Below are 110,960 nucleotides of genomic sequence, written 5' to 3' on the forward strand. Positions count from 1 at the left end.
GCTGGTACTCAACCGCCTGTTCGAGCTGATGGTGATCCAGTTGCTGCGCCATCTGCTGAGCAACCGCGAACTGGCCTCGGGCATGCTCGCCGGGCTGGCCGAGCCGCGCCTGGCACGGGCGCTCAATCAGCTCCACGAGAAGCCACAGCATGGCTGGTCGGTGGCCGAGCTGGCGGCGCTGGCCGGTATGTCGCGGGCCAGTTTCGCCGCTCACTTTCATCAGGTGGTCGGTGCTACTCCGGGCGATTATCTGGTGGGCTGGCGCGTCAGCCTGGCGCAGAAGCGCCTGCGTGAGGGCCGGCCCATGGCGTTGATCGCCGACGAGGTCGGCTACGAAAGCCCCTCGGCTCTGGCGCGAGCCTTTCGCCGCAAGGTCGGCGCCAGCCCCAGCGAGTGGCTGCGCCAGGTCGCTGGATAGAGGGTACTTTGGCCGACCGTGGCGGTCGGCCGCAGCGAGGAATTCGTGCTGCGCCGGCGAGCTGTCGTACCATCACGCCTCGCCCCGTTGGAGAGCCCGCGCGCATGTTCGAGATCACCCCCGTCAACCCCGAAAAGTACCGCCAGCAGACCCGCCGCATCACCGCGTTGGTGGCGGCCATCTTCGTCACCCTGGCCATGGCTCTGGCGATGCTCAGCGTGCATCTGTTCGGCGAACCCGGCAGCGACGGCAACTTCCGCTGGAATCTGCTGGGCGTTCTGAGCGCGCTGGGCCTGACGGTAGCGCTGGTGCGCCTGCATCTCTGGCAGCGCCAGTGGATGGCGCCAGCGGTGTACGGCTGGCGCCTCAAGCGCAGCCTGATGCGCGTGACCAACGTCATGCATCACGTCAAGGCCGGGGTGGCCCAGGGCGATGAAACGGCGATGAAGCTGCTGCGCTTCTATCACCTGGGGGTGACCCAGATGCATCAGCTCGACGGCAACTCCAGCGAACTGAGCCAGATGGTGCGGGAGATCGACGAGCATCGCCAGGCCATGCAGCAGCAAGGGCTGGAGCTGGAGCAGACCCGGCTCCAGCCAGATTGGCTGGAGCGGGTCAGGGCGTTCAAGGCGGCATGACCCTCCGGCTCAATGGCCGGCTGAGACGCCCTGATCGATGGCCAGGTCGGCGCCGGTGATCGAACGGGCGCCGGGCTGGCAGAGGAAGAACGCCAGCTCCGCCACTTCCTGCGGTTGGATGAAACGTGCCTGCTCGCCCTGCGGATACTTGGCCAGCAGTTCTCGGTAGTAGGCCGCCGGGTCGCCATTGCCATAGCGCTCGGCCTGGAAGCTGAGCATGGGCGTTTCGATATCGCCGGGCGACACGGCATTGCAGCGCACGCCATGGGGCGCCAGATCCAGTGCCAACGCCTTGGTGAACAGGGTCAGGCCGCCCTTGCTGGCGCAATAGGCCGCCGCATTCGGATTGCCCTGGCGCCCGGCATCGCTGGAGATGTTGACGATGGCGCCACGGGTTTCACGCAGGTAAGGGATGGCCGCGGCACAGATGAAGAAGCTGGCCTTGAGGTTGACGTCCAGCACCAGGTCGAAGTCCTCCTCGCTGAAGTCCTCCACCGGCCCTTCGCGCCATACCCCCGCCGCATTGATCACCGCGTCGAGTCGCCCGGCCGCCTCGATCGCCGCACTCACCACCGCCTTGCACGCTGCTGGGGTGCGAATATCCGCTGCCAGGCTGCCGATGAGCGCATGGCGTTGGCCCAGTTCGGCCAGGCCGCTGGCATTGGCATCAGTGGCGAACACCTGCCAGCCACCGGCCAGGAAACGTGCCAGCAAAGCACTGCCCACGCCACCGGCAGCGCCGGTGATCAGCACCACGGGGTTTTTGTTCATGGCGCCTTGTCCTCGATCAGGCAGTTGCCGCCATCGACCACCAGCAGCTCGCCGGTGATATAGCTGGCCTCCGGTGAGGCGAGGAAGGCCACGGCCGCTGCCACTTCCTCGGGGCGACCGGCGCGGCCTATCGGCACGTAGGCCGCAGCGCGCTGTTCATGCGGTGTGCTCGATGCCGTGGCGATCCAGCCCGGTGCCACCGAGTTGACCGTGATGCCCTGGCGCGCCACTTCCAGCGCCAGGCCCATGTTCATCCCCACCATGCCCGCCTTGGCCGCGCTGTAGGCCGCCTCGCTGGGGTGGCCGGCCTTGGTGCCGGTGGTGGAGCTGATATGGACGATGCGCCCGTAGCTGCGCTTCTGCATGCCCGGCAGCACGGCACGGGTCAGCAGGAAGGCGCTGGTCAGGTTGCGCGCGATCGTCAGGTTCCAGGTCTCCAGGCTCATGCTGGACACCTCCTCTAGTTTCTCGGGGCTACCTTGCATGGTCATGCCGGCGTTGTTCACCAGAATGTCGACGCGCCCCCACAGCCCCTCGGCCCAGGCGACAAAGGCCTTCACGCCAGCTTCGTCGGTGAGATCCACTGGCTGGCCTTGCACCTCGTAGCCCTCGGCACGCAATTCGGCCACGCGCTCGGCAATGCGCGCGCTACTGGCGGTGACGATCAGCTTCGCGCCAGCCTGGCCCAGACGCCGGGCGATGGCCATGCCGATGCCCTCTGCGCTACCCGCGCCGCTTACCAGCGCGACCTGATCCTTCCATTCCTGTTGCATGACAGGCACTCCATCCGGTTTTCGATGGCTGCAAACTAGGTTAGTTTTGCTGATATAAAAAGACGACAGTCATCAGAAGAATTGACGATAGCCATGGCCTTCAACAGCGAAACCCTGCGTGTCTTTCTCGCCGTGCTGGATGCCGGCTCCTTTTCCGCAGCCGCCCGGCGTCTGGGGCGTGTGCCTTCGGCGGTGAGCATGGCCATCGCTCAGCTCGAGGCCGAGCTGGATCTGCAACTGTTCGATCGCCGCACGCGCAAGGCGCTGCCCACCCAAGCCGCGCTGGCCCTGGAGCCGCAGGCACGGCAGGCGGCCAGCCAGCTCAATCGGCTCGATGCCCAGGCGCTGCAATTGCATCAGGGCCTGGAGCGGCGTCTGGTCATCGCCATGGCGTCCGAGCTGCAAAGCGGCATGTGGAGCCAGCCGCTGATCGCCCTGGCCGAGGCGTTTCCCCTGCTAGAGGTGGAGGTGCGCACGGCCTCGCAGGCCGAGGCCGTGCGCCTGTTGCACGAGGGCAGCGTGCACCTGGCCCTGGTGTTCGAGCGCCCAGGCATCGACGAACGGGAAAGCTTCCTCGAAGCCGGCAGTCAATTGCTGGTGGCGGTGGCGACGCCGGGCTACCTCAGGCAGATGGCCACGCAGGGAATGGTCGAGGCGCGGCAGATCCTGGTCGCTGCCGGCTCGCCTTCGGCGACCGATCCGCAAATGATCCTGTCCCACCGCCTGTGGCTCACCGACAGCGACCTGGCCACCCTCAACCTGGTGCAGGCCGGGCTCGGTTGGGCCTACCTGCCGCAGCCGCTGGTGGCCACGCTGATCGAGGCGGGCAGCTTGCAGACGGTGATGTTCGACAACATGGCCAGCCAGTTGCGCCTGTGGGTGGACATCGTCTGGAGCAGTAATCGGCCACTCGGGCTCGGCGCCCGACGCTACCTGGAGCTGATCCGTGAGCGGCTCAAGGCCGAGCCACCCAGAGCCTAGTGCTGTGGTTCATTAGTGGGGGAGGAGCGGTTGCCGAGCAGGGCTCAATTCAAACCCAAGCGCTCATCTCGGCATTCATGAGAGCCCATCTCGAACGCTCTACAGATCCAGGGCCGGTTTTCATAGATGGTGCACATGAAGGTGTCGCGATCCAACGCCGAGCACCAGCCGTCAGCCAGGCGCAGCATGGTTTCGCCACCCCAGTCGTCGAACGCGATGTGCCGATCGGGGACACCGGTATCGCTGATGAGCATGACCTCCAAACGACAGCAACAGGCCTGGCAATTTGAGCAGGAAACGTCTGTGTAGGTGAGATTCTTGGCAGGAATGTTCATGAGGGCTTCAGGTGGCATAAGTGCGCTAGGGTACTCCAATTCGAGCCGAAGATCGGAGCTGATTGACCTTGCCCGGCAGTTGTGGGCACGGGTTTGAGCACATATCCGCGCCCTGAGGGCTTTCGGTTAAATCACGCCTGTAGGCGCTGCATCAACTTGAACGCCGTGCTGGCCTAACCTGGCACCTTGCCGGAGCAGAAGCCCATCTCTCGACAGGCTTCTGCCTGACCCATGCGTGCTATTTGGCGGCCGTTTCCTTTGCTGTATGGGGGCGATACAGCAAAGGTGGTTGGTGATGCACCTATTCATCGCCTCGATCAGGAACAGATGAGGCTTGTCTTGTCTCGATGGCACCAGACAGCGACTGGCAATGCGTTGGCCGAGCATTTCCGCGTCGATGTCGATGAGGTTTACCGATGACTGTACATCCCATCACCATTCAGATCGCCTGGCCGCCGGAAACCTCGATGCGCTGGCCGTTGACCCAGCGATTCGGCTCGCCGAGCAGGCTGGCGATCATCGGGCCGATATCGTCCGGCACGCCGACCCGGCCTAGCGCCGTCATGCCTGCGAACACCTTGTTCAGGTCCGGCATGTCACGTACGGCACCGCCCAGGAAGTCGGTCTCGATGGCACCGGGGGCCACGGTATTCACCGCGATGCCACGGCTGCCCAGCTCCTTGGCCATGTACAGGCTCAGCACTTCCACCGCGCCCTTGACCGCCGAGTAGGCGGAAAAACCGGGGTAGGAGACGCGCGTAAGCCCCGAGGAGATATTGACGATGCGACCGCCATCGGCCATTAACGGCAGCAGCGCCTGGGTGAGGAAGAACACGCCTTTGAAATGCACATTCACCAGGGCATCGAACTGCGCTTGCGTGGTTTCGGCAAAGGGTGCCATGTCCCCGTGGCCGGCGTTGTTGATCAAGTGATCGAAGCGCTCGCGTTGCCAGACATCGCCCAGCGCCTGGCGCAGGCGTTGCACGAAGTCCGGGAAGGTGGTGACGCCGCCGGCGTCGAGCTGCAGGGCGACGGCCTTGCGCCCCAGGGCCTGGATTTCGGCGACCACGGCCTGCGCGGCGTCGGCCTGGCTGTGATAGGTGACGATGACATCGCTGCCCTGGCGAGCGATGCTCAGTGCGGTGTTGCGGCCGAGGCCACGGCTGGAGCCGGTTACGATGGCGATTGTGCTCATGGTAAAAACCTCTCTTGGGTGAACGAGGTCGCATTCTGTGATTCGTGGTGCAACCTCGTCCTTACCGAAACCTCGACGTTTTTTGCCTATTTCTCCAAGGGGGAACGAGGTGCCCGTAAGCAGCAACAGGAGCCCAGGATGAGTGCAGCGTTGCTGGCGGCCGTCCGCGATTATCTGGATAGGCATGGCGAGCTCGGCGGGCTTGCTCATGCGCCCATCCCGGGGCTGACCATCATCCGTACACTCGAGCCCAGCGGGCTGGATTACGCCATCACCCGGCCTCTGGCGTGCCTGGTTCTGCAGGGCTGCAAGCGGGTCATGATGGGAACCCGGATCTACAACTTCAGCGCCGGTGATTCCCTGCTTATCACTGCCGACGTGCCGACGGTCAGCCAGATCGTCCAGGCGAGCCATGAGACGCCTTACATCTCGCTGGTGATCGATCTCGATCCTGCTCTGCTCACCGAACTGATGGAGGAGATGAAGGCGGTGCCAGCAGAGGATGGGGAGTCGATAAGGATCGAGCCGACCGACACCGAGGTCACCGAAGCCTCGCTGCGGCTGATGCGTCTGCTGGATCATCCACTGGCGGCCGCGGTGCTGCAGGCCTCGCGGATGCGCGAGCTGCATTACTGGTTGCTGGCTGGGCGACATGGCCCCACGATCGCTCGTCTGGGTTGGCCGGACGGTCATGCGCAGCGCATTGCACGGGCGGTGACGGTGCTGCGTAACGAGTTCACCCGCTCCGTGTCGGTGGAGCGACTGGCGTCCGTGGCTGGCATGAGCCCCTCGTCCTTTCATCATCACTTCCGCAAGCAGACGTCGCTGACGCCGCTGCAATTTCAGAAGCAGCTACGCCTGATCGAGGCGCGTCGCCTGATGACCGGCGAGGGCGTCAGCGCCAGCAGTGCGGCGTTCGCGGTCGGTTACGAAAGCGTGTCGCAGTTCAGCCGTGAATACCGCCGCCTGTTCGGCCTGCCTCCGGCCAAGGATGCCACTACTGCTTGCCTGGAGGGTGTACGAGCAAACACATAGGCCTTTGCCAATAGTTCGAGCATCAGCCTGGTCGCCATGCGCATGGTATTCCTGGCCTGACCGTTGCTGGAACTGGCCGAGGAGTCGGAAGGCGAGGGACGAGGACGCTGCTATGGCCTGGAGCGGCAGCGATGCCTTGCGGAGCACCTACAGAAGCCTCGGCGATTCTGCAGAAGAACGCCTGTCGCTGAGCCGGGCCTGACAGTTTCAGGCTCCAGGGCCGTGCTCATACGCGGTCATTGTCCTCGCGTCATCTGGCTAGCAGGCTGCTGACAACGCCAGTTCACCGAAGCCTGTCACCTGAGACACTGGCCTTGCTCTGTCAAAGAGGTGCTGCTCCGAATCGCTCGTTCGCATGTAGTAAAGGCTGCTTCCCACCAGCAAGGGAAAGTACGAGCTATCCAGCAGCAAGTGCTTGCTCGACAAGTTACCAATGGTAAGTTACTTTTGGTAGGTAGTGCTCGCTCTTGCCTATGGCTGTGCGAGCCGCTCACCTGACAACCGGAGTACTCGTCATGCACAGCCTGATCGTGGTCGCCCATCCCAATCCCGATTCACTCACCCACGCCATTGCTCAGAGCGTCGCTCAGGGCATCATGGCTGCAGGTTCAGAGCACAGCAGCGAATTGGCCGACCTGGCTGCCGAGGGTTTCGACCCGCGTTTCACCCTGGCGGATCAGGCGCTGTTCATGGCGCGGGCCGCGCCGCCTGCCGATGTCCTGGCCGAGCAGGCACGACTGGATCGTGCCGACGCCCTGGTCATCGTCTATCCGATCTACTGGTGGTCCTTTCCTGCCTTGCTCAAGGGCTGGATCGATCGTGTGTTCACCCAGGGCTGGGCCTATGAGGCCAGCGACAGCGGCAAGGTGGTGAAGAAGCTGCAGCGTCTGCCAATTCATCTGGTCGCCGTAGGTGGCGCCGATGAGGGCACCTTCGCCCGACATGGCTACGCCGCTGCCATGAAGACCCAGATCGATCACGGTATCTTCGACTACTGCGGCGCGCCCGTGCGCAGTTCCTCCCTGCTGTTGGCCTCGGATACCGGTTACCCGGCCGTTCAACTGGAGAGGGCGCACGAGATCGGTGCTCGCGTCTTCGCTTCCCAGCGCTGAGGCACAGTGGGACAATCCGCCCCATGACCTCGCCGACTTCCGTGCCTTCGCGCCGACGCCTGACCAGAGAAGCCCGCACCCGCCAGTTGCTGGACACCTCGTGGGCGCTGATCGCTGAAGAGGGGACGGATGCCCTTACGCTCGGGCGCCTGGCCGAGGCGGCGGGCATCACCAAGCCGGTGGTCTACGATCATTTCGGCACCCGCAATGGCCTGCTGGCCGTGCTCTACGAAGACTACGATCTGCGGCAGACGGCACTCTTCGATGCTGCTGTCGCCGCCGCCAAACCCACCCTGCAGGACAAGGCGCGCGTCATCGCCAGCGCCTATGTCGATTGCGTGCTGACGCAGGGGCGCGAGATTCAGGGCGTGCTGGCTGCACTGAGCGGTTCGCCGGAACTGGCAGCGGTCAAGCGCCAGTACCAGGAGGCCTTCATCGACAAGTGCGCCGGGATATTCGCGCCGTTCGCCGGGCCTGAAGGTGTTTCGCGCGCCAGCCTGTGGGCGATGCTCGGTGCCGCCGACGCCCTGTCGGATGCGGCAGTGGTGGGAGACATCAGCCAGGTGCAGGCAAAGGAGGAACTGCGGCAGACCATCCTGGGAATGGTGCAGCGCAGCCAGTGAGCGTCAGGTCGAGGCGGTTTTGCTTCGCTTTGCTTACCCACTCACCCATCTCTGCCGGGCCCAGCCACTCAAGCCATCCACCGCCAGCACCAGCAGGAGCATGGCCAGGATCACCGTGGCTGCCTGGGCTTCCTGGAACAGGCTGAGGCTCATGTAGAGCATCTGCCCGAGGCCGCCGGCGCCGACGAAGCCGAGCACGCTGGCCATGCGGATGTTGTTTTCCCAGCGGTACAGGCTATAGGCGATCAGTTGCGGCCAGACGCCGGGCAGGGTGCCGTAGCAGAAGGCGAGCAGGCGGCCGCCGCCGTTCTCGCGGATGGCGTCGGCAGGCTCGCGCGGGGTGTTTTCCAGCGCTTCGGCGAACAGGCGGCCGAGCACGCCAGCGGTGTGCAGGGCCAGGGCCAGAGTACCGGCGTTGGGGCCGAGGCCGGCGGCCAGCACCATCAGCGCCGCCCAGACCAGTTCCGGGATGGCGCGCAGGGCGTTGAGCAGTAGCCGCGTGACATGCAGGGCGAGGCTGCCGAAGCGCCCGGAGGCTGGCAGCGCCAAGGCCAGGCCGAGGATCGCCGCGAGCAGGGTGCCGATGGCGGACATGGCCAGGGTTTCCAGCGCGCCACGGCCGATGGCCTGCAGGTGCGCAGCGGAGAAATCCGGCTGCAGAAAACCTTTGGCGTACTGGCCCATCTGCGCCAGGCTGTCGCCGGCCAGCAGAGAACCGAGGTCGATGTCCAGATAGAGGAACGAGGCGATCACCGCGCCGAGGAGGGCGGCGAGCAGGATCAGGTTGCCGACTCTCATGTCAGCCTCGCGCGCAGCAGGCGGCTGAACTGGTCGGCCAGCAGCACCAGCAACAGGAAGGTGAGCAGCATGCTGGCCACTTCGCCACCGGCAAACATGCGCAGCGACAGATCGATCTGCTGGCCCAGGCCCCCGGCGCCGACGAAGCCCATTACCACCGAGGCACGAATGGCGCATTCCCAGCGGTACACGGTGTAGGAGAGCATTTCCCCGCCGGCATTGGGCAGCACGCCATAGGCGAAGGCGGCCAGGCGACTACTGCCGGCACCCAGTAGTGCGCGGGCGGGGCGGGCATCCACCGACTCGAAGATTTCCGCATAGACCTTGCCGAGCATGCCGGCGTAGGTGATGGCGATGGCCAGCACCCCGGCGGTGGGGCCGAGGCCGACGGCACGGACGAACAGCAGCGCCCAGACGATTTCTGGCACGCTGCGCAGGAAGATCAGCAGGCCGCGCACCGGCCAGCGCGCCAGGTTCGCCCACCAGGCCGGGCGGCCACCCCGGTGCACGGCCGAGAGCGACAGCGCACGGCTGGCCAGCAGTGCGGCGGGAACGGCGATCAGCAGCGCCAGGCTCATGCCAGCGGTGGCGATGGCCAGGGTTTCCAGGGTGGCGCGGCCGAGCAGGGCGAGGAATTCGCCATCATGCGCGGGCGGCCAGAAACCGGCGAGGAAGTTGCCCATGGCGCGGGTGTTGTCACCGTCCACCAGCACCGACAGATCCAGCTCGCTCAGGCGCAGGCCCGGCCACAACAGCAGCAGGGCCAGCACCGTGATCAGCAGGCGTGGCAGGGCGGCGGGGTCGCGTGGGGCGGCGCTCAGCATCGCGGGATATGTACCGGCTGAGGCTGTACGGGCGAGCTGGGCGCGGCCTGCAGTTGCTCGTTGGCGTACAGCGCATCCAATTGGGCGGGCTGCACGTAACTGGCTGGCAGGTCGAAGGCGATACGCCCGTCGCGAATGCCGATCACCCGGGGAAAATGCGCCAGGGCCAGGTCGACCGCATGCAGGCTGGCCAGCAGGGTCATGCCGCGCTCGGCGGCTTCGCGGTTGAGCACGGCCAGGGTGTGCCCGGCCAGCACCGGATCCATGGCCGAGACGGGTTCGTCGGCGAGGATCAATTCTGGCGCCTGGTACAGCACGCGGGCGATCCCCACGCGCTGCAATTGGCCACCGGAGAGCTGGTCGCAGCGTTGGTAGAGCTTGTCGGCGATATCCAGCCGTGCCAGGGCGGCTTGAGCGCCGGCGGCGTCCAATGGATAGAGCAGATTGAACAACCCCTTGGCCACTGACCACTGGCCAAGCTTGCCGGCCAGCACGGCGGTGACCACGCGCTGACGCGGCGGCAGCGGCGGTGCCTGGTGGATCAGGCCGATACGTGCGCGCAGACGCTGGCGCTGGCGGGCAGCCAGGCGCCAGGGGTCGTGCTGCAGCAGGTCGAGCTCGCCGTGCGTGGGTGGCAGGCTGGTGGCCAGCAGGCGCAGCAGGGTGGTCTTGCCGGCACCCGAGGGGCCGATAATGGCCACCCGTTCGCCGGGGTTGACCTGCAGATCGATGTTTTCCAGCGCGACCTTGCCATTGGCGTGGGCCAGGCCCACGCCACGCAGGGTGATGCTCACTTCAACAGGCCAGCGGCGCGAGCGGCTTCTTCGATGCCTGCGTAGTTTTCAGGCTGGGTCTCGATGAAGCGGCTGGCGGCCTGCAGGTCGAGAATCGCCTTCTGCTCCGGCTTGGCCGGATCGAGGGCAAGGAAGGCGGCCTTGATTTTCGCTTGCAGCGCTGGGTCGAGGTTGCCGCGCACCGTCCAGTTGTAGTCGTAGTAGGTGGGGGTGGTGGCGAAGACCTTGACCTTGTCGGTATCGACTTTCTTGGCATCGACCAGCTTCTGCCAAACCGAGGCGTTGAGTACACCGGCATCGGCCTTGCCGGCCTGCACCCAGGCGGCGGTGGCGTCATGAGCACCGGAGTAGGCCACGCGGCTGAAGAATTCCTCGGGCTTGATGCCGTCCTGCAGCATGAAGTAGCGCGGCATCAGGCTGCCGGAGGTGGAAGACACCGAACCGAAGGCGAAGGTCTTGCCCTTGAGATCCTGCAGGGATTTCACCGCCGGATCGGAGGTGATGAACTTGCTGGTGAACTCGGCATCCTGCTCGCGCTGCACCAGCGGCACGGCGTTGCCGGTTTTCAGGCGTGCCTGGACGAAGGTGAAGCCGCCCAGCCAGGCCATGTCGATACGGTCGGCGGCCAGCGCTTCGACCACCGCGGCGTAGTCGGCCACCGGCACGAACTCCACCTTCATGCCCAGTTCCTGTTCCAGATAGGCACCCAGCGGCTTGAACTTGCGCAGCAGCTCGGTGGGGGCTTCGTCGGGAATGGCCGAGACCTTGAGGACATCGGCGGCTTGCGCGAATACGGCGGATACGGACAGGGCGATACCGGCGGCGAGCGCCAGGGTGTTCTTGAACATGTCGGATTCTCCGGTTCAATAGCGGGGAAGGCGTGCGGAGTATAGTGGCCCAGCGCCGTCGCTGCAGCACGTAGATCGTGGGGTTAAGATGTCGCCTCGATGCCAACTGCCTGGAGCCGTTCGATGACCGCTACGCTGCCCGCCCTGGCCTTCGCCGGGATCGGCCTGATGGGCCTGCCGATGACCCGCCGCCTGCTCGCCGCCGGCTACCCGCTGACCCTCTGGAACCGCACGCCGGACAAGTGCGCGCCACTGCTGGAGCAGGGCGCGCAGCGTGTGCAAAGCCCCGCCGAACTCTGTCGCGATGCCAATGTGGTGATGCTCTGCCTGGCCAATACCGAGGTGGTGCGCGAGGTGGTGTTCGGCTCCGGCGGGATAGTCGAGGGCGCGCGGCCGGGGCAGTTGCTGGTGGATTTCTCCAGCCTGGAGCCGGCGGCCACCCGGGAGATGGCCGCCGAGCTGGAGGCACGTACTGGCATGCGCTGGGTGGATGCGCCGGTGTCCGGCGGCACGCCGGGCGCCGAGGCCGGTACCCTGGCGATCATGGCGGGTGGCCGTGAAGAGGACGTGGAGCGCGTGCGGCCGATACTGGCGCACCTGGGCCAGCGCCTGACGCGCATGGGCGAGGTGGGCGCCGGGCAGGTGACCAAGGTGTGCAACCAGATGATCGTCGCCTGCAATGCGCTGGTGATCGCCGAGGTGGTGGCACTGGCCGAGCGCTCCGGCGTCGATGCCAGCCAGATCGCCTCGGCATTGGCCGGTGGTTTCGCCGATTCCAAACCCCTGCAGATCCTGGCACCACAGATGGCTGCCAGCCAGTTCGAGCCGGTCAAATGGCATGTGCGCACGCTGCTCAAGGATCTCGACACTGCAGTGAAGCTGGCGCGCGAGCAGGGCGGCGCCACGCCCATGAGTGGCCTGGCCGCGCAACTGATGCGCCTGCACGGCAGTCAGGGTTTTCTCGAGCGCGACCCGGCCACGCTGGTGGAACTGCTGCGGGAGCAGTGCCCATGAGGATTGCTGCCAACCTGTCCATGCTGTTCACCGAGCTGCCGCTACGCGAGCGCGTGCTGGCGGCGATGCGTGCGGGCTTCGCGGGCGTGGAGATTCAATTCCCCTACGAGCTGCCGGCCATCGCCCTGAAAGAGGTGCTGGAGCTCAGTGGTCTGCCGCTGGTGCTGATCAACGTTCCGGCGGGCGACCTGATGAGTGGTGGCCCCGGCCTGGCCAGCGTGCCGGCCAGGCAGGCGAAGTTCGACGCTGCGCTGCAGGAGGCGCTGAGCTATGCGGCCATGGTGCGCCCGACCTGCGCCAACGTGTTGCCGGGGCGCCTGGCCGAGGGCGTGAGCCGCGAGCAGGCGCTGGATTGCCTGGCCGCCAACCTGCGCAAGAGCGCCGAGGCCTTCGCTGTGCTGGGCATCCGCGTGTTGGTGGAGGCGATCAATCCCCTCGACATGCCGGGCTTTCTGATCAACACGCCGGAGCATCTGGACGAGCTGCTGCGGCGAGTGGATCACCCTAATCTGGCGGCGCAGTACGACCTCTACCACATGGCGCGCCAGGGGTTGGACGTGGCAGCCGGCCTGCGCCTGCTGGCCGGGCGTATCGGCCATGTGCAGTTCGCCGACGTACCGGGGCGCGGCGCGCCGGGTACGGGTGAGTTGGCCTTCCCCGCGCTGCTGAGCGCATTGCATGAGAGCGGTTACGACGCCTGGCTGGGCGCCGAGTACAAACCAGGGGAGGCGGGCACCCAGGCCAGCCTGGGCTGGTTGGCGCAATGGCAGCAGCAAGACACCTAGAGCTGTATGCGCATCCGGGCTACGGGGAAGCGAGGGCAGAATGCTAGAACCTGGCCCCAAGCCGTTCCAGTGGTAGCACGTGTGGTGGGAACTGGGCGACGATTTCGGCCAGTGGCAGCGGTTTGCTGAACAGGTAGCCCTGTACCTGATCACAGCCGCGTTCCCTGAGGAAGGCCAGTTGCTCGGTGGTTTCCACACCTTCGGCCACCACCTTGAGGTGCAGCGCCTGGGCCATGGCGATGATGGCGTGGACGATCTCGCGATCCTGGTTCGAGGTGACGACGTCCTGAATGAAGCAGCGGTCGATCTTCAGCGTATCCAGCGGTAGCCGGCGCAGGTAGGCCAGCGAGGAGTAGCCGGTGCCGAAGTCGTCGATGGACAGGCTGACGCCCAGTCCTCGAATCCTTTCCAGCAGGTTGATGGCCCGGTTGATGTTGCTCAGCAGCGCGCTTTCGGTCACTTCCATTTCCAGTCGCTGGCCTGGGCAGTGGGTGTCGTGCAGGATTTGCTCGATGCGATCCGGGAGATGGTCGTTGGCCAGGTTCAGTGCCGAGCAGTTCACCGCCACTTTCAACTGTGGGTAGCCCATCTGGTTGAGGTAGTTCAGGTCATGACAGGCCTGCTGCATCACCCAGTCGTCGAGCTGGGCGATGAAACCGTTGGCCTCGGCGATGGAGATGAAACGATCCGGCGTCAGCAGGCCATGCTGGGGATGCTTCCAGCGCACCAGGGCTTCGAGCTTGGCCAGTTCGCCACTGTTCAGGTCGACGATCGGTTGGTAGTAGAGCAGCAGCTCGTTGCCCTGTTGCAGGCATTGTCGAAGGTCTTCCTCTAGCTGCAGCTCGAAGGAGGCCTTCTGCCGCAGGTGCGGGTTGAAGAAGTGCATCGCATTGCGCCCGCTGCCCTTGGACTGGTAGAGCGCCAGGTCGGCATGCTTGAGCAACTCGTCGGGGCTATTGCCGTCCTGGGGGAACAGGCTGATGCCGATGCTGGTGGTCATCACCAGCTTGCGCCCGCTGAGAAAGATCGGCTCTTTCATCTGCTCCAGCAGGCGCGTGGCGAGCACCCGTGGTGCGATGTCGCTGTCGAGGCTGGCGACCACGCAGAATTCATCGCCGCCAAAGCGGGCGATGATGTCGCGCTCGCGCAACGCGCCACGAATGCGCAGGGCGACCACCCGCAGGAGTTCGTCGCCGGAGTCATGGCCAAGAGTGTCGTTGATGCGCTTGAAGTGATCGATGTCGAGGAACATCACTGCCAGATTTCGGCCGGTGACTGCGTGTTCTTCCAGGGCGGCGGCGAACACCCGGTTGAAGCCGCGTCGGTTGAGCAGTTCGGTCAGCGGATCGAAGTGGGCCACCTGTTCCAGCGAGGCGCGGGCATTGTCCAGTTGGGCCAGCAGCGCATTGACGCGCTGCAGGTCGCGCTCCTTGTCGTCGAGCTTGCGCCCGATCCAGGTGGCGATCAGGCTCAGGCTGAGAATCAGCAAGGTGATCGAGGCGACGCTCAGTACCAGTTGCAGGCTGTTGTCGGCGCGGCGCATCAGCAGGGGCGTGCCGTCCGGCACCACCAGGTGCATGCTGGCCATGCCGGTGTAGTGCATGGAGGTGATGGCCGCGCCCATGACCAGCGCTGCCGAGTATTTCAACCAACGCTGATGGCGCTGCATGCTGGAGCGGAAATACTCGGCGAGCAGCAAGGCGGCGAAGCTGGCGGCAATGGCGATGACGATGGAAAGGGCAAACAGGCCGCCGTGGTAGTAAGTCTCTGCGGGTGAGCGGATGGCGGCCATGCCGCTGTAGTGCATGGCGGCGATACCGCTGCCGATGATGCAAGCCGCCAGTACTTGGCGGTGCAGGCCCGGACGGGCCTGGGCCATGCAGGTCAGCGCCAGTAATGCCGCTGCCAGGGCGACCAGCAGGGAGAACAGGGTGGTGGGCAGGTCGTAGCGGATGGCCACTGGCGCCTGGAACGCCAACATACCGATGAAATGCATGCTCCAGATGCCGCCGGCCAGGCACAGGGCGCCGACCAGCACCCAGGTCACTCGCATGCTGCGGCGCTGCATGTAGTCGAGTTGCTTGGTGATGTTCAGCGTACACAGGCTGCCGATCGTGGCGATCACGTAGGACAGCAGCACCAGCCAGGGATCATGACGGCATTCGAGCAATAGCTGGCCGGTGGCAGGTAAATCTCCAAGAAAACGAATAGACAACCCTTCCATAGTCACCCTTGCCTTGTAGAACCCCCTGCGCTGTCAGCGCTTGCTGGCGCTGGCGGGGCAATGCGGTATCCGCACCTGGGTTATGGGTCATAGCGCTATTCATTGGGTTTAGCATGCAAATCCATGCTTTGCTCAATATCTGAGCGGTTTTTGCCGCCGCAACATCGCATGACATAAATCAAGCGAATGTTCGCAGACAGTTTGAGGAAAACTGCCTAGATTGCCGGCTCCGGTGGTTGGCCGGTGCTGCCAGGGGGGCGGCACCACACAGGCCTGGCACTGACACAAGGAGATGGCAAGCCATGCAACCTGACCAGCAAGCCCCGAATGCCTGGCGCATTCTGTTCCTGCTCTTTCTCGCCAATCTGTTCAACTTCTTCGACCGCACCATCCCGGCCATCATCATTGAGCCGATACGTCTGGAGTGGAGCCTGAGCGATCTGCAGCTAGGGCTGATTGGCACTGCCTTCACCATCGTCTATGCCATTGCCGGCGTGCCGCTGGGGCGCATGGCCGACACGGGCGCACGGCGCAAGATCATGGGCTGGGGCCTGGCCGTCTGGAGCGGGCTGACGGCGCTCAATGGCATGGCCTGGAATTTCTGGAGCTTCTTGCTGATTCGCATGGGAGTGGGTATCGGCGAGGCCAGTTATGCTCCGGCGGCCAACTCGTTGATCGGTGATTTGTTCCCAGCGCACAAGCGAGCGCGCGCCATGGGCATCTTCATGCTCGGCTTGCCCCTGGGGCTGCTGTTGGCCTTTTTCAGCATCGGCGCCATGGTGCAGGCCTTCGGTAGCTGGCGGGCGCCCTTTCTCATCGCGGCGGTTCCGGGGCTGATCCTGGCGCTGTTCCTGTTCTTTATCCGCGAGCCGCAGCGCGGCGCGGCGGAGAGCACGCCGATGAGTCAGGAGCCGGTGGCCAATCCGCTGCGCAAGGTGTTGGCGATCCGCACCTTCTGGTGGCTGGTACTGGCCGGGTTGGCCTTCAATTTCGCCACCTACGCCTGCAATGCCTTCATGGTGCCGATGCTGCAGCGCTACTTCGGCCTGGGCCTGCAGCAGGCGGCGATGGCCACGGGGATGATCGTCGGCCTGACCGGGCTGGTCGGCCTGACCCTGGGCGGCTGGGTCGCGGACAAGGTGCACCAGCGCTGGGCCAACGGGCGTCTGTTGTTTGCCGCCTTGAGCATGCTTATCGGCACCCTCTGCACGGGCTGGTCGCTGAGCGCGGGGCGTATCGACATCAGCCTGTTCGTTGGCGTGTTCAGTCTGGGTTGGCTGTTCTCCTACAACTTCTATACCTGCGTCTACACCGCGATTCAGGACGTGGTCGAGCCGCGCCTGCGGGCCACGGCGATGGCGCTGTTCTTCGCAGGTTTGTATCTGCTCGGCGGTGGCCTCGGCCCGTTGGTGGTGGGCGGGCTGTCGGATCATTACGCCAGAACGGCGATGCAGGCAGCCGGTGCCAGTGAGATGAGCGAAGCCTTCAAGGCCGCTGGCCTGCATGATGCGATGCTGCTGATTCCGGTGGCCTTGTTCTGCACTCTGCTGGCCTTGCTCCAGGCGTCACGCAGCTTCCAGCGCGATGCCCAGCGCATGCGCGAGGGATTGGAGCAGGCCGTGCCGGTTTGAGAGTGGGAAGGGTGGTGATCCGTTCGCGAAGCAGTACGCCGTGGGCGTTTCAGCGGAGCGTTGTGGGGCCAGGTTTGGCATGGCCCGGCGGACTGTTCGCTTAGGCTCCTGAGTCCGCCCTCCGCCTACGCGGCCGGTGTCTGGTACGCCCGGCCGCTGTCTGCTGTCGGTTCAGGGCACCAGCAGGATCTTGCCGTCGCGCTCGCCGCTGGCGGCGGCTGCCACGGCGTCCTTGATATGCGCCAGGTCGTAAGTGGCGGCGATGCGGGTCTTGAGCTTGCCGCTGGCGATCAGTTGCACCAGTTCGCCGAACACCTTCATCTGCTGCGCCTGGCTGGCCTGCTGGAACCATTTGGCCAGCCAGAAGCCACGCAGGGTCACGTCGCGGAACACGAAGGAGGCTGGCGAGACCTGGCAGGGCTGGCCACTCATCATGCCGTAGTTGACCAGCACGCCACCGTTGCTCAGCGCGGCCGCCAGGTGGTCGGTGCTGGCGCCGCCGACCGCGTCTATCCCCAAGCGCACATCGGCCCCGCCGGTTATCGCGCGCACGCGCTTGGCCAGGTCGGGGCCGTCGACCAACACCACATCGCCGCCTTCGGCCTCGACGCCGGCAATCGCCGATTCGCGACGCACCACGTTGAGGGTCTTGAAGCCGCGCAGCTTGGCCAGTTGGATCAGGTAGCTGCCGACGCCGGAGTTAGCTGCGTTCTGGATCACCCAGTCGCCCGGCTTGAGGTCGACGAACTCGCTCAGCAGCAGCGAGGCGGTCGGCGGGTTGACGGTGAGCATGGCCAGTTGCAGCGGGTCACTGTCCGGCAGCGCGATGAGCTTGTCCGCCGGCGCGTTCATGGCGCTCACCCAGGTGCCGCAACCCACCGGCAGCAGCACGGTCTGGCCGACCTTGAACTGGCTGACGCCTTCGCCGAGGGCTTCGACGCGGCCCACGCCCTCGTTGCCACCGACCGCTGGTAGCGGCGGCAGCATGCCGTAGGCGCCGGTCAGGGTGAGTACGTCGGAGGGGTTGATCGGCGCGGCCAGCACCTTTACCCGCACCTGGCCGGCGGCCGGCTCGGGGAGTGTCAGGGCAACGGCTTCGATCACGTCTTGCGGCACCGGGCCGCGGTGTTGGTATTCGGCTTTGAGCATGATGTTCTCCAGGCAGTGCAAGTCAGTCGAGCCAGTCTAGCTGGCATGGCGCAAAGCGGAGTGAATCCTCTGGCATCCATTGTGGTGATGAGCGTGGAGCCGTCTATGCTCTGCCTTGTCGACAAGTGGAGCGTTGCATGGGTAGCGGGTGGTGGTGGGTTGGATTGCTATGGTTGGCCTCGTTGGCGCAGGCTGAAACCCTGCATGTCGGTTTCGGTACGCACAAACCGCCTTATGTGTTCGAGGGGGAACCACGTGGGCTCGAATATGATCTGGTGAACCAGGCGGCGCGTCAGGTCGGCTTCGAGGTGGATGCCTACTATGCGCCCATGGAGCGCCTGCACCTGATGCTACGCCGCGGCGAGATCGATGCCATCGCCACCACCCATGAACGCAGTGGCGTCGAGGCCTACTATTCGGATGTCTACATCCATTACCACAATGCCGTTGTGGCCCTGACCAGGCGCGGCTATCGCATAGAGCGCATCGCCGATCTCGAGGGGCATTCGATCAGCGCTTTCCAGCGCGCGCGCTGGCTGCTGGGCGAAGAGTTCCAGCGCATGGCCGAGCGCAATCCCGACTACCGTGAGGAAGCCCACCAGATCAATCGCAACCGCCTGCTCTACAGTGGTCGGGTCGATGTGGTGGTGGGCGACAGACGCATCATTCGTTATTTCGACGCCGAAGTGGCCGACCAGGTCGATGTGACCCAGCCCCTGACCTGGTACGACATCTTCGCGCCCACGCCTTATCGCCTGGGCTTTCGCCTCGATGCCCAGCGCCAGCGTTTCAACCAGGGCTTGCGCCAGCTTCGGGAGAGCGGTGAGTACGCCGTCATTACCCGGCGCTATCAGGCTGACTGAAACCTGAGGAAACCTTTGCACGGCTGCCGGGTTCTCGGTGCTGTAGCACTATGGACAGCCGTTCTCTCGCGCAGGAGGTTCCGATGCCACGCTCCAAGACCCTCGCCAGCTTCGCGCTGCTCGCTATGCTCGGCAGCCCATTCGGTCTTGCCGAAGATCGGCAATTGCCCAGTGAACTCGGCACCCTGCAGGTGCATACCGTCGCCGATGGGCTGGCCAACCCCTGGGCGGTCGCCTTCCTCCCGGATGGGCAGGGCTTTCTGGTCAGTGAACGACCGGGCAATCTGCGCCGCATCAGCCCGGAGGGGGCTATTTCCGCGCCATTGGTCGGCGTGCCCAAGGTCTATGCCTCGGGGCAGGGCGGTTTGCTGGACGTGGTGCTGTCGCCGGACTTCGCCACGGATCGCCTGGTCTACCTGTCCTACGCCGAAGCCGGTGACGGTGCGGCCGGCACCACGGTCGGGCGCGGACGTCTGTCGGCTGATACCACGGCGCTGGAGGGCTTCGAGGTGATCTTCCGTCAGCAGCCCAAGCTGTCCAACGGTGTGCACTTCGGCTCGCGCCTGGTGTTCGACCGCGACGGCCACCTGTTCATCGCCCTGGGCGACAATAACGACCGGCCCACCGCGCAGGCACTCGACAAGTTGCAGGGCAAGCTGGTGCGCCTCTACCCGGACGGAAGCATTCCGCAGGACAACCCCTTCGTCGGCCAGACTGGCGCGCGTGCAGAGATCTGGTCATACGGCCATCGCAACCAACAGGGGGCAGCGCTCAATCCCTGGACGGGACGGCTGTGGACCCACGAGCACGGCCCGCGCGGTGGCGATGAAATCAACATCCCCGAGGCCGGCAAGAACTACGGTTGGCCGCTGGCCACCCATGGCATCAACTACTCGATGCTGCCGATTCCCGAAGCGAAGGGGGAGGTGGTGGAAGGCACCGAGGCGCCGCACCATGTCTGGGAAAAATCCCCGGCGATCAGCGGCATGGCCTTCTACGATGCAGAGCGCTTTCCGGCCTGGCAACACAACTTGTTTATTGGCGCGCTGGCGGGCCAGGCGTTGATTCGCCTGCAACTGCAAGGGGATGAAGTGGTGCACGAGGAGCGTCTGTTGCAGTCGCTCGATGTCCGGATTCGCGATGTGCGGCAGGGGCCGGACGGCTACCTCTACCTGCTGACGGATGCCCCGAACGGGAAGTTGCTGCGCCTGGGGCTGTAGCAGGCCGCTGAAAGACAGCACAGGGGGCTTTCAGCGGCCAGTGGGGCTTACTTGCGGCTGATGGTGATTTGCCGCGTGCCGCCGTACTGCTGGCCGCTCACGCCCTTGGCAATCTGCTGAATCTCGCCGCCGCCATTGAGGAAGGCGGCAATCTGCGCCTCCAGCGACTCGCGAGTGGCCACGGCCGCTTCAGGTTTGCTGGATTTACTGTTGGAGGATTTGACGCGCAGGGTAGCCATGAGCTTTCTCTGTCTTTCAGTGGGCGGTCGGTGATTATGCCTCAAAGGGCGCCTCCCTGCTCGATCTATTGCCCCAGAGCTCTGCGCTACGAGCCTTGCTCAGGCCGAAAAGCGCTTGCCACTCAGCGGCTTGCACACTCGTGACCGGCTGTCGAATAAGCTCGGATGCGGCCCGGTGGCGGCCGAACTGGGGTAGAATCCTCGGCTGTTTCAGCGAGGTGAAAACGCAATGGCCTTGATCGGGCGGATGAATTCTTTACAGGTGGTCAAGCACACCGACTTCGGGCTGTACCTCGATGGTGGGGCCGACGGCGAGATCCTCCTGCCCAAGCGCTACATTCCCAAGGACACGCCCTGCGAGGTCGAGGACTGGCTCAACGTGTTCCTCTACCTCGACAGCGAAGACAAGCTGATCGCCACCACGCAGAAGCCCAAGATTCAGCTTGGCGAGTTCGCCAGCCTCAAGGTGGTCGACATCAACCGCATCGGCCTGTTTCTCGACTGGGGCCTGGCCAAGGATCTGCTGCTGCCGCACTCCGAAGAGAAGCGCCCGCTGCAGCTCGGCGACTACTGCGTGGTCTACCTCTATCTGGACAAGCGCACCCGCCGCCTGACCGCAACCGCACGTCTGGATCGTTATCTCGACCAGACGCCGGCACACTACCAGGTGGGGCAGGAGGTCGACCTGCTCATCGTCGAGCGCACCGACCTTGGCTTCAAGGCCATCATCGATGGCAAGCACTGGGGCCTGATCCACAAGAACGAACTGTTCAAGTTCGTGCGCAGCGGCATGCGTGAGAAGGGCTACATCAAGGAACTGCGTGCCGACGGCAAGATCAGCCTCAGCCTGCAACCCATCGGCCGCGAAGCCGCCACCGGCCTGGCCGAGCAGATACTCGAACGCCTGCGCGAGCAGGGCGGGGTGCTGGCGCTGAGCGACAAGAGCCCACCGGAAGCCATCACCGCAGCGTTTCGCGTAAGCAAGGGCAACTTCAAGAAAGCCATTGGCGGCCTGTACAAGGAAGGGCGAATCCGTATCTACGATGACCGCATCGAACTGCTCTAACAGGCTGCTGAAAAACTACCTCGGCTTTGGCTTCCTGCGTCGCTCTACCTCCTGCATCCATGCAGTCGTGCGTTGGCAATACTGCGTTAAAAACAGCCTCGCGTGCGAGCCCAGTCAAAATGCTCATTTACAACACGTAAACTGCGCTTTTTCGGCTGTTTTTGCCTTGTCTTGCCTGCCTCGCCTACGTTTTTCAACGGCCTGCTAAGGTTGATGCAGCCATGGCTTGAGTCCAACCGCGGCAACTCGCATAATGCGCCGGTCTTCTCGCCGGTGTAGCTCAGTTGGTAGAGCAGCGCATTCGTAATGCGAAGGTCGCAGGTTCGACTCCTGTTTCCGGCACCATAAAAATCAAAGGGTTAGCTTCGGCTAGCCCTTTGTCGTTTATGGGGGTGTCCCTGCTAGGCGATTTGGCTGGCCGGTGCGACAGATACCATCCTGATCGAAGCCGTATTTATAGATCATCAAGACTGTCGGGCGCGTAAAGCGCTCAGGGCTTCTTCGCGCGTTGGGAGTTTGCGCTTGGCATCTTCTGGTGTGGTAGCGAAGCCTTCCAGGCGCAGGCTGGCGGCATAGTTCGACTGGCGAATCTTGGCGTAGTAAGCCTTCTTGGCTTCCAGGGTCAGATTGGGCATGGCTCAAGCCTTGAGCGCGACAGGATGATCATGGGGCAGAGTACCGTCTTCTACTCACTCTGCCACTTAAGGGCACCTCTAAAAACTGCCTGCGTTGCCATCGCGGCGTTAAAAACAGGCTCGTGCGTGAGTCCGATCAGAATGCTCATTTACAACACGTAAACCCGAATGCGGGCCAGGTGCTTTCTTCGCCTGTTTTTGTGGGGCCGCCATCGGTATTGCGCTGACTGCCTCGCCTACGTTTTAGAGGCGCCCTTAATCGGCCCGGATGCCGTTGGTCAAACGCACTGCCATCAGTGATTGTTGCTGGTGGCAGACCGTGGCGACAGATATCAAAACCAAGACCAGGCTGGAAGACCTGTCCGCGCTGCTGGCGGCATACCCTGAGTACATTCATGCAAACGCCAGCTTTCCAACCTGCTGCAGATCTACATGCTGACGGGCATTCCATAAGTCGTAAGCATCTTGCATAGCTAGCCAGCTCTCAGGCGAGCGACCAAGTGCTACCGAGAGGCGCAGAGCCATTTCCGGCGTTACGCGGCTGGTGCCCTTGAGCACACGGCTCAGGGTCGAGGGTGCTACGCGCAGCTTTTCGGCCAGCTCACGACCGCTGATGCCGTTCGGCTCCAGGTAGATATCGGTGATGAATTCACCAGGATGGGGCGGGTTGTGCATGTTCATCAGTGGTAATCCTCATAGTCCAGGACATAAGCGTTTCCGTCGCGAAACTCGAACGTCAGCCGCCAGTTGCCGTTCACCATGATCGACCAGCGCCCACGCATTTCTCCCTTGAGCGGGTGCAGGCGGAAGCCAGGGATGTCCATGTCGTCTACCGTCATGGCTGTATCCAGGGCTGCTAGCTGCATTCGTAGCCGCTTGGCATGGGCGGGTTGTACGCCTGCTGTGCTGCCCGTTTCAAATAGCTTGCGCAGCCCTTTGTGCTGGAAAGATTTGATCATTGGCGAAGCGTAGCATGTTGCGCAACGCGCAACAACTTGAGGTGTCCCTGGTTGAGCCTCGGGGGCAGCTTAGTGAAGGAGTATCACATCGAAGGCGCTCTAGAAGCCTCGGTTTTACTGACTTTCAGCTTTTACCGAGTGAGGTGCCGTATTTCGTAATGCGAAGGTCGCAGGTTCGACTCCTGTCTCCGCACCATAAAAATCAAAGGGTTAGCTTCGGCTAGCCCTTTGTCGTTTCTGTGCTTGGTTTTCCCTACATCAGGTTATAGCTGACGTAAGCCAGCATGCCGAAGGCGAACAGGAAGATGGCATAGATCGGCCACAGACTGCCTGGCTCCAGAGGTGTGGATGCTTCGTGGCGGTGAGTCTGGGTGAAAGGTGCCAGGGTGTCTTTCTGTGGGGTGGCGACCTTTCTAACGGGGTTTGTGCCGCTGCGTCGGGGGGCGGTGTTGAAGTTTTCCCAGGATGCCTTGCGGCCGTTGCGGCGCAGGTTGTCTCGATGCAGCTCAGGTTCTTCCATGTTCGTTACGGCCTCCTGGCCTAGTGCTATCACTGGTGTGGCGCATGCTACACAAGGCTGCAGGAAAGGCCAGTGAAATGTGACGTGGTCGTGGTTTTGCGGGCTGGGTCGAGACTGCACCCTTCTTCACATCCATTGTCAAAAGAGCACTATGGTGCTGTTTTGTCGACTCTGCAGGCGGTCATGATCAGGGAGTGGAGGGTTCAGCGATGCTGCGTTTGATATCGATGGTGCTGGTTTGCATCTGTGCCGCTACGGCCTTTGCCGATGAGCCGCAGACGATCAGGGTCATTCCCAAGAGTTACGTCAGCCCGGGCGCCAGTGGCAGCGTGTCTGGCTCGGCGAATTATCAGCAGTACGACCTCTATGGTGGTCAGCGCCTGCCGCAAGGCAGCGTACGGCAAGAGAGCCGCTACGGCAGTCATTCCACTGAGACACGCGGCGGCATTCGGCAGAGCACCGAATACCCGGGTGGGCTGATCATCGAGCGGCAGCCGGGGGCGGGTAGTTATCAGCAGCAGCGCAGCCGTTAGTCCTTGTGGGTGCGCGCTGGCTCCCCAGGGTGGATGATGGCGCGGTTGCGTCCCGCGCTCTTGGCCTCATAGAGGCAGGTATCGGCACGCTGCATCCAGCTTTCCCAGTGCTCGCCGCTCTGCAGGACGGCGCCGCCGATGGAGACGGTGACCGGGCCCACCGGGCTGTACAGCTCGGCAGAGACGCGCGTGAGCAGGTTCTGCGCGACGCTGTGCAAGCCGCTCAGGTCGGTATTGGGCAGCAGCAACAGGAACTCCTCGCCGCCGAAGCGAAACAGGCGGTCTTCGCTGCGTGAGACGCGCTGCATGATTTCGACGAAGGCGATCAACACCTGGTCGCCTGCATGGTGGCCGCAGCGGTCATTGACCTGCTTGAAGTGATCCAGATCCATGATCAACACGCCGTAGCTGTGCTTGTGGCGACGATGGCTGGCCACGGCGATCTTCAGTTCTTCGTTCATGGCGCGCCGGTTGCGCGCGCCGGTGAGTGGATCCTGTGAGGCCATCACCTGCAACTGATCACGCTGGACACCGGTGCGGTAGGCGAAGATGAAGCTCAAGGTGCTGGCCATCATGCTGGTGACCAGGAACGACACCATCTGATAGTTGCTCTCGAATACGCTGCCGGGAAACACCAGGGCATGGGTGACGAGGCTCACGAGCACCAGCAGGGTCGCGAGCAAGGCCTTGCCAGGCGGAACCATGAAGAAGTTGAAGAGGATCAGTGGGTAGATCCAGAACAGGCCGTTGACCCCCAGGTTGATGGCGATGAGGGTGGCGCCGACGGAAAATACGGCGGCCAGATAGATGCCAGGGGTGGTCGTGTCGCGCTTTACCCAGGCGTACGTCACAGCGGCCAGGGTCGAGAGCACGATGATGGTGTCGGCGATGCCGACCAGGTAGTTGCCAGTCAGCAGGCGGTAGACGGCATAGGGGGCAATGCCGATCACGCCGAATAAGCCCATGAGGGAGACGATCGACAGTTGAAAGTCGTTACGCAGGCGCTTGAGCAAGCGAGTCTTGAGGGTCTTCATGGCGTTTTTCATTGTTGTGTAGACAAGCATGCAGAGCTTTGTCGATGCCTGGCAAGGCCTTTTCTGGGCGAAGTGCCATCAGGTTCTGTTGTTGTTTCGCTCTGAAGGGCCAACGGAACCTGGACGGGCGTTCAGTGAGCGCGTAGCGCTATTAGAGACTTGCTGCGCCGATAACGTGCCAGCCGTTGGTCGAGTTCATCCGGCAGTCGCAGGGATGGCTGAAAGCCCTGGCGTCGATAGAACCCAAGGAGATCGGGGTGGCAGAACAGCCATGCTGGTTCGGGGTGTGCCTGCAGGCTCTGTGTCAGGAGCCCGCTTGCCAGGCCCTGGCCACGCTGCGCTGGTGCCACGAACAGGCCGGTGAGCCATTGCCCATCGGCCACCGGGCGCAGACTCAAGGCGGCGACGATGTCGTTGCCCTGCTGGGCCACCCACAGTTCGTCGCCGGCCTGGCTGCGCATGGCGGAGCGATGCTGGCGGTAGAACTTGTCCACCAGCGGGCGCAGGTGGCTGGGCAGTTGGCGGTAGTCAGGCATGTAGGTATGCACAGGCACGACACGCAGGGCTGCGCGTCGTGCCTGTATGCGGCTTACAGGTGGCGGTGGAGTTCGGCGATATGCTCCGGGCCGATGCCACAGCAGCCACCGAGCATGCTCGCGCCACGCTGGCGCCAGTCCCTGGCCCAGGCCAGGTAGCCCGGCGGGTCGAGGTCGTCGCGCAACTCGTCCAGGCCATCGTTGGCCTTGGCGTCCTTGGGCTGTGGCGGGAAGGCGTTGGCATAGGCGCCGAGGGCGACATCGACACCGAGACGGGCGTAGGTGTCGCGGGCCACATCGATGGCCGCGCCGATCACTTCCGGCTGGCTGCAGTTGAACAGCAGGTGCTGCACGCCCAGGTTGGCCATGGCCTCGGCAGCTTCGCTCAGTGTTTCTCCGGAGCGCAGGCGCGGCACCTCATCGACACCATCGTCCTGCAGGGTGAAGGACACCCAGAACGGCTTGCCGTCTTGCGGCAGTCGCTCATGAATGGCGCGTACCTCGGCGATCGAACTCTGGGTTTCCGCCAGCCACAGGTCGACATGCGGCGCCAGGCCCTGCAGCAGCGGGGTGAGCACTTCGCTGACGCGCTGCGGCTGGAACAGATCCGGCCGGTAGGAGCCGAACAGCGGCGGCAGCGAACCGGCTACGCGCACCGGCTGAGCGCTGGCATCGGCTGCGCTGCGCGCCAGGCGACCAGCCGTATCGGCCAGGCTCAGACCCTCGGCGGCGAAACGCTGTTCACCGATATGAAAGGGCACGACGGCGTAGCTGTTGCTGGTGATGACCCGTGCACCGGCCTCGATGAAGGCTGCATGAACGGCAATCACGGCCTCCGGCGCTTCGGTCAGGGCCAGGGCCGACCATTCCGGCTGGCGAAAAGGGGCGCCGCGGCGCTGCAGTTCTCTTCCCATGCCGCCATCGAGAATAAGCAAAGGCTTGTCGTGCATATGACTTCCGACTATATCAATATGAATAGAATTCACTTCTTGGATGCCGCTTATAACTATTTAATACGCCATCCTTTTGCCCATCTATTGTTCAGGTATTTCCATGCGTTTGCCACCCTTGCTCGGCGCGAGCCTGCTCGCTGCCACCCTCACCACCCAGACCCTTGCCGGGGAAACCCTCGATCGCGTGCAGGCGAAGCAGGAAATGGTCAACGTGCTGATGGAGAGTTATCCGCCGTTCTCCTTCCTCAACGAGCAGAACCAGCTCGATGGCTTCGACGTCGACGTGGCCAAGGCCGTGGCCGACAAGCTGGGGGTCAAGGTGCGTTTCGAGACGCCGTCCTGGGACGTGATCGCTGCAGGCCGCTGGAACGGTCGCTACGACATCTGCATCTGCTCGATGACGCCGAGCAAGGCGCGCGCCGAGGTGTTCGATTTCCCGGTGGAATACTACGCGTCGCCCGCGGTGATCGTGGTCAATGCCAAGGATGATCGCATCCACTCGGCCAAGGATCTCGATGGCATGAAGGTCGGCCTGACCAGCGCCTCCAGCTACGAGAGCTACCTGAATAAGAACCTGGTGATCGAGGGCGACGAAGAGCGCCAGATCGACTATCCGTTCGATTTCGTGCAGATCGCCCCTTACGACACCGACAACGTCGCCTTCCAGGATCTCGCCCTGGGCGCTGGCGTACGCCTGGACGCGGTGCTCACCAACCTGGTCACCGCACAGCCGCGTCTGCAGCAGGATGCGCGCTTCAAGCTGGCCGGCGCGCCGCTGTACGAAGAGCCGAACTCGGTGGCTATCGAGAAGGGCGACGCCGAATGGAACGCCAAGGTGCGCGAAGCATTCGCCGAGTTGAAGGCCGACGGCACCCTGGCGCGCCTGTCGCAGAAGTGGATCGGCGCCGATATCAGTAAATGAGCGATCAGCAACCCTCCCGAGCGCTCGCCCCTAATGGCGCGAGCGCTGGTCTGTTCGGTTTCCGCACGCGCCTGTACCTGACCTGGCTGGCGCTGCTGATCCTGTTCGTTGGCTTCTTTCTCAGCTTCGACCTGAAGTTCTCCATCATCGTGGAGAAGTTTCCCTACCTGGCCGGCTTCAAGCTCGGCCCCAACGGCTTCCTGCAGGGCGCGGCGTTGACCCTGTTCCTGTGTCTGTGCTCGATGCTGGTGTCGTTGCTGCTGGGCTTCGCCGCCGCGCTGGCGCGGCTGTCGAACAGCGCGGTGCTGCTCGGCGTGGCCAGCTTCTACACCTCGTTCTTCCGTGGCACGCCGCTGCTGATCCAGATACTGCTGATCTACCTCGGCCTGCCGCAGATCGGCCTGGTGCCCGGGGCGATCAGTGCCGGCATCATCGCCCTGTCGTTGAACTATGGCGCCTACCTGAGCGAGATCTTTCGCGCCGGTATCATGGCCGTGCCCACCGGGCAGCGCGAGGCCGCCGTGGCCATGGGCATGCGCCCAGGGCAGATCTTCTTCTACATCGTCCTGCCGCAGGCCATGCGCACCATCATCCCGCCCACGGCCAACCAGTTCATCTCCATGCTCAAGGATTCGTCGCTGATCTCGGTGATGGGGGTGTGGGAGGTGATGTTCCTGGCTCAGTCCTATGGCCGTTCCAGCTATCGCTACCTGGAAATGCTGACCACCGCAGCGCTGATCTACTGGGTGCTGTCGATCCTCCTGGAGCTGGTGCAGGCGCGCCTGGAGCGGCGTTTTTCCCGGGGTTATCAGCGCTGATCAGGCGCAGTTGAGCGGGCGGCGCTCGGCGCGGATTTCCGGCAGGTCACTGCGCCGCAGATAAACCCGCAGCGGCTCGCCGAGGTTGACCCGATCATCGATGCGCTGCGCCTGCAGCCAGGCCAGGCGCTGGCGATCCAGGCGCATCAGGCCGACGTCATAGGCCTGCCAGACGTATTCGCTGGTGGGGGTGATGGTTTCGGCCGGCACATCGAGGCCGAAGCTGTCTTCGGAAAAACGCAGCAGGTACTGGCCGGTCTTGGCGTTGAAGCCGACGAAGCCCTGCAACTGGTCGGCGGCCTGGCAGATCTGGGCGGACGTGATACTCATGGCAAACCTCGCTTCCTATGGGTTTGCACGCAAAGAGAATGGTTTTGGTTATCGGCGCAGCCTAATGGCTGGCGCTGTCGCCTGCGTTGTCGTGGATCAAAAAATGGTTCATCGCATTTTCAGGAGGAATGCCTGGGTGACACCGGACTGGCAATACGGTGTTAGTTGTTCTTGTGTCTGTTCCGAATTGCCGCGTTTTTGCTGATGTTTTTGGTTTCGCCCTCCCGGGCGAGTCACTTTTGCCCCGGATGGCCGGCCCGACAAAAGTAACCAAAACCCTCCGCCCGGTCATCCGGCCCTCGCTACGCGAGGGTTCGCTCACTCCATCGCCGTTCCAGAGGCCCGCCGCGGTGGGCCATCCCTGGCCCATCGTGGCTTTCGCGACATCCATGTCGCTCAACCTCTTCCACGACGATTGCGTTCGCCCTCCTGGGCGGGCTCTGCACGCGCCTGAACCCGAGGTAACCCCGCGTACTGTTTCGCGAGTACGCTCGACCGCACACGGCAGCCGTAGGGCGGACTCAGGAGCGCCAGCGAACAGTCCGCCGGGCCACGCCGAGTTCGGCACCTCGGCTCACGCTCAGTACTCCCACCAACGGCTTACTGTTTGCAAGCGGCCGGCGTACCGGTACCTCTTGTAAGTCGACCCTTAGGCATCGATGGGCGAAACGAGAGCTTTCAGCTAAACGCCCATAAACAGCTTGAACCCCGGCAACACACAAACTTGCCAGTGCGGTATCAAGACTGCTTTTCCGCGATTCCGCGAACAGCCCTCAATGAAGGCGTTGCAAGGCCGGCAGCACTTGCTCGCGCAGCAGCGGCGCCAGGTCATCGCGCAGGGGGGCGGTGGTGTCGAGCCAGCGCAGTTCTTCCAGCTCGGCAGCCGCTTGCACAGCGTGGGGCAGGGCGGCGCGGTAGATATCCGCCTGCAGCCAGGTATCGGCTTCGTTGGCGGCAGGTGCCTGGAACTGGCCGAGCGGTTGCAGCGCGGTGGCGTCTAGCCGTAGTTCCAGCTCTTCGAGCAGCTCGCGCTCGAGCGCCGACAAGGCATCTTCGCCCGGTTCGCGTTTGCCACCAGGCAGCATGAAGAAGCGCGTATTGCGCTTGCGTACCAGCAGAAGGCGGCCGCGTTCGTCGAACAGGCAGGCAGCGGCGATATGCAGTGTGGTTTTCATAAGCTCAGCAATGGGCGCCCATCGGGCGCCCAACGGCATCAGCCGGCGAGGCCGACGTAAACGTTCTGCACGTCGTCATGGCCGTCGATGGCTTCGAGGAAGGCCTCGACTTCTTCCATCTGCTCCGGCGTCAGGCTGGTCACCGGGTTCTTCGGGCGGTAGCCGAGCTTGGCCGAGTTGACGGTGAAACCCTGCTCCGGCAGCGCCTTGCACACGGCGTCGAGGTCGGTCGGGTCGGTGATGAACAGGGTGGCGCCCTCGTCATCCGGTACGAAGTCCTGAGCACCGGCTTCGATGGCGGCCAGTTCCGGGTCGGCATCGCTGTCGCTGCTGGCTTCGATCAGGCCAACGTGGTCGAAATCCCAGCTCACTGAGCCGGACGCGCCGAGCTGGCCCTTGCGGAACAACACGCGGATCTCGGCCACGGTGCGGTTGACGTTGTCGGTCAGGCACTCGACGATCAACGGCACCTGATGGGGGGCGAAGCCCTCGTACAGGGTGCGTTCGTAGTTGATCACCTCACCGGACAGCCCGGCACCTTTCTTGATGGCGCGCTCCAGGGTGTCCTTGGGCATCGAGGCCTTCTTGGCCTGATGCACGGCCAGGCGCAGCTTGGGGTTCATGTCCGGGTCGGCGCCGTTGCGCGCGGCGATCATGATTTCCTTCACCAGCTTGCCGAAGATCTTGCCTCGGGCATTGGCGGCGGCTTCTTTGGGTTTGGCTTTCCACTGGGCGCCCATCTGGGGTCTCCTGGCCGATAGTGAAACGGCGTCGGCGCGCGAGAGCGGCCTGACGATCGGATAGGGTGCGGATTCTAGTGCCTTGCGCGGTTGTCGGCACCTGCAATTTCGGTGGAAGCTGCTGCAGAGCCCGGCACAGTAGGTCTGTGCCGGGCGGGGGAGGTCAGGCGTGGGACGAGTGGCTACCCAATAAGGTGGTCGAACCCTGTTTCTTCGCGCGCTTGGCTTCGCGTTTTTCGTGCGCGGTCTTCTGCGGCTTTTTCTTGCTTTCCTTGTGTGAATCCTGACTCTTGCTCATGGTGGTTACTCCGAAAAATGGATCATTGACTGGACGTATACGTTCTGGTCACTACCACCTCCTCGGCCACCGGGCCGTCTGCAAAGCGCGTGCGCTGTATGAAGCATAGTCGTCGAGAGTAACAGGTTTGCAGTCAGGCATCGGGTGATCTTCGGCCTGGTTTGCTTCACCCTCGGATCTAGTGGTTGCGAGCGCAGCCAGACAGAGGAGGGAAAACCGCCTTATCGATATGGGCTTCGCGCGATGGTGAACGTGCCGAGCGGCCGCGCACCCTGCAGAAAGCGCCAGATCAACTGCACTCCTGTCTGCAGAATAACCCGCCGAGCGAAGTGGTAGAACCACAGGTGGTTGACCCGCGATTGCAAGCACAGGCCGCTCCCCCCAGCGGCACGATGGGGGAGCATCAGGCTCTGGGGGGAACTGATCTAGCGTTGTATCGGAAAAGGGCTTAGCGCGGCTGTGTGGTCGCTTTGCTGGCCGACTGTGTCTGTCTGCGCAGGCCTGGTGACTGGTCTAATGCCTGTTCATTCATCATGAGGCTTCTGCCATGACCCCCAAGGATCTATTGCTGGCACTGTTGGTGATCCTGGTCTGGGGGCTGAATTTCGTGGTCATCAAGGTGGGCCTGCACGGCATGCCGCCGATGCTGCTGGGGGCACTGCGCTTTATGTTGGCCGCCTTCCCGGCGATTCTCTTCGTGCGCCGGCCGCAGGTGCCACTGCGTTGGATGCTGGCCTATGGCGCGACCATCTCGCTGGGGCAGTTCGCCTGCCTGTTCTATGCCATGTACGTGGGCATGCCTGCCGGCCTGGCTTCGCTGGTGCTGCAGTCGCAGGCGTTCTTCACCCTGTTCTTCGCCGCGCTGTTTCTTGGCGAGCGGCTGCGCCGTAGCAATCTGTTCGGCCTGCTGGTGGCGGCCTCGGGCCTGGCATTGATCGGCCTGGAAGGCGGGCAGGCGATGACCCTGGCCGGTTTCGCCCTGACCATCGCCGCCGCTTCGATGTGGGCGCTGGGCAACGTGGTGACGCGCAAGCTGGGCAAGGTCAATCTGGTCGGCCTGGTGGTCTGGGGCAGCCTGATTCCACCCTTGCCCTTCCTGGGATTGTCGTTGTGGCTGGAAGGGCCGCAGGTAATCGGCGATTCGCTGCGTCATTTCAGTCTGGATTCGGCCCTGGTGCTGGCCTACCTGGCGTTTGGCGCCACCATTCTCGGCTACGGCCTGTGGAGCCGCCTGCTGTCGCGTTATCCGGCCAGCCAGGTGGCGCCGTTCTCGTTGCTGGTGCCGGTGGTGGGCATCAGCTCGTCGGCCATGCTGCTGGGCGAGCGCCTTGGCGCTCTGCAGATGGCCGGCGCAGCGCTGGTGATGGTCGGCTTGCTGATCAACGTCTGGGGTGGGCGTCTGCTCGATGGCTGGCGCCAGAGGGCGGCGACGCTGCCGTAGGGTACGCTGCGCACCTGGCCTGATAATGCCTGGAGATCTGGTGCGCACGGCGGCGCACCCTACGGTGCAAATGCGATCCGTGTCGGCTCAATCTTGCAGGCGCTTTTCCGGCAGGCGTTCGAGGATCTGATCCAGACGCTGCTGGATGCGCTGATCGATCTTTTCGTGCAGGCGCATGATTTCCAGCTCGGCGCGCAGGTTCACCTCGAAGTCCAGGCTGGCGGCCAGGCGATCCTTCGCCGCTTGGCGGTTCTGGCTCATCATGATGATCGGCGCCTGCACCGCGGCCAGGGTCGAGAGCATCAGGTTGAGGAAGATGTAGGGGTAGGGATCGAAGGCCATGCCGAAGTGCGCGAGCACGTCGGTGTTGATCAGCATCCAGCCGAGCATGGTCAGCGAGAAGCAGATGATGAATGACCAGGAGCCGCCAACCGCCGCGACCTTGTCCGACAGGCGCTCGCCGAAGGTCGATTCTTCGTCCGAGACGTCGGCCACGTCGCGGCTGATGGGGCGACGCTGGCGAATCTTTTCGAGAACGTTGTTTTCTTCCGGTTCGAGTTCATGCACGGCCTTGCCGAGCAGGTTGTGGGCGAGCTGTTGCAGAGGGTGTGGGGCGTCGTTCATGGCGGTCCGTTCTTCGAGCCAGGGGCAGGCTGATGCTGCACGGCTTTGTGAGGATTGTCACCCCACCGAATCGGCCCGCTGCAGGCAGTCACGGCCGCCGCTCTTGGCCTGATAGAGCGCCTGGTCGGCGGCCTGGATCAGGCTGAGGGCCAGGTCATGGCTGTCTTCGCCCCTGTGTACCAGACTGGCGATACCGAGACTCACCGTCACCGTGCCGAAGGGGCTGGCCTGATGGGTCAGGTGGCGTTGCTGCAGTGCCGTCATGAAGGTGCGGGCAATGGCTTCGGCACCATCCGCATCGGTGTTCGGCAGGATCAGCGCCAGCTCCTCGCCACCGTAACGCGCGGCTAGATCCCCTGGGCGATGGATGCAGGACTTGAGGATCTCGGCGACCGTGCGCAGGCAGGTGTCGCCGGCTATGTGGCCGTAGCGGTCGTTGTAGCGCTTGAAATAGTCGATATCGAGCAGCACCAGCGACAGTGCCGACTGGCGGCGCAGGGCGCGGCGGATTTCCACTTCCAGGGTCTGGTCGAAACTGCGGCGGTTGGCCAGGCCGGTCAGGGCATCCTGCGAAGCCAGCACTTCCAGCCGGGCATTGGCATCGAGCAGTTCTTCCTGGGCGATGAGCAGTTTTCTCTCCGCGCGGGTGCGGCGGCGAATGTCCACGAGCAGACGCTGGCCGATGACACCCACGCTGACCAGCAGCATCAGGATCAGCGTGGCGAACAGTTGCGCGTCATGGCGCCAGGGCGCCAGGGCTTCATCGCGGCCGAGGGCGACCACGGTGATCAGGGGCAGGCGGCTGTTACGGCGGAAGGCATACAGGCGTTCGATGCCGTCGATGCGTGAGACCTGCTCGGAGGTGCCTTCGTCGCGTTCTTGCAATACCTTCAGGATCGGCGAGTTGGACCAGTTCAGGCCGACATCCTGTTCACGGAAGGGGTGGCGAAACAGCAGAGTGCCGTCGCTGCTGGACAGGCTGGCCGAGCCCTGCTCGCCCAGCTTGATGCTGCCGAACAGTTGCAGGAAGTGCTCGACGCCAAGGGTTACCACGACGACTCCGGCGAATTGGCCATCGGCATGGTCGAGCCTGCGACTGATGCTGAACACCCAGTCGCCGGTGACACGGCTCTTGACCGTGGGGCCGATGAATATCGCGGGGGAGGGATTGTCGCGGTGATGAGTGAAGTACCTCCGGTCGGTGGCTCCCGGTGCATCGTTGGGTACCCTGACAGAGGAGAGCTGGCGTTTGCCGTGAGCGTCGTAGACGGTGATGGCGCTGGCGATACCGAGTATCTCGCTCTGCTGGCGCATCAGCGCTTCGAGCTGGTGTCGCGAGGCAGGCGTGTTGCCCTCGTGCTGCAGGTGCTCGATGAGATCGAGCAGCACCAGCTCCGACTGGCGAATCACCCCTTCGCTGTAGTTGTCCAGCGCCTGCGCCAGATTCAGGCTGGACAGGTTCAGATCATGCAGCGCGCGTTCGCGTGAGAACCAGATCTGCCAGGCGGCGAGGGAGGCCAGCGACAGGCAGATGAACAGCAGCAGGGCGGACGTGAGCCGGGTGCCTTTTCTCATGGCGGAGCTCAGCCTCCTCCGAGGCGGGATTGAATGACTCTTGAGAGGATGACGAGCTGCCGTGGCAGCTCGTCACTGCTAGGGCCTGTTGACGTTTCGCTCGTGGCCGCGACGGAGCCCGTTTTTGCGTGGAGCTAGGCGCGAGACGCGAAGTTTGGTCGCCCAAATGAGCCGTCGAGCAACGACGCACCACGCAAAAACAGGCCCGTCCCTTCGGGTTGCGCGGCAAATTGCGCCATGCGTCGTTGCGGGATTTGGCAAGGGAACGACCATTACCTGCATCCCGCGCCTAGCCTGGCGCAATTTGGCGCAGCAACGCGGCTCACGTCGAAACGTCAACAGGCCCTAGTATCAGTCCTGACGGCTGGTGACTTCCAGCAGGTGATAGCCGAACTGGGTCTTGACCGGGCCTTGCACCACGCCGACCGGCGCGCTGAACACCACAGTGTCGAATTCCTTGACCATCTGGCCGGGGCCGAACGAACCCAGGTCGCCACCGTTACGGCCGGACGGGCAGGTGGAGTTGTCCTTGGCCAGTTGGGCGAAATCGGCGCCGCCTTCGATGGCGCTTTTCAGTTCGTTGCACTTGTCTTCGCTGGCAACCAGGATGTGGCGGGCAGTGGCGCGAGCCATGGGCGTATCTCCTCTGGATAAAGGCGCAGAGCCTAGCGCAATCGCCCTGACAAGCAAATGACCGTTGGCGTGTCTTGGCAGCTCCGCGCTTGCCGGCGACATGGGCAAGGCCTTGCCGCTGGCTGGCAAAGCGCTGCCGTAGGTGGTTGTCCAAGCCGCGTGCTGCAAGGCACGCAGCCCCTGGCCCGGAATCTGCTTCGTAGCCTGCGAATGCTTTTTGCGGAGGCCCCATGACATCTATCAACAACAGCATGCCGGCGATGCTCAGTTACTACGGCAGCCAGCTCAACAACCGCACGAGCACTGGCAGTAGCGAGGCGGGTGGCCAGAGCAAACAGGATCCTTTGGATGAGCTGCGCCGTTTTGCCAAACAGGTGGTGGCGCGTAACGAGGGTGGCTTGCTGCGTGCCATGCAGGGCGGCGCGGCGTCTGCCACTAGCGGCGTTGCACCTACCCCCGAAAGCAAGGCAAGCGTACCGGCCGTCATACAACTGCCGGACGTGATGGCGCTGGATCGCGACGACGCCGCCACGCTGCTGGCGCAGGTGCAGAAGATGGTGGATGCCGGCATGGACGGCAGCGTACGCATCGCCGGGTACAACGGTGACCAGCAGACCGACTCGCTGGAAACCTATCGCCAGTGGCTGCAGGACAAGGGCGGGCTCAGCGTTTACGCCTGATGTCTGACCTCTATCTCGGGCGATTCGTCCCGGGCGATCACCCGATTGCGCCCGGCGCGTTTGGCCGCATAGGTGCGCTTGTCAGCCGCTAGCATCAGCGAGCTGAGGATCAGCCCATCTTCGCCGAAGTGAGCGAGGCCCGCGCTGAGGGTCATCTGCAGCGGCTTACCATCGATTTCCAGGGATGTACTGGCCAGGCGTTCGCGCAGGCTCTCGGCTACCTCCAGGGCATCGGTCGGGGTGCTGCCGGGTAGCAGCACGGCGAACTCCTCGCCGCCGAGCCGACACAGCAGGTCACTCTGGCGCAGACGTTGTTGCAGCACCTCGGCGAAGTGCTGCAGGGCGCGATCACCGCCCTCATGGCCGAAGCGGTCATTGATCTGCTTGAAATGGTCGATGTCGAGAAACACCAGCGCCAAGGGTGTGCCATTGCGTAGCGCCTGCGCACGCTCGCGCTCGAACACCTCGGCCAGCTTCAGGCGGTTGGGCAGGCCGGTCAGCGCATCGGTGGTGGCCTTCTCCGTCAGGCGCTGCTCGTTGATCAGCCGGCTGCGCTCGTAGATATGCGCGAAGATCATCACGGTGAGGCTGGCCAGGCCGAGATTGGTGACGATCTCCAGGTTATGCAGCAGGGATTCGGAGGAGAAGCGCCAGGTGAAGACGTACAGCCCGATGCCGACGAACAGCAGCGAGCCGCACATACCCAGGCGCAGGCCAAGCAGCATGTAGCAGATGATCGGGATGGTCTGGATCCAGGCGAAGATGGCGAAGATGGTATGCGTCTGCGCCAGCCCCACCATCATGATGCTGAAGAACGGCAACAGGTAGATGGTGGTCCACAGGGGCAGGCGCGGCGTGGTGTTGATGATGGTCAGCATGAACAGCGATACGCTGGCGTAGGCGATTTCCAAGCCGGCCAGCAGCCAGTTGTCGTGCAGCAGGTTGAACACCGAGAAGAACGAACCGCCACAGACGGTGATCCATAGCAAGGCCCTGAGAACCTTGCGGCGGTGTTCGTCGGTCTGGATGAGTCGGCCGGGCATCGGATGTTCCATTTCATCGGAGTAGCATGGCCTGTGACGGAACAGGCGCGCTGAGCATCATGCACGAAGTTTGCCGCCTGCTGGGAAGGCTTGTCCTGCCTGGGCCCGGCAGATCCGTTAGAGGCCGGTTATGCTGCGAGGCCTTATTGTCTGTCAATTCCACGACAGTTGCTGGGAGTTCGAGCGCTATGACGAAATGCGTTACAAGGTGTGGCCTGCTGATCGCGCTGACATTGCTCTGCGCCTGGGGCGCGCAGGCGGCTCAGCAGGAGCCGCTGATCGCGGCAATCAACGAATACCGTGGCCAGGTGCAGCGTTGTGCCGGCAAGGTGTTCGAGCCGCTGCCCGGCTTGAGCGCTGATCAGCGCCTGGAGTTGCCGGTGAACGGCAGTGGCGATTTGCAGCAGGAGCTGACGGCGACGGCTTACCCCATGGTCACCGTGCAGGCCATCAGCCTGTCCGGGCCGCGTGATGCGCAAGCGGCCATGCAGGCGTTGCGCGAGAGTTTCTGCCAGATCCTGCTCGATCCGCAGTTCGTCGACATCGGCATCAACCAGGTGGGGCGCGACTGGCGCGTGGTGCTGGCGCGGCCGTTGCTCAGTGCCAAGCTGGCGGATGCCAAGGTGGAGGGACAGCACCTGCTCGAGCAGGTCAACGCGGCCCGTGGGCAGGCACGCCAGTGCGGCGAGCAGCGCTTCGCCGCCGCGCCGCCTCTGGCCTGGAACGAGGCGTTGGGCGAGGCGGCATTAGGGCACAGCCGAGCCATGGCCAATGGCAATTTCTTCGACCACCTCGACCCGGATGGACGTACACCGGGTGATCGTGCCGAACTGGCCGGCTACCCGGGTGGCACGGTGGGCGAGAACATCGCCGCCGGGCAGGACTCGGCGCAGCGCGTGCTGCAGGGCTGGCTGACCAGCCCGGATCATTGTGCCAACCTGATGAATCCCGCCTTCAGCGACTTTGGCGGCGCCTACGCCAGCGACCCGAAGAGCGACGCCGGCATCTACTGGACGGCGCTGTTCGGCGGCCGATGAGCGCTTGCCTCAGACCACGGCGAACACCTCTGCCAGGTGCTGCTGATAGCGTGCCACGTCGCGCTCGATGTTCGGCACCTTCATCACGTCGTTGCAGATGAAGGTGGGCAGGGCGCTCATGCCGAGGAACTGGTTGGCCTTGTGGAAGGGGAAGTACACCGCGTCCACCCCCTTGCCCTCGAAGAAGTCCGCCGGATCCTCGAAGGCCTGCAGCGGGGCGTTCCAGGTCAGTGACAGCATGTACTGCTTGCCTTGGATCAGCCCGCCGCTGCCGTACTTCTGCGAGGCATCGGCGCGGGTACGGCCATCGTTGGCGTAGAGGCTGCCGTGGCCGGCGGTGAACACCTCGTCGAGGTACTGCTTCACCGTCCAGGGCGCGCCCATCCACCAGCCGGGCATCTGGTAGATGACCACGTCGGCCCAGAGGAATTTCTGCACTTCTTCTTCGATGTCGTAGCCGCCATCGATGAAGGTGGTCTTGAGGTCGAAGCCGGCACGGTCGAGAAAGGCCACGGCGGCGTCGTGCAGGGTGGCGTTGTATTGGCCATTGGAATGAGCGAACGCTTTGCCGCCATTGAGCAGGAGGATCTTTTTCATCGGGGTTCTCCAGAAAAACAGGGCCGCAGGTTATCCAGACCTGCGCGTGTGAAATACCCCGAGGCGGTCAAATCATTGTTGACTGAAAGTCACGAAATCAAGCGTTAACCCTGCAGTAATCTGAGGGCTCCGTTCACCCATGGAGCCTCCATGTACGCCTTCATCCTTCACGCCCATACCCGGCCCGAGCGGGCCGACGCCTTCGAGTGCCTGTTCCGCGACTACATCGAGCCCAGCCGCGCCGAGCCTGGCTGCCTCGAATATCACATGCTGCGCGACGCGCAGGATCCGACCCTGTTCATCTTCTACGAGGTATGGGCCTCGCAGGCCGCGCTGGACGCGCACATGGCCCTGCCGCACATGCGCGCCTTCCATGAGCGGCGTATGGACTACCTGCGCGCTGAACTGCAGGTGCGGGCGGTCGAGGTACTGGGGCCTGCCATCTGAAACTTCTGGTACGCGCGTGTCACGCTGCACGATCAACCTTCTATGCTTGATGCAGGCTGGCCTCAACAAATGCCGAGGCCTGCCGATCATCTGGTTGGGATCGCTTGCGGAGAAAGTCATGTTCGGTAACCGTTTGAAAAAGGAATTGCAGGAAAGGGACGCTGAGCTGTCTCTCTACAAGCAGCTCTATCAGGGCATCCAGGCGCAGATGATCATGCTCTCCATCGACCCTGCATGGCATATCGTCGAGGTCAACGACAACTTCGCCCGTTTCGTCGGCTATACTCCCGAGCAACTCAAGGGTCGCCCGCTCAGCGATATCGTGCCGAGCTACGTCAAGGATCTGCCCTGCTTCAAGAACCTCAGTGCAGCCATAGGCTCCGGTCGTTCGGTGAGCGATCGCTACCGTTTCCTGCGCAATGACGGTGCGCTGGTGTGGATTCAAGCCTGCTGGCAACCCGTGGCGGACGAGCGTGGCGCGGTGCGCCACGTTCAGTGCGTGGGCAGTGACGTGACCGAGAGCATGAACAAGGCGCGCGAGAATGAGGATTTCATTAACGCTCTGATGCGTTCCACGGCGGTGATCGAGTTCGACCTCAAGGGGCATGTGCTCAAGGCCAACCAGGCGTTCCTCGACACCATGGGCTATAGCCTGCAACAGATCCAGGGCAAGCATCACCGCATATTCTGCGAGCCGCAGGAGTCCTCCTCCGCGGAGTACGCCCAGTTCTGGGAGCGACTCAACCGTGGTGAGTTCGTCGCCGGGCGCTTCAAGCGCGTGGACAGCCATGGCCGGGTGGTCTGGTTGGAGGCCACCTACAATCCGGTGCACGATACGCAGAATCGCTTGTACAAGATGGTCAAGTTCGCCACGGTGATCACCGACCAGGTCAACCGCGAGCAGGAGGTCAACGACGCCGCCGAGACCGCTTACGGCATTTCCCAGCAGACCGACAGCAATGCCCAGCGCGGTGCCCAGGTGGTGACCGAGACGGTGCAGACCATGCAGCGCATTTCCCAGGAAATGACCGCGGCCAGCGAGGGCATCGAGGCGCTGGGCAAGCAGTCGATCCTCATCAGCACCATGGTGCAGACCATCGGCGGTATCGCCCAGCAGACCAACCTGCTGGCACTCAATGCGGCCATCGAGGCGGCGCGGGCGGGCGAACAGGGCCGTGGCTTCGCCGTGGTGGCCGACGAGGTGCGCCAACTCGCCAGCCGCACCAGCAAGGCCACCGAAGAAATCGTCGGCGTGGTGCAGGACAACCAGAAGCTGGTGGACGCCGCCGTGAGCAACATGGTCAGCAGTCGCGCCCAGGCCGAAGCGGGCCTGGAACTGGCCAACCAGGCCGGTGACGTGATCGTGGAAATCCGCCAGGGCGCCAAGCAAGTGCTGGGCGCCGTGGAGCGCTTCGCCAGCCAGTTGAAATAGCCTGCCTTTCAAGGACAAGCCATGAAGTACTGTGCGTTTCTGCGCGGCGTCAATGTAAGGGGCACCACCATGAAAATGGCGGATGTCTGTCAGGTATTCGTCGACGCCGGGATGGAGGCGGTCAGTTCCGTACTGGCTTCTGGAAACATCGTCTTCACGTCGGCTGAACAGGCTGAAGCATCGAGGCGGGTTCTTGAAAACGCCATGGCGCAGCGGTTTGCCTATAAGGCCTTCCTGTTCGTCAAGTCTCGGCAGGAAATAGAAAGCCTCCGTGACGGCAATCCTTTTGTGCAGAAGGATGAGCTTCATGTCTATGCCTTTGTCGGCAATGCGGACATAGCACAAGTGCTGATGCAGGAATTCGATGCGGCCTCCAAAGCGGAGCACGAGGAGGCTGCCATCGTGAACAATGTCTTCTATTGGCAGGTGCCGAAAGGCAATACCCTGGATTCTGCTTTCGGCAAAATCCTGGGCAGAAAAAGTCTCAAGGACCGCTTCACCAGCCGCAACATCAATACCTTCGAGAAGGTCCTCAAGAAGATGGGGAAATAGAAAAAGGCTTCTGGAGCCAGAGGCTTTACCCCGGCACTCTTCTGAACGGCTCTCAGCCGTCGCCGACCGATACCCCATATTGGGTGCTTGACCTCGAGTCGACTTCAACCGGCAGTCTTGGCCTGACACTTTTGGAGGTAAGGACTGCCTCCTCGTGCTGGGGGCGCAATGCAGACACTGCTGAGGCCATCTGGCCTTTGGCCTGGGTCTGTACCTGGGTGTCATTATTTTGTCTTTTTGCCTGAGGGGAAGGCCGTACCTGGCCAGCTCCGGCAAAAAGTTGGCGAAATGGTGGCTATGCTTCATCCGTCGCGGTCAGGGTATGGGTCTGTATGACTGCATGGAAAGCGGGGAGGGGATAGATCATGGAGCCGTTTCGTATCGGTATCACGATGGCTGGGGCCATCTCGGCAGGGGCTTACAGCGCCGGTGTGCTGGATTTTCTGCTGTATGCGCTGGACGAGTGGCAGCAGGCCAAGGACAAGGGCGAAGCGGTGCCCGAGCATGAGGTCGTGGTAACGGTCATCTCCGGCGCCTCGGCCGGAGCAATGACCGGGGCACTGGCCCTGCCGGCACTGGCCGAGGGCTTCAAGCCCGGCTGGCAGAATTACCCCGAGCTGGGCCGGGTCGACTACAGCCTGCCGCGCCTCTACCAGGCCTGGGTTCGCTTGCCCAGTTTCGTCGCGCCGAAGGGCGGGCCGGATCTGCTGGGGCTTGCGGATCTCAAGCGCACTGACGAGAACAAGAAGCCCTTGCCGGTGCAATCGCTGCTCGACAGCAGCGTGCTCGATGGCATCGTCGACAAGACCTTCCTCGGGCTCGGCCAGCTCGCCGAGCCACGGCCCTATATCGCCCAGGGTCTGCATCTGTTCATGACCCATACCAACCTGCGCGGTGTGCCCTATGAAGCGCACTTCCAGGGGGGCGCACAGGGGCAGCCGGGCTATCCGATGCGGTTGCACGCGGATCGGGTGCACTACCGGCTCGAGGGCCTGGGCAGTACGCCGGTAGCGAGCCCCTGGGCCGACAATGAGTGCCTCGAGCGCTTCACCCTGTCCGTGCATCAGTTGCAGGGTATGCAAGGCAGGCTGCCGGATGAGTGGCAGAGGTATGCCGCTGCGGCACTGGGCTCTGGCGCCTTCCCTGTTGGCCTCAGTGCCCGCAGTATCAGCGGGCAGACCTATCATGAGCACGCAAAGCGCAGTTGGCCGCTGGTCAGCTTGTACAGGCCGGGGGCTTCGCCGCGCCTGGAGCCGAGCTTCCCCGAGCAATTGAAGGGGCCGGACAACCCGCCCATCTCCTATGTCACGGTCGACGGCGGAGTGCTGAACAACGAGCCCTTCGAGCTGGCCCGCTGGACCCTGATGGAGAACCCACCTCGTTCCAACCCACGCACCGAGGATGGGGGCGAGTGCGTCGATCGTGCGGTGATCATGATTGACCCCTTTCCCGAAGCCGATCCGTACCCGCTGACCGATGCGTTGGATCTGAGCCTCATGTCGGTCATCGGCAAGATCCTGCCGGCCATGAAGAGTCAGGCGCGCTGCAAGCTGGATGAGATCGTCGCGGCCATGGAGCTGTCCTACAGCCGTTTCCTCATTGCTCCGCGTCGCTATGACGAACAGGGCAACGCGCAACGCTACGGCATTGCCTGTGGCCTGCTGGGGGGCTTCGGCGGGTTTCTCAGCGAACGCTTTCGCGCCCACGATTACCAACTCGGTCGGCTCAATTGTCAGCGCTTTCTGATGGAGTATTTCGCTCTGCCCGAGTCTTATCAGGTCGTGCAGCAAGGTTACGACTGCCTGAAGGCGTCGCACCTCAAAGGCTTTAGCTGCAGCCCAGGCGGGGTGGCCTCGCGGCCGCTGATTCCGCTGGTGGGCGCGGCGGTATCGCCGATCCAGCCACTGCCCTGGCCCAGGGTGCTGCGCAGCGAGGTCGAGGAAGTGGTGGCCAAGGCTATGGTGCGCGCCAATGTGCTGGTGCCGCAGCTATTGCGCCAGCAGGTGAGCAAACCGTTGGTAAAAGGGCTGATGCGGCTGGCCTGGTCCATCTGGGGCAAGGGCGGCGTCGAGGACATGATCCGCTTCACCCTGCTCAGCGAACTGCTGACACGCGATCAACTGATGAGCCTCAGGGGCAGCGTGCCGCACAAGCTCAACGAAGAAGAGCGCACGCTGCTGGCGGCACTCTGCTCGCCGGCCCATGACCTGCGTACCGTCGATGGCCTGGTGGCGGAGACCCGGCTGGACAGGCAGCAGGTGCTGCTGTTTCTCGAGCGCCGTGCCGACATGCTCTGGCGCGGGCCCAAGACCCAGGGCGGGCGCCGAACCTACACCATCGACGAGCGGCGGCCAGGCTTGCAGCGCAGGCTGGTGATCCTGCGCAAGTTGACGGAGCTGACCAACGGCAAGCTGGAGATCGATCTGCCCAACGATGAGCTTTAAGCCCGGGCTCAGTGGCTGTAGCCCGGCTTCTGGCGGATGGTCTTGAGCAGGTCGTCCGGGCTGATATGGCCGACCACCTGAGTGGCGGCGCTGCCCGGTTGCGGCAGGTCGAGGATGTGCCCCTTCATCTTGCCGATCACGTGCATCTCGCAGGGCTTGCAGTCGAACTTCAGGGTCAGCACCTCATCGCCGTGCACCAACTGCATCGGCGCCACCTTGGTGCGCACGCCGGTCACACCCTTGGCCTGCTTCGGGCACAGGTTGAAGGAGAAGCGCAGGCAGTGCTTGGTGATCATCACCGGTACTTCGCCGGCTTCCTCGTGCGCTTCGTAGGCGGCGTCGATCAGTTGCACGCCATGGCGATGGTAGAAGTCGCGGGCCTTCTGGTTGTAGACGTTGTAGAGGAACGACAGGTGCGATTCCGGGTACACCGGCGCCGGGTCGCTCTCGGCCTTGCGGCGGCCACGCGGGTGCGCGGCGACGCGGGCCTCGGTGAGCTTGTCGATGGCCTCGCGGCGCAGCGCCTTGAGTTGCGAGTTGGGCACGAAGAACGCCTGCGGTGCATCGAGGGTCACACCCTGGGCGTGGTAGATGGTGGTGCCGAGCTGGGTGAGCAGGTCGCGCAGGCCATCGAGCGCCTGTTCCGGCTTGTTGGCCGCGCCGAACGGGCCGTGCAGGGCGACCTCGACGCTGATGCCTTCTTCGCTGGTGGCGGTGAGCTTGAGTGCATCTTCACGTAGCTCGGCCTTCCAGCTCAGGCCAATACGGCGTTCGGCGCTGGTGCGTTGCAGCGCTTGCTGCCAGTTATGGTCGAGGTTGCGGCTCAGCGGGTGATTCGGGCGCAGGCGCAGCAGCCCTTCGGGCATCTCGTTGGGCTCGACGCGGTAGCGGTAGCGCTTCTCGCCGTCTTCCTCGAACTCACCCTTGAGTTCGCAGATGTTGGCGCGAAAGCCCACCACCTCGCGCTTGACCAGCACGTTGAGGCCGTCGCCGTTGGACAGCGGCTCATGGGTGACGGCGATCAGGTCGTGCTTGTTGACCTTCTCCACATGCCCGACCGGCAGGCCGGTAAAGGTGGGTGAGTCGAAGGCGCCGATGTCCACCTTGCGCTCGGTGACGAAGTAGTCGGTGCTGCCACGGTGGAAGGTCTTGTCCGGGTCGGGCACGAAGAAGTGCGCGGTGCGGCCGCTGGAAGCGCGGGCCAGGTCCGGGCGGTCTTCGAGGATGGCGTCGAGTTCGCGGCGGTAGTGGGCGGTGATGTTCTTCACGTAAGCCACGTCCTTGTAGCGCCCCTCGATCTTGAACGAGCGCACGCCGGCCTCGACCAGGGCGCGCAGGTTGGCGCTCTGGTTGTTGTCCTTCATCGACAGCAGGTGTTTTTCGTAGGCGATCACCCCGCCTTTCTCGTCCTTGAGGGTGTAGGGCAGGCGACAGGCCTGGGAACAGTCGCCACGGTTGGCGCTGCGCCCGGTCTGCGCATGGGAAATGTTGCACTGGCCGGAGAAGGCCACGCATAGCGCGCCGTGGATGAAGAACTCGATGGCCGCGTCGGTGGCGTCACTGATGGCGCGGATTTCCTGCAGGTTCAGCTCGCGCGCCAGCACTAGCTGGGAGAAACCGGCCTGGTCGAGGAATTTCGCCCGTGCCAGGGTGCGGATATCGGTCTGGGTGCTGGCATGCAGCTCGATGGGCGGAATGTCCAGCTCCATCACCCCCATGTCCTGCACGATCAGCGCATCCACCCCCGCGTCGTAAAGCTGGTGGATCAGCGCGCGCGCCGGCTCCAGCTCGTCGTCATGCAGGATGGTGTTGAGGGTGGTGAAAATGCGCGCGTGGTAGCGGCGGGCGAATTCCACCAGCCTGGCGATATCGCTCACCTCGTTGCAGGCATTGTGCCGTGCGCCGAAGCTGGGGCCGCCGATATAGACGGCGTCGGCGCCATGCAGGATGGCCTCGCGGGCGATCTCGACATCGCGGGCAGGGCTGAGCAGTTCCAGGTGGTGCTTGGGCAAGGACATGGTGTTTTTTCTTTATCAGGCGACACGGGCAAGGGGCGCATTGTAGCGGGCGGCGGCGGTGAGGGCACTCGCCAGATGCCGGGCGGCTGGCAATACGCGCCGATGCAGTTACAGTAGCGACTTTTTTTCAGACGGAGGTGTGGCGATGGACAACAGAGGCTTGGAGAAGCTCGATCAGTGGCTGCTCAAGTACGGCAACGATCACTCGATCCTGTCCGCCAGTGAGCTGGATGGCTTCTTCGCCGCCATCGTCTCCGCCCCGCGCCAGGTCGCGCCGGCCGTCTGGTACTCGGCCATCTGGGCCGACCAGCCGCCGCAATGGCCCAGCGACAAGGAAGGCGAGCGCTTCATGAAGCTGGCCGTCGAGCTGATGAGCGAGGCGGCCTACATGCTTGCCGAGGAGCCCGACGACTACGAGGCGATCTTCCTCGCCGACGACAACGGCAAGGGCGAGAAGCTGATCGTTTCCGAGTGGTGTGCGGGCTACCTGCGCGGCGCCGCGGTGGCCGGTTGGCTGGAGGCGGCGCTGCCCGACTCGGTTGCCGTGGCCTTGAATCTGATCATCCTGCACGGCGATGAAAGCAGTAGCGAGACGCTCAAGGCCATGTCGGATGCCGAATACGACGCCTGCACGGCGATGATCGAACCCGCCGCCGTCGAGCTCTACCAGTACTGGCAGCAGAACCTGGATCCCTTGCTGCCGGTACGCCGCGAAGAGGCCAAGGTCGGCCGCAACGACCCCTGCACCTGCGGCAGTGGCAAGAAATACAAGCAGTGCTGCATGCCTTGAGTCGAGGGCGGTTGCTCAGTGATTGCCGAGTCGAACCTGCGCCGTAATCGCCTGCCTGCGTGATCGTTTGAAGCAGAGCGCGCAAAAGCTGGCCCTCTCCTTCGGGTTGCGCGGCAAGTTGCGCCATGCGTCGTTGCGGGATTTGGCAAGGGAACGACCATCCATCCCGCGCCTAGCCCGGCGCAATTTGGCGCAGCAACGCGGCTCGCGTCGGAACGGCAACAGACCCTAGCGATCCAGCGAAACCAGTTCATTGGCTGGCTGTACGTTCAGCAACTCCGGCCGGCTGCCGAATACCTGCATCACATCGTCCATCGACAACCACCAATCGTCGTGCCACTTGAGGGCGCGCAGGCGTTTCTCGGCCATGTCCAATTGGCGGTAGCTGGGCAGGTTGGCGCTACTGAACAGGTAGGGTAGCAGGCTCTGGCAGAGCCAGGCGAACAGGCGCCTGCTACGTGCGTTGTTGCCGTTGAGGCTCAGACGTAGCAGGTTTTCCAGGTCGATCATGGCCTGCGGCGTTTCCTCGTTGCCGAACAGGATGCCCTCCGGACGGCAGTGCAACAGCAGGGCGGCATCCTCGTCGCTCAGCTCCAGGGCCTGGCAGACGGGCTGCGCGGCGAACCAGAAGCGACCATCGGCCGCGCGCTGCACGGTGAAACGGATGTCTTCAAAAACCGGGTGGATTGGACTGGTCATGGCGCCCTCCCTAGCAGGCTGTTGAAAAACTACCTACGTTGCCATTGCTGCGTTAAAAACAGCCTCAAAATACTCATTTACAACACGTAAACTGCGCTTTTTCGGCTGTTTTTGCCTTGCACTGGCTGCCTCGCCTACGTTTTTCAACGGCCTGCTAGTGCGTGGTACAACAGCCTGTCGAATGGCGATGAAACCATGAATTTCATTTAAAATACAACTGACTGTTCAATCAAGCATGGAAGCGGAATTTAACGTCCGCCTCCATGACCGAGAAAATCGAATTCGCCCAACGCCTGCGCAGTGCCATGCTCGCGGCCGGCTATCCTGATCGCCCAGCCGTGCTCGAACGTGAGTTCAACTCACGCTATTGGGGGCGCTCCGTGACCTTTCAGGCTGTGTCGCGCTGGTTGCGTGGCGAGGCCATTCCCTCTCAGGAGAAGTTGCAGGTGCTGGCCGAGTGGCTGCGCATCGAGCCGCAGGTGCTGCGCTTTGGTGAGCAGGCCGCGCTTGCCGTGCGCGAGCAGCGCGGCCGCTGGGAGGATCCCAAGCACTATCAGGAGCGTGAGGTCATCGAGGCCTTTCTGGCGCTGCCGCCCGTGCAGCGCAAGGTGGCGCGCGAGGTGGTGATGGCCTTGGCCGTGGCGGCCAAGGTCGATAGCGGGAAGAAGCCTGGCGGCAAGGGCTGAGCGTTCCTCAAACCTGTGTAGGCGCGAATGTGTTCGCGATCATGGCCGGGCACCGGGCCAAAGCCTGTCGCGAATAAAGGCTAGGCGTCCCCTTCGCTCCTACAGTGGCAAAAAGCCTAGCCTCAGCCCAGCAGTTCGGCGAAGGCCTTGTCCGCTTCCAGCACGGCGGGCAGGGCGGCGAACAGGGCGGCGAGATCGACTTCCTCGAACAGCGGGCCTTCCAGGCTCTTCTGGGCTTTTTCGCCGAGGCCATCGGCTTCCAGCGCTTCGCCGACCGCCACGGCCTGGGCTACCAGGCGTGCATAGCGGCCATCGTCCGGTGCGGCGTTGGGGCGGGCCTGGTAGGCGATGGCGTTCTGGATCAGTTTGGGCAGTTGCCAGCGGCGCGCCAGTTCGGCGCCTACTTCGGGGTAGCCGAAGCCCAGTTGCAGGGTTTCCTCTGCGGCATGGGCGGCAGCTTCACGCTGCGGCTGGCGGTTGAGCTTGCGGGCGAAGTCCGGTGCGCCGGCCTGGATCAGTAATTCACCGATGTTGTACATCATGCCGCAGGTGAAGGCAGCGTCGGCATCGAGCTTGAGTTGCTTGGCCAGGGTGCGGGCGATGCTCGCCACGCGGAAGCTGTGGATCCAGAAGCTCTTGAGATCGAAGCCGGTGTCCACCTTGAAGGCGCCGGTGACCGCCGAGGCCATCACCAGGGTGCGCAGGGTGTTGAAGCCCAGGCGCATGGCGGCATCCTCGACGCTGGTAGCCTCGCGCGCACCGCGAAAGCGCGCCGAGTTGGCCAGGCGCAGCACCTTGGCGGCGATCACCGGGTCGCGCTCGATGTTGCGTGCCACGCTTTCCAGGCTGGAGGTGGGGTTGTCGAATTGCTGGATCAGCTCCTGCGCAACCTTGGGAATGCTGGGCAGGCTGTGCAGTTCGGCAAACAGGCTTTCGATGTTCATGAATGACTCCGCTCCGACGCGCTGTGGACAATGACTTGAGCATAGTCAGGCCATACACGCATGCCAGTCTCGAGGCGTCGTTCAGAGGGAGAGAAGGTTGTCGATCAGGTGGGGGAGGTGGCAGTCCGCTGCCGTCCAGCGGGGCCGGGGCGATAGCCTCGGCGCCCGCCAGGGAGTCAGGCGAAGACGAAGTACTTGCGCACCGTTTCCACCACTTCCCAGGTGCCTTTCATGCCCGGTTCGACCACGAAGATGTCGCCGGCCTTGAGGTGGATCGGCTCCATGCCGTCCGGGGTGATGATGCAGTAGCCTTCCTGGAAGTGGCAGTACTCCCACTTCACGTACTCGACGCGCCACTTGCCGGGGGTGCAGATCCAGGTGCCCATGATCTTGCTGCCGTCATCGGAGGTGTAGGCGTTGAGGTTGACGGTGTGCGGGTCACCTTCGATGCGCTCCCATTTGCAGGCATCGACGACGGGCATCGGCTGGGTGTCGCGCAGGACGGTGATCGGTTTGTTGGCCATGTCTGGCTCCCGGTGCGAATGAAAAAGGGCCTTCACCATAGGCTGCGTGGGCACGGGGAAATTGTCTGGGCTCGACCTCTGCCTAGCCGTTTGCGCTGTGCTCTCGCCTGTCAGCTTGCTCCGCTACGTGGTTTGAGCTCGGCGGGCAGGTGTTGCTGCAGATAGTCCATGAACAGGCGCACCTTGGGCGTCAGCTCGTAGCGGTCGCGCACGCACAGGTAGTAATCCAATGGGGCACTGGTTGCCCGGCCATGCGTGGGGGTGGACGAGGAGAACAGCTCCAGCAGTTCGCCGCGGGCCAGGTAGGGATCGGCGACGAAGGACGCCAGCCGGGTGATGCCGCCGCCGGCCGCGGCGCATTGGGCGAGGGCGTCGATGTCGTTGCTGCTCATGCTGACGCGCACCTGGGGCTCGAAGTGCACGCCTTCGCGGGCGAAGCCCCAGCGCAGGAAGCGCCCATCGTAGGGGATGCGAAACAGCAGGCAGTCGTGATCGCGCAGTTCCTCTGGCTCGCTGGGGCGCCCGGCGCGCTGCAGATAGGACGGGGCTGCGCAGAAGCGTGTCTGCGCGGTGGCGATGCGCCGGGCCACCAGGCCGTCCTGTAGCTGCTGCTGGATATGAATGCTGAGATCCACGCCCTCCTGAATGTGGTCGACGCTGCCATCGGTGGTCAGCAGTTCGCAGCGAATGCGCGGATGGCGCGCCATGAAACCCGGAATCAGCGGGGCCAGTACGTGGCGGCCGAAGGCGGCACTGGCTGCGATGCGCAGCAGGCCGCGCGGTTCGTCCTGCAGATCGGCGACGGCGGCGCGGGCCAGTTCCAGCTCCTGCAGCGCGCCCTGCACGCGCTCGAAGTACGACGCACCGGCATCGGTGAGCGCCAGGCGGCGCGTGGTACGAGTCAGCAGGCGCACGCCCAGACTCTGCTCCAGGCGGGCGATGTTCTGGCTCGCGGCCGCCGCGCTGATGCCCAGCAGGCGTGCACCCGCGGCGATGCTGCCGCTCTCCACGGCCTTCACGAAGCTTTCCAGACCGCGCAGGGTATCCGTGCTTTTGCTTTCCAATGGGGTGGTCATTCGTAAGTTGAACTTGATATTCAACTTACCTGGCGGCCTCTACCGCCGCAATTGCCTTCGTCGCTAGAGTGCCAACACCCTCAACTAACCGGGAGTTTCAACATGTCAGATCTCAACCTCACGCCAGCCGCCACGCGTAGCTGGAAGTTGCCCGCCCGCGCCATGCCGGTGGCCTTCGCCTTCTTCATGTCGGGCATCATGGCCATGCTCATGTCGCTGGTGATCACCGCTGCCAACCGTGGCCTGGGCCAGGGTTACCTGCAGGCGGTGCTCGGTGCCTACAGCCTGGCGATGCCGGTGGCCTTCGTTTGCGTGATGCTGGTGCGGCCCATCGTGATCAGGCTGGTGAGCCTGACCGTGCGTGCGCCCTGAGAGCGCATATCGCCTGTTGGGCTGCGGCATTCTTACGCCAAAAGAACGAGAGCATTGGCTTCACTTTGCTACTAGTCTGAGAGTAATGATCAGCCCAACGAGAGAGGCGCCCATGGGTCTCTTCCAGCGTGAAAGATTCACCCAATCCTCGCAGGGGGCTGCCGTCCCCATCGGCTGCCGAGCGGCCGAACTTGCCGCCGCGCTGGCGGCGGTGCGGATACGCCCCAGCTTCATCACCGGCTATGTTTCCCCCCATCTGGATATCGAACGCATCGCACGGCAGATCACTGAACGCTTTCCCGGCGTGCCCCTGAGCCTGACCAGCAGCGCCGGCGAGCTGTGCGGTGGTGAAGGCCGTCTGTATTGCGACACCGGCGAGCAGTGGGATCGGGTGGTGCTGGCGGTGTTCGACAGCCGGGTGGTGGCCAGTGCCGAGGTGGTCAGCGTGCCGCTGGAAAGCCAGGACATCCGCGCGGGCGGGGCGCACATGCCGCTGCGCGAGCGCATCGCCAAACTGACCCGTTCTCTGCAGGCGCTGCAGGTGAAGACGCCGATCGATGCCCGCGACACCCTGGCCTACGTGCTGTTCGACGGCCTGTCGGCCTCCGAGTCGTTCTTCATGGAGGCGCTGTACGAGTCGGGGCGCTTCCCCTGTCTGTTCGTTGGTGGCTCGGCCGGGGGCAAGGGCGACTTTCGTCAGACCTTCCTGCACGACGGCCAGCGCCGTTACGAGAACCATGCCCTGGTGGTCTTTCTCAAGAGCGCGCCCAACGTGCGCTTCGGCGTGTTCAAGAGCCAGAATTTCGAGCCCACCTCCATCAGCCTGAGCGTGCTCACCGCCTCGCTCGAGGCGCGCAGCATCCGCCAGGTGGTCGATGCGCGCGGCAATATTCTCAGCATGGTCGCGGCCCTGTGCGCCGAGTTGCACTGCCAGCCACATGAGTTGGAGAGCAAGCTGGCCAATTATTCCTTCGCCATTCGCGTCGGCGGCGAGCTGTTCGTGCGCTCCATCGCGCGCATCGACCTGCAGCAGGAGGTGGTGCACCTGTTCTGCGACGTGTCGCCGGGCGAGGAGCTGGTATTGGTCAAGCGCACGCCATTGGTGGAGAGCACGCGGCGTGACTTCGAGCAGTTCCTGCGCGGCAAGGGTGGTACACCGCTGATCGGCCTGCTCAACGACTGCATCCTGCGCCGGCTGAACAACACGGCGGAGCTGAGGAGCATGGAAGGGGTATTCGGTCGGGTGCCGGTCATCGGCTTTTCCACCTTCGGTGAAATCCTTGGCCTGAACCTCAACCAGACGCTGACGGCGATCTTTTTCTTCCAGGTACCGCCGGGCACTGCGTTCAGCGACGACTACATCGATCGTTTCCCCATCCATTACGGCGAGTTCAAGGCCTTCTTCCTGCGCCGGCAGGTGAAGAAACTGGCTGGGCTCAGCCAGGTGGTGGTCAGTCAGATCGATGCGTTCAAACGCCATGACTACGGCATTTGCATCGACAGCGAGGGGCTCGACGAGCACATTCGCCCGGTGTTCGAGGGGCTCGCCGACCTGGGCCGGGTGCTGCAGGCGGCCGAGGCCCGGCAGCGCGAGATCGGTGAGCAGTTGCATCTGCATGCCCATGAGCTGCACCAGAGCATGGATGCGCTGACCGACAACATCGCGCGCCAGGGCGAGGTCACCGGGCAGGCCGAGGGTGTGGTGCGCAGCCTGACCGAGCAGGGCGCGTCGGTGGTGCGCAGCGCGGACGAGCTGGCGAGCTCCAGCCTGCGTATCCAATCCATCGTCCAGGTCATCCAGCAGATTGCCGGGCAGACCAACCTGTTGGCGCTCAATGCCGCCATCGAGGCCGCGCGCGCCGGGGAGATGGGTCGTGGTTTCGCCGTGGTCGCCGACGAGGTGCGCAACCTGGCGCAGATCACCCACAAGAACGCCGCCGAGATCGGCTCCGACGTCGATCAGCTATCCCAGGCCATCAGCGCGGTGTCCGGGCATATTCAGCAGCAGGTGAGCGAGGTCTCGGCGCTGGGCGGGATGATCGATTCGCTGCGTGATTCCGCGCAACTGACCAAGCAGACCTCGCTGCGTACGCGCGAGCTGGCCGATACCCTGACGGGGCTGACCGGCACTGTCGGGTGAGGCTGTCGTTTCCATCCGTAGGAGTCCGTTTCCCGGTTCCTACGGGAGCGAATTCATTGGCGATCAGGGCCGGGCACTGGGCTAAACCCAATTGCGAATAAAAGGATCATCGCATTTTCAGGGGGAATGCCTGGTTGACACCGGACTGGCAAGTTTGTGTGAGTGCTTGTTGCTTGTTCGGGTTCTTGTTCCGGATTGCCGCGTTTTTGTTGATGTTTCTGGTTTCGCCCTCCCGGGCGAGTCACTTTTGTAGGGCAAAAGTAACCAAAACCCTCCGCCCGGTCATCCGGCCCTCGCTACGCGAGGGTTCGCTCACTCCATCGCCGCTCCAGAGGCCCGCCGCGGTGGGCCATCCCTGGCCCATCGCGGCTCTCGCGACATCCATGTCGCTCAACCTCTTCCACGACGACTCCGTTCGCCCTCCTGGGCGGGCTCTGCACGCGCCTGAACCCTAGGTAACCCAGAATTAGCGTGGAGTGCTTGAACATGGGTCAGCCTTAGGGCTGACCGGGATGCCGGCTGCAAGCCGGCAAGCTGAAACTACACGAATGAAAGTATTGGTTTAACTCGACGACCCAATCGCGACTTCATCGCTACTAGAACACGCCGAGCAACCTATGGATTGCCCGTTCGTTCAGGCGCGTAAATGCCCCCTTCAGGAGGCCGAACGTAGGCATTGCGCAGGGGGCGAGTGGCATGGATGCCGCGAGATACCGATGGCGGCCCATGTACGCCGACCCCGGAGCGGTGCCGGAGTGAGGGGAGTCGAGCGCAGCGAGACCCGGATGGCGGGGGTGCGTTTCTTTTGCTTACTTTTCTTTGCGCAGTTCAAAGAAAAGTGAGTCGCCCGAGGGGGCGAAACAGGGAGTTTCTGAATACACCGAAGCGGCGTCCAGAACACATACCAGCACACAAACTTGCCAGTCCGGCGTCAAGACTGACTCTCCCGAGATTCCGCGAAGAGCTGAATTTATTCGCGATCAGGGGCGGGCACTGGGCCAAACCCAATCGCGAATAAAAGCTAGGCGCCCCCTTCGTTCCTGCAGGGTTTGGGCGCATGGCCCGCAGGCGCCGTTGTTCTGCAGCATCGCCTCACAGCTTGGTGGCGAAACTCTCCACGGCGGCGACCACGCGGCGTGCGCCATCCTGGATTTCCTCGATCACCTGGCCGGCCTGCTTGGACAGTTCCAGGCCCAGTTCGGCCTGGCTCTTGCCTCGGCCGATGATCTCCACGGCACGCTCGGCCAACTGCTGGTTCTGCCCGACCACCGAGGTGATCTCCACGGTGGCCGAGCTGGTGCGCGAGGCTAGCTGGCGCACTTCGTCGGCCACCACGGCGAACCCGCGCCCCTGATCGCCAGCACGTGCCGCCTCGATGGCGGCATTGAGCGCCAGCAGGTTGGTCTGATCGGCGATGCTGCTGATGTTCTTGACGATGGAGCCGATGAGCTGCGACTGCTTGTCCAGCGCCTCGATGCCCTGTGCCGCCTCCTGCATGCGCCCGGCCAGTTCGGCCATGGCGTCGAGCATCTGCTGCACCACCGAGGCTCCGTTGCGGGCGCTGGCATCGGTGCCCTTGGAGGTATCGAAGGCGATGCCGGCGGCCTGCGCCACCGCCTCTTCGCGCTGCACCTGGTCGGTGACCACCGTGGCGAACTTGACCACCTTGTACAGGCGGTCATGGGCATCGGTGATGGGGTTGTAGGAGGCCTCCAGCCAGACGTCGCGGCCATGGCTGTCGATGCGCTTGAAGCGGTCGACGACGAACTCGCCACGGCGCAGCTTTTCCCAGAACTGTTGATAGGCCGGCGAGTTGACCTCGCTGGCATCGCAGAACATGCGGTGATGCTTGCCCTTGATCTGCTCCAGGCTGTAGCCCATGGCGTCGAGGAAGCGCTGATTGGCGGTGAGCACTTCGCCGTCGAGGTTGAACTCGATCACGGCGGTGGAGCGCTGCAGTGCCTTGATCAGGTTCTCGTGCTCACGCGATGTTTCGATGGTGCGGGTCAAATCGCTGGCATAGAGGGAGAAGAAACGGATATTGCCGGCGCTGTTGCGCACCGGCTGCAGGATCGAGCGAAGCCAGGCTTCGCGGCCATTACCCCGTAGCAGGCGGATGACGCCGGCCAGGTGCTCGCCGCGCTCCAGCGCCCGACGCACGCGGTGATGGAAGTCGAGATTGCGCACATGTTCGGGGATCAACTCCAGCAAGGAGTGGCCCTGCAAGCGTTCGGCCGTGTAGTGCATGTCCTTGAGAAAGTTGGCATTGGCATGCTCGATTCGCCCCTGTGGGGTGAGAATGAGCCCAAGCATTTCGCCATCCAGGCTGGCGCGTACCTGCTCTACCGAGGACAGATTCTCGCGTAGCGCCTGTATCTCTTGCTGCAAGCGGTTGTTGAACATGAGGGTGATCTCGCTGAAATGTCCCTAGCCATTGCTTCGGCCATCCGAGATCTGAGTTTAGTCACTCCTGTCTAAATTTCCGTGGGGGAGGCCAGGAAATTTGCACGATAGTACCTGCCCTGGGATTTGGCTTGCGGCAATGGGGCCTGAGCCAGCGCTGAATGCCACAGGCTCGCAGGACAGGATCGTCTTCAGCCGATGGCCTGGGTGACCAGGGCGAACTGCTCGACTCCGCCACTGCTCTGGGGGGCATCGCCTTGGGCCATCTGCGCGACGCTGTCGACCTGGGCCAGGCCCTGATTGCCCAGCCAGTCACCCAGGCCGCAGTCCGCCGGGATGTCGAGGCGCACGAACTGGCCCGCCAGTTGCGCCAACAGGGTACTGATCAGGTACTGGGCCTGTTCCCGGTTCTGCGCCACCACCGGGCCAATGACCCGGCCACGACCGAACGGCCGCTGCATGGCGAAGGCGCAGGGTTGTCCGTCTCGCTCGAGGAGCAAGGTGCATTCCAGTACATCGTGCAGATCGTCCAGCACGCGGGTGCGATCCAGACCGCTGGCGGCATTGGCCAGGCTCAGCAATTCTGCCCAGTCGCGGTCGTCGGCCTGGCGGCAGGTGGTGCCGGCGGGCAGAGGTGGGCAGGGCAGCGGTGCCACCGTCCCCTGATGCTGGTGTACCCGACCGAATTCGACGAAGCCCAGGCTGATATACAGCGGCGTGCCTGCCAAGGTGGCGTTGAGCATGGCAGTGGCCGAGCCACAGGCCTGCAGGGTCAGCTCCATCAGTTTGCGGCCGATGCCCCGGCCCTGATAGGCGTCGCTGACGATGACCAGGCCGATGGTGGCGTAGTCGCCTTGCACGCAGGCGAAGGCGGTACCGACCAGACGCCCATCATCTTCGACGACCAAGCCTTCGGCGACGCGCTGCAGCATGGCCCAGTCTTCCAGGCGGTGCGGCCATTTGAGTTCGAGCGACAGGGCATGGGCCGCTGGCACGTCGGCGGCGGTCATCGGACGGTAGACGAGGGCAGGGGGCTGCGCAGCAGGCATGATGGCTCTCCGAAGTGGTGCCGCACGCGGTCACGGTGCGGTCGCTGGCGCCTGTATCCCATCTGTGGCCAGGTCTGACAATAGGCATCGGACATTTCGGTGGATTGCATCGGTTTGCCAGGCAAAGGCCGCAGCTAATGCTCGCGCGGGGGGCCAAGTCCGCAGCAAATTGCGCCTGTTTTTACCTAGCATGGAGGGCCTTGCCAGGCCATTTCTGGCATACCTGCGCCCTCGATTGGAGAACTCCGATGTCACATCCCAACGCCCTGTTGCTGGCACTGGCCGATGGCCGTCCCGCCGCTGATTTTACTCATGCCGCCCTTGGCTCCAGCGATCCTTTCGACGGCATGCGCCAGGTCGCTTATCGCAGCGATGACGGTCTGAGTGTCGGTATCGTCCAGGGGGCCGGCGAGCACCGGGTCGAGCACTATCCGCATGTCGAGATGTTGGTGGTGCACGCCGGGCATCTCAGCGTGCAGGACGAGCAGCACAGCCTCGAACTGGGCGTGGGTGACAGCTTGGTAATCGGTCGTGGCACGGCGTTGCGCATCCAGGCCTCGGCCGACAGCCTGTGGGCCTTCTGCGCCTACCAGCAGGCCAGTGCCGAGACCAGGCCGGGGCTGACGCCGTTGCAGGCCTACGCCCCGCTCAACCCGTCGCAGCCACCGGAGGCGCAGATCCTGCTGAGCCAGGCGCCGCAATGCCGCTCGCACAATGCCTATGCCGACGCGGCCAGCAACCTGCTGATCGGCGTGTGGGACTCCACGCCCTACGCCCGTCGCAGCCGCCCGCACAAGGTGCATGAGCTGATGCACCTGATCGAAGGCAGCGTCACCCTGACCCTCGAAGACGGCGCGCAGTTGAGGGTCAATTCCGGCGACACCGTATTCGTGGCGCAGGGCACGCCCTGTGCCTGGACCAGCACGGGCTATGTGCGCAAGCTTTACGTGGTCAAGTGAGGCGTTAGCGCTTGAAGCCCTCTCCCTGCCAGGGAGAGGGCGCTTCGGTGCGGTTCAGAACTCCGACACCTTGCCCCAGGCGCTCTTGTTCAGGCGCGCCAGGTTGTACTGGCGGTGGTCGACGAAGGGCGTTTGCCCTTGTGCCAGTTCGGCGATCAGACGGCCGGCGCCGGGGCCGATGCCGAAGCCATGGCCGGAGAAGCCAGCGGCGAGGATGAAGCCTGGCAGGTTCTGCGCCTCGTCGATCACCGGCACGCCGTCCGGGGTGCTGTCGATGTAACCGGCCCAGCCGGCCTGCATGGGCACGCTGCCCAGCGCTGGCAGCAGACGGCGAGCGCGGGCGAGGGTATCGCGCAGGATGGCTTCCGATGGGCGTGGATCGAGGATGCGCACGCGCTCCATTGGCGTCGGTTTGTCCAGTGCCCACTTGCGCCAGGTTTCGTGGCCGGACAGCCAGCCCTGCAGGTCGCCCGGCGAGAGCATCTGCCAACGTTTGGCGAACATCGGCACGAAGTAGCTGGCGAAGCGCAGTTGTTGCGGCGTCGGGTCGACGCAGGCGCGCCCGGAAATGGCCAGGGTGTAGCCGCCATCGCCACGCCGGGTGACGGTCACCTCGCTGGTATGCAGGGCATCGGGAATGCCCTGCACGCCGGGCATCACCGAGAGGATGCTGGAGCGTATCGAGGCCTGTGGAAAGCGAATGCCCAGTTGCGCGCAGAAGGACGACGCCCAGGCGCCGCCGGCCATCACCACCTGGCGTGTCTTGATCACGCCGTGTTCGGTAATCACCGCGCTGACACGCCCGGCCTCGGTTTCCACCCCGCGTGCGGCGCAGAACTGATGCACCGTGCCGCCATGCTTGAGCACGCCCTTGGCGATCAGCGGCGCGGCACGGGACGGGTCGGCGATGCCGTCGGAGGGGGAGAACACGCCGCCAAGCCAGGGTTTGCCGGTGGCGGCACCGCGTTGCGTGGCCTCGGCGCTACTGAGCATATGGGTGGTCACCCCCTGGGTGATGGCGAAGTCGCGCCACTTGGCCCAGCCATCCAGTTCGGCCTGGTTGTCGGAAAGATAGAACAGCCCGCAACGGCGAAAGCCCAGGTCTTCGCCCAGCTCGGCGCTGATTTCTTCCCACAGCTCGAGGCTCTTGGTCGACAGCGGCAGCTCGCGGGCATCGCGATTCTGCTGGCGGCACCAGCCCCAGTTGCGGCTGGACTGTTCGGCGCCGATGCGGCCCTTTTCCAGCAGGGCGACCTTGAGGCCATCGCGGGCCAGGAAATAGGCCGTGCAGACGCCGATGATGCCGCCGCCGATGACCACGATATCGGCGCTATCGGGCAATTGTGCCGTGGACTGCATGGTGATCAAGGGAGCCGGCATGTTGTTTCTCCTGGCCTGCAAGAGCGAAAGGGTTAAGGGGGATGCTGGATTGTCGTCCCTTGAACAGGGCGTTGGACAGCGTCAGCGGCACTGCCATTGTGCCGCTTATGGTAGGCAGCTCGACCCGATGCAGGCTGTCGTATTGATCCTGTGCAATCGCAGAATCAGGTGTTTTCGCCGGTGCGCTCGGAAGTTTATGCTGCGGCGCCTGTCATGGCCCTCATGAGTTTTTCTGCCTTGCCTGTTCTGCCCGGCGTGCTGATGGCTGACCGATGCCGGCGCACCTCGCTCCAACGACATGCATTCGAGCCGCTTCACGCATGCCGTGCAGGCAATCGCTGCATGGGCAGGGCGCAGCGTCAGCTTTCGTCAACGGTGGCAAAAACAAGCGGAAGTTGCGCCTTGAGCCAATATCCGAAATTTTCTGCGGAGCGCCCGACGGCATACTGATTCGAGGCAAGCCGGCACTGCCCGTGAGCAGTGCCCTTTTTACCTGGCTGCCGGTTGATGGACGGTTGTCCAGGTCAGTCAGTAGTGAGGTCGTGCAGATGAAAACCCTGCTGCTCAACAAAGCAGAAGTCGGCAGCTTGATCACCATGCAGGAAGTCATTGGCACGGTGGAGGAGGCCTACAAGGCCTTCAGCGCCGGGCAGGTGGTGCAACCGGATTACATCGGCATCCACCTGTCGGCACCTCGCGGTGAGATCGACTTCAAGGTCGGTTACTGCACGAGCAATGAGATCATCTCGATGAAAGCCTCGTCCGGTGGTTTTCTCGATAACCCGAGCACACACGGCGTACCCAACGGCATGGGCTCCGTTCTGTTGTTCGATGCCCGCAGTTGCGCGCTGATCTGCGTGATGGACGGCAGCCTGCTCACCGGCCTCAGAACGGGGGCCTCGGGGGCTGTTTCGGTCAAGGCACTGGCGCGTGCGAACGCCACGAAGGTCACTTGCATCGGCACTGGCAATCAGGCACGCATGCAGATTCGCGCCATCAGCCTGGTCAGACCCATCGAAGTGATCCATGCCTGGAGCAGAACCCCCGAAACGCGCGAGCGCTTCAAGGCGGATATCGAAGGCGAACTCGGTATTCCGGTGATCCTGGCCGACTCGAAGAAGGAGGCGGTCGAGCAGGCCGATATCCTCATCACCACTACCCGCGGCAAGGGCCCGTTGGTGCAAGCGAGCTGGGTGAAGCCCGGCACCCATATCGTCGCCATCGGCACGGACATGAAAGGCAAGCAGGAATTCGAGCCCGAGATATTCCGCCACGCCAAGATCGTCAACGACTCGATCGCACAGTGCATCGACAAAGGGGAAACCTGGCATGCGCTGAACGAGAGGGTCATCGGCCTTGACGATATTCACGGCGAACTCGGCGAGATACTGCTGGGCACGAAACCAGGGCGGCAGAGCGATGAGGAGATCACCCTCTTCGACTCCACCGGCATGGCCATACAGGACAACACCACCGCCGAGAAAATCTATCGCAACGCGCTGGAAAAACAGATCGGAACCTTCTTCGGCTTTCTTTGAGTGCGGGATCTTTCGGTAACAGGACAGAGGACATGACATGCTCGACCATCCCACCATCGCGGACATTCTAGAGGCCCGAAAACGGCTCGCACCGCATATCCGGCATACGCCCTTGTTGCGCGCCGAGAAGATAGAAAAGGCTGTCGCTTGCCAGCTCTACCTGAAGCCCGAAACCTTGCAGATCACCGGCGCCTTCAAGATTCGCGGCGCGTTGAACAAGACGCTCTCGCTGCCGCGAGAGACGATCGCCAACGGCATCATCGCCACCTCGTCCGGTAACCATGCCCAGGGGCTTGCCTACGCCGCCCGCATGCTGGGAGTGAAAGCCATTCTGGTGCTGCCGGTAACCACCCCGAAGATCAAGATCGCCAACACCCAGGCGCTCGGTGCCGAGGTCATCCTCTTCGATGGCGACACTGCCGCGCGCTGGAAGCGGGTATACGAAATCGCCGAGGAAAACGGCTACATGCCCGTCCATGCCTTCGAGGATCCGCTGGTGATGGCCGGCCAGGGCACCATCGGTTGCGAGATTCTGGAAGACCTGCAGGACGTGGACACCGTAATCGTTCCCATGGGCGGCGGCGGCCTGATTTCCGGCATCGCCACCGCCATCAAGGAAACCCGAGCGTCGGTGCGGGTCGTCGGTGCCGAGCCGGCATTGACTCCCAAGTACTACCACAGCCGCCTGAACAAGCAGCGCACCACGCTGCCCTTGCTCAACACCATTGCCGACGGCTTGCGCATCAGTGTGCCGGGGCAAAACCCTTACCCGATCATCGAACGTTATGTCGACGAGATCGTCCTGGTCGAGGACGAGCACATCGTCCAGGGCATGCGCGCCCTGGCCAAGGACGCCAAGCTGATCGCCGAACCCGCCGCCTCCATCGGCATTGGCGCGCTGCTGGCCGGTACGCTGAAGGTTCGCCCGGATGAAAAGGTCTGTGTGGTCCTGACCGGCGGCAACTGGGATCTGTGTGACCTGGCCGAGGTCTACCAGGATCGCGGCTAGCATGATCGCCAGGACATGGGCCTTGCACCTTGCGGTCGATTACATCGGGCCAGGCCTGAAAGTCCGCAGCTAATGCTTGGGCACGGCCGCAAGTCCGCAGCATGTATCGGGCAATGTTTTCTAGGATGGAGGTCTGGCTATGCCAGGCGCCGCGCAGGTGTCCTGGCGCTCTTACCTGGAGTCCTTTATGAACAGCTTCGACCCGAACGGTGTGTCCGTGCGCAGTGCCCATTTCATTGGCGGCCGTTACCGCAACGGCCTGCCGGGGCTGGAAGTGTCGCGCCCCTCCGATGGCCAACCCTACGCGCAACTGCCCATCGCCGATGCGGCGCTGGTGGACGAGGCGGTGGAGAACGCCTGGCAGGCGTTCCGCCAGAGTGACTGGGCCAGCCGCCCACCACGTGAGCGCTGCCGTGTGCTGCGCCGCTGGGCCGACCTGATCGAGGCCGATGCCGCGACCCTGGCGCCGCTGGAGGCGGTCGGCTCGACCCGTCCGCACAAGGATGTACTGGCCTGGGACATCCCCTATGTGGCCGAGGTGCTGCGCTTTTTCGCCGAGCTGGCCGACAAGCACGGCGGCCAGGTGGCGGCCACCCAGCATGACCGCCTGGGCATGCAGATCGCCGAGCCTTACGGGGTGATCGGTGCCATCGCGCCGTGGAATTTCCCGTTGAGCATGGCCAACTGGAAGGTGGCGCCGGCCCTGGCGGCGGGCAACGCGGTGGTGCTCAAGCCCTCGGAACTCACCCCGTTCTCCATCCTGCGCTACGCCGAGCTGGGGGTGCAGGCGGGCCTGCCGCCAGGCATCTTCAACGTGGTGCAGGGCGACGGGCGCCTGACCGGCGATGCCCTGTGCCGCCACCCGCGCATCAGCAAGGTGACCTTCACCGGCTCCACGGCCACCGGCTCCAGCATCATGTCGACCTGCGCCAAGTACGGCCCCAAGCCGGTAACCCTGGAGCTGGGCGGCAAGAGCCCGCAACTGGTGTTCGCCGATATTGCCGATTTGCCCAAGACCGCGCGTAGCGTGGCCATGGCCGTCACCGGCAACGCCGGCCAGGTGTGCGTATCGGGCTCGCGGCTGATCATCGAGCGCAGCATTCTCGAACCTTTCGTCGAATGCCTGCAGCAGCATTTCCGCGAGTTGCGCCCTGGCCCGACCTGGTCGGCGCAGACCAGCCTGGCGCCGATCATTTCCCGGCAGCAGGCCGAGCGTATCGACGCCATCGTGCAGCGCTCGCGTCAGGCCGGTGCCGAGGTGCTCGCAGGTGGCGGGAGCATCGACGGCCTTGGCGGCGCCTATTATCAGCCCACCTTGCTCGGCGTGACGGCCAGCGACAACCCGGCCGTGCTGGAAGAGATCTTCGGCCCGGTGCTGACCATCCAGACCTTCGATGACGAGCAGCAGGCCCTGCAACTGGCCGAGCACCCCACCTACGGGTTGGCAGCGGGCGTGCACACCGCCGACCTCAACCGCGCCCTGCGCCTGATTCGTGGCCTGGAGGTGGGCACGGTGTGGGTCAACCGTTACGGGCGCAGCGACGACCACATTCTGCCCACCGGCGGCTACAAGCGTTCCGGCATCGGCAAGGATCTGGGCAGCGAGGCCTTCACGGCCAACCTGCGGCACAAGAGCGTGCTCATCGACATCGGTTGATTGTGCTGCGTTATCCCCCCAACGGGCGCCCTGCGAGGCGCCCGTTTTGCCTTGTTTGGCCCCCCAGGGGCGCATGCTCGCTGGCTTTGCTCGCTTTCGGGGCGCTCCGCAAAGTCTGCTGGCCCTGGCCTGAAAAACGGCCTTTTTGTGTCGATGCGTGCCTGCTTTTAACCTCATCTGCCGAGGGCCTGGTGCTGTAATGATCGGGCAGTTCAGCACGACGTCTGTGTTCCCGAGCGGAGTCGATGTCGACTGCACCATCCCCCAACAAGACTTCAGGACTGCGCCATGAGTTTTCTTCGCCCCAAGTACATCACCTTCGACTGCTACGGCACCTTGACCAACTTCCAGATGGGCCCGCTGACCCGCGAGCTGTTCGCTGACCGCGTCGCGCCTGAGCAGATGGATCAGTTCGTCAGGGATTTCGCTGCCTACCGCCTGGATCAGGTGATGGGTGACTGGCGGCCCTATGATGAAATTCTCGATACCGCGATCTCCCGCGTGTGCAAGCGCTGGGGCGTGGAATATCGTGGTGAGGGGCGGCTTTACTACAACGCCGTGCCGACCTGGGGCCCGCATGCCGACGTGACCGCCGGCCTGGCGAAGATCGCCGACAAGATTCCGCTGGTGATCATCTCCAACGCCATGGACGAGCAGATCATGTCCAACGTCGACAAGCTGGGCGTGCCCTTCCACAAGGTCTACACCGCGCAGCAGGCGCAGGCCTACAAGCCGCGCCTGCAAGCCTTCGAGTTCCTGCTCGACAACCTGGGCTGCGGGCCGCAAGACCTGCTGCACGTGTCCTCCAGCTTCCGCTACGACCTGATGCCGGCCGAAGACATGAAGATCAAGCACAAGGCCTTCGTCGCCCGCGGTCACGAGCAGCCGGGTAACGCCTGCTACAACTACCGGCAGATCACCGATATCGGCGGGTTGCCCGGCCTGGTCGGCCTTTGACTTGCAAGCCTCGCACAGCCTCGGCAAGTGGCGGTGCGAGGCGCTGCCGTATCCCTGGCAGCTTGCCACGCTGCCTCGACGAATTCTCCGAACCCAAGCCTGCAAGGTGATCTGATGAGCGATAACGAAACAAAAGAGGGTAGGCCGCTACGCAGCGCACGCTGGTTTCGCAAGGATGACCTGCCGGGTTTCGTGCATCGCTCGACCTTGTCGGCCGCCGGCTGGAGCCGCGAAGACCTGATGACGCGGCCGGTCGTCGGCATCCTCAACACCTGGTCCGATATCAATCCGTGCAACCTCAATCTGCGCACCCTTGCCGAAGAGGTGCGGGTCGGGATTCTCGAGGCGGGAGGGATCCCGTTCGAGGTGCCGCTGATGTCGATCAGCGAGAACATCATCAAGCCGAGCTCCTTCCCGTTTCGCAACCTGCTGGCCATGGAAGCCGAAGAGACCATTCGCGGCTATCCCTTCGATGCGCTGGTGCTGCTCGGCGGCTGTGACAAGACGCAGCCGGCCCTGCTGATGGGGGCCGCCAGCGCAGGCGTGCCGTTCATCTTCCTGGCCAGCGGCCCGGCTACCCCCCGCTCGGCGACTGGCGGCAATCTGGCCAATGCCACCGGGGTCTGGCGCCTGGTTGACCAACTGCGTGCCGGCGAACTCTCCGACGGCGAGTTCGCCGCGTTCGAGCGCAGCGTGATGGGCACGGCCGGCCACTGCGCGGAAATGGGTACCGCTTCCTCGATGGCGGTGATCTGCGAAGCCCTGGGCGTATCGCTGCCTAGCAGCAGCCTGGTGCCGGCGGTCGACCGCGGCCGACAGCAGATCGCCCGCGAGGTGGGCCGTCGTAGCGTGCGCATGGCCGCCGATGGCAGCCCCTGCCCGAGCGAGGTGCTCGATGCGCGCGCCTTCGACAATGCCATCACCCTGCTGTGCGCGGTGGGCGGCTCGACCAACGTCATCATTCACCTGCTGGCGCTCGCCGGCCGCGTCGGCGTGCCGCTGAGCCTGGAGCGCTTCGACGAGATCGCCAGGCGTGTGCCGTTGATCGCCAACGTCCAGCCCGCCGGCGAACACCTGACCGAGCGGCTGATGGCCGCCGGTGGCGTACCGGCCCTGCTCAAGACCCTCGCGCCCTTGCTGCACCTCGATGCGCGCACCGTCGACGGGCGCACCCTCGGCGAGATTATCGACACGGCGCAGGTGTTCGACAGCGATGTGATCCGCCCGCTGGACAAACCGGTCAAGCCTGGCGAGACCATGGTCGTGGTCAAGGGCAACCTGGCCCCGGATGGGGCGGTGATGAAGACCTGTGCGGCCGATCCCAAGCTGTTCCGTCACCGCGGCCCGGCGGTGGTGTTCGAGGACGTGCAAACGATTGCCGACCAGATCGATAACCCCGAACTCGGCATCGACAAGAACAGCGTGCTGATCCTGCGCAATGCCGGCCCGGTGGGCGCGGCGATGCCGGAGTGGGGCATGCTGCCCCTGCCGCGTCATCTGATGGAGCGCGGTGTGCGCGACATGCTGCGCATCTCCGATGCGCGCATGAGCGGCACGGCCTATGGTGCCGCCGTGCTCCACGTTTCACCCGAGGCGGCGGTCGGCGGGCCGCTGGCCCTGGTGCGTAACGGCGACATCATCGAACTCGACGTCGCCGAGCGGCGACTGCAGCTTTGTGTCGAAGAGGAGGAACTGGAACGTCGGCGCCAGGCCTGGCAACCGCCGCTGTCACGCCATGTGCGTGGCTATCGCAACCTGTACAACCAACATATCGAGCAGGCTCATCTGGGCTGCGATTTCGATTTTCTCCGTGGCGCCAACGAGGAAACCCTGCCTGAAGGGCTTTTCGATGGCTGGGTAGGGGGCTGGTAGGACTTCACCATGAGCATTCTTTATCGATCCGATGCCGCACGCGCCCCTGCCTGGGCGCGCTACTTCGCCGAACACGCCCCGGATCTCGACTTCCGGGTCTGGCCCGATGCCGGCGACCTCGACGAGGTCGAATACCTGATTGCCTGGCAGGCGCCAGCGGATTTCATCGCCCAACTGCCGCGGCTGAAGGTGTTCTTCTCCTCGGGGGCGGGCGTCGATCATGTCGATTTCTCCGCTATCCCCAGGCAGGTTCCCATCGTCAGGATGGTCGAGCCAGGGATCATCGACGGCATGGTGGAGTATGTGTCGCTCTGCGTGCTGGCCCTGCACCGCGACTTCTTCGACTATGTGCAGGCGAAGCAGTCGCGCACCTGGAATCCGCTCGAAGTGTCACCTGCCTCGGCTCGCACCATCGGCGTGATGGGCATGGGCTCGCTCGGCAGCGCCGTTCTACAGCGCCTGGCGAGCTACGGCTTCGACCTGCGTGGCTGGAACCGCTCGCCGCGTGAGCTGTCGGGCGTGGAGAGTTTCGCCGGCGCAGAGCAGTTGCAGCCCTTTCTCGCCGGCTGCGATGTGCTGATCTGCCTGTTGCCGCTCACCCCGGCCACCCGGGGCATCCTGAACCGCGAAGTGTTTTCCCTGCTGCCTGCCGGCGCGGCGCTGATCAATGTCGGGCGTGGCCAGCACCTGGTCGAGGCGGATCTGCTCGAGGCGCTGGATGCCGGGCGCCTATCGCGTGCCATTCTCGATGTGACCGAGCCTGAGCCCTTGCCTGCGGAGCATCCATTCTGGGGCCATCCGCGGGTCTTTCTGACCCCCCATGTGGCGAGCATGACCCAGCCCGAATCGGCTGCGCCGATCCTGCTGGCGAACATTCGTCGACATCAACGGGGCGAGCCACTCGTGGATGCCATCGACCGTTCTCGCGGTTATTGAGGCGAGCGGCCCCATGGCGCTGCCGCGATGCGCCAGGGGCACTACGCAGGCATGGCAGCGGGCGCTCCCTGGGGCGCCCGTTGTGCATTCAGGCCAGGCGCATTTTCTGCGGCCGCAGCCCCTGAGAGGGTTTTGCCAGGGAGGGGGGAGCGCCCCGCGAGGGTGCGTCAGGCCTGCCGTTGCCCAGTCGTGGAGCGCCCCGCAAAGTCTGCTGGGGGTGGTGGGCAAAACGGTGGTTTATGTCGGTTGGCTCGTGCTTTTAACGTCATCTGCTGGTTTCACGGTGCTGTAATGAAGCCGTGGTGCTGCGACCTATCGTCGCTTTCATCAACGAACTTCCAGGATTGCCCACATGAGTTTTCTTCGCCCCAAGTACATCACCTTCGACTGCTACGGCACCTTGACCAACTTCCAGATGGGCCCGCTGACCCGCGAGCTGTTCGCTGACCGCGTCGCGCCTGAGCAGATGGATCAGTTCGTCAGGGATTTCGCTGCCTACCGCCTGGATCAGGTGATGGGTGACTGGCGGCCCTATGATGAAATTCTCGATACCGCGATCTCCCGCGTGTGCAAGCGCTGGGGCGTGGAATATCGTGGCGAGGGACGGCTCTACTACAACGCCGTGCCGACCTGGGGCCCGCATGCCGACGTGACCGCCGGCCTGGCGAAGATCGCCGACAAGATTCCGCTGGTGATCATCTCCAACGCCATGGACGAGCAGATCATGTCCAACGTCGACAAGCTGGGCGTGCCCTTCCACAAGGTCTACACCGCGCAGCAGGCGCAGGCCTACAAGCCGCGCCTGCAAGCCTTCGAGTACCTGCTCGACAACCTGGGCTGCGGGCCGCAAGACCTGCTGCACGTGTCCTCCAGCTTCCGCTATGACCTGATGCCGGCCGAAGACATGAAGATCAAGCACAAGGCCTTCGTCGCCCGCGGTCACGAGCAGCCGGGTAACGCCTGCTACAACTACCGGCAGATCACCGATATCGGCGGGTTGCCCGGCCTGGTCGGGCTCTGAGCCGCAACCGTCACTTTTACACGGGATAAGGGGTTAGCCATGCGCAGTGAGTCCTATTGGCTCGATACCGCACCGGCGTTCACCGGCGCTCAGACCGGCGCACTGCCGGCACGCGTCGATGTTGCCGTGGTCGGCGGCGGTTTCACCGGGCTGTCGGCGGCCCGTGCGCTGGCCCTGAAAGGGGCGAGCGTGGCGGTACTGGAGGCCGGCCGGGTGGTCGGCGAGGCCTCCGGGCGTAATGGCGGGCATTGCAATACCGGGGTGGCCCAGGACTACGCCAGCCTGGTCGCCAGCCTCGGCGCCGAGCGGGCCCGCGCTTATTACCGGGCCTATGAAAGTGCGGTGCAGAGCGTGGTGACCTTGGTGGAGGCGGAAGGCATCGCTTGCGACCTCAAGCGCAGCGGCAAGCTCAAGCTGGCTGCCAAGCCCCAGCACTACGATGGCCTGGCGCGCACCTGCGAGCTGATCCGCCGCGAGGTCGACGCCGAGGTGGAGCTGTTGTCCGCCGAACAGGCCCGAGCCGAAGTCGACTCGGCCGAGTTCCACGGCGGCCTGCTGCAGCGCAACGGTGTGCAGATGCATGTCGGCCGCTTCGGTGTTGGTCTGGCCGAAGCGGCGGCGCGCCACGGTGCGCTGATCTACCAGCAGACCACCCTGCAGGGCTGGAAGGCCGAGGCCGGTGGCTATCGGCTCGAAACCAGTGGCGGCAGCCTGCAGGCCGGCCAGGTGCTGATGGCGACCGGCGCCAGCCAGCACGGCGGGCTGGGTTGGTACCGGCGGCGGATCGTGCCGGTGGGCAGTTTCATCGTGGCCACCGAGGTATTGCCCCAGGCGCTGCTCGATCAGCTATTGCCGCAACGGCGTTCGTACGTCACCAGCCGCATGATCGGCAACTACTTCCGGGTGACCCCGGACAACCGCCTGCTGTTCGGTGGCCGGGCGCGCTTCGCCATGTCCGGAGGCAGCTCCGATGCCAAGAGCGGCAAGATCCTGCAGGCGGCGATGGCGCAAATGTTCCCGCCGTTGGCCCAGGTGAAAATCGACTATTGCTGGGGCGGTTTGGTGGATATGACCTCCGACCGCCTGCCACGCGCCGGCCAGCATGGCGGCGTGTATCACGCCATGGGCTACAGCGGCCATGGTGTGCAGATGTCGGTGCACATGGGCCAGGCGATGGCCGAGGTGATGGACGGCAAGGCCGAGGCCAACCCTTGGGGCGATCTGGATTGGCCGGCGATTCCCGGGCATTTCGGCAAGCCCTGGTTCCTCCCGGTGGTGGGGGTCTACTACCGCCTTCAGGACTACTTGCATTGAGCGTGTGACAAGAAAAGCAGTGGCACCACCGTCGTTTGCGTTACCCGGTCGCTCCGCTTAGCCGTGAGCATTCGAGCCTTCCATTTTCGACAGGTAGAACGATATGTCTGACAACAAGAACATCCCCGACACTCAACTGATCAGCGGCGAGCAGAGTCAGCGCATTTTCGAGGGGCTCAACCGGGGCATGTCGCGCCGTGACGCCCTGCGCATGCTGGGCCTGGCCGGTATCGCCGCGGCTGGCGCGGGTAGCCTGTTCGGCCCGGCAGGCCAGGTGCTGGCCGCTGGCGCCAGCGCAGGCAGCGTCAAGGGCAAACGTGGTGGGCGCATCAAGGTGGCCAGCGCCACCAGCTCCACCGCCGACACCCTCGACCCGGCCAAGGGCTCGAACTACACCGATTACTGTCGGCACAACATGTTCTACAACGGCCTGACCTCGCTGGACGAGCAACTGGTACCGCGCATGGCCCTGGCCGAGTCGTTCGACACCAGCGATGCCTTGTCCTGGAACATCAAGCTGCGCAAGGACATCCTGTTCCACGATGGCAAGCCGATGACCTCGGCCGACGTGGTCTACTCGCTGACCCGGCACAAGCTGCCGCAGGTGGGCTCCAAGGCGCTGAGCATCGCCCAGCAGTTCGAGGAGGTGAAGGCCAACGGCCCGCACGAGGTGCAGGTGCGCCTGATCAGCCCCAATGCCGACCTGCCGGCGGTGCTCGGCACCACGCATTTTCTCATCGTGCGGGACGGCACCACCGACTTCACCACCGCCAACGGCACCGGGCCGTTCACCTGTGCCGAGTTCCAGCCGGGCGTGCGCTCCATCGCCAAGCGCAATGACAACTACTGGAAGCCGGGCCTGCCGTATCTCGACGAGATCGAGTTCTTCTCCATCCCCGATGAGTCGGCACGGATCAGCGCGTTGCTGGCCGGCGACGTGGATCTGATCAACCCGGTCAGCCCGCGCTCGGTTTCGCGCCTCGAGGGCAATGCCAACGTGGCGCTGATGGAGTCGCCCACTGGCGGCTACACCAACCTGGTGATGCGCGATGAGCTGGGCCCGGTGCAGAACCCGGATTTCGTTCTGGCCATGAAGTACCTGCTCGATCGCAAGCAGATCAACCGCGTGGCCTTTCGTGGCTACGGCAGGATCGCCAACGACCAGCCGATCGCCGCCAACAGCCGCTATTACTCCGCCGATGTCCCGCAGCGCGCGTTCGACCTGGACAAGGCCAAGTTTCACCTCCAGAAGTCCGGCATGGCCGGGCGCTCCTTGCCGCTGGTGGCGTCGGAGGCTGCTACCGGCTCGCTGGACATCGCCCAGCTCCTGCAGCTCTCCGGCCAGCAGATCGGCCTCAAGCTGGATATCAAACGGGTTCCAGCCGATGGCTACTGGTCCAATCACTGGATGAAGCACCCGCTGGGTTTCGGTGCCATCGGGGCGCGTCCGACCGCCGATCTGTTGTTCAGCCTCTTCTTCCAGTCCGATGCTGTGATGAACGAGTCGGGTTGGAAGAACGAGCGCTTCGATCAGTTGCTGCTCGCCGCGCGCGGGGAAACCGACGACGCCAAGCGCAAACAGATGTACGGTGAGATGCAGGCGCTGGTGCATGAGCACTGTGGGGTCGGCATCTCCCAGTTCAACAGCAGCCTCGATGGCCGTAATGCCAAGCTCAAGGGACTGGTGCCTCACCCACTGGGTGGGCTGATGGGCTACATGTTCGCCGAGTACGCCTGGTTGGATGCCTGAAGCGCAGCGCCGATAAGCACGGCGCCGCCGGCACGGTAAGGCAGGCGGCGACCCTATAACAAGAGGGGCTTGAATATGAACGGCACCATTGCGCGCCTTGTGGTGGGACGTCTGGGGATTGGCGTGATCACCTTGTTGATCGTCTCGCTGGTGGTATTTTTCCTCACCAGTTTGTTGCCCGGCGACGCCGTGCAGGAAATGCTCGGCCAGGAGGCCACCCCTGAAGCGGTGGCGGCCATGCGGGCGCAGCTTGGTCTGGATCAGCCGATCTACCTGCGCTACCTGCACTGGCTCGGCGGACTGCTCAGTGGCAGCCCTGGGGTATCGATGGTCAATGGCATGCCGGTGGGCGATCTGATCGCCAGCCGCCTGCCCAACACCCTGAGCCTGGCGGCAATCACCGCGCTGGTGTCGGTGCCGATAGCGCTGAGCATCGGCATTCTCTCGGCGATGTACCGTGGCTCGAAGTTTGACCGCTACAGCAACATGCTGACGGTGTTCGCGGTGTCCGTGCCGGAGTTTCTCATCGCCACCATCGCCGTGCTGATCTTCGCCGTGAAGCTGGGCTGGCTGTCGGCCTTGTCGCGCAGTGTCGAGGTGCACAGCTTCGGCGAGCTGTTGCGCGTCTATGCCATGCCAGTGCTGACCCTGTGCTGCGTGCTGATCGCCCAGATGGCGCGCATGACCCGCGCGGCGGTGGTCGATCAGCTCAGTTCGCCCTACGTGGAAATGGCCGTGCTCAAGGGCGCCCGGCCGATCCGCGTGGTGCTGCGCCACGCACTGCCCAACGCCATCGGGCCGATCGCCAATGCGGTGGCGTTGAGCCTGTCGTACCTGCTCGGCGGCGTGGTCATCGTCGAGTCGATCTTCAACTATCCGGGGATCGCGACGCTGATCGTCAATGGCGTGATCACCCGCGACATGCCCTTGGTGCAGGCCTGCGTGATGCTGTTCTGCCTGGGCTTCCTGACGCTGGTGCTGCTGGCCGACCTCTGTGCCATCCTGTCCAACCCGAGGCTGCGCAAATGAAAACGGACACCGTATCCACACGAGCGAGCGCCGCGCTGCGCGATATTCCCCTCGAGGCTCCGCTGCCCGCCGTGGCGCCGCGCAAGCGTCGTCTGAAGCTGTCCGGTGCCGGCATCGTCGGTTTGCTGCTGGTGTCGTTCTGGGCCGTGATGGCGGTGGCTGGCCCCTGGCTGGCACCGCACGACCCCAACGCTCTGGTCAGCGATGACTTCTTCGGCCCGCTGAGCCTGCAATTCCCGCTGGGCAGCGATTACCTGGGCCGCGACATGCTCAGCCGCCTGCTGCAGGGCGCGCCATACACCATCGGCGTGGCCCTGCTGGCCACCGTGCTGGCCTGCTCCGCCGGCGTACTGCTGGCGCTGGTGGCGGCGGCCTCCGGAGGCTGGCTGGATGCCCTGATCAGCCGCACCCAGGATGCCCTGATCGCCATTCCCAACAAGATCTTCGCCCTGTTGATGGTGGCTTCGTTCGGCTCCTCGGTGCCGTTGTTGCTGCTGATGGCGGCTTTCGCCTACATGCCCGGCTCGTTCCGTATCGCCCGTGCCGTGGCGGTGAACCTGATGGCCATGGACTTCGTGCGGGTCGCGCGTACCCGCGGTGAGGGCATGGCCTACATCATCTTCATCGAGGTGCTGCCGAACATGCTGCGCCCGGTGTTCACCGATTTCGGCCTGCGTTTCGTCTACGTGGTGCTGTTGCTCAGTGCCATGAGCTTCCTCGGCCTGGGCATCCAGCCGCCGGATGCCGACTGGGGTTCGCTGGTGCGCGAGAACATTCAGGGTCTGGGCCAGGGCGCCCCGGCCGTACTGGCCCCGGCGCTGGCCATCGCCAGCCTGACCATGGGCGTCAACCTGCTGATCGACAGCCTCGGCGGACGAACCCAGCGCGGCACGGAGAAGTGACATGAAGCAGATCGTCAAGGTAAGTGGCTTGCAGGTGGCCGCCCGCAATGACCAGGGCATCGACGTACCGATCGTGCAGGGGGCCGAATTCAGCCTGAACAAGGGCGAGGTGCTGGCGCTGATCGGTGAGTCCGGCTCGGGCAAGAGCACCATCGCCCTGTCACTGATGGGCTATGCCCGCGCCGGTTGCCGCATCGTCGGTGGCTCGGTGCGCATCGGCGAGGTCGATGTGCTGCAGCTCTCCAACAGCGAGCTGGCCAAGTTGCGCGGGCGCACCGTGGCCTATATCGCGCAGAGCGCGGCAGCGGCCTTCAACCCCTCGAAGACCATCATGGCGCAGGTGATCGAAGGCGCCCTGATCCATGGCCTGCTGTCACGCAAGCAGGCGCAGGACAAAGCCGTCGAGCTGTTCCGCGCCCTGGCCTTGCCGGAACCCGAGCGTATCGGCGCGCGTTATCCGCACCAGGTCTCGGGCGGGCAGTTGCAACGTCTGATGGCGGCCATGGCGCTGATCACCGACCCAGCCCTGGTGATCCTCGACGAGCCGACCACGGCGCTGGACGTGACCACCCAGATCGAAGTGCTGCGCGCCTTCAAGCAGGTGGTGCGCGAGCGCGATACCACCGCCATCTACGTGTCCCACGATCTGGCCGTGGTGGCGCAGATGGCCGACCGCATCATCGTGCTGCGTGATGGCCAGATTCAGGAGCACAACAGCACCGAACAGATCCTGCGCGAGCCGCAACATCCCTATACGCGCAGCCTGCTGGCGGCGATGAAGCCAACGGTGCAGGGCGGCGTCAGCGATCATCAGGTCACTCCGGAGGAGGAGGGCCTGCTGCTCGACGTGCGTGGCCTGGAAATCTGCTACGGCATCAAGAAGGTGCTGCACCAGGTCGACCTCAAGGTGCGGCGTGGCGAGGCAGTGGGGGTGATCGGCGAGTCCGGTTCGGGCAAGACCACCCTGGCCCAGGCCATCGCCGGCCTGGTCGAACCCTCGGCCGGGCAGATCCTGCTCGATGCTCAGCCGCTGAGCCGCTCTCTGGATGGGCGCAGCCGCGAGCAGTTCCGGCGCATCCAGTACGTGTTCCAGAATGCCGACACGGCGCTCAACCCGCAGCACAGCATCGAAGACATCCTGGCCCGGCCACTGCGCTTCTACCACGGCATGAAGGGCGCGCAGCAGCAGCGGCGCATGGCCGAATTGCTGGAGCTGGTGCAGTTGCCGGCCGGCATCGCCCAGCGCCGCCCCAGCGAGCTGTCCGGTGGCCAGAAGCAACGCATCAACCTGGCACGGGCGCTGGCCGCCGAGCCGGATCTGATCCTCTGTGACGAAGTCACCTCGGCGCTGGATACCGTGGTCGGCGCGGCGATTCTCGAACTGTTGCGCGACCTGCGCCGCGAGCTGGGCTTGTCCTACCTGTTCATCAGCCACGACATCTCCACGGTGCGCGCGCTGTGCGACGACATCGTGGTGATGTACAGCGGCCACAAGGTGGAGGCCGGTGATCAGCAGGCCTTCGCCCAGGCGCCGTTTCACCCTTACACCGACCTGCTGATCAACTCGGTACCGGAGCTGCGCCAGGGCTGGCTGGAAAATTGCGGCGCCAGCTACGGCGCCTTGCCCGTGATCAGCGAGCCGGCCGTGGGCGCCAGGCTGTGCCCCTTCCTCGATCGTTGTTCGGTGCGTGTCGAGGGGCTGTGCAACCGCCGCGAGCCGCCGCGTGTCCTCATCGCCGGTGGCAGCGAGGTGCTCTGTCACCGCAGCAGCGCCGAACTGCAGCAGGCGCAGCAGGTGCGCTGCGAGCGCAAGCTTCTGGAAGCCTACGCATGAGAGCCCGGGCACTGGAGATCTGCAAACGTCTGATCGCCTTCGACAGCGTTTCCTCGGAGTCCAACCTGGCGCTGATCGACTATGTGCGCGAGCTGCTGGCGAGCCGGGGCATCGAGTCGCTGATCGTCAAGGACGAGAGCGGACGCAAGGCCAACCTGTTCGCCAGCGTCGGCCCGCGTGAGGTGCCGGGCATCCTGCTGTCCGGGCACACCGACGTGGTGCCGGCGGCCGGCCAGGCCTGGACGCTGCCGGCCTTCGCGCTGACGCAGCGCGACGGGCGCCTGTATGGCCGCGGCAGTTGCGACATGAAGGGCTTCATCGCCCTGGCCATCGACGCCATGCTGAACGCGGCCGATGGCCCCCTGAATCGCCCATTGCAACTGGCCCTGTCCCATGACGAGGAAATCGGCTGCGTTGGCGTGCGCCGGCTGCTCGACGTGCTGCACCTGGCGCCGGTTCGGCCGATGTTGTGCATCGTCGGTGAGCCGACACGCATGCAGTTCGTCCTCGGCCACAAGGGCAAGGGCTCCTACCGCGCCCTGTGTCGTGGCCAGGAGGCGCATTCCTCGCTGGCGCCGCGTTCGGCCAATGCCATTCACCTGGCCTGCGACTTCATCGCCACGCTGCGCGAGGGCCAGCGGCGTTTGCAACAGCAGGGCGCGCACGACGCCGCCTACGACGTGCCCTATAGCACCGTGCATGTCGGCCAGATCGCCGGCGGCAAGGCACTGAACATCGTGCCCAACCTGTGCAGCCTGGATTTCGAGGTGCGCAACCTGCCGGCCGATGACCTCGACGGCTTCATCGAGCAGATGCGTGAGCAGGCCGAGGCCATTGCCGCCGAGGCCAAGCGCCTGTCCAGCGTGGCGACCATCGAGATCGAGACGTTGAACGTCTACCCCGGCCTCGACACCCACCCCAGTGTGGAAGCCGTGCGCTTTCTGCAAGCGTTCGCCGAGCCGGGTACGGGCACTGCCAAGGTGTCGTTCGGCACCGAGGGTGGTCTGTTCACCCAGCGCCTGGACGTGCCGGTGGTGGTCTGCGGGCCGGGCTCCATCGAACAGGCGCACAAGCCCGACGAGTTCGTCGAGCTGAGCCAGATGGACGCTGGCGAGCGCTTTCTCGACGGCCTGCTGGGCTCGTTGCGTAGCTGACACGGGGCCCCGACCAGGGGCGGCAGAGCCTGCCGTGGCGGGGCGATTTTCAGCATCCGCCACTGTGCAAGGCGCGCTTTCAGCATCCTCGCCTGCCGCCCCTCAATAGACTGAAGGTCATCTCGAAAGCGGAGTCCATCATGTTGAAGAATCGTTTGCAGGATCCCAGCCTTCTGGTCGAGCGTGCCTATATCGATGGGCAGTGGCAGGCGGCTGACAACGGTGCCACGCTGGAGGTGATCAACCCCGCCAGCGGCGAATGCATCGCCCGCGTACCGGCCCTGCAGGGCAGCGAAACCCGCCGCGCCATCGAGGCCGCCGAGCGCGCCTGGCCGGCCTGGCGGGCGCGCCCGGCCGCCGAGCGCGCGGCGCTGCTGGAGCGCTGGTATCAGGCCATGCTCGACAACCTCGACGACCTGGCACTGATCATGACCTGCGAGCAGGGCAAGCCCCTGGCCGAAGCCCAAGGCGAGATCCGCTATGGCGCCAGTTTCGTCAAATGGTTCGCCGAGGAGGCGCGCCGCGTCTATGGCGAAACCATTCCCGCGCCCAGCGGTGATCGGCGCCTGCTGACCCTCAAGCAGCCCGTGGGCGTGTGTGCGGCCATCACTCCATGGAACTTCCCCAATGCCATGATCACGCGCAAGTGCGCGCCGGCCCTGGCTGCCGGTTGCCCGATCGTGGTCAAGCCTTCCGAGCTGACCCCGCTGTCGGCCCTGGCCCTGGCGGTGCTGGCCGAGCGCGTGGGTATCCCTGCCGGGGTGTTCAACGTGCTGACCGGTATGCCGGCGGGCATCGGTGAAGAACTCACCGGCAACCCCACGGTGCGCAAGATTTCCTTCACCGGCTCCACCGCCGTCGGCCGCCTGCTGATGCGCCAGAGCGCCGAGCAGATCAAGCGCCTGAGCCTGGAGCTGGGCGGCAATGCGCCGTTCATCGTGTTCGATGACGCCGACCTGGAACAGGCGATTGCCGGGGTGATGCAGAGCAAGTTTCGCAACGCCGGGCAGACCTGCGTGTGCGCCAACCGCATCCTGGTGCAGGACGGCATCTACGCGCGCTTCGCCGCGCGCCTGGTGGAGGAGGTGGGCAAGCTCCAGGTCGGCGACGGCCTGCACGCCGGCACCACCATCGGCCCGCTGATCAACGCTGCGGCCGTGAGCAAGGTCGCCCGGCATATCGACGATGCCCTGAGTCAGGGCGCGACGCTGCTCTGCGGCGGGATGCCGACGGGGGAGGGGCAGTTCGTCCAGCCCAGCGTGCTCGGCGATGCTCACCCCGGCATGTTGCTGGCCAATGAAGAAACCTTCGGCCCGGTCGCGCCGCTGATGCGCTTCAGTACCGAGGAACAGGCGCTGGAAATGGCCAACGCCACGCCCTATGGCCTCGGTGCCTACTTCTTCACCCAGGACATGCGTCGTTCCTGGCGCGTCGGCGAGGCACTGGAGTTCGGCATGGTCGGCCTCAACACCGGGCTGATCTCGATGGAGGTGGCGCCCTTTGGCGGCGTCAAGCAATCGGGTCTGGGCCGCGAGGGCTCCCGATACGGCCTCGACGAATACCTGGAAATCAAGGCATTTCATATCGGCGGCCTGCTGGGCGCGTGAGGTGAGGCATGAGCAAAACCTACAGAATCGCTGCCATCGCCGGTGACGGCATCGGCCAGGAAGTGATGCCCGAGGGCCTGCGCGTGCTGCAGCAGGCCGCTGCCAAGTGGGAACTGCAACTGAGCATCGAAGTGTTCGAGTGGGCCAACTGCGACTATTACCTGCAGCACGGGCAGATGATGCCCGACGACTGGTTCGAGCAGCTCAAGGGCTTCGACGCCATCTACTTCGGCGCCGTTGGCTGGCCGGACAAGGTACCCGATCACATCTCGCTGTGGGGCTCGCTGCTCAGGTTCCGCCGCGACTTCGACCAGTACGTGAACATCCGCCCGGTGCGCCTGTTCCCTGGCGTACCTTGCCCGCTGGCCGGGCGCGAGCCGGGCGATATCGATTTCGTGGTGATCCGCGAGAACACCGAGGGCGAGTATTCCTCGGTGGGCGGCAAGATGTTCGAGGGTAGCGAGCACGAGTTCGTGCTGCAGGAGTCGGTGTTCACCCGCCGGGGCGTGGATCGCATCCTCAGGTTCGCCTTCGACTTAGCGCAGAGCCGGCCGCGCCAGCGCCTTACCGCCGCGACCAAGTCCAACGGCATCTCCATCAGCATGCCCTACTGGGACGAGCGCACCGAGCTGATGGCCGCCCAGTACCCCGAGGTGAGCTGGGACAAGCAGCACATCGACATCCTCTGCGCGCGCTTCGTGCTGCAGCCGGATCGCTTCGACGTGGTGGTGGCCTCCAACCTGTTCGGCGACATTCTTTCCGACCTCGGCCCGGCCTGCGCCGGCACCATCGGCATCGCGCCGTCGGCCAACCTCGACCCCGAGCGGCGCTTCCCCTCGCTGTTCGAGCCGGTGCACGGTTCGGCGCCGGACATCTTCGGGCGCAACATCGCCAACCCCATCGCGATGATCTGGTCCGGTGCGCTGATGCTGGATTTTCTCGGCGCCGGCGATGCCCGTTATCGCGCGGCCCACGACGGCATCCTCGCGGCCATCGAGCAGGTCATCGCCAGCGGAGCGGTGACTCCCGATCTCGGCGGCCAGGGTTCGACCCAGGACGTCGGCAAGGCCATCGCGGCAGTGCTGTGATGGCACGCGGCGCTCTACCTCAAGGGCTGGCCGATTCTGCCGTTTGCCGTGAGCAAAACAGTCGATCCGTGTATCTGGGCCGCCAAGTTCGGCTTAGAACGTTGCCCGCAAGGCTTAACCTGAACTGCATCGCAGCCCCCCAGGCTGCCCGCTCACCATGGGACCTGTCATGAACAGCAAATGCGAAGAAACCCCTTACCTGTTGCAACAGCGTGAACGCTTCGTGCCGCGCGGCCTGCTCACCGCCCATCCGTTGGTCATCGAGCGCGCCCAGGGCGCCGAAGTCTGGGACGTGGACGGCAAGCGCTACCTGGATTTCGTCGGTGGCATCGGCGTCATGAACATAGGCCACAACCACCCGCAGGTGCTCGCCGCCGTGCAGGCGCAACTGCAGAAGGTCACCCATGCCTGCTTCCAGGTGGTGGCCTACCGGCCTTACCTGGACCTGGTGCAGCGCCTGAGTGAACTGGTGGCCGGTGACAGCGGCATCGCCCACAAGGCGGCACTGTTCACCTCGGGCGCCGAGGCGGTGGAGAACGCGGTGAAGATCGCCCGTGCCCATACCCAGCGCCCGGCGGTGATCGCCTTCCGTGGCGGCTTCCATGGCCGTACCTTGCTCGGCACCACCCTGACCGGCATGAGTCAGCCCTACAAACAGAACTTCGGCCTGGCCCCCGAGGTGTTCCATACCCCGTACCCCAATGCCTATCGCGGCTTCACCAGCGACATGGCGCTGGCCGCCCTGCACGAGCTGTTCGCCACCCAGGTGACGCCGGATCGAGTGGCCGCCATTCTCATCGAGCCGGTGCAGGGCGATGGTGGCTTCCTTGCCGCGCCGCCGGAGTTTCTCCAGGCACTGCGCGAGCTGACCGAGCGACATGGCATCGTGCTGATTCTCGACGAAGTGCAGGCCGGCTTCGGCCGTACCGGCACCTGGTTCGGCTTCCAGCATGCGGGCATCCAGCCCGATCTGGTCACCGTGGCCAAGAGCCTGGCTGCCGGCATGCCGATTTCCGGCGTGGTGGGGCGTGCCGAGATCATGGACGCCGCCGCGCCGGGCGGCCTTGGCGGCACCTACGGCGGCAACGCCCTGGCCTGCGCTGCCGCCCTGGCGGTGATCGACACCTATGAACGCGAGCACCTGCTGGCCCGTGGCGAGCAACTGGGTCAGCACCTGCGTCAGGGCTTGCTGGCGTTGCAGGCGCGCTACCCGCAGATCGGCGACGTGCGTGGCAGCGGCTTCATGCTGGCCATGGAACTGGTCAAGGACGACGCCGCGCGCAGCCCGGATGCCGAACTCAACCAGCGCATCATCGACGAGGCGCGCAAGGGTGGCCTGCTGGTGATCAAGTGCGGCATATACCGCAACGTGCTGCGCTTCCTCGCGCCGCTGGTCACCGAACCGGCGCAGATCGACGAAGCGTTGGTGATTCTCGACGGCGCCTTGCAGCGCGCGCTGCGCTGAGCCGCTTCGGGCCGTTGCCGCAGAGGTGCCCAGAGGTGGCAGCGGCCATTGAACCTGTGGAGGTTTTAAAGCCATGGAACTGACGGACTATCGTGCCCTGTTGATCGACTGCGACGAAGTGCTGATCGACCGTGATTCGGGGATCTGGACTGCGTTGCAAACGCTGCTGGCCCAACACCCACAACCGCCCGAGAAGGATGAGGTGCTGGAGCTGTTCCGGCAGATTTCCCAGGCGCTGGCGCCGCGCTTCGATGAGCTGGGGGTCGGCGGCTCGCTGTGTTTCGCCCATCGCCAATTGGCTCAGAAGCTGGGCCTGGAAGCCAGTTGGGAGGAGGGCATGGCCTTCGCCCGTTCGGCTTGTGACTGGCCATTGTTCGAGGATGCCCCCGGCGCGCTGCTGTACCTGCGCAAGTTCTACCGCGTGCTGGTCTATGCCGATCGCGACAGCGCCGACCGCGACCCATTATGCGAGCGCCTGGGCATCGCCAGCGAGGAGCTGTTCTCCCCGGCCGCCAGTCCCCTGAGCGACCCGGCCTGGTTGCAGGCCAACGACCTGCAGCGCAAGCATCTGCTGCTGATCACCAGCGCCGCCGCCCGCCCCATGGCGCCCGTGGACATGTGCCTGATCCGCCGCGCCGAGAGTGTCCATGCCCAGCCTTGCCAGGCGCATTTCTGTGCGAGCAGCATGGCGGACCTGGTCGCGCTGCATCAGTTGTCTTTACGGGGCTGAGTTTGCTAGAAAGACGCACGGCGTATTCGAGAGGTAAGCGATGGAAGGTGGATTGAAGCTGGATCGGATCGACATCAACATCCTGGTCGAATTGCAGAAGGATGGGCGCATCACCAACGTCAGCCTGGCCGACGCCGTGGGTCTTTCTGCCAGCCCATGCCTGCAACGGGTCAAACGCCTCGAAGCGGCTGGCTACATCTCCGGCTACAACGCCCACCTCAACCTGGCCAAGATCACCGAATCGGTGACGGTATTCACCGAAGTCACCCTCAGTGACCACAAGCGTGAAGACTTCGCCAAGTTCGAGTCCAACATCCGCCTGGTCGATGAAGTGCTCGAATGCCACCTGATCAGTGGTGGCTACGACTACCTGGTGCGCTTCATGACCCGCAGCATCCAGCACTACCAGGACGTGATGGAAGGCCTGCTGGACAAGAACATCGGCATCTCCAAGTACTTCAGCTACATCGTCATCAAATCTCCCGTGCACAAGGATGGCGTGCCCCTGCGCAAGCTGCTGAGCCAGCAATAGGCGAAACGGCATTTTCTCCTAGCGACAGGCTTGCCGCTCAGCGTGCCAGCAGTGCCGGGCGCGGGCGCAAGGTCAGGCCGGCATGCACCACCAGGGTGGCAATCACCAGCGCGCCGCCGTAGAGCGCTGAGTGAGTCGGCGTTTCCTGCAGGAAGTACCAGACCCACAACGTACCCAGCACGCTTTCCAGCAGGTAGAACAGCGCCACCTCGGCCGAGGGCAAGTAGCGCGTGGCGTTGTTGATCAACAGCGTGGCCAGCGGCATCTGTACCAGCCCCATGAGCGCCAGCACCCAGTAGCTCGAAGCCTCCAGGCCGAACGGCTGGGCTTTCGGCCAGGCGATCAGCGCGGCGGCCAGGCCACCGAGGGCGATCAGCGGCATGCGCTCCAGGGTCGGGTGGCGGCGCAGCAGCGTGAGGTTGGCGCCCACCGCTGCCGAGGACAGCAGGGCATAGCCATTGCCGGCCAGATCGCCCGCCTGGAAGGCGCCGGCGAACACCACCAGGATGCCCAGAGCGGCCACGCCAATCGCCAGCCAGGTGTGCAGGGCCACCGGCTCGCCGAGGAAGAAGCGGGTGAACAGCGCGGCGAACAATGGCGCGGTGCAGAGGATGATCACCACGTTGGCGACCTGGGTATGCAGGATGGCCAGGACGAAGAAGATCGAGATCAACGCCAGCAACAGGGCCGAGGTGGCGCTGAGCAGCGGCTGTGCGCGAATGCTCGCGCGGCTTCTGGCCGACAGCGAAAACACCCCCAGCGCCAGGCACATCAGCAGGCCGCGCCAGAACAGAATGCTCCAGCCATCGGTATGCGCCAGGCGCACCAGCAGGCCATCGAAACTGAGTACCACGATGCCGCTGGTGACGAGCCATAAACCGCGTGCTGAGTCTTTCATCCCTGTGTCCTCGGGGCCTGTTGTCCTGGCTTGGGGCGAGCAGAGCGCCGCCAGATTTGAGGCCGATGATGGCCGCGCTGCTGACCGAGAACCTGCCCAGAAACGCCCCGAGCACTGCGGTTAGCGACCTGCTGCTCCAGGCAGAGGTGATGATGCGGCTGGGCTTGAGTGAAAGCTGTACGAAGCATCGGGTTGCAAGGGCCGCTACCTTAGCCTTGCTGAAGGGTGAGTTACTGATCGTCCCCACGTGCAGCCTGGGGACGATCACTTCGTCAGCATGGGGCCCTGAAGATGCCCGACCATCCGGAGGCCAGCCATGGCACCTGCCAAGCATCCGTGCCAAGATTTGTCGGTAGACAAGCGAGAGGTTATGCCATGGATCTGCAGAAGATCGAGGATGAAGCCCTGCACCTTTCCCGTGAGGAGCGCGCACAACTGATCCAGCGTCTGGTCTTGAGCCTCGAAGCCCCCTCGGAAGAAGAGCTACGAGCAGACTGGTTGCTTGAAGCACGACAGCGCATGGAAGAGCTCGACAGTGGCTCGGTTCAGGCGGTGCCAGGTGATGCAGTGATGAACAAGGCCAGAGCCTTGATTCGATGAAATATTCTTTCCACCCGGCAGCGGAGGCCGAGTTTCTGGAGTCGGTCGGTTATTACGAATCGAAGATTCCTGGCTTGGGTGGGGCACTCGTCGCGGAGTTCGAGGCTCTGGCCAAACTCATTGGTGAATCCCCCAGAGCCTGGAGCGTTGAACTCGAGCCGGACATTCGCAGTGCTCCGCTACGCCGTTTTCCCCTATCCATCCTCTACCGGGAAACGTCTGAAGGCTTTCAGGTGCTGGCCCTCGCTCATCACCGACGCCGCCCGCAATTCTGGCTGGGTAGGCGCTAAGGCAGCTCTGTTGCGCTATGGGCCTTGATCCATAGCAGATGGAGGTTGTCCGGGGGCGTTACTTACTCGCCCTGGCGGTAGTAGGCATCCCACAGCTTGTTGCGAAACTTGTTGGTTGGATCGACGTGCTTTTTCAGCGCGAAGAACTCTTGAGCGCGCGGATAGGCGGCCAGGAATTGTTCACGGCTGGCATGGATTTGATAAGGCAGGTAATAGCTGCCCTGATGGGCGATGGCCAGATCGATCAGTTGGCCAGTCCAGTCGGCGACGGCGGCGCGCGCTTCGAGCGAAACGCCCTGGCGGTAGTAGAGCACCAGCGCGAAGGTGTCGCTGCGTGCCCAGGCCAGCAGGGTGCCAGGGTCGGCCTTGGCATGGCGGATGGAGACATTGGCGACTTTCACCTGATGCCGCTTGAGGATCTCTTTCATACCCAGAACGAACCGCTCCAGCTCCGCCTCGGGGACGAAGTACTCCTGCAGCACGTAGCTATAGCCTGGGCCAGAGATGGGTTGCAGTTCGCGCACGTCCAGGCTGGCTTCGTGGTTGCGCCATTGCACCTGTGCCTCCCTTAGCAGTAGCGGGTCAACCAGGCGTTCTCGCACCTTGGTGCCGCCGTTGCTGCTGGCCATTGCCAGCGCTGCACGCATGGCCTTGTAGTCGCGATCTCGCGGTACCAGGCGCTCACTCACGGTCAGCGGAGCATCTGTACGCAGGTAGGAGACGGCGCGGACACTGTCGAAATCGTCGGTATAAAGAATGGCGTTGTGCATCACCATCTCTGGATTGCCGCGCACCTGGCTGGCGAAGAACTGCGCATATTCGCTGAGTGGCATCCGTTGCGCCTGGCGTATCAGCTTGCTGTTTTCCACCAGTGGCAGGGTGGCTTCGACGATGACGCCGAGCCCGCCATAGCCGCCGATGGCGCCATAGAACAGTTCGTGATTCTGCGTCGGGCTGGCTTCCACCACCTGGCCGTCCGCCAGCACCAGGCGCAACGAACGCACGCCGAGCACCAAGGGACCTTGTCCGACATATCGGCCATGGGCGTTGACGCTGAGTGCGCCGCCTACCGTGAAATTGGCGTAGGACTGCATGATCTGTGGCGACAGACCCTGTGGGTCGATGTACTCGAGCACGTCGCGCCAGGTGATGCCGGCTTGTACGCGAATCTCCCGACGCTCTGCGGAAAACTCCAGCACGCGGTTGAAACGTCGCATGTCCAGTTGCAGTGCGTGTTCAGTCGCGGTCTGACCGCCCATGCTGTAGCGCCCACCACCAATGGCGATGGGGCCTTGATGGTTGCGCACGGCTTCGACGATCTGCTTCAGCTCGGTCGGCGTGAGCACCTGCGCCACCTCGATGGAGTTCATGCCGGTGACGTCGTTGACGACCTCGGTCGCGTAAGCGCTCTGACATAGCAGCAGGATGAGGAGCAGGGCAATACGCATGGAGCTTCCTTGTTCACATGGATGGAAAGTTCGCGTCACCAGCCATGGTCAGGCAGGCGACGAAATCATGGACGATGCCCCATTGTTCCTCTGCTGATCCATGCATTGTCAATTGAATATGCAGGGATGCCCTGGTCGAATTCTTCTGTCCCGTCTCATGGGCTGAGTTTCGTGAGACAAGCTTCGCGTTGTCCAACTTGCACCTGGCCCATGGGGTGTTGAGCTGTAGGTTTCATCCACCTTTGCAGCCGCTGTCCAGCTTACTTGGCCTGGGAGCGTGCGGGACGGTGCGAGGCAAAAGGAGTCGGATGGCCAATTGCCACTTTTCCTGGCTTTGCATAGAGTGTCGGCGCTGCCATGAGTGCGGCACTTTTCAATTCAACAAGGATGAGCAGTTATGAAGTTGAAGATGATAGGCATGGCGATGGTACTGGCGCTTGCGGGTTGTGCCAGTTTTCCAGGTGAGGAAGTGGCGGCAACCAAGTTGCCCTCGATGGCGAACTATCAGCAACGCCCTGGTGTATTCGTGGATTTCAACTTCTACCGTGGCGAGGCCGGCAGCGCCAAGGCGGTGGAAGTCCCGCAGGCACGCGACATGCTCAAGCCGCAACTCGAGGCCGTGCTGCGTGATTCGGGCCTGTTCAGCCGCTATACCCTCGATCAGTTCCAGAAGCAGCCTGGCGATTACACCCTCAAACTGAATGTCTACAACGACGGTTCGGAGGGGGCGGCGGCTGTCAGTGGCATCATCACCGGCCTCACTCTGGGTATCATCCCAGGCAGCGCCAAGGACGAGTACACCATGACCTTGCAGGTCATCGACGAGCAAGGCCAGGTAACCAAGGTGGGCGAGAACCACGACTCGGTGCGTACCTGGATGGGCCTGGTGTTCATTCCCATGATGGGCCACACCCCGGCCGATGCGGTGAGCGCCAGCTTCGCGCGTCAGCTCAATGCTCTGCTCAAGCAACTGGTGGATCAGCAGGTGCTCAAGTACGCTCAGGGGCGCTCGCTGCTGATGCGCGGCTGAAATCCAGCGGCGCGCCCAAGGCGCGCCGACCTTCGCGTCACTCCTTCAAGGCCGCGATGAAGGCCGGGTCCTGATACAACTCGGCCAGCAGCTTGCGCACCAGCGGGTTGTAGGCGTTGGCGGCGGATGGAATGGCGATGGCACCGACGAAGCTGCTATCCCATACGCTGTTCACCGTCTTGCTGGCGCTATACAGCGAGGTATTGCCCTCGCGTAGCTCGAAGTCGGCACGAATCGAACCATTTCCGCTGCCCATGCCGGCGGTCATGCTGTTTTCCCGCAGGCGAACGTCCAGATGACGCTTGGCGGCAGGATCCAGCAGCCCGGCCAGACGCAGTTCACTCTCCAGCGCCTTCTGCACATGTTTGCTCAACGAGCCTTCTGGGCTGCGAAGCGGGTTGGCGCGAACCGCAATCGAATCCTGCCCCTTGTCCGCCACTACGCTCGGCGTATCCAGCATGCTCAAGGGGGCATGCTGCTTGAGCAATTGAACATTGTCGTAGTTGGGTTCGTAACGCGGCATGGTCACGCCGCACCCCTGTAGCACGGCAGCCACGCTGGCCAATAGAACGATGCGCTTGAGCATGTGAATCCCTTCTTGATGGTTGTGAGGTTGCCGATGATAGCGCAACGCCATGCATGTGCGAGTGGCTTCGAGGGCCCACACGCAGCCTGGGAATGGTCGATGATGCAGGTTTCGTCACCGCCGGGCAGGTGAACCAGCCCGGTTCAGTGCAACGAGCGGGAAGGCAGGCGTTCGTTCACTAGCTGTTGGGCTTGCAAAGCGAGCATGTCGAGGTGCGCGTCGCGTTGCTTTTCCGCCTCCTGCATGGCGCGTTGTCCGTGCTGCTTGAGCAGGTAGGTGTGAATCTGCCTGACCTCCGTGGAGGCGAACACTGGCGCCAGGTCGGCGATTGCCACCATGCCGCTGGAGCGATAGTCGCGGCTGTTCATCAGCACCTGCGCGCCCTGGGCGGCCAGCACCTGCAAGCCCAGGGCCTCGAACAGCGGCACCTTGCTCGCCACGCAGGCCAGCTCCAGATGAGGGCGCCGCTCCTGCACACGCTGTAGCAACCCCCGGCCAATGCCCTTGCCGCGATGCTCGGCCTGCACGGCAAGGTAGGCGAGGGTGCAGGCGGCGCTATCGTCGGGGCTCGGCAGATAAAGGGCAAAACCCAGCACCCGGGCCGGGTCTTCATCGTCCAGCGCCAGCAGCAACTGCGCGGGGCCTTCAGCCGCGCCGTTCATGCTCTGCAGATGCAGGTGCACCTCATAGCCGATCACGTACTGGTAGAGCTGATACAGCGGGTTGCTCGGCAGCAGCGGCACCGCGCTGAGGTCAGCGAAGTAATCCACCACCATCTGCAACACCTGGCTTTTCAGGGACTCGGGCGGCGGGCTGCTGAGGTGGGTGAGGGTGAACATCGGGCGGCGACTCCGCTGGGCAAGGGCGTGAGCCGGGGATTGTAACCTGTGCGCTGCATGGGGCCCGTTCTTGCGCAACGGCCTGTGCCGCGCGCCGGTGCGATCCGCTCGATCATTCGCTCAGATAACGAGCCGTTACCTGATCGATGAAACCCTCCTGACGCATCTGATCCAGCGTGCTTTGCAGCTTCTGCACCACCTCATCGGGGGTTTCCTTGTTCAGCGCCAGGTAGAGCTGAGTGCTGCTGATGGAAAAGGCCACGTCCAGTTTGCCGACCCCGTCCTGCCTGGACTCATAGTCACCAGCCGGATTGGTGGTGGCCCACAGATCGAACTCACCGGCTTGAAGCTTGGCGGGGGCGTTGCTCAGGGTGGTCTTGAGGCTGAAGTTCTGCTTCTCCAGATACTGGCTGACGCTGGTGCCTGCGACCGCGCCAATGCTGTATCGGCGAGCATCGTCGAGGCTGTTCAGCACGATCGGGTTGCCCGGCATCTTCAACAGCACCAACTGAATCTCGCTCAATGGCCCGACCCACTTGAAGCGCGGCTCGCGCTCTGCAGAGCGGCTGAGCGAATACACGGCAAAATCGGGTTGCTGTTCGGCCATCTCCTGCAAGCGGCCCCATGGGAATCGCAGCGTCATCTGATAGGGAATCTCGGCGCGCTTGAACAGCTCGACCACCACCTCCTTGTCGATCCCCACTATCCCGTCTTCCCGCTCGAAGTTCTTGCCATTGGCCGACATGCTGAAGGGCGGGTAATTCTGGGTCAGAATCTGAATGACATCGGACGCCTGAGCAGTGCCGGCCAGCAGCGGCAGCAGCAGGGAAAGCATGACTCGGCAGATTATCTTGTTGAACATGGGCAACTCCTTGTGACCTTTGTTTTTCATGACGCGAACGTTCTGGTTGGCCTTCGCCCGAATGGCTTCGTTGGTATCTCACTCACACCACGCCTGGCTCGATGCGGCCACTGCCCTGGGGGCAATGGCCATCAGCGAGCTCAGTTGTCATTCGGGGGCGGGGTGGTTCCGGTCGGGGGCAGGCATTGTCCAGCAAGCGCGCCTGGGTTGCAGCAGCCAGATGGATAGCCTGTGGCCTGCGTCATACCTTTCAGCCTTCCCGCAGCACCGGGAGCGCATGCAGGTTTTGCTGCAGCTACTCGGCGAAACAGCATGCCGCGACGTTCAACTGAAACTGTAGCTCATGGTGCTGAAGCCCTCGGGTAACATGACTCTGCAGCGAACTCGGATTCAGAAGGGCTTTATGGCGTCGCCGAAACGAAAATACTCAGCTATCGAGCGTGAGCTGATTCGCACCCTCACGGCTGCCTGCGAAACGGCCAAAAGTGAAATCGTCGGCTTCCAGTGGTTGACCCATGAGGTGGACTACCAGCAATTCCCGCAGAGCCTTGTGGTGACCTGGATGTTCGACAGCGAGGCGAACAGAGCGCGTGCGCTCGCCTGCACGGACAAGGCGCGAATGCTGGCGCTGACGCAGGCCGCGTTCGATGAGATGGGCATCAGCCTTGCCGATATCGCCGCTCATGTTGTGTTCTCGGTCGAGCAGCCGACTAGGAGCAAGAGTGGCCAAGGACATTGAAAATCCCTGCGTCTCGCTGTGCCAGCTCAACGGCGAGCTGTGCGTCAGTTGCGGCCGCATCCGCGAGGAAATCCGCAAATGGCGGGGCATGAAACGCCCCGAGAAAATGACCACTGTGCAGAAGGCGGCGGCGCGGATGAAGGCGATTGCCAGGAAGAGAAGCAAGGGCTAATTGCGTAGGGTGGATGACGCTCTTTTCATCCACCGTGCGGTGATCGTCCTGACTACTGGCTGAAAAACGTTATGAAAGCATTAGCCTGACAGTGTATTTATCTATTGGTGGTAGGTGTCTGAATGAATCGGCTGATTTCCGGGCTTCTCTTCATGGTTTTGCTGGTGTTGGCCGGTTGTGCGAAGGCTGAGCTACGTTGCGGTGACTTTCTTGCACAGCTCAGCGATAAGCCAGATTCCGTTGAGTTCCTAGGCTGCGCTCAAGACATCGATGCGCAGGGAAAACCTTTCGTCGCTCGCTACCGTGTAACAGGCTCGAACGCACCTGAGGCCGAACGATATATGAGCCGTAGCTTCGGTCTACCAACGCTTCAATTCATCTGCTGCGGTTGGGACTCAACGCCTTATTTTTATCGCGACAAAGCGACAGGGCTGGGTTACATGCTAGGCATGGGGTCTGAGGAAACACCCATAAATAAACGTGACGCTTGGCCAGAGATAAAATATTTCTACATCAATGTTTCTCTGGCGACTGAAGATCCATGATCGTTTCGTGAGTGAGCTGTTAAATCCGGTAGATGGCAATGTTTCAGCCACCGTAGGTGATGTCCGGTCTACTTGCTGTAGCGTCCGGGGCGGCATTCCCACGTGGTGTGTGGGAACGATCATGGAGGTGAGGAATGATTATTGTGGCTCTACCAGATAGGCGGCCACACTGCCGAAGGGGGAACTGCCCATCCCGACCTGGATTGTCGGCGCGTTGGCTGTCATGCCGTTCCCAGTGACCCTGACGTTATCGACCAACAGCAACTCGCCGGGGGCGTGGTTGTCTGCCGCTACGATCAGGTAGTAGATGCCATCGCTTTCCACCTGACCTGTCAGCGTTTGTCCGATGACGCCGACGGAGCCTTGTATCTGGCGATAGGCTCGGCTGACCTCTTTCGAGTCCTGATCCAGAAGAATCAGATAGGGGGCCAGCACGTATTTGCTGAAGCCGAGGCAGGCGTTCACGCACCAGGAGTCCACCTTGATCTGAAAGGGCTTGCTGGCTTTGAGAGATACCGAAAATACCCGGTAGTTCGACGGCGTATTGTCGATCAGTAGGCGAGGTTCTTCGGCTGTGATCTTCCACTGTTTTGGGTGCCAGCCCGGTGCAACCTGCATGGGCTGAGCCGAGGCGTTGCGAAGAGCTTCTGCCGGTGTTTTCGCCAGGGCAGTGGTGGAGTTGGCTACCTGATCCTGATATAGACGCTGTGGATTGGAGCTGCAGGCGACAAGGCCTAAGCAGAGGCTCAATAGAATTGCGTTTCGCATCGTTCTTTCCTTGAGTGAATCAAGAACACTGTAAGTGTCACGTCGTTGAGGGTGCGAGCATAAGTCGAAAGCACTTGGGTAAAAAGAGTCTTGCAAGTCGACAGCGGCCCGCAGTTTGGACGCTGGAGCGTCCGGGGCGGCATTTCCACGCGGAGCGTGGGAACGATCAGGAGTGGTGTCAGTAATAGAAGTCTTCGTTCGCATGCTTGATCTGCCGGGTCAGCGCGAAGAAGGACAAAGCCAGTAGCAAGACTATTCCGATCACGCAGCCTGCGAAGACCTTGGCGTCCGCACGGCTTGTCTTGTAGGTCGCCAACGTCAGCTCTATAGATGGGAATAGAGTCGAATGAACAATTGGAATAGGGCCGTTGGTGACATAGCCCACTCGATCCTGTTGCCTGTTCTGGGCGTAATCGCTGGTGAAAGAACTATCACCGACCCGGTACTCGTATTTGATAAAAGCCTGATAAGGGCTAGTGCTGCGCACCTCGGTCACGGTGGCTTGTGTTTGCTCGTTACCGAGCATGAGGAACAGATAAGTCGCGCCGTTGTTGCTTAGCAGGGCAAGAATGGCCAAAGGAATCGCTGCGATCAGAGCGAGTGTCGATAAGGTGGCAAGGAAATCGCGTTTTTCTTCTCGTGGATAGTACATCGTATTAACACTCCATCCGTGTTTGAGCTTGATCTGAGAGCGCTAAGGCGTTCTCAGCGCTGCGAAATTTTCAGTTCGTTATCGATTATTTCAAGTCGTAGCTGCAAGGGTGGTTGAGTACTGAATTCCATGATTCTTTGAATTAACTCTTCCATTTCATCTGCGGACATTCCTTGCTCTTCAAGATAGTAGCGATAACCCTCCAGATCTTCTTTTTTCAGTGGGGCTGATGCCAGGAGCTGAATACTTTCATCTTGCAGTAGAGCTTTAGCATCTATGGGAGCGTGTCCTACGAATGGGGTAAGCTGCAAGAGCTTATCTTTTGTAGGCTTGGTGGCGAAGGTCTCTTTGAAAATGGCAGCGTGATAAGCGTACCGGTTGAAGTCCAGCAGTCGAAATACTCGATATTGGTTGTCTTCTTTGGTGAGATAATAAGCGCCCCATTGAATGTCAATGTCCACCGCTTTTCCCTCGTCATTGGCTGCAAGGCAGTTCAGTGAGTAGAGCATGGCGCCCAACAGGGTAAGGGGTAGAATTATTCTGTTCCGCATACTCACGTGCATGGCTGCTTCTTTCCTGGTTATTCAACTCGTTGCAATCGTTGCTATCATGCGAACTGGGGGTGTTCGCTTAACCTGCATGGTGCTAGTAAATCGTGGTCTGTCCCCGATTACTATCCCTGGCCCATCGCGTCTCTCGCGGCATCCATGCCGCTCAACCCCTTACACAACGATTCCACTCGGCCTCCTGACGGGGCGTTTGGCGTCGTCTGAGAGATTGGCGCTCCAGAACTGTGATCGTACCCACGCTCTGCGTGGGCACGCCTTCCGAGGACGCTCCGCGTCCTGCTCTTGATCTGCGGCAGAGATTTGTTGACGTGCTGGATCTGGCATTGATCGACGCAGAGCGTCGAGGGCTACATTCCCACGCGGAGCGTGGGAACGATCAAGAACGCTGTAAGGCGTTGCTAAATCGTGGTCTGTCCCCGATTACCCGATTACCCCGATTACCCCGATTATCTCCGTCCCCGATTATCTCCCCTTGGCTATTGTCATCATTTTTTTATCATGTTAATTAATCCTGTATTTGTTTTATTTTGGAGTGCTATTTTTTTTGATCTCTTGTCTATTTCTTTATCTATGTAGTCTAGGAATTTTTGCGCAAGAGAGTATGCGCCTTTTTCTTTAAGTACTTCGATGACCTTTTTCTTTAGTCCTTTTGTTTTGCTGAATAAAAATGTCGCATAGTCCCTTCTCTCAGAGGGTGGTATCCCTTCAGGGAAAAGTTCTTCTGGGTCAAGTTGTGTCATTAGGTCATGTAGTTTTATTGTGAAGGGTAGGTGGAAATATATTGATTTGTAGACTTTTCTATTGACCATTGTGTGAGCGATGTTGGTGATTTTTTTCGTCTCTGAGGTGATGTGGCGGAGGTTTATTCCACTAGAAAAGAATGTGACAAATTTTGATAGGGTGTCTCTGCCAGTAAGCTCTTTTCTGAGTTCCTCTAGTATTGGGATCGCAAGGTTTTTATTGAAGCTGGCTTCGTCCATTTCTTCGCATAACGACAAGAAGTTTTCTATCTCATTGAGTGTTGCGATTGATTCTAGTTTTTTTAATATTTGAGCGTAGACTTGTTCTTTGTTCTGGTCGTCTAGGTCTTTTATGAATAGGGCGGCAAAGTATTCTTGTAGCGATCTGTGAGCGAAGGTTGTAATGCCGCCATCCTCTATCCACAGAGAAATGGCGATTTTCATATCGCTTGTGAAGTCGGTTGGGGAGAATCTTAGTTCTGATATTTCTGTTTTTACTTTGTCTAGGCGTGATATTAATTCGTCGTGTTCAAATGAAAATGCCTCGTCAAAATAGCTGACGAAACAGAATGCTTTCAATACTTTTTCAAAGTCCTCCTGTTGTAGGCGGCACTTCGTTTCACGTTCGAATCCTAACTTTGTCTTACTGTCATGTTCAGAGAATAGAGCGTTAATTACGCGTCTGTAGAAAACATATTTCTTTGTTGGGATTGATGAGTTGCTTTGATAGGTAAGTATGTAAAGCGATAGTAGTAAGGGGTTCTTTAAGAAGCTTGCTATATGCTTTGATTTTGATTCCTTAATTGATTTTTTTATTTTTTCAGCTAGCTCCGGTTCTTCTCTTAGTTGTCTCTCAATAAAGCTGGCGATATCGTGATCTTTTAGTTGCTCTATGTGGTAGTTGTGGAATAGGGGTAGGAGGTCTATGTCGGAATACGGGCGAGTGGTGAGTAGGTATTTGTTGTTTCTGTATTTTTCGGTGAAGCCATTGATGCTCTCTGTTATGTTTTTCTTGTATTCCCCGGATATTTCATCGTAGCCGTCCAGAAAAAAAAGAAACTTTCCAGAAGAGAGCATGCGCTCAAGAATTTTTGTGGATTCAGAAAGTTTTTGTTCAAGGATTTTATCTTTTATGTGTGATTCAATTGAGTTCTTTGAATTTGTGAGGTGGCGCAGCTCTATGAAAACAGGTATTGCGCGTTTTTCTCCAAGGGCTCTGAGGAAAAGATGTTTTACTAGAGTGCTTTTACCGCTTCCTCCTTCGCCGATAACTGTGATGTAATTACTTTTCTCGAATGTGCTGTCGATTGAGGTTGTTATTGCTTGGTGTTTGTGGCTTTTTATGTTTAAAGGATGATATACGTCATAGAAATAGTTTGGAGTGTTTCCTCTAAGAATGGTTTTTACACTTCTGAATCTGTTGTATTGATTTTGAATGTAGTCGGTAAGGCCTATTTCTAGAAATTGTTTTGCTTCGGCGGTTACTCCGGCGTAAGCATTTTTTATTTCGGCAGATATTTCTTTGATAAAAGCTGTAGCAGCTATCTCAAGGAGCTTTTCTTCATTCATTTTATTGTTCCAATAAAAAACCCCGCACTAGGCGGGGCTTCTCTTTAAGCTTCAACCCCAACATCCCTGGCAGGTGTAGGGTCAATCTACTATGATGTCAGCGAGCCATCAATCCCAGCTCAACGCCCCACCCGTCTGATACTCGATCACTCGGGTCTCGAAGAAGTTCTTCTCCTTCTTCAGGTCCATGATCTCGCTCATCCACGGGAAGGGGTTGGTGGTACCTGGGTACTCTTCCTTCAGGCCGATCTGGGTCAGGCGGCGGTTGGCGATGAATTTGAGGTAGTCCTCCATCATCGCGGCGTTCATGCCCAGTACGCCGCGCGGCATGGTGTCGCGGGCGTATTCGATCTCCAGTTGGGTGCCCTGCAGGATCATCTGGGTCGCTTCGTCCTTCATGTCGGCGTCCCACAGGTGCGGGTTTTCGATCTTGATCTGGTTGATCATGTCGATGCCGAAGTTCAGGTGCATGGACTCGTCACGCAGGATGTACTGGAACTGCTCGGCGGTGCCGGTCATCTTGTTGCGGCGGCCCATGGAGAGGATCTGGGTGAAGCCGCAGTAGAAGAAGATGCCTTCCAGCACGCAGTAGTAGGCGATCAGGTTCTTGAGGAACTGGCGATCGGTTTCCGGGGTGCCGGTCTGGAAGGTGGGGTCGCTGATCGAGCGGGTGTACTTGAGGCCCCAGGAGGCTTTCTTCGCGACGCTCGGGATCTCGTGGTACATGTTGAAGATTTCGCCTTCATCCATGCCCAGCGACTCGATGCAGTACTGGTAGGCGTGGGTGTGGATCGCTTCCTCGAAGGCCTGGCGCAGGATGTACTGGCGGCACTCGGGGTTGGTGATCAGGCGGTACACGGCCAGCACCAGGTTGTTGGCGACCAGGCTGTCGGCGGTGGAGAAGAAGCCGAGGTTGCGCTTGACGATGCGGCGCTCGTCTTCGGTCAGGCCATCGGTGCTCTTCCACAGCGCGATGTCGGCGTTCATGTTCACTTCCTGCGGCATCCAGTGGTTGGCGCAACCATCCAGATACTTCTGCCAGGCCCAGTCGTACTTGAAGGGTACGAGCTGGTTGAGGTCGGCACGGGCGTTGATCATCTGCTTGTCGCCGACGTGTACGCGAGCGCCTTCGCCTTCGAGTTCGTCCAGGCCTTCCTGGATGTCGAGGGCGTCCAGGGCTTTCTTGGCGCGGGCCACGGCGTCTGAGTCGCTGGCATCCACGGCGCGCGCTTCGAGGGCGGCGTCACCGCCGACACGGTTCAGCGCGTCGAGGCTCATGTCGCCCGGTTGTGCGGTGGTTTTCTGTGCGACGGCGGCTTCTGCGCCGTCTTCCTTGTCGAATTCATCCCAGCTCAGCATGGCTTGGCTCCTGCGTGAGGGCCGGTAAAGGTCCGGCCTGTATGGATATACAGATGCTTTGAATTATGTTCCGTTGCGTGATGCGCGCAAGGGTAAACGGGTACCGCTGGTCAGCAGGCGGTGGGTTGCCTGCCGGCCTGTGCCGCTCGACCCCGGAGGGAGGAGGGCGGGAATTTAGTGGGGAGGGGGAATATCGCGGATAAATCCGCTCCTACAAAAGCTTTCCCTCTCCCTAACCCTCTCCCGCAAGCGGGAGAGGGAACTAAACGCACTCGGTGCGAGCGTGTAGCTGAGCGAGTGAGCGCTAGGCGCCTGGTAGGCTGGAGCCCCTGAGCGTACTTCAGTACGTGATGGGGGCCGGCCTACCAGGCAACGACGCGGGCGCCGCTCAGATCCACGCGCTTAGATCACTGACAAGCTTCGCAGTCGGGTTCGTCGATGGCGCACGCCTTCGGCACTGGCGCCGGGGCCGGGGCGGCCTGCTGGGCAGGGGCCTGGGCCTTGGCCGAGAAGCCTTCGTCACCACCGGCGGAAACAGCATTGAGCTTGCCGGTGTTGATGGTGGACTTCTCGGTGCTGGTGGCGGCCAGGGCACGGAGGTAGTAGGTGGTTTTCAGGCCACGGTACCAGGCCATGCGGTAGGTCACGTCCAGCTTCTTGCCCGAAGCGCCGGCGATGTACAGGTTCAGCGACTGCGCCTGGTCGATCCACTTCTGGCGACGGCTGGCGGCGTCGACGATCCACTTGGTTTCTACCTCGAAGGCGGTGGCGTACAGGTCTTTCAGATCCTGCGGGATGCGCTCGATCTGCTGCACGGAGCCGTCGTAGTACTTGAGGTCGTTGACCATGACCGGATCCCACAGGCCGCGGTTCTTCAGGTCGCGCACCAGGTAGGGGTTGATCACGGTGAATTCGCCGGAGAGGTTCGATTTCACGTACAGGTTCTGGTAGGTCGGCTCGATGGACTGCGACACGCCAATGATGTTGGAGATGGTCGCGGTCGGCGCGATGGCCATGATGTTCGAGTTACGAATACCTTTCTTCACGCGCTCGCGTACCGGCGCCCAGTCCAGCGATTCGGACAGGTCGACGTCGATGTACTTCTGGCCACGGGACTCGATCAGGATCTGCTGCGAGTCCAGCGGCAGGATGCCCTTGCTCCACAGCGAGCCCTCGAAGGTGCTGTAGGCGCCGCGCTCTTCGGCCAGGTCGCAGGAGGCCTGGATGGCGTAGTAGCTGATGGCTTCCATCGATTTGTCGGCGAACTCGATGGCAGCGTCGGAACCGTAGGCGATGTGCTGCAGGTACAGGGCGTCCTGGAAGCCCATCAGGCCGAGGCCGACCGGGCGGTGCTTGAAGTTGGAGTTACGCGCCTGATCCACGCTGTAGTAGTTGATGTCGATGACGTTATCGAGCATGCGCACGGCGGTCTTCACGGTGCGGCCGAGTTTCTCGATGTCCAGCTTGCCATCGACGATGTGGTTGACCAGGTTGACCGAACCCAGGTTGCAGACGGCGATCTCGTCCTTGTTGGTGTTCAGGGTGATCTCGGTGCACAGGTTGGAGCTGTGTACCACGCCCACGTGCTGCTGCGGGCTGCGCAGGTTGCACGGGTCCTTGAAGGTCAGCCAGGGGTGGCCGGTCTCGAACAGCATCGAGAGCATCTTGCGCCACAGATCCTTGGCCTGAATGGTCTTGTACAGCTTGATCTTGCCGTACTCGATCAGGGCTTCGTAGTACTCGTAGCGCTCCTCGAAGGCCTTGCCGGTCAGGTCGTGCAGATCCGGCACTTCGCTCGGGCTGAACAGGGTCCACTTGCCGTCCTCGAAGACGCGCTTCATGAACAGGTCGGGAATCCAGTTGGCGGTGTTCATGTCGTGGGTACGACGACGGTCGTCACCGGTGTTCTTGCGCAGCTCGAGGAATTCCTCAATGTCCATGTGCCAGGTTTCCAGGTAGGCGCACACCGCGCCCTTGCGCTTGCCGCCCTGGTTGACCGCCACGGCGGTGTCGTTGACCACTTTGAGGAAGGGCACGACGCCCTGGGATTTACCGTTGGTGCCCTTGATGTAGGAGCCCAGCGCGCGCACCGGCGTCCAGTCGTTGCCCAGGCCGCCGGCGAATTTGCTCAGCATGGCGTTGTCGTGGATGGCGCCGTAGATGCCCGACAGGTCGTCCGGCACGGTGGTCAGGTAGCAGGAGGACAACTGCGGGCGCAGGGTGCCGGCGTTGAACAGGGTCGGGGTGGACGCCATGTAGTCGAACGAGGACAGCAGGTTGTAGAACTCGATGGCGCGCTCTTCGCGGTTCTTCGGCTCTTCGATGGCCAGGCCCATGGCCACGCGCATGAAGAACACCTGCGGCAGCTCGAAGCGGATGCCGTCCTTGTGGATGAAGTAGCGGTCGTACAGGGTCTGCAGGCCCAGGTAGGTGAACTGCTGGTCGCGCTCGTGATCGATGGCGCGGCCCAGTTTCTCCAGGTCGAAGGTCTTGAGCTTGGCATCCAGCAGCTCGAACTCCACGCCTTTTTCGACGTAGGCGGGCAGGGCCTTGGCATACAGCTCGGCCATCTCGTGATGGGTGGCGCTACCGGCGATGCTGAGGAAGCTCAGGGCCTCGGCACGGATGTTGTCCATCAACAGGCGGGCGGTGACGTAGCTGTAGTTGGGCTCGCGCTCGACCAGGGTGCGGGCGGTCATCACCAGGGCGGTGTTGACGTCCTTCTCGGCCACGCCGTCGTACAGGTTCTTCAGGGTTTCACGCTCGATCAGCGCACCATCGACTTCGGCCAGGCCTTCACAGGCTTCGCGGATGATGGTCTGCAGGCGGCCCATGTCCAGCGGTTGCAGGTCGCCAGCGGCGTTGGTGATGCGGATGCTCGGGTGCGGCTGGGCGATTTCGCTGCCAGCACTGGCCTTGCGCTTGTTGGCCTGGGCTTCGCGGTAGATCACATAGTCGCGGGCGACTTTCTGTTCGCCGGCACGCATCAGGGCCAGTTCGACCTGATCCTGGATCTCTTCGATATGGATGGTGCCGCCGGAGGGCATGCGGCGCTTGAAGGTGGCGGTGACCTGTTCGGTCAGGCGCGCGACGGTGTCATGGATACGCGACGAGGCGGCAGCGGTGCCGCCCTCCACGGCGAGGAAGGCCTTGGTGATGGCGACGGTGATCTTGTCATCGGTGTAGGGGACGACAGTGCCGTTGCGCTTGATCACGCGCAGTTGGCCGGGGGCGGTGGCAGCCAGATCCTGGGCGGAATCGGCGGCCTGCGGCGCCACGGCCTGCGGGTTCTCGCGAGTGGTGTCGGTATGCATGGAGATCTCCGTGTTCTGTAATTTTCAGGTTGGACATCACGATTGGAAACCGTGCCTTGTCCGCCGTTCATTCCATTAACAACTAAGCCGCACACGGCTTGAGCCGGGTACGGGGTGGTGCAAGAGCGGGCAGGCTGGGCGCTGCCAGGCTGCGTGCGAAGCGCCTGCATCGGCTGCGTTCGCAGGAAGCCCGATGGCCGTCCTGGCGCTCGACGCAAAGCGAGGCATTACCGCAGCTCGCCTACTACATATAGTGTTCGGCGCACGATTCGGCTCGTCGCCTGACTCAGCCTCAGGCGCCTGTATGGCGGCCTGGGTGGGCATAGCCCGCATCACGGCTAGGCTTATGCAATGTACTTGGCAAAAACAGTGGAAAAAACCTGGCGTCAAGGACTTGCGCGTTGTGCTTTTTTTGTGTCCTGTTTTTCCCTGCGACCCAATATCTGGTGGGTGCCGTGCAATGGGGATACAAGATAGTGCGCTGCTTGAGGCATTGCAAGGCGCTCGCAACGGAACAACCTGTGGATAAGATGTGCGTGCCTTGTGGGTGCCTGCGGCCAAGCCCGCATGTACTCTGGCTCAGGCCGCCGATGACCGCTCGTCGCCCTCGATGGGCGGCAGATAGCCAGGTGACGAGGCCGTTCGCTGACGCACAGCCTAACACTATATCTAGGGTCTGTTGCCGTTTCGCGCACGCTCGCGCCGGGGCTAGTTTTTACGTGGGGCAGGGCAGGCGCGTAGCCGTCGAGGCCGGTCGATCCGCCCGAGCCTGGGGCCATTTGGTGCAGCAATGCCGCTCGCCTCGAAATGCTAACAGCCCCTAGAATGAGCGCCGTTCGCCAAGCAGCGAGGTGGGGTGTGGAACGAGAAGGGTGGCAGATCCTCATTGTCGAGGATGATCAGCGCCTGGCGCAGTTGACCCAGGAGTACCTGGAGGGCAACGGCCTGCGCGTGAGCATCGAGGCCGACGGCGGCCGTGCGGCGGCGCGCATTCTGGCCGAGCAGCCGGATCTGGTGGTGCTCGACCTGATGCTGCCAGGCGAGGACGGCCTGAGCATCTGCCGCAAGGTACGCGACGGCTACAAGGGGCCGATCCTGATGCTGACTGCCCGCACCGATGACATGGATCAGGTGCTCGGCCTGGAGATGGGCGCGGACGATTACGTGTGCAAGCCGGTACGCCCGCGTGTACTGCTGGCACGCATTCGCGCATTGTTGCGCCGCCGCGAAGGCAGCGAGGCCGAACGTGAGGATGGCGAGCCGCGCCGCCTGCAGTTCGGCCCGCTGGCCATCGACAAGGCGATGCGTGAGGCCTGGTTGGGCGACCAGGGCATCGAGCTGACCAGCGCCGAGTTCGATCTGCTCTGGCTGTTGGCGGTCAATGCCGGGCGCATCCTCTCCCGCGAGGAAATCTTCAACGCCCTGCGTGGCATCGAATACGATGGCCAGGATCGCTCCATTGATGTGCGTATCTCGCGTATCCGCCCCAAGATCGGTGATGACCCGATGCACCCACGGCTGATCAAGACGGTACGCAGCAAGGGCTACCTGTTCGTACGGGAGGCGGCCGAGGGGCTGTCGTGAAGGTGCCGTCGAACAGTCGCCGAGCGGCCGCGGCTGCGGCGTTCCCCACCCTGACCACCCCGCGGTTTCAGTTGCGGGAAATCGTCCAGGAGGATATCCGCGCCATCTTCCAGGGGCTGTCCCATCCGCAGGTGATCCGTTACTACGGGGTGTCCTACGCCACGCTGGCGGCGACCCAGGAGCAGATGGACTGGTACCGCGAGCAGTGGCTCGAAGGCACCGGCATCTGGTGGGGCATCTGCCGCGCGCAGGCACCAGCCGAGCTGCTGGGCGCATGCGGCTTCAATGATTGGGAGCCACGCCACCGGCGCGCCGAGATGGGCTATTGGCTGATGCCCGAACACTGGCGTGGCGGCGTGATGCGCGAGTGCGTCGAGGCCATCGTCAGCCATGGCTTCGCGGCCATGGGTCTGCACCGTATCGAGGCGATGGTCGACACCGACAACGTCGCCAGCAGCGCCTTGCTGCGCGGCCTGGGCTTCAGCCATGAGGGCGTGCGCCGCGAGTGCGAGTATCAGGACGGGCGCTATATCAGCCTGGACAACTTCGGCCTGCTCAGCCAGCAGTGGGTGCGGCGATGAACTCCATCTTCCTGCGCATCTACGGCGGCATGCTCGCCGCTCTGGTGCTGGTGGCTCTGCTTGGCGTGGGTACGCTGCATCTGGTCAACGAAGTGCGCAGCGACCAGTATCGCGAGGGCCTGGCGCGCGGCACCTTCCGCCTGATGGCCGACAACCTGAAGAGCATGGACGAGGTGGAGCGGCGCCGTGCGCTAGTGGTCTGGTCGCGGCTGTTGGGCATTCCCCTGCAGCTACAGGTGCTGGACGAAGCGCAGCTAGACAGCCGCGAGCGCAAGCAAATGCAGCGCGGTAACGTGCTGGTGCGCCAGACCGGGCCGCATTCGGCGAGGGTCTATGCCTTGCTTGAGGGCAAGGCGCCGCTGCTGTTGACCGGCGAAGTGCAGCAGATCAGCGAGCAACTGGCGCGGGCCACCAATTACCTGCTGATCGACGAGCTGATCCGTTACCCGGTGGCGGAGCAGCCGCAGCGCCTGGCCGAGCTCAAGGAAGCCAAGCAGTTTGGCTTCGACCTGCATCTGGTGCGCCTGGAGGACGCGCGGCTCGACCTCGATCAACGCCGCCGCATCGATGAAGGCGATACGGTGATGGCGCTGGGCCGCGGCGGTGATTCCATCTATGTGTTCTCCGGCATCGTCGACACCCCCTGGGTGCTGGAGATCGGCCCGCTGTACCAGATGAACCCCTATCCGCCGCAACTGCTGGTGCTGATCGGGGCCCTGGGCCTGAGCCTGATCGGCCTGATCGTCTACCTGCTGGTGCGCTCTCTGGAGCAGCGCCTGCGGGTGCTGGAGAGCGCCGCCACGCATATCGCCAGTGGCCGCCTGGACGCCCGTGTGCCGACCCGTGGCGCCGACTCGGTCGGGCGCCTGGCCAGTAGCTTCAACGCCATGGCCGAACACCTGCAGAGCTCACTGAGCACCCAGCGTGAGCTGGTACGCGCGGTGTCCCACGAGCTGCGCACGCCGGTGGCGCGCCTGCGCTTCGGCCTGGAGATGATCGCCGATGCCGAGAGCGACAAGGCGCGGCGCAAGTACATGGATGGCATGGACAGCGACATTCAGGATCTCGACAAGCTGGTCGACGAGATGCTCACCTACGCCCGCCTGGAGCAGGGCTCGCCGGCGTTGAACTTCCAGCAGGTGGAGCTCTGCGGCCTGATCGATCAGGTGATCGAGGAGCTGGCACCGCTGCGGGGCAGCGTGCAGGTTCAGCGAGCGCCACTGGTCAGCGTGCTCGGCGAGGACAGTTGCTGGGTCGAGGCCGAGCCGCGCTACCTGCACCGGGCGTTGCAGAACCTGGTGAGCAATGCCATGCGCTACGCCGAGGGGCGGGTGCTGATCAGTTGCCGCCTGGGCCACAAGCGTTGCCGCATCGACGTCGAGGACGATGGCCCAGGGGTACCGCAGGAGGCCTGGGAGCGCCTGTTCAGCCCCTTCCTGCGCCTGGACGACAGCCGCACGCGGGCTTCGGGTGGGCATGGCCTGGGCCTGTCCATCGTGCGCAGGATCATCTACTGGCATGGCGGGCGGGCGCAGATCGGCCAGAGTGAGACGTTGGGCGGCGCCCGTTTCAGTCTGGTGTGGCCACGTCGTCAGGGTGAGTAGGGCGCGGTGGCGTGCTGAGCTTGGTGCGCATAGCGCACCCTACCGACGCCCCGTAGGGTGCGCCGCGCGCACCGCTTATCTATCCGGCCGCCACTGCCACCAGGCTCAGCACCTTGCCCTCGAACAGGGCGAACTGGCCGTCCAGCTCGGTGCCAAGCCGCCATTCGTGGCGCAGATCCGTAGGGTGCGCCGCGCGCACCGCTTATCTATCCGGCCGCCACTGCCACCAGGCTCAGCACCATGCCCTCGAACAGGGCGAACTGGCCGTCCAGCTCGGTGCCATGCCGCCATTCGTGGTTCAGGTCGGTCAGTAGGTGCAGACGTGCGCTGTGTTTGTCGATCTCCAGCAGCTCGGCATCGTGGAAATAGAAGCGCGTCAGGGTCAGCGGGTAAAGGGCCTTGAACAGGCTTTCCTTGAGCGAGAAGGTCAGGCTGATGCGCAGGGCGCGGGTGTCGTCGTCGAGGCCCTGCAGGCGCTGCAACTCGCCCTCGGTGAGGATCTCACCCTGCAGGCGCAGCGCTCGCTCGGCCGGCAGTAGCTGTTCCACGTCCAGGCCGATGCCACGCCACTGCGCCTGATGGGCCACCAGCGCGGCAGCCCAGCCATCGCCATGGGTGATGGAGCCGGCCACACCCTGTGGCCATTGCGGCGCGCGGTCGCTGCCGACCGCCGGCACGCTGGCCTGGCCGGTCAGCCGGCGCAGGGCCTCGCGGGCGCAGAGGCGACCTGCCAGGTATTCGCTCTGACGCTTGGCCACGCCCGGCACCGGCGTGATGCCGCAGCGCTGGAAGTCATCGGCCTGCAGCAGGGCGGGGTCGAAGCGGGTGCTGATCAGGTGGCTGCCAGCCAGTGGGCGGGGCAGCGGGTCATGCGCGTCGAGCGCGGTGCAGCAGGCGGGGTTATGGTCGTTCATGGGCCGGCATTGTGCCGCGACGGGAACTCGCCAGTCATCTGCCGTTTACATTTCTTTGCAGGCGGCAACAAAGATAAACGGACGTTCGTCCCGGCTTTTGTCACACTCATCCGGCATTCAGAAAGAATGCAGGTGAGGTTGTAGCGGGTGCCCTGCACCGGCTTTTTCTCCAGGTTCGAGAACGGTAGTCCGATTGGGCTGCCGTTTTTTTTGCGGCATCAAAAAAAGAGCCCGCACGAGGCGGGCTAAACGTGGTTCTTGCACCAGAGCTTGAATAAGGGTTCGGCGAGAAACATCACCAGGAACAATCGCAGCACCTGCAACGCGGTGACCAGTGCCACAGACAATTGCAGGGCCTCGGCGGTCAGGCACAGCTCGGTGATGCCGCCGGGCATCATGCCCAGCATCAGCGACAGATGATCCTCGCCGGCCAGCCAGCCCAGCGCTTCGCCGAGCAGGGCGGCGGTGAGCATGGCCAGCAGGGTGAAGGCCAGCACGCGGGCGAGAAAGCCCGGCGCGCTGCGGAAGAAGGCGCGGTCGAAGTGGCAGCCCAGGGCGCAGCCGATCAACCACTGGCCGAACTGGCCCAGGCCTGCTGGCAGCCCCAGGTGCAGGTCGAAGGCGGCACTGGCCACGGCGCAGACGGTCAGCGGGCCGAGCATCCAGGGGTTGGGTTGTTTCAGGCGGCCCCACAGCATCGCCAGCACGGCGCCGGCCGCCAGCAACACGGCGAGCCACGCCCAGTCCACGGGGGCGCGCGTCGGCGCGGGAACGTCCGGCAGGCTCCAGGTGAAGATGGCCGGAATCAACAGCACCACCAGCAGCAGGCGTAGGCTGTGCGCGGCGGCCACCCGGGCCGGTTGCGCGTCGTGGCGCAGCGCCAGGTTGACCATCTCGCTGGCGCCACCGGGCATGCTGGCGAAGAAGGCCGTGGCGCGGTCGACGCCGGCACGGCGCAGGATGGCAATGCCGATCAGGCTGAGCAGGGTGGTGCCGATGGCACCCATGACGATCACCGGGAAATGACTGATGACCTGTTCCAGCACTTCGCTGGTGAAGTGCAAGCCGATGCCGCTGGCCACCAGCCATTGGCCGGCCTTGCGCCCGCCCGGCAGTTCACTGAAGGCGCGGTTGGCCAGGCAGCGCACGAGGATCACCGCCAGCAAGGAACCGACCATCCACGGCAAAGGCCAGCCGGCAAGGCTGGCCAGGTAACCGCCGACCGCTCCGGTCAGCGGCGTTACCCACAGGTCACGCGGTAGCGGCATCAGCCTGTGCCTTGCGTTGCTTGCGCCGACGCATCCAGCGGATGCCCGGCAGGGCCAGCATCAGTACGGTCAGACCCCACAGCGCCAGGGTGATCGGGCTGCTCCAGAGGATCGACAGCTCACCAGCGGAGATCGACAGGGCGCGGCGCAGGTTGTCTTCCATCATCTCGCCGAGGACGAAGCCGAGGATCAGCGAGGACAGCGGGAAGTCCAGCTTGCGCAGGATGTAGCCGAACACGCCAAGCAGTACCATCAGCACCAGGTCGAAGGTGGTGCTATGCACGGCATACACGCCTACCAGGCTGACGGCGGTGATGGCCGGCACCAGAATCCAGTTCGGCACGGCGAGCATGCGCGAGAACAGGCCGACCAGCGGAATGTTCATCACCAGCAGGATGATGTTGCCGATGAACAGCGAGGCGATCAGGCCCCAGACCACATCCGGTTGCTGCTCGAACAGCAGCGGGCCCGGGGTGATGTTGTACAGGGTCAGGGCGCCGATCATCACCGCGGTGGTGCCCGAGCCGGGTACACCGAGGGTCAGCATGGGGATCAGCGAGCCGCACGCCGAGGCGTTGTTGGCGGCTTCTGGCGCGGCCAGGCCACGCAGGTCACCCTCGCCGAAGCGGCCCTTGTCGCCGGCCATGCGCTTTTCGGTCATGTAGGTCATGGCACTGGCGATGGTGGCGCCGGCACCCGGCAGGGTGCCGATGACGAAACCGGTCAGGGCGCTGCGGATCATGGTCCAGAAGGCGAAGCAGAATTCCTTGAAGTTGAACAGCAGACGACCGCTGGCCTTCACCGCTGCCTGACCGGTGTGGGTCTTCTCCAGCATCAGGAGGATTTCGCTGACGCTGAACAGGCCGATCACCACGATGACGAACTGGATGCCGTCGGACAGGCTGACGCTGTCGAAGGTGAAGCGGTATACGCCGGTGGTCGAGTCCACGCCGACGGTGGCCAGGGCCAGGCCGATCAGCGCCGACATCAGGGTCTTGACCGGCTTGTCGCCGACCATGCCGCCGAGGCAGGCGATGGCGAAGACCATCAGCACGAAGTATTCGGCCGGGCCGAAGGCTACCGCCCATTTCGCCAGCAATGGGGCGAACAGCACCACGCCGCAGGTGGCGATCATGCTGCCGATGAAGGAGCTGACTGCGGACAGCGACAGGGCGATGCCGGCCTTGCCCTGACGTGCCAGCGGGTAGCCGTCGAGGGTGGTCATGATGGCTGCGGCGTCGCCCGGCACGTTGAGCAGGATGGCGGAAATACGGCCACCGTATTCGCAACCCAGGTACACGGCGGCGAGCAGGATCAGCGCGGTTTCCGGTGGCAGGCCGAGGGCGAAGGCCAGCGGCAGCAGCAGCGCCACGCCATTGATCGGGCCCAGGCCCGGCAGCAGGCCGACCACGGTGCCGACGAAAGCGCCGAACAGCGCCACCAGCAGGTTCTGCGGCTGCGTGGCGACGCCAAAGCCCTGCATGAGGAAGTTAAGGGTTTCCATTTCAGCTCTCCACGAAGGCTTCAAGCAGGCCGAGCGGCAGGGGCACGTCCAGCAGCAGATCGAACAATACGTACAGCAACACGCCCATCAGCACAGCGCTGATCAGGCAGGGAACGAGGCGGCCGGTGAACAGCAGACCGAGCAGGAAGGTCGACAGGGCCGTGCTGAGTACGAAGCCGAGGGGCTCGAAGGTCAGCGCATAGACCAGCAGCACGGCGATGCACAGGGCGCTGCGTAGGGCGGTGGGAATATCCAGGCGTTGATCGAGCATGCCGGGCTTGAACACCAGCCACAGGCTGCCGGCGCCCATCAGGCCGAGCAGCAGCAATGGGTAAGCGCGCGGGCCGACCGGGTCGTAGGCGAAGGGGGCCTGGAAGCCCCAGGCGACGACAGCGAGCCAGGCGCACAGCAGCAACCAGATCGCGGAGAACAGGCGGACGTACATGGAGATTTACCTCAAGGGCTGCGGCCGCCAGAGGGCGGCCGAGCACGGGTTGCGCTGAGTGTTACTGGATCAGACCGAACTCGCCGGCCAGGGCCTTGTAGTCCTGCACTTGCTTGTGCACGAAGGCGTCCAGTTCTTCACCGGTCATCGACAGCGGGAACAGGTCACGCTGTTCGCGCAGGGTGGCGAAGTCGTCGCGGGCCAGCATCTTGTCGAACTGGCCTTTCCACCAGTTGAAGTCTTCGTCGGGTACTTCCGGGCCCATGTAGAAGCCACGGATCACCGGCCAGCTGATGTCGAAGCCCTGTTCCTTGGCGGTGGGGATGTTGGACAGCTTGCCCGGCAGGCGCTCGTCGGACAGCACGGCGAGGATGCGCACCTTGCCGGCAGCCAGTTGCGGGGTCACTTCACCGAGGCCGCTGGAGGTCACCTGGACGTGGTTGCCGAGCATGGCGGTGAGGGTTTCACCACCGCCCTCGAAGGCGACGTAGCGCAGGTTCTTCGGGTCGATGCCGGCAGCACGGGCGATCAGCGCGGTTTGCATCCAGTCCTGGCCACCGATGGTGGCGCCGGCGCCGAATACCACGCTGCTCGGGTCTTTCTTCAGCGCATCGACCAGGTCGTTGAGGGTCTTCCAGGGCGCGTCTTCACGCACGGTGATGGCGCCGTAGTCGGTGCCGATGGCCGCCAGCCAGCGCACGGCATTTTCGTCGTAGCGACCGAACTTGCCCTGAGCCAGGTTGAGCAGCGAGCCCGAGGAGAAGGCGGTGATGGTGCCCGGATCCTTGGCGCGCTGAGCAACCACGGCGTTGTAGGCCACGGCGCCGACGCCGCCCGGCATGTAGGTGACGCGCATCGGCGCCTTGAGCAGGCCGCTGTCCTTCAGGCCGCTCTGGGCCAGCTTGCAGGTCAGGTCGAAACCACCACCGGGCTTGGCCGGGGCGATGCACTCGGGGCGCTTGGGCTCGGCGGCCAGCAGTTGGCCGGCGAAGGCCAGGCAGGCAGTCGCCAATGCGGCGCGGGTCAGCATGGATTTCATGTTTTCAGTCCTCGCAGGGCTTGTTGTTGTTTACCAGATCGGCAGGGTGTAGCCGACGATGATGCGGTTCTCGTCCGCGTCGCGGGCGAAGTCCGAACGGAAGCTGGCGTTGCGTACGCGCACGTAGAGATCCTTGAGCGGGCCGTTCTGCACCACGTATTTGAACTCGATGTCGCGTTCCCATTCGCCACCACGATCATCGCTGCCGGCAATCTGCGCATCGTCGCCGCGGATGTAGCGGGTCATGAAGGTCAGGCCGGGCACGCCAACGCTGGCGAAGTTGTAGTCGTAACGGGCTTGCCAGGAGCGCTCGTCGGCGTTGGCGAAGTCGTTGATCTGCACGAAGTTGACCAGGAAGGGGTCGCTGCCGTCGATGTAGGCGTAGCCGGTGTCGCCGCCCATTTTCTGGAAGCCCAGGCCGAACTTGTGGCTGCCCAGGCCGTAGCTGAGCATGGCGTTGAAGGCCTGGTTGTCCACCTTGCCGGCGTTCGCTGCACCGCTGTCGCGGCTGACGATATAGCGCACATCGCTGTTCAGGGTGCCAGTGCCGAGCTGGTGGCTGGTGAGCAGGCCGAAGAAGTGCTGGTTGTAGATGTCGTCGAGGTCGGCGAAGTAGTAGCGGCCGGTGATGCCCTTGGCGAACTGGTAGTCCAGGCCGGCCAGGTCGAGGTGGTCGGCTTCGACACCGCCGGCGAAGCGGCGGTTCTTGCTGTTGAGCAGCATCTTCTCGGAGTTGGTCGAAGCACGGTCGATCACCTTGTCCAGGCGACCGCCGGTGAAGGTCAGGCCTTGGAGTTCGGAGGAGGTCAGCAGGCCGCCCTCGAATACCTGCGGCAGCAGGCGGCTGTCGCTGGCCTTGACCACCGGCAGCTCCGGCACGTGCGAGCCGTAGCGCAGTTCGGTGGCGGAAATCTTCACCTTGGCGGTGGCGCTCAGGCGGCTGAATTCGTCGGGGGTGCCACCATCGTCCTGCACGGGCAGCAGGTCGGTGCCAGCGCGTTTCTTGTCCGAGTCGAGCTTGATCCCCAGCAAGCCCATGGCATCCAGGCCGAAGCCCACGGTGCCTTCGGTGTAGCCGGATTTCATGTCCAGCCACAGACCCTGGCCCCATTCTTCGCGCTTGTTCTGGCCGTCGAACTGGCGGAAGTCACGATTGAGGTAGATGTTGGTGGCAGTGAGGCTGGCGCTGCTGTCTTCGATGAAGGCGGCGTTGGCCAGGGAGGAGGTAGTGGCGGCAATGGCCAGGCAAAGCAGACGTACAGGCGGCAGGGCCTGACGAGAGGCATGCAACATGGTGTGGTGTCTCCGGTTCTTGTTCTTGTTGCGTATTCGCACCACTGCGATCACGCTCAGGCAGGTGGTTCGAGCCACCTTCTGGCGATGCTAAGAGGGCAAGCTTTCAACAGCCTTTCAGTTGCGCAAGTTTTTTCCGTTTGTTTCGTGCTCTGGCATTTGGGCGATTCACAGCGCCTCGCCTGGCGCTAAACTGCGCGCCTTGAACGAGCGAGTGGTGGGAGAGAAAGCGTGCGGATTCTGCTGGTCGAAGACCATCCGCAGTTGGCGGAAAGCGTCGCCCTGGCGCTGAAAGGGGCCGGTTGGACGGTGGACGTGCTGCATGACGGCGTGGCTGCCGATCTGGCCCTGTCCAGTGAGGAGTATGCGCTGGCGATCCTCGACATCGGTTTGCCGCGCCTCGATGGCTTTGCCGTGCTGGCACGCCTGCGCGACCGCGGTCAGACCCTGCCGGTGCTGATGCTGACGGCGCGTGGCGAGGTCAAGGACAGGGTGCATGGCCTCAACCTGGGCGCCGACGACTATCTGGCCAAGCCTTTCGAGCTGTCCGAGCTGGAGGCGCGGGTCAAGGCGCTACTGAGGCGCAGCGTGCTCGGTGGCGAGCAGGTGCAGCGCTGTGGCGCGCTGGCTTATGACCTGGGGGTACGTCGCTTCACCCTCGATGGCGAGATGCTCAGCCTTACTGCCCGCGAGCAGGCGGTACTGGAGGCGCTCATCGCCCGGCCTGGGCGGGTGATGAGCAAGGAACAACTGGCGGCGCAGGTATTCGGCCTGGATGAGGAAGCCAGCCCCGATGCCATCGAGATCTACGTGCACCGCCTGCGCAAGAAGCTCGAGGGTGGTGCGGTGCGCATCGTCACCTTCCGCGGCCTGGGCTATCTGCTCGAAGCGGTCGACGCATGATACGCGGTGGCAGCCTGCGCGGCCGTCTGCTGCGGCGCCTGGCGGTGCTGCTCGGGGGGATCATGCTGGTCAGCGCCTGGAGCGCCTACTGGAGCGCCCGGCAGGCCGCCGACACCGCCTATGACCGCACCCTGCTGGCCTCGGCGCGTGCCGTGGCCGATGGCCTGTATGCCGACGGCGGCAAGCTCAAGGCCAGCGTGCCTTACGTGGCACTGGATACTTTCGCCTACGACAGTGCCGGGCGTATCTATTACCAGGTGATCGACCCGCAGGGACAACAGCTTTCCGGCTACGAGGATCTACCACCCACGCCGCCCGGCACTCCGCGCACCAATGACTATCCGGCGCTGGCCCACTTCTACGATGCGCTCTACCGCGGTCAGGGCGTGCGCGTGGTCAGCCTGCTGCAGCCAATCAGCGAGCCGCAGATCAGTGGCATTGCCGAGATCCGTGTGGCCGAGACCCAGGGCGCGCGTGAGCGCATGGCGCGCGAGCTGCTGGTCGGTACGCTGTGGCGCATGGGTTTGCTTTCGGTGAGTGCGCTGCTGTTGGTATGGGTGGCGATCAACCTGGCGCTGCGCCCGCTGGAGCCACTGCGCCGGGCAGTGGCCGAGCGGGCCAGCGATGATCTGCGGCCCTTGCCCGATGCTGGCATGCCGCGCGAGGTGATGCCCCTGGTGGAGGCGTTGAATCAGTTCAACGAACGCCTGCGTGGCCTGTTCGAGCGTCAGTCGGCCTTCATCGCCGATGCCGCCCATGAGCTGCGCACGCCGCTGGCAGCGCTCAAGGCGCGCATTGCCCTGGGGTTGCGTGCGCAGCAAGCAGAGGATTGGCGGGCGACCCTGGAGCAGGCCGCCGAGCAGAGCGACCGCCTGACCCAGCTCGCCAACCAGTTGCTGTCCCTGGCGCGCATCGAGAGTGGGGCGCGGGCCATCGCCGAGGGCGGCGCGCAACATATTGATCTCAGCCAGCTGGCGCGTGAGCTGGGCATGGCCCTGGCGCCGCTGGCGCATGCCCAGGGCGTTGCCCTGGCACTGGAGGCCGAGGAGTCGGTATGGGTCGATGGCGAGCCGATGCTGCTCAACGAGTTGCTCAACAACCTCATCGACAATGCTCTGGCGCATACCCCCGTGGGTGGCAACCTGGTTCTGCGCGTGTTGGCGCCTGCCGTACTGGAGGTCGAGGACGACGGCCCGGGTATTCCGAGCGAGGAACACGACAAGGTGTTCGAGCGTTTCTATCGGCGCGGTGCGCAGGGCGGTGGTGCCGGCCTGGGGCTGGCCATCGTCGGCGAGATCTGCCGAGCTCATCAGGCGCGCATCAGTCTGCATCAGGTGGTGCCGCACGGCTTGCGGGTGCGGGTCGAATTTCCCCCGTCATCAGGGGCCGAGTCTTAGCAGGCCGTTGAAAAACTACCTCGGCTTTGGCTTCCAGCGTCGCTCTACCTCCTGCATCCCTGCAGTCGTTGCCTACGTTTTTCAACGGCCTGTCAGCGGCTGCTTGATCTCCATCAGGTAGCGGGCAATCTTGCCACTGCGGCGCAACTGCGCCAGCCCATGGTTGAAGCGCGCCATGCGTTCGGCGTTGCCGGGCACGCGGCGCGAGAGCAGCAGGTGCAGGCTGTCACTGCGCAGAGGCTGCGGGTGAAAGCTCAGGCGTTGCACGTCGGCGCTGTCGAAGCGATGGTAGAGCAGGTCGTAGGCGACCACCTTGTCCAGTGCAAAGAGATCGATGCGTCCGGCCAGCAGTTGCCGCAACCCCTGTTCGTCACTATTGACATAGCTGACCTGCAAATCACCGACCGCCTCGGCGTTGCGAAAGGCCTCGCCGTAGTCGTAGCCGCGTGTGGCGGCAATGCGCAGCCCACGCAGATCCTGGGCGTCGCGCCAGTCGAAGGGGCGTTCCTTGAGGTGGAAGAGCTGGTAGTGGGTTTCGATCACCGGGTCGCTGACGTAGAAGCGTTCTTCGCGCTCCTGGCTCGGTAGCCAGACAGCGCTGCCGTCACGCTGGCCGTCGGCGGCCATCTTCAGCGAGCGTGCCCAGGGGTGGAATTCCCATTGCACTTCGATGCCTTCGAGGGCGAAGGCCTCGGCGACGATGCGCGAGGCGATGCCCT

Annotated in this window: 107 protein-coding genes, 1 tRNA gene and 5 pseudogenes (2 of these 113 cut by a window edge); 59 read left to right on the forward strand and 54 right to left on the reverse strand. The window is 63.2% G+C overall.

All coding sequences use genetic code 11. The annotated features are described in order from the left end of the window. Nucleotides 1-418, forward strand: the 3' portion of a protein-coding gene (locus OU800_RS08435; protein ID WP_268182823.1) for an AraC family transcriptional regulator. The gene continues 413 nt to the left of window position 1, outside the view; only the last 418 of its 831 coding nucleotides appear in the window; its start codon lies beyond the left edge, outside the window; the stop codon is at nt 416-418. Nucleotides 419-522: 104 nt separating this feature from the next. Next, nucleotides 523-1,056 (forward strand): DUF3087 domain-containing protein, encoded by a 534-nt coding sequence (locus tag OU800_RS08440; protein WP_268182825.1) that lies wholly within the window; start codon nt 523-525, stop codon nt 1,054-1,056. Nucleotides 1,057-1,065: 9 nt separating this feature from the next. Here the strand turns inward: OU800_RS08440 and OU800_RS08445 are convergent, their stop codons facing one another. Together OU800_RS08445 and OU800_RS08450 are read right to left on the reverse strand one after the other, a co-directional pair. Then, nucleotides 1,066-1,827 carry an SDR family NAD(P)-dependent oxidoreductase gene (locus tag OU800_RS08445; RefSeq protein WP_268182827.1) on the reverse strand — a complete coding sequence of 254 codons (762 nt, stop codon included), beginning with the start codon at nt 1,825-1,827 and terminating at the stop codon, nt 1,066-1,068. Continuing rightward, complete coding sequence (locus OU800_RS08450) at nt 1,824-2,600, reverse strand: SDR family NAD(P)-dependent oxidoreductase (RefSeq protein ID WP_268182828.1); 777 nt, start codon at nt 2,598-2,600, stop codon at nt 1,824-1,826. The genes OU800_RS08445 and OU800_RS08450 overlap by 4 nt, the downstream gene beginning before the upstream one ends. Nucleotides 2,601-2,693: 93 nt before the next feature. On the opposite strand from OU800_RS08450, the gene OU800_RS08455 reads away from it, so the two are divergent. Next, nucleotides 2,694-3,581, forward strand: coding sequence for a LysR family transcriptional regulator (locus OU800_RS08455; protein WP_268182829.1), 888 nt, complete (start codon nt 2,694-2,696; stop codon nt 3,579-3,581). Nucleotides 3,582-3,625: 44 nt separating this feature from the next. Here the strand turns inward: OU800_RS08455 and OU800_RS08460 are convergent, their stop codons facing one another. Further along, complete coding sequence (locus OU800_RS08460) at nt 3,626-3,916, reverse strand: YkgJ family cysteine cluster protein (RefSeq protein ID WP_268182830.1); 291 nt, start codon at nt 3,914-3,916, stop codon at nt 3,626-3,628. A gap of 439 nt (nt 3,917-4,355) precedes the next feature. Further along, on the reverse strand, nt 4,356-5,111 hold the full coding sequence (locus OU800_RS08465; protein ID WP_268182832.1) for an SDR family NAD(P)-dependent oxidoreductase: 756 nt from the start codon (nt 5,109-5,111) through the stop codon (nt 4,356-4,358). Nucleotides 5,112-5,249: 138 nt separating this feature from the next. Here OU800_RS08465 and OU800_RS08470 point away from each other — a divergent pair, with 138 nt between their 5' ends. From OU800_RS08470 to OU800_RS08480, 3 genes are all read left to right on the forward strand, one after another. After that, nucleotides 5,250-6,146, forward strand: a complete 897-nt coding sequence (locus OU800_RS08470; RefSeq protein WP_268182834.1) for an AraC family transcriptional regulator — start codon at nt 5,250-5,252, stop codon at nt 6,144-6,146. Nucleotides 6,147-6,661: 515 nt separating this feature from the next. After that, complete coding sequence (locus OU800_RS08475) at nt 6,662-7,258, forward strand: NAD(P)H-dependent oxidoreductase (RefSeq protein WP_268182836.1); 597 nt, start codon at nt 6,662-6,664, stop codon at nt 7,256-7,258. 23 nt (nt 7,259-7,281) lie between these two features. Continuing rightward, entirely contained in the window at nt 7,282-7,881 is a 600-nt protein-coding gene (locus OU800_RS08480; RefSeq protein ID WP_268182838.1) for a TetR/AcrR family transcriptional regulator, read from the forward strand. 33 nt (nt 7,882-7,914) lie between these two features. Here OU800_RS08480 and phnE read toward each other — a convergent pair whose 3' ends face one another. From phnE to OU800_RS08500, 4 genes are read right to left on the reverse strand one after another with little or no spacing between them, the layout of a single operon-like run. Beyond that, entirely contained in the window at nt 7,915-8,679 is a 765-nt protein-coding gene (gene phnE, locus OU800_RS08485; RefSeq protein ID WP_268182840.1) for a phosphonate ABC transporter, permease protein PhnE, read from the reverse strand. Then, nucleotides 8,676-9,503 (reverse strand): PhnE/PtxC family ABC transporter permease, encoded by an 828-nt coding sequence (locus tag OU800_RS08490; RefSeq protein WP_268182842.1) that lies wholly within the window; start codon nt 9,501-9,503, stop codon nt 8,676-8,678. Before OU800_RS08490 ends, phnE begins: the two co-directional genes overlap by 4 nt. After that, nucleotides 9,497-10,297, reverse strand: coding sequence for a phosphonate ABC transporter ATP-binding protein (locus tag OU800_RS08495; RefSeq protein ID WP_268182844.1), 801 nt, complete (start codon nt 10,295-10,297; stop codon nt 9,497-9,499). Before OU800_RS08495 ends, OU800_RS08490 begins: the two co-directional genes overlap by 7 nt. Next, complete coding sequence (locus tag OU800_RS08500) at nt 10,294-11,145, reverse strand: putative selenate ABC transporter substrate-binding protein (protein WP_268182846.1); 852 nt, start codon at nt 11,143-11,145, stop codon at nt 10,294-10,296. The genes OU800_RS08495 and OU800_RS08500 overlap by 4 nt, the downstream gene beginning before the upstream one ends. 123 nt (nt 11,146-11,268) lie before the next feature. Here OU800_RS08500 and OU800_RS08505 point away from each other — a divergent pair, with 123 nt between their 5' ends. Together OU800_RS08505 and OU800_RS08510 are read left to right on the forward strand one after the other, a co-directional pair. Further along, nucleotides 11,269-12,159 (forward strand): NAD(P)-dependent oxidoreductase, encoded by an 891-nt coding sequence (locus OU800_RS08505; protein WP_268182849.1) that lies wholly within the window; start codon nt 11,269-11,271, stop codon nt 12,157-12,159. After that, complete coding sequence (locus tag OU800_RS08510; protein WP_268182851.1) at nt 12,156-12,944, forward strand: hydroxypyruvate isomerase family protein; 789 nt, start codon at nt 12,156-12,158, stop codon at nt 12,942-12,944. The genes OU800_RS08505 and OU800_RS08510 overlap by 4 nt, the downstream gene beginning before the upstream one ends. A gap of 43 nt (nt 12,945-12,987) precedes the next feature. Here the strand turns inward: OU800_RS08510 and OU800_RS08515 are convergent, their stop codons facing one another. Beyond that, nucleotides 12,988-15,168 carry a putative bifunctional diguanylate cyclase/phosphodiesterase gene (locus tag OU800_RS08515; RefSeq protein WP_268182853.1) on the reverse strand — a complete coding sequence of 727 codons (2,181 nt, stop codon included), beginning with the start codon at nt 15,166-15,168 and terminating at the stop codon, nt 12,988-12,990. A gap of 302 nt (nt 15,169-15,470) precedes the next feature. Between OU800_RS08515 and OU800_RS08520 the strand changes: the two genes are divergently transcribed. Beyond that, a complete protein-coding gene (locus tag OU800_RS08520; protein WP_268182854.1) occupies nt 15,471-16,799 on the forward strand; it encodes a spinster family MFS transporter in 1,329 nt (442 codons plus the stop codon). A gap of 171 nt (nt 16,800-16,970) precedes the next feature. Here the strand turns inward: OU800_RS08520 and OU800_RS08525 are convergent, their stop codons facing one another. After that, nucleotides 16,971-17,948: a zinc-dependent alcohol dehydrogenase family protein gene (locus OU800_RS08525; protein ID WP_268182855.1), complete on the reverse strand. Its 978-nt coding sequence runs from the start codon at nt 17,946-17,948 to the stop codon at nt 16,971-16,973. A gap of 137 nt (nt 17,949-18,085) precedes the next feature. Between OU800_RS08525 and OU800_RS08530 the strand changes: the two genes are divergently transcribed. Next, nucleotides 18,086-18,811 (forward strand): substrate-binding periplasmic protein, encoded by a 726-nt coding sequence (locus OU800_RS08530; protein WP_268182857.1) that lies wholly within the window; start codon nt 18,086-18,088, stop codon nt 18,809-18,811. A gap of 125 nt (nt 18,812-18,936) precedes the next feature. Next, nucleotides 18,937-20,031: a PQQ-dependent sugar dehydrogenase gene (locus OU800_RS08535; RefSeq protein WP_268184244.1), complete on the forward strand. Its 1,095-nt coding sequence runs from the start codon at nt 18,937-18,939 to the stop codon at nt 20,029-20,031. A gap of 47 nt (nt 20,032-20,078) precedes the next feature. Here OU800_RS08535 and OU800_RS08540 read toward each other — a convergent pair whose 3' ends face one another. Further along, on the reverse strand, nt 20,079-20,270 hold the full coding sequence (locus OU800_RS08540) for a hypothetical protein (RefSeq protein ID WP_268182859.1): 192 nt from the start codon (nt 20,268-20,270) through the stop codon (nt 20,079-20,081). 229 nt (nt 20,271-20,499) lie between these two features. On the opposite strand from OU800_RS08540, the gene OU800_RS08545 reads away from it, so the two are divergent. Both OU800_RS08545 and OU800_RS08550 read left to right on the forward strand, forming a co-directional pair. Continuing rightward, nucleotides 20,500-21,336 (forward strand): CvfB family protein, encoded by an 837-nt coding sequence (locus OU800_RS08545; protein WP_268182861.1) that lies wholly within the window; start codon nt 20,500-20,502, stop codon nt 21,334-21,336. Between the two features lie 269 nt (nt 21,337-21,605). Next, a tRNA-Thr gene (locus OU800_RS08550) sits at nt 21,606-21,681 on the forward strand. Between the two features lie 119 nt (nt 21,682-21,800). On the opposite strand, the gene OU800_RS08555 is transcribed toward OU800_RS08550, so the two are convergent. The 4 genes from OU800_RS08555 to OU800_RS08570 form a co-directional block, all read right to left on the reverse strand. Beyond that, entirely contained in the window at nt 21,801-21,971 is a 171-nt protein-coding gene (locus tag OU800_RS08555) for a YhfG family protein (protein ID WP_268182863.1), read from the reverse strand. A 393-nt stretch (nt 21,972-22,364) separates the two neighbouring features. Then, nucleotides 22,365-22,652, reverse strand: a complete 288-nt coding sequence (locus tag OU800_RS08560) for a HigA family addiction module antitoxin (RefSeq protein WP_268182864.1) — start codon at nt 22,650-22,652, stop codon at nt 22,365-22,367. Next, nucleotides 22,652-22,930: a type II toxin-antitoxin system RelE/ParE family toxin gene (locus OU800_RS08565; RefSeq protein WP_037002684.1), complete on the reverse strand. Its 279-nt coding sequence runs from the start codon at nt 22,928-22,930 to the stop codon at nt 22,652-22,654. Before OU800_RS08565 ends, OU800_RS08560 begins: the two co-directional genes overlap by 1 nt. Before the next feature lie 253 nt (nt 22,931-23,183). After that, complete coding sequence (locus tag OU800_RS08570; protein ID WP_268182866.1) at nt 23,184-23,450, reverse strand: hypothetical protein; 267 nt, start codon at nt 23,448-23,450, stop codon at nt 23,184-23,186. 209 nt (nt 23,451-23,659) lie between these two features. On the opposite strand from OU800_RS08570, the gene OU800_RS08575 reads away from it, so the two are divergent. Then, nucleotides 23,660-23,983, forward strand: a complete 324-nt coding sequence (locus OU800_RS08575; RefSeq protein ID WP_268182868.1) for a hypothetical protein — start codon at nt 23,660-23,662, stop codon at nt 23,981-23,983. Here OU800_RS08575 and OU800_RS08580 read toward each other — a convergent pair. The 3 genes from OU800_RS08580 to OU800_RS08590 all read right to left on the reverse strand — a co-directional run bounded on the left by OU800_RS08580 (nt 23,980) and on the right by OU800_RS08590 (nt 26,503). Next, nucleotides 23,980-25,017 carry a GGDEF domain-containing protein gene (locus OU800_RS08580; RefSeq protein ID WP_268182869.1) on the reverse strand — a complete coding sequence of 346 codons (1,038 nt, stop codon included), beginning with the start codon at nt 25,015-25,017 and terminating at the stop codon, nt 23,980-23,982. The genes OU800_RS08575 and OU800_RS08580 overlap by 4 nt on opposite strands. 131 nt (nt 25,018-25,148) lie before the next feature. Further along, nucleotides 25,149-25,553, reverse strand: a complete 405-nt coding sequence (locus OU800_RS08585; RefSeq protein ID WP_268182871.1) for a GNAT family N-acetyltransferase — start codon at nt 25,551-25,553, stop codon at nt 25,149-25,151. Nucleotides 25,554-25,606: 53 nt separating this feature from the next. Then, nucleotides 25,607-26,503, reverse strand: coding sequence for a homocysteine S-methyltransferase family protein (locus tag OU800_RS08590; protein ID WP_268182873.1), 897 nt, complete (start codon nt 26,501-26,503; stop codon nt 25,607-25,609). 103 nt (nt 26,504-26,606) lie between these two features. Here OU800_RS08590 and OU800_RS08595 point away from each other — a divergent pair, with 103 nt between their 5' ends. Further along, nucleotides 26,607-27,428: an ABC transporter substrate-binding protein gene (locus tag OU800_RS08595; RefSeq protein WP_268182875.1), complete on the forward strand. Its 822-nt coding sequence runs from the start codon at nt 26,607-26,609 to the stop codon at nt 27,426-27,428. Next, nucleotides 27,425-28,246, forward strand: a complete 822-nt coding sequence (locus OU800_RS08600; protein WP_268182877.1) for an amino acid ABC transporter permease — start codon at nt 27,425-27,427, stop codon at nt 28,244-28,246. The genes OU800_RS08595 and OU800_RS08600 overlap by 4 nt, the downstream gene beginning before the upstream one ends. Here the strand turns inward: OU800_RS08600 and OU800_RS08605 are convergent, their stop codons facing one another. The 4 genes from OU800_RS08605 to OU800_RS08620 all read right to left on the reverse strand — a co-directional run bounded on the left by OU800_RS08605 (nt 28,247) and on the right by OU800_RS08620 (nt 30,789). Beyond that, nucleotides 28,247-28,576, reverse strand: a complete 330-nt coding sequence (locus OU800_RS08605; RefSeq protein WP_268182879.1) for a DUF2025 family protein — start codon at nt 28,574-28,576, stop codon at nt 28,247-28,249. Between the two features lie 773 nt (nt 28,577-29,349). Next, nucleotides 29,350-29,751 carry an NUDIX hydrolase gene (locus OU800_RS08610; RefSeq protein ID WP_268182881.1) on the reverse strand — a complete coding sequence of 134 codons (402 nt, stop codon included), beginning with the start codon at nt 29,749-29,751 and terminating at the stop codon, nt 29,350-29,352. A 38-nt stretch (nt 29,752-29,789) separates the two neighbouring features. Further along, nucleotides 29,790-30,491 (reverse strand): YebC/PmpR family DNA-binding transcriptional regulator, encoded by a 702-nt coding sequence (locus tag OU800_RS08615; protein ID WP_268182883.1) that lies wholly within the window; start codon nt 30,489-30,491, stop codon nt 29,790-29,792. A 163-nt stretch (nt 30,492-30,654) separates the two neighbouring features. Beyond that, nucleotides 30,655-30,789 (reverse strand): hypothetical protein, encoded by a 135-nt coding sequence (locus OU800_RS08620; protein WP_268182885.1) that lies wholly within the window; start codon nt 30,787-30,789, stop codon nt 30,655-30,657. 547 nt (nt 30,790-31,336) lie between these two features. Here OU800_RS08620 and OU800_RS08625 point away from each other — a divergent pair. Continuing rightward, nucleotides 31,337-32,230: an EamA family transporter gene (locus OU800_RS08625; protein WP_268182887.1), complete on the forward strand. Its 894-nt coding sequence runs from the start codon at nt 31,337-31,339 to the stop codon at nt 32,228-32,230. A gap of 87 nt (nt 32,231-32,317) precedes the next feature. Here the strand turns inward: OU800_RS08625 and OU800_RS08630 are convergent, their stop codons facing one another. The 3 genes from OU800_RS08630 to OU800_RS08640 form a co-directional block, all read right to left on the reverse strand. Beyond that, nucleotides 32,318-32,854: a DUF1003 domain-containing protein gene (locus tag OU800_RS08630; protein WP_268182889.1), complete on the reverse strand. Its 537-nt coding sequence runs from the start codon at nt 32,852-32,854 to the stop codon at nt 32,318-32,320. A gap of 57 nt (nt 32,855-32,911) precedes the next feature. Next, nucleotides 32,912-34,429 (reverse strand): sensor domain-containing diguanylate cyclase, encoded by a 1,518-nt coding sequence (locus tag OU800_RS08635; RefSeq protein WP_268182891.1) that lies wholly within the window; start codon nt 34,427-34,429, stop codon nt 32,912-32,914. A gap of 351 nt (nt 34,430-34,780) precedes the next feature. Next, nucleotides 34,781-35,062 (reverse strand): peptidylprolyl isomerase, encoded by a 282-nt coding sequence (locus OU800_RS08640; RefSeq protein WP_268182893.1) that lies wholly within the window; start codon nt 35,060-35,062, stop codon nt 34,781-34,783. Between the two features lie 230 nt (nt 35,063-35,292). Here OU800_RS08640 and OU800_RS08645 point away from each other — a divergent pair, with 230 nt between their 5' ends. Beyond that, nucleotides 35,293-35,742 (forward strand): hypothetical protein, encoded by a 450-nt coding sequence (locus tag OU800_RS08645; protein WP_268182895.1) that lies wholly within the window; start codon nt 35,293-35,295, stop codon nt 35,740-35,742. Here OU800_RS08645 and OU800_RS08650 read toward each other — a convergent pair. Next, a complete protein-coding gene (locus OU800_RS08650) occupies nt 35,733-36,785 on the reverse strand; it encodes a GGDEF domain-containing protein (RefSeq protein WP_268182897.1) in 1,053 nt (350 codons plus the stop codon). The genes OU800_RS08645 and OU800_RS08650 overlap by 10 nt on opposite strands. Before the next feature lie 188 nt (nt 36,786-36,973). On the opposite strand from OU800_RS08650, the gene OU800_RS08655 reads away from it, so the two are divergent. Beyond that, nucleotides 36,974-37,822 carry a CAP domain-containing protein gene (locus OU800_RS08655; RefSeq protein WP_268182899.1) on the forward strand — a complete coding sequence of 283 codons (849 nt, stop codon included), beginning with the start codon at nt 36,974-36,976 and terminating at the stop codon, nt 37,820-37,822. A gap of 9 nt (nt 37,823-37,831) precedes the next feature. On the opposite strand, the gene OU800_RS08660 is transcribed toward OU800_RS08655, so the two are convergent. Beyond that, on the reverse strand, nt 37,832-38,419 hold the full coding sequence (locus tag OU800_RS08660; RefSeq protein WP_268182900.1) for an NAD(P)H-dependent oxidoreductase: 588 nt from the start codon (nt 38,417-38,419) through the stop codon (nt 37,832-37,834). Nucleotides 38,420-38,569: 150 nt separating this feature from the next. On the opposite strand from OU800_RS08660, the gene OU800_RS08665 reads away from it, so the two are divergent. The 5 genes and pseudogenes from OU800_RS08665 to OU800_RS08680 all read left to right on the forward strand — a co-directional run bounded on the left by OU800_RS08665 (nt 38,570) and on the right by OU800_RS08680 (nt 43,294). Beyond that, the gene (locus OU800_RS08665) at nt 38,570-38,866 is read left to right on the forward strand and encodes a putative quinol monooxygenase (RefSeq protein ID WP_268182903.1); all 297 of its coding nucleotides are present in this window, start codon (nt 38,570-38,572) and stop codon (nt 38,864-38,866) included. A gap of 214 nt (nt 38,867-39,080) precedes the next feature. Continuing rightward, nucleotides 39,081-39,713 (forward strand): annotated as a pseudogene (locus OU800_RS24285) (PAS domain-containing protein); the annotation flags it as partial. 153 nt (nt 39,714-39,866) lie between these two features. Beyond that, nucleotides 39,867-40,298, forward strand: a pseudogene (locus tag OU800_RS24290) (methyl-accepting chemotaxis protein); the annotation flags it as partial. Nucleotides 40,299-40,319: 21 nt separating this feature from the next. Further along, nucleotides 40,320-40,850 (forward strand): DUF1697 domain-containing protein, encoded by a 531-nt coding sequence (locus tag OU800_RS08675; protein ID WP_268182908.1) that lies wholly within the window; start codon nt 40,320-40,322, stop codon nt 40,848-40,850. A gap of 365 nt (nt 40,851-41,215) precedes the next feature. Beyond that, complete coding sequence (locus OU800_RS08680) at nt 41,216-43,294, forward strand: patatin-like phospholipase family protein (RefSeq protein ID WP_268182910.1); 2,079 nt, start codon at nt 41,216-41,218, stop codon at nt 43,292-43,294. A gap of 8 nt (nt 43,295-43,302) precedes the next feature. On the opposite strand, the gene OU800_RS08685 is transcribed toward OU800_RS08680, so the two are convergent. Further along, entirely contained in the window at nt 43,303-45,312 is a 2,010-nt protein-coding gene (locus OU800_RS08685; RefSeq protein WP_268182912.1) for a peptidase U32 family protein, read from the reverse strand. A gap of 145 nt (nt 45,313-45,457) precedes the next feature. Here OU800_RS08685 and OU800_RS08690 point away from each other — a divergent pair, with 145 nt between their 5' ends. Then, entirely contained in the window at nt 45,458-46,102 is a 645-nt protein-coding gene (locus OU800_RS08690) for a YecA/YgfB family protein (protein WP_268182914.1), read from the forward strand. A 228-nt stretch (nt 46,103-46,330) separates the two neighbouring features. Here OU800_RS08690 and OU800_RS08695 read toward each other — a convergent pair whose 3' ends face one another. Beyond that, nucleotides 46,331-46,801 (reverse strand): BRO-N domain-containing protein, encoded by a 471-nt coding sequence (locus OU800_RS08695; protein ID WP_268182915.1) that lies wholly within the window; start codon nt 46,799-46,801, stop codon nt 46,331-46,333. 263 nt (nt 46,802-47,064) lie between these two features. Between OU800_RS08695 and OU800_RS08700 the strand changes: the two genes are divergently transcribed. Further along, nucleotides 47,065-47,487 (forward strand): transcriptional regulator, encoded by a 423-nt coding sequence (locus OU800_RS08700; protein WP_268182916.1) that lies wholly within the window; start codon nt 47,065-47,067, stop codon nt 47,485-47,487. A gap of 122 nt (nt 47,488-47,609) precedes the next feature. On the opposite strand, the gene OU800_RS08705 is transcribed toward OU800_RS08700, so the two are convergent. From OU800_RS08705 to OU800_RS08715, 3 genes are all read right to left on the reverse strand, one after another. Beyond that, nucleotides 47,610-48,431, reverse strand: coding sequence for an HDOD domain-containing protein (locus OU800_RS08705; protein ID WP_268182917.1), 822 nt, complete (start codon nt 48,429-48,431; stop codon nt 47,610-47,612). A gap of 176 nt (nt 48,432-48,607) precedes the next feature. After that, nucleotides 48,608-48,955 carry a cupin domain-containing protein gene (locus OU800_RS08710; protein ID WP_013716543.1) on the reverse strand — a complete coding sequence of 116 codons (348 nt, stop codon included), beginning with the start codon at nt 48,953-48,955 and terminating at the stop codon, nt 48,608-48,610. Nucleotides 48,956-49,065: 110 nt separating this feature from the next. Beyond that, nucleotides 49,066-50,031 (reverse strand): LysR family transcriptional regulator, encoded by a 966-nt coding sequence (locus tag OU800_RS08715; RefSeq protein WP_268182919.1) that lies wholly within the window; start codon nt 50,029-50,031, stop codon nt 49,066-49,068. Nucleotides 50,032-50,133: 102 nt separating this feature from the next. On the opposite strand from OU800_RS08715, the gene OU800_RS08720 reads away from it, so the two are divergent. The 3 genes and pseudogenes from OU800_RS08720 to OU800_RS24300 all read left to right on the forward strand — a co-directional run. Next, nucleotides 50,134-50,403, forward strand: a complete 270-nt coding sequence (locus OU800_RS08720) for a DUF2798 domain-containing protein (protein WP_268182922.1) — start codon at nt 50,134-50,136, stop codon at nt 50,401-50,403. A gap of 112 nt (nt 50,404-50,515) precedes the next feature. After that, a pseudogene (locus OU800_RS24295) lies at nt 50,516-51,622 on the forward strand (FIST signal transduction protein); the annotation flags it as partial. A 531-nt stretch (nt 51,623-52,153) separates the two neighbouring features. Continuing rightward, nucleotides 52,154-52,543: pseudogene (locus OU800_RS24300) on the forward strand (methyl-accepting chemotaxis protein); the annotation flags it as partial. Nucleotides 52,544-53,635: 1,092 nt separating this feature from the next. On the opposite strand, the gene OU800_RS24305 reads toward OU800_RS24300, so the two are convergent. From OU800_RS24305 to OU800_RS08735, 3 genes and pseudogenes are all read right to left on the reverse strand, one after another. Beyond that, nucleotides 53,636-54,073, reverse strand: coding sequence for a methyl-accepting chemotaxis protein (locus OU800_RS24305; RefSeq protein ID WP_442447094.1), 438 nt, complete (start codon nt 54,071-54,073; stop codon nt 53,636-53,638). A 144-nt stretch (nt 54,074-54,217) separates the two neighbouring features. Continuing rightward, nucleotides 54,218-54,946: pseudogene (locus tag OU800_RS24310) on the reverse strand (PAS domain-containing protein); the annotation flags it as partial. 191 nt (nt 54,947-55,137) lie between these two features. Then, nucleotides 55,138-55,995 (reverse strand): GNAT family N-acetyltransferase, encoded by an 858-nt coding sequence (locus tag OU800_RS08735; protein ID WP_268182929.1) that lies wholly within the window; start codon nt 55,993-55,995, stop codon nt 55,138-55,140. Between the two features lie 248 nt (nt 55,996-56,243). On the opposite strand from OU800_RS08735, the gene OU800_RS08740 reads away from it, so the two are divergent. After that, nucleotides 56,244-56,954 carry a cupin domain-containing protein gene (locus tag OU800_RS08740; protein WP_268182932.1) on the forward strand — a complete coding sequence of 237 codons (711 nt, stop codon included), beginning with the start codon at nt 56,244-56,246 and terminating at the stop codon, nt 56,952-56,954. A gap of 54 nt (nt 56,955-57,008) precedes the next feature. Here OU800_RS08740 and OU800_RS08745 read toward each other — a convergent pair whose 3' ends face one another. Then, nucleotides 57,009-58,334, reverse strand: coding sequence for an NAD(P)/FAD-dependent oxidoreductase (locus OU800_RS08745; RefSeq protein WP_268182935.1), 1,326 nt, complete (start codon nt 58,332-58,334; stop codon nt 57,009-57,011). Between the two features lie 320 nt (nt 58,335-58,654). Here OU800_RS08745 and OU800_RS08750 point away from each other — a divergent pair, with 320 nt between their 5' ends. The 18 genes from OU800_RS08750 to OU800_RS08835 all read left to right on the forward strand — a co-directional run bounded on the left by OU800_RS08750 (nt 58,655) and on the right by OU800_RS08835 (nt 80,729). Further along, nucleotides 58,655-59,872: an ornithine cyclodeaminase family protein gene (locus OU800_RS08750; protein WP_268182937.1), complete on the forward strand. Its 1,218-nt coding sequence runs from the start codon at nt 58,655-58,657 to the stop codon at nt 59,870-59,872. A gap of 37 nt (nt 59,873-59,909) precedes the next feature. Beyond that, complete coding sequence (locus tag OU800_RS08755; protein ID WP_268182939.1) at nt 59,910-60,881, forward strand: threonine/serine dehydratase; 972 nt, start codon at nt 59,910-59,912, stop codon at nt 60,879-60,881. A gap of 187 nt (nt 60,882-61,068) precedes the next feature. Beyond that, the gene (locus OU800_RS08760; protein ID WP_268182941.1) at nt 61,069-62,538 is read left to right on the forward strand and encodes an aldehyde dehydrogenase family protein; all 1,470 of its coding nucleotides are present in this window, start codon (nt 61,069-61,071) and stop codon (nt 62,536-62,538) included. A 288-nt stretch (nt 62,539-62,826) separates the two neighbouring features. Further along, complete coding sequence (locus tag OU800_RS08765) at nt 62,827-63,495, forward strand: haloacid dehalogenase type II (protein ID WP_268182942.1); 669 nt, start codon at nt 62,827-62,829, stop codon at nt 63,493-63,495. Between the two features lie 114 nt (nt 63,496-63,609). Beyond that, complete coding sequence (locus OU800_RS08770; RefSeq protein WP_268182943.1) at nt 63,610-65,367, forward strand: dihydroxy-acid dehydratase; 1,758 nt, start codon at nt 63,610-63,612, stop codon at nt 65,365-65,367. A gap of 9 nt (nt 65,368-65,376) precedes the next feature. Continuing rightward, complete coding sequence (locus OU800_RS08775) at nt 65,377-66,303, forward strand: 2-hydroxyacid dehydrogenase (RefSeq protein WP_268182945.1); 927 nt, start codon at nt 65,377-65,379, stop codon at nt 66,301-66,303. A gap of 352 nt (nt 66,304-66,655) precedes the next feature. After that, entirely contained in the window at nt 66,656-67,324 is a 669-nt protein-coding gene (locus OU800_RS08780; protein ID WP_268182947.1) for a haloacid dehalogenase type II, read from the forward strand. Nucleotides 67,325-67,363: 39 nt separating this feature from the next. Then, nucleotides 67,364-68,638 carry an NAD(P)/FAD-dependent oxidoreductase gene (locus OU800_RS08785; protein WP_268182950.1) on the forward strand — a complete coding sequence of 425 codons (1,275 nt, stop codon included), beginning with the start codon at nt 67,364-67,366 and terminating at the stop codon, nt 68,636-68,638. Between the two features lie 103 nt (nt 68,639-68,741). Then, nucleotides 68,742-70,388 carry an ABC transporter substrate-binding protein gene (locus OU800_RS08790; protein ID WP_268182952.1) on the forward strand — a complete coding sequence of 549 codons (1,647 nt, stop codon included), beginning with the start codon at nt 68,742-68,744 and terminating at the stop codon, nt 70,386-70,388. A gap of 75 nt (nt 70,389-70,463) precedes the next feature. Further along, on the forward strand, nt 70,464-71,417 hold the full coding sequence (locus OU800_RS08795; RefSeq protein WP_268182954.1) for an ABC transporter permease: 954 nt from the start codon (nt 70,464-70,466) through the stop codon (nt 71,415-71,417). Then, complete coding sequence (locus OU800_RS08800) at nt 71,414-72,319, forward strand: ABC transporter permease (RefSeq protein ID WP_268182956.1); 906 nt, start codon at nt 71,414-71,416, stop codon at nt 72,317-72,319. Before OU800_RS08795 ends, OU800_RS08800 begins: the two co-directional genes overlap by 4 nt. 1 nt (nt 72,320) lies before the next feature. Continuing rightward, a complete protein-coding gene (locus tag OU800_RS08805; RefSeq protein WP_268182959.1) occupies nt 72,321-74,153 on the forward strand; it encodes an ABC transporter ATP-binding protein in 1,833 nt (610 codons plus the stop codon). Continuing rightward, nucleotides 74,150-75,307, forward strand: a complete 1,158-nt coding sequence (gene argE / locus OU800_RS08810; RefSeq protein ID WP_268182961.1) for an acetylornithine deacetylase — start codon at nt 74,150-74,152, stop codon at nt 75,305-75,307. The genes OU800_RS08805 and argE overlap by 4 nt, the downstream gene beginning before the upstream one ends. Nucleotides 75,308-75,447: 140 nt before the next feature. Beyond that, the gene (locus OU800_RS08815) at nt 75,448-76,914 is read left to right on the forward strand and encodes an NAD-dependent succinate-semialdehyde dehydrogenase (RefSeq protein ID WP_268182963.1); all 1,467 of its coding nucleotides are present in this window, start codon (nt 75,448-75,450) and stop codon (nt 76,912-76,914) included. An 8-nt stretch (nt 76,915-76,922) separates the two neighbouring features. Further along, complete coding sequence (locus OU800_RS08820) at nt 76,923-78,002, forward strand: tartrate dehydrogenase (RefSeq protein ID WP_268182966.1); 1,080 nt, start codon at nt 76,923-76,925, stop codon at nt 78,000-78,002. Nucleotides 78,003-78,171: 169 nt separating this feature from the next. After that, nucleotides 78,172-79,467: a 4-aminobutyrate--2-oxoglutarate transaminase gene (gene gabT / locus OU800_RS08825; RefSeq protein WP_268182968.1), complete on the forward strand. Its 1,296-nt coding sequence runs from the start codon at nt 78,172-78,174 to the stop codon at nt 79,465-79,467. Nucleotides 79,468-79,540: 73 nt separating this feature from the next. Further along, entirely contained in the window at nt 79,541-80,197 is a 657-nt protein-coding gene (locus OU800_RS08830) for an HAD family hydrolase (protein ID WP_268182969.1), read from the forward strand. A 40-nt stretch (nt 80,198-80,237) separates the two neighbouring features. Continuing rightward, entirely contained in the window at nt 80,238-80,729 is a 492-nt protein-coding gene (locus OU800_RS08835; RefSeq protein WP_268182970.1) for an Lrp/AsnC family transcriptional regulator, read from the forward strand. Nucleotides 80,730-80,766: 37 nt separating this feature from the next. On the opposite strand, the gene OU800_RS08840 is transcribed toward OU800_RS08835, so the two are convergent. Then, nucleotides 80,767-81,627 (reverse strand): DMT family transporter, encoded by an 861-nt coding sequence (locus tag OU800_RS08840; RefSeq protein WP_268182972.1) that lies wholly within the window; start codon nt 81,625-81,627, stop codon nt 80,767-80,769. Nucleotides 81,628-82,002: 375 nt separating this feature from the next. Between OU800_RS08840 and OU800_RS08845 the strand changes: the two genes are divergently transcribed. Further along, complete coding sequence (locus OU800_RS08845; RefSeq protein ID WP_268182974.1) at nt 82,003-82,227, forward strand: addiction module protein; 225 nt, start codon at nt 82,003-82,005, stop codon at nt 82,225-82,227. Beyond that, nucleotides 82,224-82,517 carry a hypothetical protein gene (locus tag OU800_RS08850; protein ID WP_268182976.1) on the forward strand — a complete coding sequence of 98 codons (294 nt, stop codon included), beginning with the start codon at nt 82,224-82,226 and terminating at the stop codon, nt 82,515-82,517. Before OU800_RS08845 ends, OU800_RS08850 begins: the two co-directional genes overlap by 4 nt. 62 nt (nt 82,518-82,579) lie before the next feature. On the opposite strand, the gene OU800_RS08855 is transcribed toward OU800_RS08850, so the two are convergent. Next, on the reverse strand, nt 82,580-83,965 hold the full coding sequence (locus OU800_RS08855; protein ID WP_268182977.1) for an FAD-binding oxidoreductase: 1,386 nt from the start codon (nt 83,963-83,965) through the stop codon (nt 82,580-82,582). 397 nt (nt 83,966-84,362) lie between these two features. On the opposite strand from OU800_RS08855, the gene OU800_RS08860 reads away from it, so the two are divergent. After that, a complete protein-coding gene (locus tag OU800_RS08860; protein ID WP_268182979.1) occupies nt 84,363-84,995 on the forward strand; it encodes a hypothetical protein in 633 nt (210 codons plus the stop codon). 37 nt (nt 84,996-85,032) lie between these two features. Here OU800_RS08860 and OU800_RS08865 read toward each other — a convergent pair whose 3' ends face one another. The 3 genes from OU800_RS08865 to OU800_RS08875 all read right to left on the reverse strand — a co-directional run bounded on the left by OU800_RS08865 (nt 85,033) and on the right by OU800_RS08875 (nt 87,282). Next, nucleotides 85,033-85,581, reverse strand: coding sequence for a hypothetical protein (locus OU800_RS08865; protein WP_268182981.1), 549 nt, complete (start codon nt 85,579-85,581; stop codon nt 85,033-85,035). 143 nt (nt 85,582-85,724) lie between these two features. Beyond that, nucleotides 85,725-86,420, reverse strand: a complete 696-nt coding sequence (locus tag OU800_RS08870) for a GNAT family N-acetyltransferase (protein WP_268182983.1) — start codon at nt 86,418-86,420, stop codon at nt 85,725-85,727. Nucleotides 86,421-86,532: 112 nt separating this feature from the next. Then, nucleotides 86,533-87,282: a substrate-binding periplasmic protein gene (locus OU800_RS08875; protein WP_268182985.1), complete on the reverse strand. Its 750-nt coding sequence runs from the start codon at nt 87,280-87,282 to the stop codon at nt 86,533-86,535. Between the two features lie 403 nt (nt 87,283-87,685). Between OU800_RS08875 and OU800_RS08880 the strand changes: the two genes are divergently transcribed. The 3 genes from OU800_RS08880 to OU800_RS08890 all read left to right on the forward strand — a co-directional run bounded on the left by OU800_RS08880 (nt 87,686) and on the right by OU800_RS08890 (nt 88,738). Next, the gene (locus OU800_RS08880) at nt 87,686-88,021 is read left to right on the forward strand and encodes a hypothetical protein (RefSeq protein WP_268184246.1); all 336 of its coding nucleotides are present in this window, start codon (nt 87,686-87,688) and stop codon (nt 88,019-88,021) included. Beyond that, nucleotides 88,005-88,193, forward strand: coding sequence for a DUF1289 domain-containing protein (locus tag OU800_RS08885; protein WP_268182987.1), 189 nt, complete (start codon nt 88,005-88,007; stop codon nt 88,191-88,193). The genes OU800_RS08880 and OU800_RS08885 overlap by 17 nt, the downstream gene beginning before the upstream one ends. Before the next feature lie 122 nt (nt 88,194-88,315). After that, nucleotides 88,316-88,738: a DUF4952 domain-containing protein gene (locus tag OU800_RS08890; RefSeq protein ID WP_268182988.1), complete on the forward strand. Its 423-nt coding sequence runs from the start codon at nt 88,316-88,318 to the stop codon at nt 88,736-88,738. 138 nt (nt 88,739-88,876) lie between these two features. Here OU800_RS08890 and OU800_RS08895 read toward each other — a convergent pair whose 3' ends face one another. The 6 genes from OU800_RS08895 to OU800_RS08920 all read right to left on the reverse strand — a co-directional run bounded on the left by OU800_RS08895 (nt 88,877) and on the right by OU800_RS08920 (nt 97,709). Further along, nucleotides 88,877-89,506, reverse strand: coding sequence for a hypothetical protein (locus OU800_RS08895; RefSeq protein WP_268182990.1), 630 nt, complete (start codon nt 89,504-89,506; stop codon nt 88,877-88,879). Between the two features lie 178 nt (nt 89,507-89,684). Then, a complete protein-coding gene (locus OU800_RS08900; protein ID WP_268182993.1) occupies nt 89,685-90,158 on the reverse strand; it encodes a hypothetical protein in 474 nt (157 codons plus the stop codon). Nucleotides 90,159-90,211: 53 nt separating this feature from the next. After that, nucleotides 90,212-90,667: a hypothetical protein gene (locus tag OU800_RS08905; RefSeq protein ID WP_268182996.1), complete on the reverse strand. Its 456-nt coding sequence runs from the start codon at nt 90,665-90,667 to the stop codon at nt 90,212-90,214. Between the two features lie 545 nt (nt 90,668-91,212). Continuing rightward, nucleotides 91,213-93,036 (reverse strand): NACHT domain-containing protein, encoded by a 1,824-nt coding sequence (locus OU800_RS08910; RefSeq protein WP_268182998.1) that lies wholly within the window; start codon nt 93,034-93,036, stop codon nt 91,213-91,215. 108 nt (nt 93,037-93,144) lie between these two features. After that, nucleotides 93,145-94,395 carry a ribonucleotide-diphosphate reductase subunit beta gene (locus tag OU800_RS08915; RefSeq protein WP_268183000.1) on the reverse strand — a complete coding sequence of 417 codons (1,251 nt, stop codon included), beginning with the start codon at nt 94,393-94,395 and terminating at the stop codon, nt 93,145-93,147. Between the two features lie 407 nt (nt 94,396-94,802). Beyond that, nucleotides 94,803-97,709: a ribonucleoside-diphosphate reductase subunit alpha gene (locus OU800_RS08920; RefSeq protein ID WP_268183001.1), complete on the reverse strand. Its 2,907-nt coding sequence runs from the start codon at nt 97,707-97,709 to the stop codon at nt 94,803-94,805. 858 nt (nt 97,710-98,567) lie between these two features. On the opposite strand from OU800_RS08920, the gene OU800_RS08925 reads away from it, so the two are divergent. From OU800_RS08925 to OU800_RS08935, 3 genes are read left to right on the forward strand one after another with little or no spacing between them, the layout of a single operon-like run. Further along, nucleotides 98,568-99,293: a winged helix-turn-helix domain-containing protein gene (locus OU800_RS08925; protein ID WP_268183004.1), complete on the forward strand. Its 726-nt coding sequence runs from the start codon at nt 98,568-98,570 to the stop codon at nt 99,291-99,293. Further along, nucleotides 99,290-99,874 carry a GNAT family N-acetyltransferase gene (locus OU800_RS08930; RefSeq protein WP_268183007.1) on the forward strand — a complete coding sequence of 195 codons (585 nt, stop codon included), beginning with the start codon at nt 99,290-99,292 and terminating at the stop codon, nt 99,872-99,874. The genes OU800_RS08925 and OU800_RS08930 overlap by 4 nt, the downstream gene beginning before the upstream one ends. Continuing rightward, nucleotides 99,871-101,478 carry an ATP-binding protein gene (locus OU800_RS08935; RefSeq protein WP_268183009.1) on the forward strand — a complete coding sequence of 536 codons (1,608 nt, stop codon included), beginning with the start codon at nt 99,871-99,873 and terminating at the stop codon, nt 101,476-101,478. Before OU800_RS08930 ends, OU800_RS08935 begins: the two co-directional genes overlap by 4 nt. Nucleotides 101,479-101,684: 206 nt before the next feature. Here OU800_RS08935 and OU800_RS08940 read toward each other — a convergent pair whose 3' ends face one another. The 6 genes from OU800_RS08940 to OU800_RS08965 all read right to left on the reverse strand — a co-directional run bounded on the left by OU800_RS08940 (nt 101,685) and on the right by OU800_RS08965 (nt 107,941). After that, complete coding sequence (locus OU800_RS08940) at nt 101,685-102,392, reverse strand: 4'-phosphopantetheinyl transferase family protein (protein WP_268183010.1); 708 nt, start codon at nt 102,390-102,392, stop codon at nt 101,685-101,687. A 245-nt stretch (nt 102,393-102,637) separates the two neighbouring features. Then, a complete protein-coding gene (locus tag OU800_RS08945) occupies nt 102,638-103,660 on the reverse strand; it encodes an AbrB family transcriptional regulator (protein WP_268183012.1) in 1,023 nt (340 codons plus the stop codon). Further along, a complete protein-coding gene (locus OU800_RS08950) occupies nt 103,644-105,164 on the reverse strand; it encodes a tripartite tricarboxylate transporter permease (protein WP_268183013.1) in 1,521 nt (506 codons plus the stop codon). Before OU800_RS08950 ends, OU800_RS08945 begins: the two co-directional genes overlap by 17 nt. 1 nt (nt 105,165) lies before the next feature. Then, nucleotides 105,166-105,609 (reverse strand): tripartite tricarboxylate transporter TctB family protein, encoded by a 444-nt coding sequence (locus OU800_RS08955; RefSeq protein WP_268183015.1) that lies wholly within the window; start codon nt 105,607-105,609, stop codon nt 105,166-105,168. A gap of 61 nt (nt 105,610-105,670) precedes the next feature. Next, nucleotides 105,671-106,648: a Bug family tripartite tricarboxylate transporter substrate binding protein gene (locus OU800_RS08960; RefSeq protein WP_268183017.1), complete on the reverse strand. Its 978-nt coding sequence runs from the start codon at nt 106,646-106,648 to the stop codon at nt 105,671-105,673. 30 nt (nt 106,649-106,678) lie between these two features. Then, nucleotides 106,679-107,941 carry an OprD family porin gene (locus tag OU800_RS08965; protein WP_268183020.1) on the reverse strand — a complete coding sequence of 421 codons (1,263 nt, stop codon included), beginning with the start codon at nt 107,939-107,941 and terminating at the stop codon, nt 106,679-106,681. A 231-nt stretch (nt 107,942-108,172) separates the two neighbouring features. Here OU800_RS08965 and OU800_RS08970 point away from each other — a divergent pair, with 231 nt between their 5' ends. Further along, entirely contained in the window at nt 108,173-108,844 is a 672-nt protein-coding gene (locus OU800_RS08970) for a response regulator (RefSeq protein ID WP_268183022.1), read from the forward strand. Beyond that, nucleotides 108,841-110,241: a sensor histidine kinase gene (locus tag OU800_RS08975; RefSeq protein ID WP_268183024.1), complete on the forward strand. Its 1,401-nt coding sequence runs from the start codon at nt 108,841-108,843 to the stop codon at nt 110,239-110,241. The genes OU800_RS08970 and OU800_RS08975 overlap by 4 nt, the downstream gene beginning before the upstream one ends. An 81-nt stretch (nt 110,242-110,322) precedes the next feature. Here OU800_RS08975 and OU800_RS08980 read toward each other — a convergent pair whose 3' ends face one another. After that, a protein-coding gene (locus OU800_RS08980; RefSeq protein WP_268183026.1) for a substrate-binding periplasmic protein crosses the window boundary here: on the reverse strand, nt 110,323-110,960 show its 3' portion. Its footprint extends 118 nt past the window's final position; only the last 638 of its 756 coding nucleotides appear in the window; its start codon lies off the right edge, out of view — the gene reads right to left on this strand; it ends in the stop codon at nt 110,323-110,325.

Source organism: Pseudomonas sp. GOM7, assembly GCF_026723825.1.
Taxonomy (GTDB): domain Bacteria; phylum Pseudomonadota; class Gammaproteobacteria; order Pseudomonadales; family Pseudomonadaceae; genus Aquipseudomonas.

Coding starts and splice junctions, on each gene's coding strand:
- OU800_RS08440 (WP_268182825.1), top strand. CDS start 523: ATGTTCGAGATCACCCCCGTCAACCCCGAAAAGTACCGCCAGCAGACC.
- OU800_RS08445 (WP_268182827.1), bottom strand. CDS start 1,827: ATGAACAAAAACCCCGTGGTGCTGATCACCGGCGCTGCCGGTGGCGTG.
- OU800_RS08450 (WP_268182828.1), bottom strand. CDS start 2,600: ATGCAACAGGAATGGAAGGATCAGGTCGCGCTGGTAAGCGGCGCGGGT.
- OU800_RS08455 (WP_268182829.1), top strand. CDS start 2,694: ATGGCCTTCAACAGCGAAACCCTGCGTGTCTTTCTCGCCGTGCTGGAT.
- OU800_RS08460 (WP_268182830.1), bottom strand. CDS start 3,916: ATGAACATTCCTGCCAAGAATCTCACCTACACAGACGTTTCCTGCTCA.
- OU800_RS08465 (WP_268182832.1), bottom strand. CDS start 5,111: ATGAGCACAATCGCCATCGTAACCGGCTCCAGCCGTGGCCTCGGCCGC.
- OU800_RS08470 (WP_268182834.1), top strand. CDS start 5,250: ATGAGTGCAGCGTTGCTGGCGGCCGTCCGCGATTATCTGGATAGGCAT.
- OU800_RS08475 (WP_268182836.1), top strand. CDS start 6,662: ATGCACAGCCTGATCGTGGTCGCCCATCCCAATCCCGATTCACTCACC.
- OU800_RS08480 (WP_268182838.1), top strand. CDS start 7,282: ATGACCTCGCCGACTTCCGTGCCTTCGCGCCGACGCCTGACCAGAGAA.
- phnE (WP_268182840.1), bottom strand. CDS start 8,679: ATGAGAGTCGGCAACCTGATCCTGCTCGCCGCCCTCCTCGGCGCGGTG.
- OU800_RS08490 (WP_268182842.1), bottom strand. CDS start 9,503: ATGCTGAGCGCCGCCCCACGCGACCCCGCCGCCCTGCCACGCCTGCTG.
- OU800_RS08500 (WP_268182846.1), bottom strand. CDS start 11,145: ATGTTCAAGAACACCCTGGCGCTCGCCGCCGGTATCGCCCTGTCCGTA.
- OU800_RS08505 (WP_268182849.1), top strand. CDS start 11,269: ATGACCGCTACGCTGCCCGCCCTGGCCTTCGCCGGGATCGGCCTGATG.
- OU800_RS08510 (WP_268182851.1), top strand. CDS start 12,156: ATGAGGATTGCTGCCAACCTGTCCATGCTGTTCACCGAGCTGCCGCTA.
- OU800_RS08515 (WP_268182853.1), bottom strand. CDS start 15,168: ATGGAAGGGTTGTCTATTCGTTTTCTTGGAGATTTACCTGCCACCGGC.
- OU800_RS08520 (WP_268182854.1), top strand. CDS start 15,471: ATGCAACCTGACCAGCAAGCCCCGAATGCCTGGCGCATTCTGTTCCTG.
- OU800_RS08525 (WP_268182855.1), bottom strand. CDS start 17,948: ATGCTCAAAGCCGAATACCAACACCGCGGCCCGGTGCCGCAAGACGTG.
- OU800_RS08530 (WP_268182857.1), top strand. CDS start 18,086: ATGGGTAGCGGGTGGTGGTGGGTTGGATTGCTATGGTTGGCCTCGTTG.
- OU800_RS08535 (WP_268184244.1), top strand. CDS start 18,937: ATGCTCGGCAGCCCATTCGGTCTTGCCGAAGATCGGCAATTGCCCAGT.
- OU800_RS08540 (WP_268182859.1), bottom strand. CDS start 20,270: ATGGCTACCCTGCGCGTCAAATCCTCCAACAGTAAATCCAGCAAACCT.
- OU800_RS08545 (WP_268182861.1), top strand. CDS start 20,500: ATGGCCTTGATCGGGCGGATGAATTCTTTACAGGTGGTCAAGCACACC.
- OU800_RS08555 (WP_268182863.1), bottom strand. CDS start 21,971: ATGCCCAATCTGACCCTGGAAGCCAAGAAGGCTTACTACGCCAAGATT.
- OU800_RS08560 (WP_268182864.1), bottom strand. CDS start 22,652: ATGAACATGCACAACCCGCCCCATCCTGGTGAATTCATCACCGATATC.
- OU800_RS08565 (WP_037002684.1), bottom strand. CDS start 22,930: ATGATCAAATCTTTCCAGCACAAAGGGCTGCGCAAGCTATTTGAAACG.
- OU800_RS08570 (WP_268182866.1), bottom strand. CDS start 23,450: ATGGAAGAACCTGAGCTGCATCGAGACAACCTGCGCCGCAACGGCCGC.
- OU800_RS08575 (WP_268182868.1), top strand. CDS start 23,660: ATGCTGCGTTTGATATCGATGGTGCTGGTTTGCATCTGTGCCGCTACG.
- OU800_RS08580 (WP_268182869.1), bottom strand. CDS start 25,017: ATGAAGACCCTCAAGACTCGCTTGCTCAAGCGCCTGCGTAACGACTTT.
- OU800_RS08585 (WP_268182871.1), bottom strand. CDS start 25,553: ATGCCTGACTACCGCCAACTGCCCAGCCACCTGCGCCCGCTGGTGGAC.
- OU800_RS08590 (WP_268182873.1), bottom strand. CDS start 26,503: ATGCACGACAAGCCTTTGCTTATTCTCGATGGCGGCATGGGAAGAGAA.
- OU800_RS08595 (WP_268182875.1), top strand. CDS start 26,607: ATGCGTTTGCCACCCTTGCTCGGCGCGAGCCTGCTCGCTGCCACCCTC.
- OU800_RS08600 (WP_268182877.1), top strand. CDS start 27,425: ATGAGCGATCAGCAACCCTCCCGAGCGCTCGCCCCTAATGGCGCGAGC.
- OU800_RS08605 (WP_268182879.1), bottom strand. CDS start 28,576: ATGAGTATCACGTCCGCCCAGATCTGCCAGGCCGCCGACCAGTTGCAG.
- OU800_RS08610 (WP_268182881.1), bottom strand. CDS start 29,751: ATGAAAACCACACTGCATATCGCCGCTGCCTGCCTGTTCGACGAACGC.
- OU800_RS08615 (WP_268182883.1), bottom strand. CDS start 30,491: ATGGGCGCCCAGTGGAAAGCCAAACCCAAAGAAGCCGCCGCCAATGCC.
- OU800_RS08620 (WP_268182885.1), bottom strand. CDS start 30,789: ATGAGCAAGAGTCAGGATTCACACAAGGAAAGCAAGAAAAAGCCGCAG.
- OU800_RS08625 (WP_268182887.1), top strand. CDS start 31,337: ATGACCCCCAAGGATCTATTGCTGGCACTGTTGGTGATCCTGGTCTGG.
- OU800_RS08630 (WP_268182889.1), bottom strand. CDS start 32,854: ATGAACGACGCCCCACACCCTCTGCAACAGCTCGCCCACAACCTGCTC.
- OU800_RS08635 (WP_268182891.1), bottom strand. CDS start 34,429: ATGAGAAAAGGCACCCGGCTCACGTCCGCCCTGCTGCTGTTCATCTGC.
- OU800_RS08640 (WP_268182893.1), bottom strand. CDS start 35,062: ATGGCTCGCGCCACTGCCCGCCACATCCTGGTTGCCAGCGAAGACAAG.
- OU800_RS08645 (WP_268182895.1), top strand. CDS start 35,293: ATGACATCTATCAACAACAGCATGCCGGCGATGCTCAGTTACTACGGC.
- OU800_RS08650 (WP_268182897.1), bottom strand. CDS start 36,785: ATGCCCGGCCGACTCATCCAGACCGACGAACACCGCCGCAAGGTTCTC.
- OU800_RS08655 (WP_268182899.1), top strand. CDS start 36,974: ATGACGAAATGCGTTACAAGGTGTGGCCTGCTGATCGCGCTGACATTG.
- OU800_RS08660 (WP_268182900.1), bottom strand. CDS start 38,419: ATGAAAAAGATCCTCCTGCTCAATGGCGGCAAAGCGTTCGCTCATTCC.
- OU800_RS08665 (WP_268182903.1), top strand. CDS start 38,570: ATGTACGCCTTCATCCTTCACGCCCATACCCGGCCCGAGCGGGCCGAC.
- OU800_RS08675 (WP_268182908.1), top strand. CDS start 40,320: ATGAAGTACTGTGCGTTTCTGCGCGGCGTCAATGTAAGGGGCACCACC.
- OU800_RS08680 (WP_268182910.1), top strand. CDS start 41,216: ATGGAGCCGTTTCGTATCGGTATCACGATGGCTGGGGCCATCTCGGCA.
- OU800_RS08685 (WP_268182912.1), bottom strand. CDS start 45,312: ATGTCCTTGCCCAAGCACCACCTGGAACTGCTCAGCCCTGCCCGCGAT.
- OU800_RS08690 (WP_268182914.1), top strand. CDS start 45,458: ATGGACAACAGAGGCTTGGAGAAGCTCGATCAGTGGCTGCTCAAGTAC.
- OU800_RS08695 (WP_268182915.1), bottom strand. CDS start 46,801: ATGACCAGTCCAATCCACCCGGTTTTTGAAGACATCCGTTTCACCGTG.
- OU800_RS08700 (WP_268182916.1), top strand. CDS start 47,065: ATGACCGAGAAAATCGAATTCGCCCAACGCCTGCGCAGTGCCATGCTC.
- OU800_RS08705 (WP_268182917.1), bottom strand. CDS start 48,431: ATGAACATCGAAAGCCTGTTTGCCGAACTGCACAGCCTGCCCAGCATT.
- OU800_RS08710 (WP_013716543.1), bottom strand. CDS start 48,955: ATGGCCAACAAACCGATCACCGTCCTGCGCGACACCCAGCCGATGCCC.
- OU800_RS08715 (WP_268182919.1), bottom strand. CDS start 50,031: ATGACCACCCCATTGGAAAGCAAAAGCACGGATACCCTGCGCGGTCTG.
- OU800_RS08720 (WP_268182922.1), top strand. CDS start 50,134: ATGTCAGATCTCAACCTCACGCCAGCCGCCACGCGTAGCTGGAAGTTG.
- OU800_RS24305 (WP_442447094.1), bottom strand. CDS start 54,073: ATGCTCGACGCCATGGCCGAACTGGCCGGGCGCATGCAGGAGGCGGCA.
- OU800_RS08735 (WP_268182929.1), bottom strand. CDS start 55,995: ATGCCTGCTGCGCAGCCCCCTGCCCTCGTCTACCGTCCGATGACCGCC.
- OU800_RS08740 (WP_268182932.1), top strand. CDS start 56,244: ATGTCACATCCCAACGCCCTGTTGCTGGCACTGGCCGATGGCCGTCCC.
- OU800_RS08745 (WP_268182935.1), bottom strand. CDS start 58,334: ATGCCGGCTCCCTTGATCACCATGCAGTCCACGGCACAATTGCCCGAT.
- OU800_RS08750 (WP_268182937.1), top strand. CDS start 58,655: ATGCCGTGCAGGCAATCGCTGCATGGGCAGGGCGCAGCGTCAGCTTTC.
- OU800_RS08755 (WP_268182939.1), top strand. CDS start 59,910: ATGCTCGACCATCCCACCATCGCGGACATTCTAGAGGCCCGAAAACGG.
- OU800_RS08760 (WP_268182941.1), top strand. CDS start 61,069: ATGAACAGCTTCGACCCGAACGGTGTGTCCGTGCGCAGTGCCCATTTC.
- OU800_RS08765 (WP_268182942.1), top strand. CDS start 62,827: ATGAGTTTTCTTCGCCCCAAGTACATCACCTTCGACTGCTACGGCACC.
- OU800_RS08770 (WP_268182943.1), top strand. CDS start 63,610: ATGAGCGATAACGAAACAAAAGAGGGTAGGCCGCTACGCAGCGCACGC.
- OU800_RS08775 (WP_268182945.1), top strand. CDS start 65,377: ATGAGCATTCTTTATCGATCCGATGCCGCACGCGCCCCTGCCTGGGCG.
- OU800_RS08780 (WP_268182947.1), top strand. CDS start 66,656: ATGAGTTTTCTTCGCCCCAAGTACATCACCTTCGACTGCTACGGCACC.
- OU800_RS08785 (WP_268182950.1), top strand. CDS start 67,364: ATGCGCAGTGAGTCCTATTGGCTCGATACCGCACCGGCGTTCACCGGC.
- OU800_RS08790 (WP_268182952.1), top strand. CDS start 68,742: ATGTCTGACAACAAGAACATCCCCGACACTCAACTGATCAGCGGCGAG.
- OU800_RS08795 (WP_268182954.1), top strand. CDS start 70,464: ATGAACGGCACCATTGCGCGCCTTGTGGTGGGACGTCTGGGGATTGGC.
- OU800_RS08800 (WP_268182956.1), top strand. CDS start 71,414: ATGAAAACGGACACCGTATCCACACGAGCGAGCGCCGCGCTGCGCGAT.
- OU800_RS08805 (WP_268182959.1), top strand. CDS start 72,321: ATGAAGCAGATCGTCAAGGTAAGTGGCTTGCAGGTGGCCGCCCGCAAT.
- argE (WP_268182961.1), top strand. CDS start 74,150: ATGAGAGCCCGGGCACTGGAGATCTGCAAACGTCTGATCGCCTTCGAC.
- OU800_RS08815 (WP_268182963.1), top strand. CDS start 75,448: ATGTTGAAGAATCGTTTGCAGGATCCCAGCCTTCTGGTCGAGCGTGCC.
- OU800_RS08820 (WP_268182966.1), top strand. CDS start 76,923: ATGAGCAAAACCTACAGAATCGCTGCCATCGCCGGTGACGGCATCGGC.
- gabT (WP_268182968.1), top strand. CDS start 78,172: ATGAACAGCAAATGCGAAGAAACCCCTTACCTGTTGCAACAGCGTGAA.
- OU800_RS08830 (WP_268182969.1), top strand. CDS start 79,541: ATGGAACTGACGGACTATCGTGCCCTGTTGATCGACTGCGACGAAGTG.
- OU800_RS08835 (WP_268182970.1), top strand. CDS start 80,238: ATGGAAGGTGGATTGAAGCTGGATCGGATCGACATCAACATCCTGGTC.
- OU800_RS08840 (WP_268182972.1), bottom strand. CDS start 81,627: ATGAAAGACTCAGCACGCGGTTTATGGCTCGTCACCAGCGGCATCGTG.
- OU800_RS08845 (WP_268182974.1), top strand. CDS start 82,003: ATGGATCTGCAGAAGATCGAGGATGAAGCCCTGCACCTTTCCCGTGAG.
- OU800_RS08850 (WP_268182976.1), top strand. CDS start 82,224: ATGAAATATTCTTTCCACCCGGCAGCGGAGGCCGAGTTTCTGGAGTCG.
- OU800_RS08855 (WP_268182977.1), bottom strand. CDS start 83,965: ATGCGTATTGCCCTGCTCCTCATCCTGCTGCTATGTCAGAGCGCTTAC.
- OU800_RS08860 (WP_268182979.1), top strand. CDS start 84,363: ATGAAGTTGAAGATGATAGGCATGGCGATGGTACTGGCGCTTGCGGGT.
- OU800_RS08865 (WP_268182981.1), bottom strand. CDS start 85,581: ATGCTCAAGCGCATCGTTCTATTGGCCAGCGTGGCTGCCGTGCTACAG.
- OU800_RS08870 (WP_268182983.1), bottom strand. CDS start 86,420: ATGTTCACCCTCACCCACCTCAGCAGCCCGCCGCCCGAGTCCCTGAAA.
- OU800_RS08875 (WP_268182985.1), bottom strand. CDS start 87,282: ATGTTCAACAAGATAATCTGCCGAGTCATGCTTTCCCTGCTGCTGCCG.
- OU800_RS08880 (WP_268184246.1), top strand. CDS start 87,686: ATGGCGTCGCCGAAACGAAAATACTCAGCTATCGAGCGTGAGCTGATT.
- OU800_RS08890 (WP_268182988.1), top strand. CDS start 88,316: ATGAATCGGCTGATTTCCGGGCTTCTCTTCATGGTTTTGCTGGTGTTG.
- OU800_RS08895 (WP_268182990.1), bottom strand. CDS start 89,506: ATGCGAAACGCAATTCTATTGAGCCTCTGCTTAGGCCTTGTCGCCTGC.
- OU800_RS08900 (WP_268182993.1), bottom strand. CDS start 90,158: ATGTACTATCCACGAGAAGAAAAACGCGATTTCCTTGCCACCTTATCG.
- OU800_RS08905 (WP_268182996.1), bottom strand. CDS start 90,667: ATGCTCTACTCACTGAACTGCCTTGCAGCCAATGACGAGGGAAAAGCG.
- OU800_RS08910 (WP_268182998.1), bottom strand. CDS start 93,036: ATGAATGAAGAAAAGCTCCTTGAGATAGCTGCTACAGCTTTTATCAAA.
- OU800_RS08915 (WP_268183000.1), bottom strand. CDS start 94,395: ATGCTGAGCTGGGATGAATTCGACAAGGAAGACGGCGCAGAAGCCGCC.
- OU800_RS08920 (WP_268183001.1), bottom strand. CDS start 97,709: ATGCATACCGACACCACTCGCGAGAACCCGCAGGCCGTGGCGCCGCAG.
- OU800_RS08935 (WP_268183009.1), top strand. CDS start 99,871: ATGAACTCCATCTTCCTGCGCATCTACGGCGGCATGCTCGCCGCTCTG.
- OU800_RS08940 (WP_268183010.1), bottom strand. CDS start 102,392: ATGAACGACCATAACCCCGCCTGCTGCACCGCGCTCGACGCGCATGAC.
- OU800_RS08945 (WP_268183012.1), bottom strand. CDS start 103,660: ATGCCGCTACCGCGTGACCTGTGGGTAACGCCGCTGACCGGAGCGGTC.
- OU800_RS08950 (WP_268183013.1), bottom strand. CDS start 105,164: ATGGAAACCCTTAACTTCCTCATGCAGGGCTTTGGCGTCGCCACGCAG.
- OU800_RS08955 (WP_268183015.1), bottom strand. CDS start 105,609: ATGTACGTCCGCCTGTTCTCCGCGATCTGGTTGCTGCTGTGCGCCTGG.
- OU800_RS08960 (WP_268183017.1), bottom strand. CDS start 106,648: ATGAAATCCATGCTGACCCGCGCCGCATTGGCGACTGCCTGCCTGGCC.
- OU800_RS08965 (WP_268183020.1), bottom strand. CDS start 107,941: ATGTTGCATGCCTCTCGTCAGGCCCTGCCGCCTGTACGTCTGCTTTGC.
- OU800_RS08975 (WP_268183024.1), top strand. CDS start 108,841: ATGATACGCGGTGGCAGCCTGCGCGGCCGTCTGCTGCGGCGCCTGGCG.